Source organism: Caulobacter sp. P1_D6 (assembly GCF_056406095.1).
Genome location: NZ_JBFUAW010000014.1, coordinates 1 through 92,325, shown reverse-complemented (window position 1 = coordinate 92,325; position 92,325 = coordinate 1). Strand labels below are relative to the sequence as shown.

The following is a 92,325-nucleotide window of genomic DNA, read 5'->3' as shown; positions in this document are numbered from 1 at the left end:
GACTTCAACAGCCTGCGCGACCAGATCACCAAGGCCGTCACCAACGCCAAGTTCAACGGCGTCTCGATCGCCGACGGCTCGACCACCAAGCTGGCCTTCCTGGCCAACTCGGACGGTTCGCAGTTCACCGTGGCCTCCAAGACGATCTCGCTGGTCGGCCTGGGCCTGGCCGCGACGTCGACCTTCACCACCGCCGCCGCCGCCAAGACGATGATCGACACCGTCAGCAAGGCGATGGGCACGGCCACCAACAAGCTGGCCTCGCTGGGCACCAGCTCGACGGGCCTGGACACCCACCTGACCTTCGTCGGCAAGCTGCAAGACAGCCTCGACGCCGGCGTGGGCAACCTGGTCGACGCCGACCTGGCCAAGGAAAGCGCCAAGCTGCAGTCGCTGCAAACCAAGCAACAGCTGGGCGTGCAGGCGCTGTCGATCGCCAACCAGTCGACCCAGTCGGTCCTCAGCCTGTTCCGCTAAGCGGTTCGGTCTTCGAGTTCAGCACCTTGAAGGGCGGGTCTTCGGACCCGCCCTTTTTCTTGCGCGTCCTTTTTCCTCGCAAGCCGGTCGAACTAGACTCATCCCGCCAAGCGGCGACGCCTACCAGATGTTGTATTTCGAGGCACAGTCGGCCGGGCGACAGAGTCAACGCCAGATTAAGATCCGACCTCATGACTCTCGGTCAAAAGAACTCGATTCAAGCGAGGCGCTTCCCTGAATCGAAATGACTAACGAGGCATTATCCAAGTCCCGAAAATAGCTGCGACACTTTTACATTATCGAAAGCACGACCGTGGACACTGGCGATGAGCAAAATGCTCCCGACCGTCAAAATGACGTCGGCCACCTTGAATGGGAACTCGCCGAAATGGCTCTGAACAGCATCAACACGAACTCGGGCGCGATGATCGCCCTGCAAAACCTGAACGCCACCAACAGCGAACTTCAGGTCACGCAACAACGCATCAACACCGGCAAGAAGGTCGGCACCGCCAAGGACAACGGCGCGATCTGGGCCATGGCCAAGGGTCAATCCTCGACCGCCAACTCGCTGAACGCCGTGAAGGACTCGCTGCAACGCGGCCAGTCGACCATCGACGTGGCCCTGGCCGCCGGCGACACCGTCACCGATCTGCTGGGCAAGATGAAGGAAAAGGCTCTCGCCGCTTCCGACACCTCGCTGAACACCTCGTCGTTCAACGCCCTGAAGTCCGACTTCAACAGCCTGCGCGACCAGATCACCAAGGCTGTCACCAACGCCAAGTTCAACGGCGTCTCGATCGCTGACGGCTCGACCACCAAGCTGGCCTTCCTGGCCAACTCGGACGGCTCGCAGTTCACCGTCAGCGCCAAGACGATCTCGCTGGCTGGTCTGGGCCTGGCCTCGACGTCGACGTTCACGTCGGCCGCCGCCGCCAAGACCATGATCGACACCGTCAGCAAGGCGCTGGGCACGGCCACCAACAAGCTGGCCTCGCTGGGCACCAGCTCGACGGGCCTGGACACCCACCTGACCTTCGTCGGCAAGCTGCAAGACAGCCTCGACGCCGGCGTGGGCAACCTGGTCGACGCCGATCTGGCCAAGGAAAGCGCCAAGCTGCAGTCGCTGCAAACCAAGCAGCAACTGGGCATCCAGGCGCTCTCGATCGCCAACCAGTCGACCGGTTCGATCCTGAGCCTGTTCCGTTAATCGGACCAAGCCGAAGTTCAGTAGCGTAAGAAGGGCGGGTCCTCGGACCCGCCCTTTTCTTATTGGGCGGCGCGCGACAGGGCCTTGCCCATCCGCACCAGCGGCACCTCGACCCCGCTGGAGGTCGGCGCGGTGAACCGCTCGATCTCGTGATAACCGCAGGCGCGATACAGCGGCTCGCCGGCCATGGTCCCGGCCAGTTCGCAGCGCGTGAACCCCTCCCCCGCCGCCGCGGCCTCGCAGGCGTCCAGGACCAGCCGCCCGACGCCTTTGCGGACGTGATCGGGGTGGGTGTACATGGCCCGCACCCTGGCCGCGTCACGGGCCGGATCCAGCAGGGCGGCGTCGCGTCCGGCCGAGTGGTCGCCGCCGAACAGGGTGGCCCGCCGGCTCCAGCCGCCGCAGCCGGCCAGAGCACCATCGTCCTCGACCACGAAATAGGTGCCGTCGGCGATCAGTTGGCTGTCCAGACCCATGATGTCGAACGAGGCGGCCACCTCATCGGCCTTCAGGAACGGCTTGAGCAGCTCGCCGATCGAGGCGTTCATCAGGTCGCGCAGGGCGGGCAGATCCTCGGGAACGGCGAGGCGAAGGGTCAAGCTCACGGGCGGCTCCATTTGGATGCACCGAACTTGGCGGCGCGCCCGGCCCGCGCCAAGACCGCCGACCCAAGGAAAGAAGAGTTTTCAGCGTTGCCTGAAAAAATTCCAATGACAACGTTGTCACGAAAGCGACATTCGGCTATAGAGGTCTCAGCCCTTCTGGGCGTTTCCTCCTATGCGACTTTCGGCCGTCTTCTTCTCCTGTGGAAGGCGGCCTTTCTTTTGCCGGCAGGTTTGGCTTATCCGCGCCGGCCGATCCGCGCGAACGCCCCGACCGCTCCCGCCGCGAACATGCCGCTGCGCCAGGCGCTCTCACGATCCGGCACCTCGCCCTGGGCGGCGACGCGGGCGTTGAAATCCATCACCTGCCAGGTCCATTCGTCGTTGCCGGCATGGATCACCACGGCGTAGTCGCGCACCTGGATCTGGTCGAAAGGCATTGTCGGCTCCTGCTCTGTCGAAACAGGCTAGAGCCGCGGGATCGCCCGATCGTGGCGACGGTTTCCACGGGCGGCGGACGGGCCGTGGAGTTTTCGTGCAGGCGAGTTTGGGCAGACAGCTCAGGCCGTGACGATCCGCCCGTCCTCGACCCGGACGGGCCAGGGCGACAGCCGCGCCCCGACGCACGGCCCGCCGACGCAGGCGCCGGTCTCTAGCTCGAACAGCGCCCCGTGCCAGGAGCAGGCGATCAGCGCGCCGTCGTCGGTCAGGTAGCGGTCCAGCACCTGGGCCAGCGGCAGTCCGGCGTGCGGGCAGCGATCGACATAGCCGAACGCCGCCTCGCCCCGCCGCACCACGAAGCCGTGGAAGCGCTTGTCGCCGATCTGCAGCACATAGTTCCGCGCCCCGGGATCGGCGATCTGGTCGAGCGGGCCCAGCTTGACGCCGGCCGGCGTCGTCCAGACCCGCCCGACCTGAACGTCTTGGCTCAAATGCGCTCGACCGTCTGCTCGATGGCGCCGAAGATCGAGTGGCCCTTGGCGTCGCGCATCTCGATGCGCACCGTGTCGTCGCCCATCAGGAACGGCGTCTTGGCCGCGCCGCCCAGGATGGTCTCGACCGTGCGCAGCTCGGCCAGGCACGAATAGCCCAGGCCGCCTTCGGCGATCGGCTTGCCGGGCCCGCCGCCGGCGTCGCGGTTGCTGACCGTGCCCGAGCCGATGATGGTGCCGGCCGCCAGGGCGCGGGTCTTGGCGGCGTGGGCCACCAGGGTCCCGAAGTCGAAGGTCATGTCGACGCCGGCGTCGGCCTTGCCGAAGTCCTCGCCGTTCAGGGTGACCAGCAGCGCGCCGTGCAGCTTGCCGTCCTTCCAGGCGTCGCCCAGGGCGTCGACCGAGACGGCGACCGGCGAAAAGGCGCTGGCCGGCTTGGACTGCACGAAACCGAAGCCCTTGGCCAACTCCGCCGGGATCAGGTTGCGCAGGGAGACGTCGTTGCAAAGCATGACCAGGGTGATGGCGGCCAGGGCCTCCTCGCGGGTCGCGCCCAGCGGCACGTCGCCGACGATGACGGCCACCTCGCCTTCCAGATCGCAGCCCCAGGCGGAATTGCTCAGCGGGATGGTGTCGCGCGGCCCCAGGAAACCGTCCGACGCGCCCTGGTACATCAACGGATCGGTCCAGAAGCTTTCGGGCATCTCGGCCCCGCGGGCCTGCCGCACCAGTTGCACGTGGTTCACATAGGCCGAGCCGTCGGCCCACTGGTAGGCGCGGGGCAAGGGGCTGGCGGCGTCGTGCTCGTGGAACCGTTCCAGCGGCACCCCGCTGTCCTCGACGCTCCTGGCCAGCGCCTTCAGCATGGGCTCGCAGCGCTCCCAGTCGTCGAGGGCGGCTTGCAGGGTCGGGGCGATCGTTCCGGCGTCGGTGAACCAGGCCAAGTCGTTGGAGACCACCACCAGCCGGCCGTCGCGGCCGCCCTTCAGAGACGCGAGCTTCATGGGCGCTTCCTCTTGCTTCGTTATCGTTAGGGCAGCACGGCCTTTGGGAAGCCCGTCCAGCACGCGTCATAGTCGGCCTGAAGCGCCGAAGTCTCCAGAGCGTATTTCGTGGGGCGGATCACCCAGCGGCTCTCGAACATGAAAGCCATGGTCCCGTCGATCTTGTGGGGCTTCAGCTCGGCCTGCGTCGCGCCCTTGTGGCTGGCCACGTCGGGGCCGTGATCGCTCATGGCGTTGTGCAAGGACGCCCCGCCGGGCGAGAAGCCGCCGGCCTTGGCGTCGTAGGCGCCGTGCACCAGCCCCATGAACTCGCTCATCACGTTGCGGTGGAACCAGGGCGGGCGGAACGTGTGCTCGGCCACCATCCAGCGCGGCGGGAAGATCACGAAGTCGACATTGGCCGTGCCGGGAATCTCGCTGGGCGCGGTCAGGACGGTGAAGATCGACGGGTCGGGGTGGTCGAAACTGACCGTGTTGATCGTGTTGAACCGCGCCAGGTCGTACTTGTAGGGCGCGAGGTCGCCATGCCAGGCGACGACGTCCAGCGGGCTGTGGTCCCAGGTTCCCATCCACAGACCGCCCTGGAACTTCTGGATCACCTCGGTCGGGCGCTCCAGGTCCTCGAAGGCGGCGACGGGGGCCAGGAAGTCGCGGCTGTTGGCCAGGCCGTTCGAGCCGATGGGGCCCAGGTCCGGCAGGCGGAAGGCCGCGCCGTAGCTTTCGCAGACATAGCCGCGCACCGGACCGGCGATCTCGACCCGAAAGCGGACGCCGCGCGGGATCACCACGATCTCGCCGGGCGCGACGTCCAGGCGGCCGAACTCGGTGACCAGGTGCAGCTCGCCCTGCTGAGGCACGATCAGCAGTTCGCCGTCGGCGTTCTGGAACACCCGGTCGATCATCGAGCGGTTGGCCAGGTACAGGTGCGCGGCCATGCCGGCCTGGGTCGCCACGTCGCCGTTGCCGCCGATCGTGACCAGCCCGTCGACGAAGTCGGTCGGCTCGGCCGGGACCTCCAGCGGATCCCAGCGCAGGCGGTTGGGGGTGGGCGCGGCGGCGTCGAACGGGCCGCTCTTCAGCCTGTCCTGGGCGTAGGGCGCATAGGGTCCGTGGCCGGCGCTGGGCCGCAGGCGGTAGAGCCAGGAGCGGCGGTTCTCGTGGCGCGGCGCGGTGAAGGCCGTGCCCGACAGCTGCTCGGCATACAGCCCGAATGGCGGCTTCTGCGGCGAGTTCTGGCCGACCGGCAGAGCGCCGGGGACCGCCTCGCTGGAGAAGTGGTTGCCGAAGCCGGATTGGTAGGCGAGCGCGTCGGTCATGCGGATCGGGTTCTCATGCGTATCCTCCCCACCGCCGTCTTCCCGGCGAAGGCCGGGATCCAGATTCATCCGGAGCGGTTCGTGGGCGTCACCTGGGTCCCGGCCTTCGCCGGGAAGACGGAGGAAGGGACGTCCAGTAAACGCCCTCCTCCGCCGGTCGGGAAGCCTAAGCCTCGACCGTGATCACGCCGCGGCGGATCTGGTCCAACTCGATGCTCTCGAACAGGGCCTGGAAGTTGCCGTTGCCGAAGCCTTCGTTGCCCTTACGCTGGATGATCTCGAAGAAGATCGGCCCGAACAGGTTCTCGGTGAAGATCTGCAGCAGCAGGCCTTCCTCGCCGACATTGCCGTCCAGCAGGATGCGGTTCTTGCGCAGCCGTTCGGTGTCCTCGCCGTGGCCGGGCACACGCTTGTCGACCAGCTCGTAATAGGTCTCGATGGTGTCCTGCAGCTTGACGCCGCGGGCCCGCAGCTTCTCGACGGTCTCGTAGATGTCGGGCGTGGTCAGGGCCAGGTGCTGGATGCCCTCGCCGTTGTACTGGCGGATGAACTCCTCGATCTGGCTCTGGTCGTCCTGGCTCTCGTTGAGCGGGATGCGGATGGCCTTGTCGGGGGCGATCATCGCCTGGCTGAACAGGCCCGTGGCCTGGCCCTTGATGTCGAAGTACTTCTGCTCCTCGAAGCCGAAGACGTCGCGATAGAAGGTCGACCAGGTGCGCATCTGGCCGCGCTTGACGTTGTGGGTCAGGTGGTCGAGCAGGTCGAGACCGACATTGTTGGCCGCCTCCGCCTCGGCGGCGCCGGGCGCCGGGGTCCAGCTGGCGAACACCGCGTCGGCGCCTTCGACCAGGTACAGCATCGAGCCGCCGATGCCTTCCAGCACCCGGGCGCCGTCGCCCAGCACGGTCTTGCCAGCGTCGGCGGCCACGGCCCCGCGCTTCAGGGCTTCAGAATAGGCCTGCTCGACGTTCTCGACGCCGAAGGCCATGCCGTTGGCCGACGGGCCGTGGGCGGCGCGGAACTCGGCCACCTGGCCCGTGGCCTCGTCATTGACCAGCAGGTTGATGCGGCCCTGCTTGTAGCGGGTCACGGCCTTGGTCGGATGGGTCGAGGCGGCGACGAAGCCCAGTTGCTCGAACAGCGCCTTCATAGCGGCCGGCTCGGGGCTGGTGAACTCGACGAAGACGAAGCCGTCGAGGCCCAGGGGGTTCTGTGGGTTGGTGGTCATGACTGTGTCTCCGAACTCAGAGAGCGAGGGCGGCCGGCAGGGCGGCGATCAGGCGGTCGTTGTCGGCGGGACGGCCGATGGTGATCCGGACCCAGCCGCCGGGCACCGGCGTGGGCCGCACGATCAGCCCTTCCCGCAACAAACGCGCGGCGGTCGCTTCGGGACCCGCCGGGGTGCGCAGGAAGACGAAGTTGGCGGCGCTGGCGGTGCGCTCCACGACCATGGCGTCCAGAACCGCCTCGACCCGGCCGCGCTCGGCGATGGTCAGGGCGATCGTGCGCTCCAGGTGTTCGACGTCGTTCCAGGCGGCCAGGGCGGCGGCCTGGCTGATGGCGGTCACGTTGAACGGCGGGCGGATGCGGTCCAGGTAGCCGACCAGCTCGGCCGACGAGCAGATGCCGTAGCCCACCCGCATGCCGGCCAGGCCGTAGGCCTTGGAGAAGGTGCGGCCCGAGACCCAGCTGCCGCCCCAGGCCTTCAGCAGGGCCAGGGTGTCGAAGTCCTCGTGATACTCGCGATAGGCCTCGTCGACGAAGACCACGGTCGAGCGCGGGGTGACGGCCAGGATCTCGCCGATGTCGACGCCGCGCATCGCGTTGCCGGTCGGGTTGTTGGGCGTGCACAGCACCAGCAGCTTGGGGCCCTTGGCGGCCTCGACCTTGAAGGCCTCGACGTCGAGGTCGAAATTGGCCAGGCGCGGCACGTCGACGAAGGTCGCCTCGGCGCAGCGGCCGAAGATCTCGTAGGCCGGGAAGGTCGGCGAGCTCAGCAGGATGCTGTCGCCCGGATGCAGCACGGCGCGGAACAGGTAGTCGATCAGGGCCTCGGAGCCCGGGGTCATGACGATGCGGGCCGGATCGACCGCCAGCCGCCCGCCGATCGCGGCGCGCAGGGTCTCGCAATAGGGGTCCGGATAGATCTCGGGGCTGGCCAGGGCGGCCTGCACGGCCTCGGCGACCTTGGGGCTGCAGCCCAGCAGGTTCTCGTTGCTGGCCAGCTTGGACAGGTCGGTGCGGCCGGCCAGGCGACCGGCCTCGGCCAGGGTCATGCCGGCCTTGTAGGCGGTGACGCCTTCCAGGGCCGGACGCACCGGCGAGACCACGGCGGGCGACAGGGACTTTTGATCGACAACCAGCATGCGCCGCGCTCCGGGAGGGGTACGGCGGCAGGATACGGCGTTCGCCACGACGAGATGTGGCGATGATGACCGCCACTTATCCACAAACGGTCATTTTATGCCAACAAGGACCACAATCTCGATCCGATGAGACCGGCAAACGGGGACATGCACTTGTGCATGTCCCCAATAGACGCGCGGACAGGCTTGGGGACACGTGCGAGCGCATGTCCCCGGCTTCGCCGCAAGGAGAGGGAAGGACTTTTGGCTATCTGGGCGAAACCAGCGCCTTCACCGGGACCCGCGTCACCTGGACGTCTTCCTTGTTGGCCGCGTAGCCGACGTACAGCCAGCCCTTCGAGACCACGCTCTTGGGATAGTGATAACCCGGCCGCTTGTACTTCCCCTCGAACCGCAGCGGCTGCAGGTCGCCCTGTCCGCGCAGCAGCCAGCTGCGTTCGAAAAGCCGGCCGTCGCGGCTGACCGTCACCGCCAGGGGCATGCGCGGGCGATCGGCGTTGGGCGCGTTGACCAGATAGGCCGAGCCATCCGGCAGGTTGCCGGCGCTCTGTTTGGCGCGGGAGTCCGGCATGGCCGTCAGGGCCGGTGTGGTCCAGGTCGCGCCCCGGTCGCAGCTTTCGGACGCCAGCTGGCGGAAGCTCAGCTCCTCGTCGCGGAACACCATGACCACGCAGCCGTCGGCGCGGCGGAACAGGCTGGGCTCGATCTCGCGGCTCAGCCGGCGCTCGTGCGGCGCGGCGGCGCCCCTCGCATCGCCCGCCGTATCGCGCGGCAGGCTGGCCATGCGCCCCTCGGTCCAGCCCTTCACCCCCAGCGGATCGTCGGTGAAGAACGGCTTGGCGATCATGCCCGGGCGCAGGTGGAAGGCCGTCATCACCCGCCCGTCGATCCGATGAGGATCCTGCTCGATCACGCCCTCGACCGGGCGGCCGTTCGCGCCCATCACGCGGCGCGGCGCGCTCCAAGTCCGGCCGTCGCGGCTGGTGCGGTACTCGGCGTAGCCGCCCGCCCCCGACTGGAAGCCCTCGGGCCAGACGTTGGCGTAGGCGACCAGCACCTTTCCGTCCGTCCACCAGCCGCCGCTGGAGCGCATCGTCCCGCCCTCCCCGGCCGGCGCCAGGCTCATGGGCACGCTCCAGGCCTCGCCGTCGTCGCTGACGCTGTAGGCGACCCAGGTGTCCGCGGAGTCCTCGTCCCGCGCCGAGCTCTGCCACTGGGCGTACAGCCGCCCCTTGAAGGAGATCAGCACCACGCCGTTGCTGAAGCGGTCCGTCTCCTCCGTAGGCGCGAAGACGGTGAAGGTCTGCGCGCCGGGCGCCGGGCGCAGCCCCAGGTCCGGACGCCCTTGCTGGAACAGGTTCGGCGCGACCGTGTAGGGCGCGACGGGCTCCGCGGCGCCCGACGTCAGGGCCAGGACCGCCGCGCCCGCCGCCAGGAGCCTGATCATGCGGCCTACTCCAGATAATCCAACGGCAACGCCGTGGCGTCCTTGATCGTCTCGAGCACAAAGCTCGACCGGATGTCCTTCACGGCCGGCATCTTCAGCAGGCGCTTCATGGTGAAGTCGGCATAGGCGTCGAGGTTGGGCGCCACCACCCGCAGCAGGTAGTCGTAGCCGCCGGTCATGGCGTGGCAGCCCACCACCATCGGCTCGCGCCGCACGGCCTCGGCGAAGGCCTCGGCGGCGGTTTCGCTGTGGCGGTCGACCTGGACCTCGACATAGGCCAGCAGGTCCAGCCGCGCCTTGCGCCGGTCCAGCAGCGCCACATAGCCGGAGATCAGGCCCGAGGCCTCCAGCTGCTTGACCCGCCGCAGGCACGGGCTGGGCGACAGGCCGACCCGCTCGGCCAGCTCGACGTTCGTGACCGAGCTGTCCTGCTGGAGGATTTCCAGGATCTTCCGATCGGCGCGGGTGAGCTTCATCGTGACCCAATCTTCAGGCGGCTTGGCAGATCGTGCCAAGACTAGCGTGATTGATCGCTGCGGGACACCGTCAGGCGTTCAACCGGAGCCTTACTTCAGACTGAGGCGTTGGAGCCCGCGAGGACGATCAACGTCCCGCCCCAAGGAGAAACCCATGCGCACCGCCCTGCTGATTTCCGCCGCCGTCGCCAGCCTGTCGCTGATGGCCTGCTCGCAGAAGACCGAGGACCACACGGCCGCCGCCGCGGATCAGGCCGGCGCCGCCGCCTCGTCGGCCGCGCAGGACACCGCCAACAACGCCAACACCGCCGCCGCCAACACCGCCGCGGCGACGGACAAGGCCGCCGACAACACCGCCGCCGCCGCCGACAAGGCCGCTGACAGCACCGCCGACGCTGTCGGCGCGGCCGAGCGCAAGACCGACGCCGCCGCCGACGCGGCCGCCAAGACCCACTAGAGCAAACAGACGGGGACGGGCGCATGCGCCTGTCCCCGAGCCACAAAGCAAAACCCCCGGAGCTTTCGCCCCGGGGGTCTCGGTTACGCTTACTGGTACGCCACTAAACTTATCGGGACTTTCAGTTGGCCAGGCGGCGCAGGAAGGACGGGATCTCCAGATCCTCGCCTTCTTCAGCCGTCGGCTGGTCCAGCGGCTGCAGGGCCGGACGGGCCGAGCCGCGTTGCGGCTGCTGGGCCGCGGGCTGTTGCTCGTAGCGCTGCTGGCGACCGCCGCCGAACAGGCTCATCCAGCCGCCCGACTTCTGGGCCCGGCGGTCCTCGTAGGTTTCGCTGTAGAGCGGCTCGTCCTCGACCTCGGCGGCGTCGGCGACCAGCGGGTCGACGATGCGGGTCACGCGCGGCGCCGGGGCGGCGATGCGGGGCTCGGGAGCGGCTTCCATCACCGGCTCTTCGAAGTGCAGGTCTTCCTGGGCTTCGACGACCGGGGCGGGTTCTTCATAGACCGGTTCCGGCGCGTAGGACGCGGTCGCGGCGGGACGCTCGATCGGGCGCGGCTCGTAGCGCATGCCCGGACGGCCGGCTTCGGCGGTGGTCGGGGCCGGAGCGGCTTGCGGGGCAGCCGGGCGGGTCTCGGCGATCAGCGGCTGGGCCGTGGTGTTGCGCGACACGGGCTTGGGCTCGATCTGGGCGATGGACGCGCCGTCCATGCCGGTGGCGACCACCGACACGCGGATCACGCCGTCCAGCGACGGGTCGAAGGCGGCGCCGAAGATGATGTTGGCTTCCGGGTCGACCTGATCCGAGATGGCGTTGGCCGCTTCGTCGACTTCGAGAAGCGTCATGTCCATGCCGCCGGTCACGTTGACCAGCACGGCCTTGGCGCCCTTCAGCGAGACTTCGTCCAGCAGCGGGTTGGCGATGGCGTTCTGGGCGGCCATCAGGGCGCGGTCTTCGCCGGTGCCCTCGCCGGTGCCCATCATCGCCTTGCCCATCTCGGTCATGACCGTGCGGACGTCGGCGAAGTCGAGGTTGATCAGGCCCGGCAGGACCATCAGGTCGGTGATCGAGCGGACGCCCGAGTGCAGGACCTGGTCGGCCATGCCGAAGGCTTCGGCGAAGGTCGTGCGCTCGTTGGCGACGCGGAACAGATTCTGGTTCGGAATGACGATCAGGGTGTCGACATAACGTTGCAGCTCACCGATGCCGGCATCGGCCAGACGCATGCGGTGACGGCCTTCGAAGTGGAAGGGCTTGGTGACGACGCCGACGGTCAGGATGCCGCGCTCGCGGGCGCACTTGGCGATGATCGGGGCGGCGCCGGTGCCGGTGCCGCCGCCCATGCCGGCGGTGATGAACACCATATGCGCGCCGTCCAGATGCTCGCCGATTTCCGGGAAGCTCTCCTCGGCGGCGCTCATGCCGACTTCGGGGTGAGCGCCCGCGCCCAGGCCCTGGGTCACTTGCACGCCGAGCTGGATGCGACGGTCGGTCTTGGCGAACTGGAGCTGCTGCGCGTCGGTGTTGGCCACCACGAACTCAACACCCTCGAGGCCGGCCTCGATCATGTTGTTGACAGCATTGCCGCCGGCGCCGCCGACTCCGAACACCACGATACGCGGCTTCAGTTCAGTGGTGCGCGGCGCGGAAAGAGAAATTGCCATGGGAGCCTCGCGTCTTAAACGCCGAATTCGTCAACTGCCGAGCGGTTCGACCGCCGGGAGTCATCTCGACGATCCGGTTAACAGAACAACCACCAACCTTAATCGGTGGTTAACTCCATAATGTGAGTCGGCCCTCGGTCGACCCCAAAGAGGCTGGAAAAATCCAGTTATCCAAAGGAATCACGAGGGATTCATTGGGTTCCCGAAGGTAGCCCGAAGGGCCGTGCGGCGGAACGCCGCTGACGCAAAAGGCCTTGGAAAACCCCGTTTTCGGAGCCTCGAAAACTAGGCTGTCAGGTGTTTCCGACACTTAGATCGTAAACGCTTATGCTTAAGGTCTGTTAAGACTTGGCCACTGATCTTGGAAAACTTCACCAAGACGAAAAAATCGGACCGTCACAAAAAATCACAGTCGCGCTCCGACAGGCGCGACTCAGCCAAGCTTCCGCGCTGTGGGACGAGGTCCCACGACTGCTCGATCAGAGATTGTCCCGCAACCAGGCGGCGGCCTTGGCCACCGGACTGGCGTTGGGGTCCATCGGACGCTTGCGGATCGCCGCTCCGGCCAGGGCCTTGGGCGAGACCACCTCACGCGGACCGAAGGCCGTGCGGTGCAGGACGCCGGCGGCGGCGCAGAACGCCGGACCCGACGCGGCGTCGGCCAGGTGCGGCACCCGGCGCGGACGACCCAGGCGGACCGGACGGTCGAACACCCGCACGGCGACTTCGCGCACGCCCGCCAGTTGGCTGGCGCCGCCGGTCAGGACGATGCCCGCGCCCGGCTCGACCGGGGCGCCCGAGGCCTTCAGGCGCTCGCGCAGCAGTTCCAGTGTCTCCTCGACGCGCGGCTGGATGATGCCCTTCAGCAGGCTGCGGGGCGCGATCACCGGACCCGCGCCCGGATCGTCGCCGCGCGGGGGCGCCTCGATCATCTCGCGGTCCTCGTTGGCCGAGGCGATGGCCGATCCGTGCAGGGTCTTGATGCGCTCGGCGCCGGCGACCGAGGTCTGCAGGCCGCGGGCGATGTCTTGCGTCACGTGTCCGCCGCCGACGGCCAGGCTGTCGACGTGGCACAGGGCGCCGTTGTTGAACACCGCCACCGAGGTGGAACCGCCGCCCATGTCGATGCAGACGGCGCCCAGGTCCATCTCGTCCTCTTCCAGGGCCGCCAGGGCCGAGGCGAAGGGCGCGGCGACCACGCCCTCGAACGACAGGTGGGCCCGTTCGACGCAGTGGGCCAGGGTGTGGAAGACGTTCTCGTTGATCGAGACGACCAGCAGCTCGAGACCCAGGGCGCGGCCGAACATGGCGCGCGGGTCGCGGATGCCTCGCTGGCCGTCGACCGACCAGGCGATCGGCAGCAGGTGGATCGGCTTGCGGCCGGGAATGCGGACTTGCGCCAGGGCCGAAGCGATGGCGCGCGACAGGTCGCCGTCGCCGATCGGGCGGGCGCCCAGCGACACCTGGGTGTGGACGCGGTGGCTGGCCAGCTGGCCGCCGGCCGTGCAGACCGAAACGCCCTGGACGTTGACGCCGGCCACGGTCTCGGCGCGCTCGACGGCCTGGGCGATGGCTTGCGCCGCCTCGTCCAGATTGACGATCGCCCCGCCGCGCACGCCGCGCGACTGCACATAGCCGACGCCGGCCGTGGTCAGGGTGCGGTTGTCGCGATGGATCCCATCGGCCTTCATGATGAAGCAGGTGACCTTGGACGCGCCAAGGTCGACGGCCGCGACCGCCGGCTGACGCACGAGCGTCGCCTTCAAGCCTTCGCGGGCTTGTTTCCGGTCATCCAGTCGCGACATCGCTACAGTCACCTCACACACAAGTTCATGTTCAAGCCCCGCCGGCCACGGGCTGCCCAGGCAGCACCGAGTCGCGAGGCCTCACGGCCACCATTTCGGGATCGCGCAGATCGATGCGCGCGAAACCGAGATCGAGGATTCGTTGTCGTTGATCGAGTTGATCCAATTGAATCAGCGCGGACTCTTCGTCAATGGCCGGAAGCTGGATCAGCGAACCATCTTTCAGGCGAAGGTCCCAGCGGCGGTCGTCGACGCGCACCAGCGCCTCCAGACGGTCACGCAGGCGCGGCCGCGCGTTGACGGCCGGCAGGATGGCGCCGGCGGCCTGGTCGGCGCCCTGCCCCACCACCAGCGGCAGCTGCGGGAAGCGCGCGGCGTCGGCCTCGCGGATGATGCGGCCCTCGCCGTCGATCACCCGCATCGCGCCGGAATGCTGCCAGACGGCCAGGGCCGGGCGCTCCTCGACGGAGATGAACACGGTGTCGGGCAGCAGGCGCACGACCTTGGCGGACTTGACCCAGCCCACGCCCTCGACGCGGGCGCGCAGGTCGGCCAGGTCCATGCCCAGGGTCGGCTGATCCTGGTACAGGGCCGTGGCGTTCATGATGTCGGCCTTCGCCATCGGCGAGGCGCCTTCGATGTGCACGGTCTTGAGCTTGAAGCCCATGTCGGCGAACTCGCCGTCGACGCCGCGCATCAGGGCCTGGCCCAGGCGCTCGATCCGGTGGCCGGTGGCCAGGGTGGCGACCAGGGCGACGACCAGCGCGCCGCCGGCCACGGTCAGGGCAAGGCGTGGCGACACGCCCACGCCCCCACGCGCGGCTTGCAGTTTCCCGGCCGGCGGCGCGGCGTTGCGCGCGCCCGGGCGGGCCTTCGGACTTGCGGGCGCTTCGGCCCGGGGGCGCGTTGGCTTACGCGGTCCCCCCCGCACTACCGCGGGCATAAGCGTCCTCCACGATCCAGAACACTAAACGATCAAACGAAACGCCGGTGTGGTCCGCCTGCTCGGGGACGAGCGAAGTGGGTGTCATGCCAGGCTGCGTATTGACCTCTAAAAGGACCAGAAGGTCGTTAATTCCGTCATAACGGAAGTCCGATCGAGTCACACCTCGGCAACCAAGAATTGCATGGCCAAGCTTGGCCAGATGCAGGGCCCGATCCCTTACGGCGTCGGGAATCGGGGCCGGCAAAACGTGGATCGAACCGCCCTCCGCGTACTTGGCGTCGTAGTCGTAGAAACCTGTGGACGGGCGGATTTCGGTGACCGCCAGGGCCCTGGGGCCCGTTACGTGGTTAAGAACCGCGACCGAAAGCTCGACGCCGGGCACGAACGGCTCGACCAGCACCTGGTCGCCGAACGCCCAGTCCGGCGCGGCCAATTCGCGCGGCGGGCCATTGGCGCCCTCGGGGACGACGAACACCCCGACCGACGATCCCTCGGCGTTGGGTTTTACAACGTAGGGAGGCTGCATCACATGGTCGCGCGCGACATCGTGGCGATCGAACAATCCGCCGCCGGGCACGGGAATCCCGGCCGCCGCCAGCACCGCCTTCGACCGCGCCTTGTCCATCGCCAGGGCCGAGGCCAGGACGCCGGAGTGGGTGTAGGCCAGGCCCAGGGTCTCCAGCACGCCCTGCACGCACCCGTCCTCGCCCCAGCGGCCGTGCAGGCCGTTGAAGACGAGGTCGGGCGCTAGAGCAGTCAGGACCTGGGCGATGCCAGAGGGGAGGCTTGGACCGGGGTCGACCCGGCTGACGCGGGCGCCGAGACGCTCCAGCGCGTCGGCATAGGCGGCGCCGGTGGCCAGGCTGACCTCGCGCTCGGCCGAGGGGCCGCCGAGCAGGACGACGATGTGCTGGTTGGCGAGGGGACGGGCTGGGGTCATGGACCGCAGCCGTAGCGGGGCGGTGTGGAGGGGCTAGGGAGAAAGGGTGGAGCTTTGACGCGCCCTCTCCCGCCTCCATCGCCCTCTCCCTTGGGAGAGGGAGGGACCCACGCGACGCGTGGGAGGGAGAGGGTTTACGCCCTTGATGACTTCACACCGACGCTCTGCCGGCACACCGTCGGACGTCCAAACTCCTCACCCTCCCATTGCCACGCAATAGGCCCCTCCCTCTCCCTATGGGAGAGGGTCTGAAGATCAGTGCGCCGGCGCGGCCGGGGCCGCGGCGCTCAGGGTCCGGAAGTCGATGTCGCTGTCGGCCACCAGGTAGATGAAGCTGGCCCAGGCCGCGACGTTCTGCGCCAGCTCGTCCGGACGCACCTTGTTGAGGGTGTCGTCCATGGTGTGGTGGTAGTCGAAGTAGCGGCTGGCGTCCTGGTTCAGGGCGATCACCGGCACGCCCGACTCTTCCAGGCCCTCGATGTCGGCGCCGGCGTGGGCCGGCGGATTGCGGTCCAGATAGATCTTCAGCGGCGCGATCACGCGGACGGCGGTTTGCATGGCCGGGTGGGCGGCCGACCCCTTGGGGATCTGCAGGCTGTAGATGCGGTCGGCGCCGGTGTCGCTCTCGCCGGCCAGTACGATCTTGGGCAGTTCGTCCTTGTGGGCGGCCAGATAGGCCTCCGACGAGCCGCCGCTTTCTTCCGAGCCGAACATCACCACGCGGATGGTGCGCTTGGGATGCTTGGGCAGGTCGCCGATCAGCTTGGCGGCGGCCGTGGTGATGGCGATGCCCGTGGCGTCGTCCAGGGCGCCGGTGCCGACATCCCAGCTGTCCAGGTGGCCGCCGATGACGATCACCTCGTCAGGCTTCTCCGAGCCCTTGATCTCGCCCGAGATGTTCCAGGCCACGTCCTTGGGATCGACGCTGGAGTCCAGCTTCAGCTTGATGCGCAGCGGGCCCTTGGCGGCCAGGCGCTCCAGCTGCTCGGCTTCCGGCACGCCCAGGGCGGCGGCGGGGATGGTGACGACCTGCTCGCCGAAGGCGGTGACGCCGGTGTGCGGGACGGTGGAGTCCGAGGTCGAGATCGAGCGGATCAGCACGCCGACCGCGCCGCGCTTGGCGGCCTCGACCGGGCCCGACCGGCGCGAGATGCCGGCCACGCCGTAGCCGGCGCCGTCCTGAGCGCGGACCATCGGCTGGGTGATGACTACGATCTTGCCCTTCACGGCGCTTTCCGGCGCGGCGATCAGCTCGGCGTAGGTCTTGAAGAGGGCCACCTCGGCCTCGACGCCGTTCGGGCCGGTCGGCACGGTGCGGCCCAGGCCGACGATGCTCAGCTTCATCGGATAGGGGGCGACCAGTTCGGCGCTCTCCTCGCCGCGCGTCCACGACGGCTTGGCGAATTCCTCGACCTTGATGTTGGTGAAGCCCAGGGCCTTGAACTTGGCCACGCCCCAGTCCTTGGCGCGGGCCATGGCGGGCGAGCCGACCAGACGCGGGCCGATGTTGGTGGTCAGGTCCTCGGTGACGTCCCAGGCGGTGCGGTCCAGCAGGGCCTTGTCGCGCAGGGCCTCGGCGGTCTTGGCGTCTTGGGCGTGAGAAGCGCCGGCCATCAAGGCGGAAACGGCGGCGGCGGTCAGCAGAGTGCGGAACAGGCGCATGGAGACTCCCTCGTTTGGGAGGTTTCATAGCACCGCTCTAGCCAGCGGATAGGCAACAACCGGATGAACTATCGGTAACCTTTGAGGCTGTGTCGGGGACATGCACTTGTGCGTGTCCCCAGCAGCATCCTGGGCGCCGCGCCAGGATTTGGGGACACGCGCAAGCGCATGTCCCCGACCGCGGCCTATCCCGTCCGCCCGATGCGCTTGATTTCCCAGTCCAGCTGCACGCCGGTCTTGGCCAGCACGTCGGCGCGGACGGTGTCGCCCAGGCCTTCCAGGTCGGCGGCGGTGGCCTCGCCGGTGTTGATCAGGAAGTTGCTGTGCAGGGGCGAGAACATCGCCCCGCCGTACAGGCGGCCGCGCCAGCCGGCGTCGTCGACCAGCTTCCAGGACGAGTGGCCCGGCGGGTTCTTGAACGTCGAGCCGCCCGTCTTCTCGCGGATCGGCTGGGTGGTCTCGCGGCGCTCGGTGATGGCGCGCATGCGGGACTTGATCTCCGACGGCTCGTCGGGAAGCCCTTCGAAGATCGCGTCCAGCACGATCAGGTCGCCTGCGTCCTGCAAGGCGCTATGGCGGTAGGTGAAGTGCAGGTCGGCGGCGGTCATCTCGCGCACCTGGCCCTGGCGGTCCATGACCCGGGCCGAGACCAGGACGTTGGCGGTCTCCGAGCCGTAGCAGCCCGCGTTCATGATCGTCGCGCCGCCGATGGTGCCGGGGATGCCGGCATAGAACTCCAGCCCGGCGATGCCGGCGTCGGCCGCCTTGCGGGCCAGGATGGCGTCGGGCACGGCGCTGCCGGCCTTGATGCGGTTGTCGCCCAGGGCCTCGACCGTGTTGAAGCCCTTGCCCAGCCGGATCACCACGCCCTCGACGCCGCCGTCGCGGACCAGCAGGTTGGAGCCCACCCCGATGGCCAGCACCGGCACGGCGGGGTCCAGGGCCTTCAGGAAGTCGGCCAGGTCCTGCTCGTCGGCCGGCAGGAACACCACGTCGGCCGGGCCGCCCACCCGGAACCAGGTGAACGGCGCCAGGGCCTCGTCGACCAGCAGCTTGCCGCGAACGGCGGGGAGTTGGGTTTTCCAGGTCATCAGCGACGAGCCCCCTCCGGCCCTCTGGGCCACCTCCCCCAGAGGGGGAGGATTTGTTGGTTCCAGATGCTCCCCCTCTGGGGGAGCTGTCGCGGAGCGACTGAGGGGGTTCGCCCCTCGAAAACTACTTCGCCAGCGCTTCCAGTTGCCCCGGCAGGGCGTAGGACCAGCTCGTGATGTCCCCGGCCCCCAGCAGCACCACCAAGTCGCCGGACTGCGCCTCGGCGGCGATCAGAGCCGGAAGGGCGGCGGGGTTTTCCAGGGCGAGCGCCCGACGGTGACCGAACTTCTTGAGACCTTCGACTAGGTGATCGCGGTCGACGCCCTCGATCGGCTGTTCGCCGGCCGTGTAGACGTCGGCGACGATCACCGTGTCGGCGTCGTTGAAGCACGAGCTGAACTCGGTCATCAGGTCGCGCAGGCGGGTGTAGCGATGCGGCTGGACCACGGCGATCACCTTGCCGGTGCTGACCGCGCGAGCGGCCTTCAGCACGGCGGCGATCTCGACCGGGTGGTGGCCGTAGTCGTCGACGATGCGGATGCCGTTGGCCACGCCCGTGGTGGTGAAGCGACGCTTCACACCGCCAAAGCCGGCCAGGCCGGCGCGGATGGCGGCGGCGTCGACGCCCAGTTCGCGGGCCACCGCCACCGCGGCCGTGGCGTTGAGCACGTTGTGGTGGCCGGCCATCGGCATCTTGAGGCCCTCGTAGAGCACGAGGTCGCCCGACAGCGGCGAAATCAGGATGTCGAACTTGGCGCCCTCGGGGCCCATCTCGATGTTGCTGACGCGAACCTCGGCCTGCGGGTTGGTCCCGTAGGTGACCAGGCGGCGGTTCTCGATCCGCGAGGTCAGGGCCTGGACTTCCGGGTGGTCGGTGCAGACCGCCGCGAAGCCGTAGAACGGGATGTTCTCGATGAAGTCCTGGAAGCCCTTCTTCACCGCGTCGAAGTCGCCCCAGTGGTCCAGGTGCTCGGCGTCGATGTTGGTGACGATGGCCACGGTGGACTTCAGCTTCAGGAAGCTTCCGTCGCTCTCGTCGGCCTCGACCACGATCCAGTCGCCCTCGCCGACCTTGGCGTTGGTGCCGTAGGCGTTGATGATCCCGCCGTTGACCACGGTGGGGTCCAGGGCGCCGGCGTCCAGCAGGGCCGCGACCATCGAGGTGGTGGTGGTCTTGCCATGCGTGCCGCCGACGGCGACGCTGAACTGAAGGCGCATCAGCTCGGCCAGCATCTCGGCGCGGCGCACCAGCGGCAGGCGCTTGTCGCGGCCGGCGGCCATCTCGACGTTGTCAGCCTTGATCGCGGTGGAATAGACGATGGCCGAAGCGCCTTCGACATTGGCCGCGTCCTGGCCGATGAAGATGCGCGCGCCCAGCTTCTCCAGGCGCTCGGTATTGGCGCTGGCCTTGGCGTCGCTGCCCTGCACGGTGTAGCCGATGCGGATCATGATCTCGGCGATGCCGGACATGCCGATGCCGCCGATGCCGATGAAGTGCACGGGGCCGAGTTCGAAGGGGACGGGGCGTCGACGCTGGATCATCTGGCTCGATTAGACGATTTGGCGACGGGGTGAAACGGGATGTTTGGTGCAGATCGCGTGGATTTCCGTCTGGGACGAAGCGTGGCCGGGCTGGTGTGCGCCTTGACCGCCCTCGCCTCGCCATCCCTGGCGCAGGTCCCGGCTTCGGCGCCGCTGGAACTGCGCCTGGTCGACGTCGGCCGCTTCGCCGCCTTCGTGGACATGAGCGGCGTCGCCTGGACGGGCCGCGTCGCCAAGCTGCGCGTGCTGCAGGTGACCGAGGAAGGCTTCACCGCCGGGACCGAGGCCTTCTGGGGCGGCTGGCGCTACGAGGTCCTCGACTGCGACGCCCGCACCATCGCCCACGCCGGCTTCTCCAGCGTGCGGGTGGGCGGCAAGGAGGGGCCCGTCAGCGGAGACTTGCGGCCAGCGGCGGCGATCCCGGCGGGGAGCGCGGATGAGGCGGTGGCCAGGGTCGTGTGCGACGGCTGGCGGCCTTATGCGGGCGTGGCGGTGGCGACGAATGTCGAAGAGGCGGTGAAGATCGGCCGGCCGCTGATCGCGACGGGCGCCGAGCCTTAGCGCGCCGTCTTCTCCACGAGGTCCGCCAGTTCCTCGGCCGCGTTCGGCTTGGCCACCGACCGCGCGCCCACCGCCATGCGGCCCAGGCGTTCAGGGTCCTTGAGGAGGGCGTTCAGGGCGCCGGCCATGGCGTCGACGGTCAGTTCGTCCTCGAGGCACACGGCCGCCGCGCCGGCCTCTTCCAGCTGGCGGGCGTTGAAGCGCTGGTGGTCGTCGGCGGCGATCTTCAGCGGGATCAGGATCGACGGGCGGCCGGCGACGGCCAGCTCGGTGCAGGTCGAGGCGCCGGAGCGGCCGATCACCAGGTGGGCCTGGCGCAGATAGCCGGCCATGTCGCGGAAGAACGGGGCGACCTCGCACTCGACCATGGCGTTGCGATAGGTCTTGCGGGCGCCTTCCATGCTTTCGGCGCGGGCCTGCTGGAACACCTTCAGACGGCCGCGCAGGTCCTCGGGCAGCTTGGCGACGGCCTCGGGGATCAGCTCCGACAGCAGGCGCGCGCCCTGGCTGCCGCCGGTGACCAGGATGCGCAGCTGCACCTCGGGCGGCAGGTAGGGCACGTCATAGAGCGCGCGCACGGGCGGCCGCACGGGATTGCCCACCACGTGGACGCGGGCCTTCACGGCCGGCTTGGCCAGCTCCAGCGTCGGGAAGGCGCAGGCCACCTCGTTGACCTTGGGGGCCAGGTAGCGGTTCACGCGGCCCAGCACCGCGTTCTGCTCGTGGATCACCGTCGCGCGCTTCTGGCCCACGGCGGCCAGCAGGGCCGGCAGGGCGGGATAGCCGCCGAAGCCGACGACGACCGCCGGGTCCAGTCGCTTGAAGGCGGCCTTGGCCTGGTTCACGCCCTGCCAGACCGTGAGGCCGGCCTTGACCATGCCGATGATGTCGCCGGCCTTGGCGGTGGCGGCCGACAGCGCCAGGCGCTCCTCGGCGGGGAACTTGTCGGCGTACAGCGCGCCGCGCTCGTCGGTGGCCAGCACGATGCGCCAGCCGCGCCCGGCCAGGGCCTCGGCCAGGGCCTGGGCGGGGAACAGGTGCCCGCCGGTGCCCCCGGCGGCGACGATGGCCAGCTTGCTCATTGAGATACGGCTCCGAAACGCGAGCGAATGACGGGCAAGGCGGCTCTCCTCTGGCGAGCTTATCCCAGGGCCCCCGCCTGATCGAACTCTCCCGCCCCGCCATAGGCCCCCGGACGCTTGCGCGTCAACGCCAGGGCCATGCCCAGCGTCAGGCCCATGGCCAGCATCGACGAGCCGCCATACGAGATGAAGGGCAAGGTCATGCCCTTGGTCGGGATCATGTTGAGGTTCACGGCCACGTTGATGAAGGCCTGCTGGCCCACCAGCACGAACAGGCCCGAGGCGGCCACCTGCTCGAAGGTGTCGGTCAGCTTCATCGCCTTGTAGAGCCCGCGCACCACGATGAAGGCGAACAGGGTGATCAGGGCCAGCGAGAACACCAGGCCGTATTCCTCGGCCGCGACCGAATAGATGAAGTCGGTGTGCAGGTCGGGCACGTGGCGCTTCATCACGCCCTCGCCCGGGCCGCGCCCGAACAGGCCGCCGGCGTGGATGGCCTCGGCGGCGCGGGTGATCTGGTGGGTGTCGGCCTGGTCGGGGCTGAGGAACTTCTGCACCCGGGCATGGACGTGATCGAACAGGAAATAGGTCGACATCAGCCCGCCGACCGCGACGGCGCCCAGGCCCATGATCCACGAGATCGGCACCCCGGCCATCCAGAAGGCGGCTCCGAAGGCGATGGTGATCAGCACGGTCTGGCCGACGTCGGGCTGGATCAGCAGCAGGGCGACGGCGACGAAATACAGGAAGAAGGCGATCGAGACGCCGGGCACGCCCTCGCCCTTCTGGCCCTCGGCGAACATCCACGAGACCAGCACGATCAGGGCCGGCTTCATGAATTCCGAGGGCTGGAAGGTGAAGCCGCCGATCAGCAGCCAGCGGGCCGCGCCCTTGGCGCTGTGGCCGATGAACGGCAGGGCCGCCATGACGCCGATGGCCGCCAGGTAGATGAAGAAGGCCGAGCGCCGGATGCCCTTGGGGCTGAGCATCGACACCGACAGCACGATGAAGGCCGCGCCCAGACCGAACACGCACTGGCGCACGGCGAAGTGGAACTGGTCGTCCAGGCCGATCCGCGCGGCGGCGGCCGGGCTTGAGGCGAACGACAGCAGCACGCCCACGGTGACCAGGATCGCGGTGGCGCCCAGCAGCCAGCGATCGGTCGTCCACCACCAGACGCCGAGCCGCGAACGGTCGGTGCGGGCGAAGGCGTGGGTGGTCTGGAACGTCATGGCCGGAGGGTCGGAGTTTAGGGTTAAGCGAGTGTTGTTGTGGAGGTTGGAACGCGTGTGACGAATGGACTCAAATTTGCCCCCTCCTGCGGCTTCGCCGCCTGTCGCGGCGAGGGGGCGGAGGACGAGGACGCGGCTCCTCTTCCCCCTCTTGGGGAAGACGGCCGAAGGCCCGTAGGGGGCAAGTGCTAACCGCCGAGACCTAAGCCCTTTTCGCCGAGGCCGGCACCTTGCCCAGCCCGTTGACCGCCGCGCGGAACGCCTCGCCCCGTTGCTCGAAGTCGGCGAACTGGTCGAACGAGGCGCAGGCGGGCGACAGCAGGACGATGGCCTCCTCGCCCGACGCCGCGGCGTCGGCATAGGCGGCGGCCACGGCGGTCTCGATGTCGCCGCACTGGCGCACCGGGGCCTTGCCCTCCAGGGTCCCGCCGAAGTCCTCGGCCGCCTGGCCGATCAGGTAGGCCGTGGCGACACGCGGGAACAGGTCGACCAGGTCTTCGATGCCCCCGGCCTTGGCCACGCCGCCGGCGATCCAGTAGATCTTCGGATAGCTGGACATCGCCTGGCGGGCGGCGTCGGCGTTGGTGGCCTTGCTGTCGTTGACGAAGCGGACCTTGCCCAGCTTGCCGACCGTCTCCATCCGGTGCGCCAGGCCCGGGAAGCTCATCAGGCCGTCGACGGCCTGGTGCGGCGGGATGCCCAGGGCGCGGGCGGCGGCGTAGGCGGCCGCGGCGTTCTGCCAGTTGTGGCGTCCCGGCAGGCTACGGGCGCGCAGAAGATCGACCATCTCGGTCACCCGCTCGCCGGTGGCGTCGTACAGCACGCCCTGCAGGGCGTAGACGCCCCGGCCCATGGCCTTGCCGGCGCTGATCGGCCAGATGGTGCGGCGGTTGGCGGCGGTGATCTCGGTGCAGATCTGCTGGCACCACGGATCGTCGACGCCGATGATCGCGGTGTCGCCCTTGCCCTGGTTCAGGAAGATCCGGCGCTTGGCGGCGATGTAGCCGTCCATGCCGCCGTGGCGGTCCAGGTGGTCGGGCGAGATGTTCAGCAGCACCACGGCGTCGGGCTTAAGGCTCGAGGTCAGGTCCAGCTGGTACGAGGACAGCTCCAGCACGTAGACCGCGCCGCCGTGCATGTCCTCCAGGCCCAGCACGCCCTCGCCGATGTTGCCGCCCACCCGGGTGTCGCGCCCGGCCTGGCGGCACAGGTGGCCGATCAGGGCGGTCGTGGTCGACTTGCCGTTGGTGCCGGTGATGGCGATGATCTTGGGCTTCTTGTGCTCGGGCGCGGCGTTCACCGTGCGGGCGAACAGCTCGATGTCGCCCAGCACCTCGACCCCGGCGGCCTTGGCCTTGCCGACCGTCCAGTGCGGCTTGGGATGGGTCAGCGGCACGCCCGGCGACAGCATCAGGGCCGCGAACTGGCTCCAGTCGGCGGTCGACAGGTCGACCACGTTCAGGCCCTCGGTCACGGCGGCCTGACGGCTCTCGGGCTTCTCGTCCCACAGCGCCACCTTGGCCCCGCCGGCGATCAGCGCGCGCGCGGCCGTCAGCCCCGTCCGGCCCAAGCCGAACACGGCGACGGTCTTGCCCTCGAAACCGCGGACCGGGATCATGGCGCGCCCTCTCCTATCTCAGCTTCAGGGTGGCGAGGCCGACGAAGCTGAGCATCATCGACACGATCCAGAAACGGACCACGACGGTGCTCTCGGCCCAGCCAAGCTTCTCGAAATGGTGGTGGATCGGCGCCATCAGGAAGACGCGCTTGCCGGTCCGCTTGAAGTAGGCGACCTGGATCATCACCGACAGCGCCTCGGCCACGAACAGGCCGCCGACGATGCCCAGCACCAGCTCGTGCTTGGCGCAGACGGCGATCGCGCCCAGGGCCCCGCCCAGGGCCAGCGAACCGGTGTCGCCCATGAAGATCTTGGCCGGCGGGGCGTTGTACCAGAGGAAGCCCATGCCCCCGCCGATGATCGCGCCGCAGACCACGGCCAGTTCGCCGACGCCGGGCACGAAGTGCAGGTTCAGATAGTCGGCGAACTTGAAGTTGCCCACCAGGTAGGCGATCAGGCCGAAGGTCGAGGCGGCGAACATCACCGGCACGATGGCCAGGCCGTCCAGCCCGTCGGTCAGGTTCACCGCGTTGGAGAAGCCGGCGATCGTGAAGGCGGCGAAGGCCACGTAGAACCAGCCCAGATTGATCACCAGGTTCTTCAGGATCGGGAAGACCACCGAGGTCTCCAGGCCGGCCGTCGACGGCGACTTGGGCGCGAAGACGATCAGCGCCACGGCCGCCAGGATCGAGACGATGAACTGGGCGATCAGCTTCTGGCCGCTGGAGAGGCCGGCGGTCGTCTGCTTGGTGACCTTGGCGTAGTCGTCCATGAAGCCCAGCACGCCGAAGGCCGCGGTGATGCCCAGCACCACCCAGACGTGGACGTTGCGCAGGTCGGCGAACAGCAGCGAGCCGACGAACAGGCCGGCCAGGATCATGAAGCCGCCCATGGTGGGCGTGCCGGCCTTCTCGGTGACGTGGCGGGCGATGCCGTCGGTGCGGATCGGCTGGCCCTTGCCCTGCTTGGCCTTCATCCAGCGGATGAAGCGCGAGCCCATCGCCACGGCCACGACATAGGCCGTCAGCATCGACATGCCGGTGCGGAAGGTCAGGTATTTCAGCAGGTTGAGGACCGGAACGTGCTCGTGCCCGCCCTGCGAGAGCCAAGTATAGAGGAAATACAGCATCAGCCCTGTCCCTGGAGGTCGAGCGCGCCCAAGGCGGCGGCCACGGCCCCTGCCTTCGATCCGTTCGATCCCTTCACCATCACCACGTCCCCCGGCCGCATCGCCGAAGCGACCTGGGGCGCGAGTTCGGCGGCAGTCTGGGCGTACGCGCCTCGCCGAGTCGGCGGAAGCGCTTCCCATAAAGATTTCATTAACGGTCCGGCGCAGAACACCAGATCGATGTCCGCGGCGGCGATCGGCGCGGCCAGGTCGCCGTGGAAGCGGGCGCTCGTGGGGCCCAGCTCCAGCATGTCGGTCAGGGCCACGATGCGCCGGCCGGCGACCTTGCGCGCGCCCAGGGTGGCCAGGGCGGCCTGCATCGAGACGGGATTGGCGTTGTAGCTCTCGTCGACCAGGGTGAAGGTCCCGCCCGGCACGTGGACGGTCTTCTCGGCGCCGCGGCCCTCGATCGGCTCGAACTCGGCCAGCGCCGCCAGGGCGGTCTCGCGGTCGACGTCCAGGGCCTCCAGCATCAGCAGCACGCACAGGCTGTTGAGGCCCCAGTGCACGCCGGTCTGCAGGATCGGGAAGTGGATGGTCTCGCCGCGCAGCACGGCGGTGATCTCCGCGCCGTTCGCGCCGGCGGCGAACACGGTCAGCTGGGCGGTGACGCCTTCGCCCGTGCCGAAGCTCCAGACCTGGGCGCCGGCCTTCTCGGCCTCGGCCTTCAGCAGCGGGAACCAGGGGTTGTCGGCGTTCAGCACGGCCACGCCATTGGGCTCGAGGCCCGCGAAGATCTCGGCCTTGGCGCGGGCGACGCCCTCCTCGCCGTCGGCGAAGTTCTCCAGGTGGACCGGGCCCACGGTGGTGATGGCGACGGCGTGCGGCCGGATGAAGTTCGACAGCGGCACGATCTCGTCGGCGTGGTTCATGCCGACCTCGAACACCGCCCGCTGGGTGTCGCGGGGCATGCGGGCCAGGGTCAGCGGCACGCCGATATGGTTGTTGTACGACTTGACCGAGGCATGGGCCTTGCCGGCCCGGCGCAGGCCCGCCTCGACGGCCCGGGTGACGCTGGTCTTGCCGACCGAGCCGGTCACCGCGCCGCGCCGGACCTGGGGCGCGCGCTCGCGGGCGGCGACGCCCAGGCGCTCCAGCGCCATGAAGGTGTCCTCGACCAGCACGGCCGGCACGGCGACGGGCTTGGAGATCAGCGCCCCGGCCGCGCCCTTGTCGGCGGTCTGGACGACGAACTCATGACCGTCCCGCGCGCCGGTCAGGGCCACGAACAGGTCGCCGGGTTCGATGCTGCGGCTGTCGATCGACACGCCGGTGGCCTCGAAGTCGGCCAGCACCTGGCCGCCGGTGGCGGCGGCGATCTCGTTCGCGGTCCAGAGGGGGGCGCTAGACATGAGCCAGCTCCAGCGCCTGGGCGGTCTCGGTCACGTCGTCGAACGGATGGTTCACTCCGGCCACCAGTTGGCCCTGCTCGTGGCCCTTGCCGGCCACCACCAGCACGTCGCCGTCGGCCAGCAGCGATGCGCCGGCCCGGATGGCCTCGCGGCGGTCGCCATATTCCTTCGCGCCCGGCGCGGCGGCCAGGATGGAGGCGCGGATCGAGGCGGGCTCCTCGGAGCGCGGATTGTCGTCGGTGACGATGGCCACGTCGGCCAGGCGCGCGGCGATCTCGCCCATCAGGGGACGCTTGCCGCGGTCGCGGTCGCCGCCGGCCCCGAACACCACGATCAGCTTGCCGCGCGTGTGAGGACGCAGGGCCGCCAGCACGGTCTCCAGTCCGTCGGGGGTGTGGGCGTAGTCGACATAGGCCTCGCCGCCGCGCGCGCCGGTCCCGACCCGCTGCAGCCGGCCGGCCGCACCTTCGAGGTGTTCAAGCGCGGCGATCGTCGCGTCGAGGTCCTCGCCGGTGGCCAGGACCAGACCCGCCGCGACCAGCACGTTGGAGGCCTGGAAATCACCGGCCAGCGGCAGCAGCACGTCGAACTCGCGGCCCTGGGCGGCGATCTTCAGGCGCTGGCCCTGCGGCACGGGCGTGCGCGAGACCAGCGTCAGCCCCTGCCCTTCGTGGCCGACCGACAGGATCGTCTGGCCGGACGTGACGGCGGCCGAGGCGAAGGCCGGGAAGGCGTCGCTGTCGGCGTTCAGCACGGCGGTGCGGGCGCGCGGCAGCAGGGTCTCGAACAGCCGCAGCTTGGCCGCCCGGTAGCAGCCCATGGTGCCGTGATAGTCCAGGTGGTCCTGGGTGAAGTTGGTGAAGCCGGCGGCGGCCAGGCGCACGCCGTCCAGGCGGCGCTGATCGATGCCGTGCGACGAGGCCTCGACGGCCAGGTGGGTGACGCCCATGCCCGCCAGCCTGGCCATCATCTCGGCGACGTCGGCGGCGTCCGGCGTCGTCAGGCCCGGCGGGGTCAACTGCTGATCCGGAACGCCCGGCGCGCTGACCACGACGCCCAGGGTGCCCATGCTGGCGGCCTTGCGGCCCAGGCGGGCGTAGATCTGACGGGCGAAGCCGGCCACCGAAGTCTTGCCGTTGGTGCCGGTCACCGCCACGCAGGTCTCCGGCTGCTCGGCCCAGAACTGGGCGGCGGCCAGGGCGTAGGCGCGGCGCAAGTCGCCGGCGTGGACGGCCGGGACCGACAGGCCCTCGACGTCGTCCGGCGCCAGCACGGCGGCCGCGCCCGAGGCGATCGCGCCGGGGATGAAGCTGCGGCCGTCGGCCTTGCTGCCCGGCAGGGCCGCGAACAGGAACCCTTCACGCACCTTGCGGCTGTCGGCGGTGACCCCGGTGATCACGGGATCGACCTCGCACGGCCGGTTCAGGATCTGTGAAAGGGTCTTGCTCAAAGTCCCGCCTCCTGAGCGGCTTGCGGCTGCGAGGCCACGGTGAAGATGTCGCTCTGCCGGCGCACGCCGAGGAACGGGGCGATGCGGTCGATGACTCGGCCGGCGGCCGGCGCGGCCACCCAGCCGCCGGTCGAGAAACCGAAGGTCTTGGCGTTGCCCTTCGGCTCGTCCAGCAGGATCAGCACGAAGTAGCGATCGGCCTCAAGCGCCCCCTCGGTCGGGAACACCGCCGCGAACGACGAGACCTGACGCTGGTGGTTATAACCGCGAATGGCCGGATCATACTTCTCGCCGGTGCCGGTCTTGCCGCCGACCGACAGGCCCGGGATGTTGGCCGACTTGCCGCTGCCGCCGGTGACGTTGGCGCGCATGATCTGCAGCATCTGCTGCGAGGTCTCTTCGGAGACCGCGCGGGGGGCTTCGGGGCGCAAGCCCTTCGCCATCTTGTGGATGGTCAGCGGCTGCAGCGTGCCGCCGTTCAGCAGCGCGCCCATCGCCTGGGCCAGGGCCAGGGGCGAGACGTTGATGCCGTGGCCGAACGACGTCGACGCCACCGCGTCGTCATCCCATTTCTTCGGGGTCAGCGGGCGGGCCGATTCCAGCAGCTCGACCTTGGCCGGCTTGGTCAGGCCCAGGGCGTTGAAATAGCGGCTCAGGCGCTCGCCGCCGATCCGCTCGGCCAGCATGGCGGTGCCGATGTTGGACGAATGTTGGAACACCTCGACCAGGGTCAGGATCTTCCGGGCGGCGTGGTAGTCGTGGATCGTCCGATAGCCCAGCTGGAAAGGCTCGCGCGCATCGAAGGTCGAGGCCGGAGTCGCTGCCCCGGTGTCCAGGCCGATCGCCACGGTGAAGGCCTTGAAGGTCGAGCCCATCTCGTAGACCGAGGCGGCGGCGTGATTGGTCATCTGCTCGCCGGAGGCCTGGTTCAGCCGGTTGGGGTCGTAGTCCGGGAAGCTGGTCATGCCGAGGATCTCCCCGGTATGGACGTTGGTGACGATGCCGACGGCGTCCTTGGCCTGGAACTCGATCGCGGCCTTGCGGACCTCGTCCTCCAGGGCAGCCTGGACGCGCAGGTCGATCGACAGCGGGATCGCGCCGTCCGGGCCCTTGGCCGAGGCCTCGCGCACCGACTTGTCCAGGGCCTTCTCGGCGCCGGACAGGCCCTTGCCGCCCTTGTCGACGAAGCCGATGAAGTGGGCGGCGCTGGAGCCCAGCGGATAGACGCGGCGGGCTTGCTCCTCGAACTCGACGCCCGGCAGGCCCAGGTCGAAGATCGCGTCCCTCTCGGCCGGGGTCATGCCGCCGACCACGAAGCTGCGGCGATCCGAGAACACCGCCTGGTCCAGGCGCTTGGCCGGCACGTCGGGCAGGGCCTTGGCCAGGGCCTTGCGCGTGGCCTTGGCGTCCCAGACGTCCTTGGGGTCGATGTAGAGGGCGTAGTGGGTCAGGTCGACGGCCAGCAGCTGGCCGTTGCGGTCGACCAGGTCGCCCCGCGCCCCGTCGGTCGAGGCCAGATAGCCGTTGCCGCCCACCTTGGAGAACACCGCCGCCCAGGTCGCGCCCAGGGCCAGCACGGTGAAGGCCAGGCCGAAGATGGCCATGACGAAGAAGATGCGGATGCGGGTGTCGTCTTCGGGACGGGCGGCGGCGCGCGAGCGCTCGAAGGCGTGCTCCAGCCGCCAGACCCGTTCGATCAGCCAGCGCCAGGCCGCGGGCGCGCCGCCGGGGGCGAGATTGGCGAGGCTCATCGCGGGGCCTCCCCGGAAGCGGGCTGGCTCGTGGAAAGCTCGGGGGCCGGATAGTCGTCGGGCGTCGCCTCGGGCGCCTCGGCCGAGGCCGCCTCGTTGTTCACCGCCGCCGTCGGCGAGGCCGGGGCGTGGGCGGCCGGGGCGTGGCGCGCGACGTCGATCAGGGCGTCCTCGGTGGTCTCGTGCTCGGGGCTGATCGGCGCCAGCCCCAGCTGCAGGGCGTACTGCTCGATGCGGCGCGGTTGCTCCAGGAACGCGACCTCGGCCTTGAGCAGGCGGACGCGGGCCTTCTCGTCGACGATCTGCGCCTCGACCGAGGCGATCTGGGCGCGCTCGCGGCCGGCGAAGGTCTTGGCCATGTAGACGCCCAGGACCAGGATCAGCAGGATGGTCAGGCAGACCAGCTCGACGACCCGGAAGCCCCGCACGCGGCGGTCGAAGATGCTCGCCAGGCTCATGCGGCGCTCCACACGGGAGCGGTCGTGCGCACCGCGGCGCGCAGTTTCGAGGACCGGGCGCGCGGGTTGACCGCCAGCTCGGCTTCGCCCGGCGCGATGGCCTTGGACGAGATCAGTTGGAAGCTGGCCGGGGCGCCGGCCTCGACCGGCGGCAGGTGACGCGACCCGCCCGGCGTGCGGCCGGCCCGCTCGGCCAGGAAATTCTTGACGATGCGGTCTTCCAGCGAATGGAAGGTGACCACCGCCAGGCGACCGCCCGGCTTCAGCACGCGCTCGGCGGCCACGAGGCCCGCCTCCAGCTCTTCCAGCTCGGCGTTGACCGCGATCCGCAGGCCCTGGAACGAACGGGTGGCGGGGTGGACCTTGGCGCCCTTGCGGCCGCCCAGGGCGCGCTCGATCACGTGGGCCAGGTCCAGGGTGCGGGTGAACGGACGCTCGCCCCGGCGCTTGACGATGAAGCTGGCGATGCGGCGCGAGGCGTGCTCCTCGCCGTAGACGTAGAGGATGCGGGCCAGCTCGACCTGATCCAGTTCGTTGACCAGATCGGCGGCGGTCGGGCCGTCGGCGCCCATGCGCATGTCCAGCGGACCGTCGCGCATGAAGGAGAAGCCGCGCTCAGCCTCGTCGAGCTGCATGGAGGAAACGCCAAGATCCAGGGTGACGCCGTCCAGCGACGCATCCTCGAAATACTCGGTGATTTGCGAAAAGCGGTCCTGAATTAGACGAAAGCGACCATCCGTCGCGGCGAATTCACCCGTGAAACGCTGGACGCTGGGATCGCGGTCGAAAGCGGTGACCGAAGCGCCCGTGGCGAGAATGGCGCGGGTGTAGCCGCCGGCCCCGAAGGTGCCGTCGATGACCATGTCGCCGGGACCCGAAGCCAGGGCGCCGACCACTTCGTCGAGCAGCACCGAGACGTGCGGCGCGCCGGGCTCCGGAAAGGCTTCGAGATCGCTCACGCCACGCCCCCGATCCGGGCGGTGCGCTGTTGGGCGCGCATGGCGGCCAGGCCGTCGCGGGCCAGTTCGCGCTGGGCGGCGCGGTGGGCCTGGAAGGCCTCGCGCGACCAGATCTGGAACCGCTCGCCCAGGCCGACCACCGCGACCCAGTCGGTCAGGCCGAACATCTCGCACAGGGTGTCGGGCAGCGTGATCCGGCCGGCGGTGTCGAACGACAGCCGCGCCATGCCGCCCAGGACGCTGGTCTCCAGCGCCGAGCGCAGCGGATCGCCGAACGGCAGCTCGTCGATCACGCCCTGGTAACGATCGAACAGGCTTTTTCCGCCAGCCTCGAGGCAATCGGCCTCGATGGAGGGGAAGCAGAAGATCCCGTCGAACGGACCCGAGAGCGCGGCGCGGAAGTCCTGCGGCACAACGATGCGCCGCTTGCTGTCCAGCTGCTTCTCGAACGTCGAGAGAAACACCTCGCCTACCCCTGTTTAAGCCCGCCGCCGGACGCCCTGCCACGATCGCTCCGGCAGAAGTGGGTTAACATGGGATTGATTGGGACACAATGACACCAACGGCCGTTTAGCCGCCAAAACAAAGGTGTCGTGGAGCTCTTTCACAGAGCGCCAGAATCTATCCACAGAACATACATGGAACCTGTTAAGAATTGGCGCGCGCTAGACTCTGCTCGAGGCCCTTGCGGACAAGGGAACCCATGGCCGCGCTGTCGACGTCTTGGGGAGAAGTGGGGCCGGAACCCACTTTTTCGCGATCCCCGCCACGGGGATCAATGGACCAGATGGTCTGTAAGCCGGGTTCTGTCTGACGCCCGCCCCTCCCGAAAGAAAGACGACCGCGAGACGGCCATTCCTCTGGACCGCCCATCGCTGGACGGTTCTCGCGACCTACCCGGACCCTCTCAGCCAGTGACGGCCTATCCGACGCGAGGCCGGCGCGGGGTCCCTATTCGGTCTTGCTCCAGGCGGGGCTTGCCATGCCGTCCCTGTTGCCAGGTCCGCGGTGGGCTCTTACCCCACCCTTTCACCCTTCCCGCCCCGTAGGGAGGAGGTTTGCTTTCTGTGGCGCTATCCCTGGGATCGCTCCCGGCGGGCGTTACCCGCCGCCTTGTCACCGTGGAGCCCGGACTTTCCTCGACATCCAAGGATGCCGCGGCCGCCCGACCATCTGGTCCGGGGCCTGTTTGACGGCTTGATGACGGCGGGTCAATCGCCGATCACGGCGAAGCGCGGTCCAAGGCGGCTCGACGGCCGGACCGACAAGGCCTCTAGTGGCCCGCCCTCTTCCTGGAGACGGACCATGATCAAAGACCAGGTCCATGCGGCCTTCCTGAAGACGACCGAGCTCTGGGACGGAGCCGTCGACGGAATGGAACCGCGGATGGAGCCGCCGGCGCCGTTCAGCCGCGGCGTTCCAACCCTCGCGCCGGGAGTCTACCGCCCATGCGGCCCCATGCTGGAGGCGCGTTTCGAACTCTGCGGTCGCTGGACGATCGCCAGTCACGGGCACTGGCTTTCGGCCGCCGATATGGAGGCGCTCTGGTCTGACACGGCCACGGCCGGCGACCCGCTTCTGTACGGCGTGAAGCAGACGCAGATCGACGGAATGGAAAACTGGCCCAACGAGGCTTCCGCGCTGTTTCGCCCCGAACGGCTCTCGCTTTTCGCCGGGAGCGACTACACCAACGAGAAGATCTACCTGCTGTGGCTGGACTTCGAGGACGAGCCGGAGCTGTGGGTCTACGACGCCAACGGCGAGTCCCGTTACAAAGACCTGGAGGCCTACCTTCAGGCCTATCTCGCGGAAGACGTCGGCGCCGCGTCGATATCCTGGCGCGCCTAGCCGGCGTCGCCCATCAACCCCGCGACCGGATCATCGCCCAGCCCCACGATCGCACCCGCCCGTTCGGCGGCAGTCTTGTTCTGCGACAGCTTCCAGGTCCCTTCCAACCGCTCGACGCTGAGCCGACAGCCGATGATGCCGCGCATCATCGCCTCGAAGCGGCCGGGGCTCATCTTGTCGCGGGTCCAGGGCTTCTTGGGCAAGAGGCGGGCCTCTTCCTGGGCCGAGAGGTCGTCGAGCAGCGCCACGAACTCGTCGTCGCTGAGTGGCGCGACGAGCCCCTCGGCCTCGGCCGAGATGTAGTTCCAGGTCGGCACCTGGTCCTCGCTGCCGTACCAGTCGGGGCTGACATAGGCGTCCGGGCCGGTCGCCAGGACCACGGCGCGGAAGCCAGCGACCACGAACGGCGCCAGGGCGTTGCCGCGCGACAGGTGGAAGTCCAGCGCCACCTCGCCGAAGTCCAGCTCGCGCACCACCACCGGCGCCTGGGCCGTGAACGGGCGACCGCCCACCGCCGCCGCGATCGTCACGAACGGATTGGCCCGGAAGAAGGCCAGCAGCGTCTCGCGGTCGTCGATGTGGAACGGCTTGGCCGGATGCATCAGCCGGCGGCCCGCAGCAGGCCCACCAGCCGCGCCCGGGTCTCGCCGTCGGCCACGCCGTCGAAGCGGGTCTGCAGCCAGTGGCGCTGGAAGGCGGCGACCACGGTCGCGGTCCACTCGTCGTACTTGCCCGACGGCGCGCAGTTGTAGCCCAGGCGGGTCAGGCCGGCCTGCAGGGCGAAGACGCCGGTCCCTTCCTCGCCCTGGCCCAGCGGCCCGCCGGGCGACGGCGGCGGCTCGACCCACAGGCCGTGGCCAGCTGCGGCCAGGCGCTTCCAGGGGAACAGCTCGCCCGGGTCGATCTTGCGGCCGGGGGCGATGTCGGAATGGCCGATGATCATGTCGTCGTCGATCGTCCAGCGCGAGCGGATGTCGGCCAGCAGGTTGATCACCGCGGCGATCTGGGCGTCCGGGAACGGGCGATAGCCGAACTCGTGGCCGGGATTGACGATCTCGATGCCGATCGAGGCGGAGTTGATGTCCTTGACGCCCTTCCAGAAGGCGGCCCCGGCGTGCCACGCGCGGCGCTCCTCGGGCACCAGGCGGAAGACCCGGCCATCCTCCTCGACCAGGTAGTGGGACGAGACCTTGGCCTCCGGATCGCACAGCCGCGCCAGGGCGGCCGGGCCCGTCTCCATGCCGGTGTAGTGCAGGATGACGCAGTCGGGCACGGACTTGCGCGCGTCGAAGTTCGGCGACGGAGCGTCGATCACCATCATTGAGAGCGGTTCCTGGTCAGCATCAGCAGCGGCATCACCTGGTTCTTGCGCAGGGCGATGATCAGCACACCCACTAGCGCGAGGAGCGTGCCGATTCCCATCCGGGCGTCGAAATGATCGTGCGTGATCAGGACGCCCAGGCCAATGGTCATCAACGGGGTCATCAGGGTCAACGGCGCCACCAGGTTGGCGTCATGGCGCTGGATCAGGCCGTAATAGGCGGTGTGGGCCAGAACCGAGACGATCAGGGCCGAGAACAGCAGCGCCGCCAGGAACGGCCATCCAGCCTTCAGGGCCAGGTCCAGGCCGCCGGGCTCGGTCGCCAGGCTCAGCATGGCCAGGGGCGCGACCGAGGTGGCGCCGACCCAAGCCTGGAACTGCAGCGGCTTCACGCCCTCGATCTGCTTCATCATCACCGCGCCCAGCGACCCGGTGAAGGCCGAGGCGACGATGAACCACAGGCCCGGCGACAGCTGCAGGCCATGCGGGTTCCACATCACCGCCACCGCGCCCGACAGGGTCAGGGCGATGCCCAGGCCGCGCTTCCAGCGCACCTTCTCGCCCAGCATCAGCATCGACAGGATGGTCGTGAATGGCACGCCCAGCTGGATCACCACCGCCGAGGCCGAAGGCGAGGCGGTCTTGAAGCCCATGAACAGCAGGGCGAAATTGCCCGCTCCCATCAGCAGGCCCACGGTCACGATCCGCCAGGTCGGACGCGGCGCGGGCAGCAGCCACGGCAGGGTCACCGCCGCGACGATGGCGAAACGCACCGCGGCATAGAACAGCGGCGGCACGCCCCAATGGGCGACCACGATCTTGGAGATGATGTTGTTGCAGGCCCAGACCAGACAGACCAGGACCAGCACGCCGAAGTCGCGCAGGGACATGGGGAGACCGCATACGCGGCTCGAACACCTGTTTGCAACGAAAAGCCGGGGGCCATGCACTTGTGCGTGTCCCCAACTCAGGCTCCGTGCGTCTGATGGGACACGCACAAGTGCATGTCCCCTGCGCACCGCGGTTGACGCACGGCCTAAACGGTCGTTTGCTGGTGAACAATGTTCACATACGCGAGCGTCCGGACCACCGGACCGGGTGAACTTCAGGGTGGAGGCACGATGGCCATCGAGCATTTCGACGTACTGATCGTGGGCGCGGGCCTGTCGGGCATCGGCGCGGCCTACCACCTGCAACGCGACTGTCCGAAGAAGACCTACGCCATCCTCGAGGCGCGCGCCGCGATGGGCGGCACCTGGGACCTGTTCCGCTATCCGGGCATCCGCTCCGACAGCGACATGTACACCCTGGGCTACGCCTTCAAGCCGTGGCGCGAGGCCAAGGCCATCGCCGACGGCCCGTCGATCCTGAACTATGTCCGCGAGACCGCCGCCGAGAACGGCATCGACCGCCACATCCGCTATGGCCACAAGGTCAAGCGGGCCAGTTGGTCGTCCGAGACCGCGACCTGGACCGTCGAGGCCGAGCACGACGGCGCGATCGTCAGGGTCAGCTGCAATTTCCTGTCGATGTGCAGCGGCTACTACAATTACGACGCCGGCTACACGCCCGACTTCCCGGGCGTCGAGCGGTTCCAGGGCCGCATCGTCCATCCGCAACTGTGGCCCGAGGACCTGGACTACGCCGGCAAGACGGTCGTGGTGATCGGCAGCGGCGCCACCGCCGTGACCCTGGCGCCCGAAATGGCCAAGACGGCCGGCCACGTGACCATGCTGCAGCGCTCGCCGACCTATGTGGTCTCGCGCCCGGCCGAGGACGGCGTCGCCAACTGGCTGCGCGCCAAGCTGCCGGCCATGACCGCCTACAACATCACGCGCTGGAAGAACGTGGCCATGCAGATGCTGTTCTTCAACATCGCCCGCAAGAAGCCCGAGAAGACCAAGCAGCAACTTCTGGGCTTGGTGCGCGACCACCTGGGCCCCGACTACGACATCGAGACCCACTTCACCCCGCGCTACAATCCTTGGGACCAGCGGCTGTGCCTGGTGCCGGACGCGGACCTGTTCGACTCGATCAAGGCCGGAACCACCTCGGTGGTCACCGACCATATCGAGACCTTCACCGAGACGGGGCTAAGGCTGCGGTCTGGCGCCACTCTCGACGCCGACATCATCGTCACCGCCACGGGCCTGCGCATGCAGCTGCTGGGCGAGATGGAGGTGGTGGTCGACGGGCGGAAGATCGCCCCCCACGAGACCACCAGCTACAAGGGCATGATGTTCAGCGACGTGCCGAACCTGGCCTCGACCTTCGGCTACACCAACGCCAGCTGGACCCTGAAGGCCGACCTGACAGCCGAATATGTCTGCCGCCTTCTCAACCACATGGACCGCACGGGCACGCGCATCTGCACGCCGCGCCTGCCCGAGGGGCAGATGGAGATCGAGCCCTGGCTGGACTTCTCGTCGGGCTACGTCCAGCGCGCCCTGAAGATCCTGCCCAAGCAGGGCGCCAAGACGCCGTGGAAGGTGCACCAGAACTACGCCCTGGACCTGGTGGCCCTGCGCTACGGCAAGGTGGACGACGGCACGATGGAGTTCTCGAAGGCCAAGGCGCCGGCCAAGGCGCGCGAAGCGGCCTGACCCGAAGAGGACGCGCGCACCGCGCGCGCCCGATCGGGGATCAGTCGAAGCTGGCGATGACCACGCTCTGCATGCTGGTCGGATGGGTGGTGTTGAGCGTCCCCGTGAAGGCGATCACCACGTTCTTGTCGTTGGCGCTGTCGAACAGCAGGCTCAACGAGCCCGTCGCCTTGACCCGCGCGCCCCCATTGCTGGGCAAGGCGGCGTTGGGCGTGCCGGTGCTCAGCGTGACGCCGTACGGCGCGATGCCGTCATTGGTGACGAGGACCGAATACTTGTCGCCCTGCTGAGTGGTGTTGAACGCGAAACTGCGCGTGTCCGCGCCGCCGTCCTGGTCGTTCACCGTGAAGGTGCAGCTGGTCATGTCGGGCATTGTCGCCCCCCTTTTTGACTTGTGGCGAAATCGCCGCCTCGCTTGTAAGTCAATTTTTAGTTGTCAGTCGAATCGAGAACGTCCCTAGATTTAGTGACACGAACAGCGCGGTTATCTGGGCTTCTTCGTCGACACGTTGGCGGTCTTGAAGCTCTGGAGCAGCTTCAGCGCGTACTGGGCGCGGGTCTTCACCTCGGGCCGGGGGTCGCGGTCGAGCGCGGCCTGGTACCACAGCTCGACCACCTCGATGTCCTTGACCGGCACGCCGCCCTTGAACGCATAGGTCCCTGGGCCCGGCTTGCGCCCGCCGGTCATCTCCGAGAACAGCTGGTCGGCCATCAGGATGCAGGCCGCCTGGTCGCCCGCCTTCTCGGCGGCGGTCCACAGTTCCATCGCCTTCTTGGCGTCGCGCTTGCCGCCCTCGCCGCTGGCGTACAGCTCGCCCAGCTTGCGGGCGGCCAGCAGGGGGTTCTGCTTGGCGGCCAGTTCGTACCACTTGCGCGCCTCGGCCGGGTCGCGGGCCACCGGCTTGCCGGCCAGGTAGGCCGCGCCCAGCACCAGTTGCGCCTCGTTGTCGCCGGCCTTGGCGGCCTCCTTGCACAGCGCCACGCCGCGCTCGGCCGAGGCCGGCTCGACCATCAGCATCTGGCCCAGGGCGCACTTGGACTGCGGATAGCCCATCTGGATGGCGCGCGTGTAGGCCGCCTTGGCGCCCTCTACGTCGGGCGCGCCTCCGGCCAGGCCGTACTGCAGGCAGCGGGCGCGCAGATGCATGGCGTCGGCGCGCTGCTCCGCCGCCTTCGCGGCATAGCCGCAGCCGCGCGGCGGGTCCGGCGCGACCTTGCCCCGGCCGAAGACGAACAGCAGCCCGGCATAGGCCTGGGCGTCGGCGCGGCCGCCGTCGGCCAGGGCCGTCAGGGCCTCGGGCGAGCCCGTGGCCGCCTTGTCGAGCGCGGCCTGGAGATCGGCGGGCGGCGTCGGCGGCGTCCAGGTCTTGGCGGCGGTCTGGGCCGTGTTTTGGGCCGTGACGGGCGGGCCGCCCAGCAGCACGCTCAGGCTCGCGACGAGGAGGACGGACGACGCCGTCGCCATGGGAAAGGTCATCGGCTTTGGACCCTGGACAGGTCGCCAGCCTAACCGTCCGCGCCGACCGTCCCCATCAGGTGGATCACGCGGGGGTCACGCGCCGAGACCCGAGGGGCCGCCCTACTCCGCGAACCGGACGACCGCGTTGGAGTCCGGCCATTCGGCGGCGCGGCGCGGCTCCAGCCCCGCCGGCGGGGGATCCCAGGGCCGCGCGCCCAGGCCGCCGATGTCGACATAGCGGCCCAGCAGCGTGAACCGGTCGATCGCGAACGGAACGCCTTCGCCGCCCAGCGGCGTCTCGCCGTCGGCGACGTGGAAGTGCAGGTGCGGTCCCGTGGTGTCGCCGGTGAAGCCCAGCGCGCCCAGGACCTGACCGCGGCGGACCCGGTCCCCCGCCTTCACCCGAACGCTGCCCGGCTTCAGATGCTCGTAGAACGCCACGCGGCCGCCCGGCAGACGCAGCGCGACATAGTCGCCCGCCGCGTCGCCGATCGCGTGCTTGGGATTGCCCGCGATGCTGGGGCTCTCGGCCATGCCGTCGCGGACGACCAGCACCGTGGCGTCGGCCACGGCCAGGACCTCGGCCCCATAGCCCAGGGCGTCGGCGGGGCGGTCCTTGTCGCCGTGGGTGGTCCGCCCCTGGTCGTCGACCCGCACGAAGTCGACCGCGAACCGGCCGGGGATCCGCATTCTTCCGCCGACCGTGTAGCCGACCCGGCGATGGCCGCGCGGCCATTCGGCGGCGTGCACGGCCACCCAGGGACCGCCGGCCAGCGGCGGACCGAGCACGACGAGCGGCGTCGCGTCGACCGCAACCTCGGGCCCGGCGACCGTGAACCTCGCCTCGCCGGCCGCGTAGGCGACCTCGTGGGCCAGTCGGCGCGGAACATCGCCCGCCGACAGGTCCAGCTCGACGAAGACCACCGCGCGGCGCCCCGGCGCGAGCGCCGCGTCCTTGCCGCCGGCCGGCATGGTCGCCAGCCGTCGCCGCAGGGCCTCTTCCGCGAACTCGGCGATCACGGCGCCGGTGTCGGGATCGGTGATCCGCAGGCTCAGGGGCGCCAGCGGCTCCTGGCTGAAATTGGTCAGGTGCAGTTCGTAGAGCAGCTGCACGCGCCCCGCGACGGCGACCGGGGACGGCGCCTTGGGGACCACAATGTCGAACGACTCCCGCAGGGGCTCGGCCGACCGCGCGACGGCGGGCGCCGACACCAGCATCAGGCAGGCGAAGAGCGGCGCGATGCGGTGCCCCATGGCGATCTCCCCGATGGCCCGGACGTGGGGTCGAAGCGGCGCGGGATCAATCCTCGTCGTCGTCGAAACCCTCGTCGTCCTCGGCCGGCGCCGGCTTCACCACCGCCTCGCCCTTGCGCTTCACGAACCGCAGCGCCGTGTGGGTCTTGGAGAAGGCGCAGACCTTGGTGTCGACCAGGCCCTGCTCGCGGGCGGCGGTCAGGATCTCGACGTCCTTCAGCGGCGCGCCCTTGCCCTTCTGGGCGACGATCCAGATCGCGCCCTTGGGCCCCAGGCCGCCGATCAGGTCTTCGAGCTGGTCGAAGTCGGCCAGGTCCTCGACGCCCAGGAACAGCAGGTCGATGTCCTCATAGGCCTCAACCGGTTCGACGCGGGTCGACAGCTCGTCCAGGAACTCGGCGTCGTCGATCGCCTCGACCACCACGGTCTGGCCGGCCTTGACGCCCAGCTTGTCCAACCGGCCGGGCGGGTTCTGGATGGCGTGCAGCCACTTGTCGGCCTGGCCCGGCTCCAGCGTGAAGCGCGTGCCGTCGGTCAGCACCAGGTCGTCGCCCTCGACCTTCAGGTCGCGCAGGGCGTGACCCTGGTAGATGCCGCGCACCGCGCCGCGGAAGATCAGCTTGGGCGGCTCCCACACCAGCTTGCCGTCGCTCTCGCCGTCGGAGAGCTGGCCCCAGACGCCCTTGGCCTCCTTGCCCATCACGAACCCCTGAAGTTGGGCTGGCGTTTCTCGAGGATGGCGTCGACGCCCTCCATGTGGTCGTCGGTGTGGTGGGCGATGGCCTGGGCCGCGGCGCTCATCTCCATCAGCGTGTCGTAGCTGGCGGTCTGGCCGTGCTTGAGCAGGCTCTTGCCCATGCGCAGGGCGTGGGGCGGCTGCTGGGCGATCCGCGTGGCCAGGGCCATGGCCTCGTCCATCAGGGTGTCGGCCGGGACGGCCTTGCTGACCAGCCCCCACTCGGCGGCCTTGGCCGCGTCGATGACGTCGCCGGTGAACAGCAGCTCGGCGGCGCGGCTCATGCCGATGGTGCGCGGCATCAGCCAGGCCCCGCCGTCGCCGGGGATCAGGCCCAGCTTCAGGAAGGTGACGCCGAACTTGGCGGTGTCGGCGGCGATGCGGATGTCGGTCATGCAGGCCACGTCGCAGCCCAGGCCGATGGCCGCGCCGTTGACCGCCGCGATCGACGGGACCTCCAGGCCGTAGATGGCCCGCACGATGCGGTGGATGTTCTTGCGATAACCATCGCGAACCTTGACGCCGTTGCCGCCGAACGCCCCTTCCCGCGCCTTCATCGCCTTGACGTCGCCGCCGGCCGAGAAGGCCCGGCCCGCGCCGGTCAGGATCACGCAGCGGATGTCCTGGTCGTCGTTGATCGCCTCGCAGGCGGCCGCCACCTGATCGCCGTCGCCCGGAGCGCCCAGGGCGTTCAGGGCGTCAGGCCGGTTGAGGGTGAGGATCGCGATGTGGCCGCGCTTCTCGGTCAGGATCAGGGGCGGAGGGGTCGAAGGGGTGTCTTGCGACATGGCGGGCGCGCTCCTGCGGGTTTTTCGGCCTGGGCCTTTTTGATCTGCATAGCGCAAATCACCCAGGGAGAGGCAAGAGACCAGCGCTCGGCGGACTTTGTTTTATAAACTAAGGTAAATCCCCGACTTCGCCCAAAACCGACAAGACCGTGCGCTTGTTTTTGTGATCACACACAACACCTGGAAGATCTTGCGGCGTGAGAACAAGACGCAACAGCACGCCCTGCGACATTTTAGACAAGCTGAGCCGTAAAAACCGTTAGCGCAGAACAGAATCATAGGCTTCTACTAACGCCAGGGACGAATTTTAAAAGCGGTGGCGTGCAGTGCACATGTCCCACAGACATGCTTTGATCATCGAGGATGAAATCCTCATCGCGATGGAAGTGGAGGCTTTGCTCGCCGAGCAAGGGTTCGACACCTTCGATATCGCGGAAAGCCCCCAGGAGGCGCTGGACTGCGCCCTCAGGCGTCCGCCCGATCTGATCACCGCCGACTATCGCATCATCGGCGGCACCGGCGTCGAGGCGGTGACCGCCATCCTCGCCCGCCTGGGGCCGATCCCCGTGGTCTACGTCACCGGCAACGCCGACCAGCTAGGCGCGCGCACCCGCGCCGTGGTCGACAAGCCGATCTCGCCCCACCGCCTGGCCGAGGCCTGCGCCATGGTCCAGAGCGCCAACGCCTAGGCGCGCGATAGCGACACCCGCTATGTTGACGGCCCTGCAGGGGAGCCGTCCATGATCATCGACAGCCTCGAGGCGCTCGAAGCCCTCTACACGCCGGCCCCGGTCCCGGCCTCGACCGTCAAGGTCGCCGACCGCATCACCCCGCACTATCGCGCCCTGATCGAGGCCTCGCCGTTCCTGGCCCTGGCCACCGTCGGCCCCGAGGGTCTGGACTGCAGCCCGCGCGGCGACCAGCCCGGCTTCGTCCGCATCCACGACGAGCGGACCCTGATCCTGCCCGACCGCCGCGGCAACAATCGCACCGACAGCCTGCGCAACGTGATCCGCGATCCGCGGGTGGCGCTGATGTTCCTGATCCCCGGCTCGGGCACGACGTTCCGGGTCAACGGCCGGGCGGTGGTCAGCGCCGATCCCGACCTGCTGGCCAGCTTCGCCGTCGACGGCAAGGCGCCCCGCACCTGCCTGGTGATCACCGTGGTCGAGGCCTATTTCCAGTGCGCCCGGGCGATCGTCCGGTCGGGCCTGTGGAAGGCCGAGGCTCAGGTGGATCCCCGATCCCTGCCCTCGCCCGGCGCGATGCTGGCGGCGATGAGCCAGAACGCCATCGGCGGGGAGGAATACGACAAGGGATGGCCGGAACGGGCGGCGGCGAGCCTTTGGTGAGGCTGGTCCTCCCCCTGTGGGGGAGGCGATCGCGCAGCGATCGGTGGGGGGAGTCTTAGGGAGCCAGATCCTGCAGGCGGCGGCCTGCCGATCACTCCCCCCTCCGTCGGCTACGCCGACACCTCCCCCGCGGGGGGAGGACCAACAAAAACGGCCCCGCGGTGAAGCGGGGCCGTTCGAAACACATTCAGTCGAGACCCCTTGCAGGGTCTCAGTCGTCGCGGTGAACCCGTTCCCGACGTTCGTGACGTTCCTGGGCTTCCAGGCTGAGCGTCGCGGTGGGCCGCGCGTCCAGTCGAGCCAAACCGATCGGTTCGCCGGTTTCCTCGCAGTAGCCGTAGGAACCGTCCTCGACCCGGCGCAACGCCTGGTCGATTTTCGAGATGAGTTTTCTCTGGCGGTCCCGGGTGCGAAGTTCCAGCGCCCGATCAGTTTCCGACGACGCGCGATCGGCGAGGTCGGCATGGTTTTCAGTTTCCTTCTGGAGATGGGCGACCGTCTCGCGAGATTCGCGGAGGATCTCCTCTTTCCAGGCGTTCAGCTTTTGCTTGAAATACTCAAGCTGACGCTCGTTCATGAAAGGCTCGTCATCCGACGGACGATACGAGTCTGGTATCTTAAGAACAGTGGCCGTTTGCATTAACGCCTCACGCCCCGATGAACTCCGCCCAGGTCAGGCCGGGTGCTTATACCAAAACGATAGCCGGGTTCAATGAACGTCGCGTGAGCGGCGTGTTCACCGACGTGCACGGACATCGCGAATCTGGGGATATTCGATGAACCGTGTTCTTTAAGATACGGTTTCATCAGCGTTCTCAGCCCAGTCGCATTTGTTCGAGCTTGGCCGCTTCGACGGCGGCCCGGGTCTCGATTTCGTTGAGAATCGCCTCGAGCTTGGGGTCGTCCGTGGCCTCGCGATGTTCGCGTACGGCGCTTTTGAGTCGCGACAGCGTGCCGGTCGAAACCTCGCCGTCCAGGGTGGCCAGCTTCAGGGCGTCCAGCAGGTCCAGCAGGCCGCCGGCCCGCCTCACCGCCCGGCGCTTGCGCTCCGTCGGGTCCATGTCGGCCTGCAGGGCCAGGAGCGCGTCGAGCGATCCGACCCCGGCCACGCCGCCCGTCTGGGCAACCCCGGACGCGGCACTGGTCCCGCCCACCGAAGGCAGGGAAAACCCCGATCCGCCGCCCGCCGGTTTGGCCCGCGATGCGCCAACCGCGCCCGCGCCTCCCGTGCTGGAAACCTTCATGACGAAACGCTGCTCCGACTCACGATTTAGGGAGTCACCCCCTCCCCGTTAACCACATCTTGCTGGGGCGCCGCTTGCGGTATGGTTAATGCCGGGCAGAATCTGCCGAACCAGAATGTCGCAGGCGGAAAATGCACGTCTTTCGACTGATTTCATTGAGCTTTTAAGCGCGTCCAGACTGGCCCGGTTCTGGCATGGGACGGCGCGGGGATGCCGCCCCGCCGCAGGATAGCCATGTCTCGTTCATTCTTTGCCTCCGTTCTGGGCCTCGCTCTCGCCGCCGTCGCCCTGGTCTCCGGCCCGGCCGACGCCAAGTCGCGCATCAAGGACATCGTCGCCTTCGAAGGCGTGCGCGACAACCAGCTGGTGGGCTACGGCATCGTCGTGGGCCTGAACGGTTCGGGCGACAGCCTGCGCAACGCGCCGATGACCAAGCAGAGCCTGGAAGCCATGCTCGAGCGCCAGGGCGTCAACGTCCGCGACGGCAACCTGAACACTAAGAACACCGCCGCCGTTATGGTCACGGCCAACCTGCCGCCGTTCTCGGCGGCCGGCGCGCGCATGGACGTCACGGTCTCGACCCTCGGCGACGCCAAGAGCCTGCTGGGCGGCACCCTGCTGGTCACCTCGCTGCAAGGCGCCGACGGCCAGACCTATGCGGTGGCGCAAGGCTCGGTGCAGACCGGTTCGGTCTCGGCCGGCGGCGCGTCGGGCAGCTCGGTCACCAAGGGCGTGCCGACCGCGGGTCGGATCGCCGCCGGCGGCATCATCGAAAAGGAAACCGGCTTCCAGATGGTGAGCATGGACGTCCTGCGCATGACCCTGCGCAATCCGGACTTCACCACCTCGCGCCGCATCGCCGACGCCATCAACCAGCGCTTCCCCAACTGCGCCCAGGCCCAGAACCCGACCATCGTCGCCGTGCGTCCGCCGGCCGGCATGGACATGATCAGCTTCGTCACCAACATCGAGAACCTGGAGGTCGAGCCCGACGCCCCGGCCAAGGTGATCATCGACGAAGTGGCCGGCGTGATCGTCATGGGCGACGACGTGCGCATCAGCCAGGTGGCGATCGCCCAGGGCAACCTGACCATCTCGGTCCAGGAGACCCCGGCCGTCAGCCAGCCGGCACCGTTCAGCCAGGGCCGCACCACGGTGGTGCCGCAGTCGACCGTCAGCGTCAACGAGGAGACCGGCAAGCAACTGCTGACCCTGGGCGGCGGCGCCTCGCTCAAGAGCCTGGTCGGCGGCCTCAACGCCCTGGGCGTCACGCCGCGCGACATGATCTCGATCCTGCAAGCCATCAAGGCTTCGGGCGCCCTGCAAGCCGAAATCGAGGTGATGTGATGAGCGCCCTTTCCTCAGCCGCCGTTTCGCCCATCGACACCGTCGGCCCGACCGCCGCCTCGACCGCCGAACTGCTCAAGCGCGGCAAGATCCGGGACACGGCCCAGAAGTTCGAAGCCTCGTTCCTGTCGGTGATGATGCAGTCGATGACCGCCGGCATGAAGACGCCGGAGATCGGCGGCGGCGGGGCCGGCGAGGACATGTTCAAGTCCCTTCTGGCCGAGGAGATGGCCAAGCAGGTCTCCAAGGCCGGCGGCATCGGCGTGGCCGCCGCCGTGCAGAAGGAAATGCTGAAGATGCAAGGCCTGAAGGAGTAACCCATGGCCCTCACCGCCCTCGATTGCGACGACCGCGTCGAACAGCTGATCATCCTGACCGAACGCCTGACCGACCTGATCGCCAGGCAGTCGGCCGCCTTCGAGGCCCGCCGCCCGCACGAGGCGGCGCAGTATGTCGACGAGGTGGCCAAGCTGGCCAATCTCTACCGCCACGAGTCGACCCGGGTGCGCGGCAACGTCGCCCTGGTGTCGGGCGCCGCGCCGCAACGTCGCGCGCGCCTGGTCCGCGCCACCGAGGCCTTCGACGCCGTACTGGCCCGCCAGGGCCGCGCGGTGACCGCCGCCAAGACCGTCACCGAGGGCCTGGTCCGCGCCATCGCCCAGGAAGTCGCCGAACAGCGCCCCAACGCTTCAGGCTACGGCCCCGGCTCGCAGGGCGCGGCCTATCGTCAGAACGGCACGGCGATCACGTTGAACCAACGGGCGTAGGGTTTGTTGAGACGGAGGGACGCCCCCTCCGTCACGATGCGTATCCTCATCGCGCCACCTCCCCCGCTACGCGGTGGAGGAGCAGATCGCGCGGCTTCACTCCTCACCCGTGAAGCGGGGGAGGTGACGCGTCGCGCAGCGACGTGACGGAGGGGGCGTCAGGCCTCAGCTGGAACCGCCGCGACCTTCACCACCTTCTTCCGCCGCTTGGGGTTGCCCACCGGGTTACCCCAGAAGGTCACCACCGCCAGCGTGCCCAGCAGGGTCAGGGTCACGCCCGACACCGTCATGACCAGCCGGTACGGCAGGCCGCCGACCTTGGCCGCGTGCAGCGGGTAGTCGAGGTTGGCGATGCGCGAGCCCAGCGGCAGGCCCTGGGCGTCGCGGTCGGCGACCATCTTGCCTGTGGCCGGATCGAACCAGGCCATGGTGCGGCCGTTGGGCAGCCACTCGGCCTGCTGGCGCAGCCGCACCGAGATCAGCGCGCCCGGCTTGGCCGGCAGGCCTATCGTGCGGATTTCCACGCCGGGATAGCGGGCCTGGGCCTGGGCGATCACCGCCGTCCAGTCCAGGTCCTTGGCCAACTTGCCGCCCTTGATCTTCGGCGGGGCCGAGGCGGCCTTCATCACGGCCGCCGACGAGAACGGCGCCCGGATCGCGTCGGAGAACCATTTCAGGTTCATCGCCGCCCCGGTGGTCAGCGACAGGATCAGCAGCGGCGCCACCAGCACCCCGAGGTCGCGGTGGTGGTGGACGATGGCCGCCCGCTTCATCATCCGCGGCCACAGCCGGACATGGAACATCCGCCGGGTCGGCCACCAAAGCCACAGGCCGGTGCCCACGAAGCCCAGCCCCGCCAGGCCGGCGATCCCGCCGACGATCTCGCCGGTGTCGCCGTTGAACAGGTGGTGGTGCAGGTCGAACAGCCAGGCCTCGGGCCGGGTCCAGTTCGAGGTCCAACTCTGGACGATCGCGCCGTCCTGGTCGGCATAGGCGGCGTGCTCGCCCTTGTAGCTAAGCTTGTGCAAGCCCAGCCGCTCGGTCGCCAGCACGATGGAGCGCGGGCGGTCCTTGGCGGCGAAGATCCGCGTCGCCGCCGCACCCAGGGTGGCCACGTCCTGCCGTTGGGCGTCGGCGGCGTGCGGCACGGTGGCGCGCAGGAAGGCGTCCTCGTGCAGAAGCAGCGTGCCGGTCAGGCCCATCACGGCCAGCAGCAGGCCGATCAACCCGCCGGTCCAACGGTGGATGAGCCGGACGATCTTCATCAGAAGCGGGCTTCCCAGCCCAGGGTCGCCGCCCGACCGCGCCCGGCGAAGAACCGATCGTTGGCCGGCGCCGTCGTGTCGGAATTGTACGAGATGTACTGCTCGTCGAACAGGTTCTGGACGCCCAGCGACAGCGCCCCGACCGGCAGCTGGTAGCGCACGAACACGTCGGCCAGCGTGTAGCCGGCGAAGTCGTCCTTCACGAGGGCGTTTTGCATGTCGCGCTTGATGTACGACTGGATCTGGAAGCGCAGGCCCCACTTGTCGCCCTGGTAGTCGGCGGCCAAGTTCAAGCGATCGGGCGAGATGTTGGCGCCGTCCAGGTCCTTGTCGACCTTGCCGTCGGCATTGGTGTCGGTCCGGCCCTCCAGGTGGGCGTAGCCGGCCGAGACGACCAGACCCTGGATCGGAGTGCGAGCCTTCAGATTGGCTTCCAGCCCCTCGATCTCGACCCGCTGGCGCTGGACGTCGAAGATGCCGCCGCTGTTGCGCACCAACAGCTGGCCCAACTTCGAGGCCGACCAGAAGTAGCTGAGGCTGGCGTCGAACGGCCCGCGCTTCAGTTCGGCGCCGATCTCGCGGTTGTTGGACACGATCGGCTCGATGTTCAGGAAGGTGTCGACGTCGACGTTGTCGACATTGATGCCGCGCAGGATCCGGCCGACGTCCGGCACGGTGTAGCCCTCGGCGTAGCTGGCGTACACGCGCAGGCCGCGGACCGGCTCGACCACGACGCCGCCGTTGGCCAGGGTCGCCTTGAACTCGGGATTGCCGCCGCTGACCTTGCGCGAGCCGTAGAAGGCCAGGGTGGTGAAGTCGTCGACCTTCAGCTCGACGTTCTCGAAGCGCACGCCGCCGGCGAAGTGCACCTTGTCGTCGAGCAGCGAGAGGTTGCCCTGCACGAACGGCGCGACGCTCAGGAACTCGGTCGGCGGCACCCAGGCGCGGCCGGTCTCGATCAGCACCTGCTCGGTGCGGTCGTTGATGCTGTCCAGGCCGACCGTTCCGGTCAGACCCTTGATCCCCGGAATGACCCGCTCGTAGCTGACCCGCGCGCCCAGCTTGCGCGAGCGGTTGGACGACTGGTCGAACAGCGTGCCGACCGGGGCGATGGCGGGGTCCTGGAAGGTGGCGTTGACGTCGCCGCCGAACGTGTCGCGCGTGCGGTTGAAGAACAGCTGGGCGATCAGGTTGCCGCCGTAAAGGTCGCTGTTGACCAGCGAGGCCGACACGGTCTCGACGCGGTTGGCCGCCGGCTCGCCGGGCTGGACGCCGCGGAAGCTGGTGGTCGGCACGTGCATGATGCGGTTGCCGTTGGTCGGCGGGTTGGGCCGCGCGGCGGTGATGACGGTCGTGACGTAGTCGCCGTCGCCCTTCAGCTCGAAGCGGTTGGCCACCACGTCCAGGCGGGTGTTGTCGCCCAGTTGCCAACCCAGGCGGGTGAAGAACGACAGGGCCTTGGAGTCCTGGACGTCGCCTTGGGTGCCGTCCATGCCCAGACGGCGGCCGTCGCCGTCGTAGAACGCGCCGCGCGCGTCGTAGGCGACGCCGGCGGTGGCGTCGAACTGGCCGCCGCGCCAGGCCACCAGGCCCGCCAGCTTGCCGCCGACGCTGTCGCCCAGATCGTTGCCGGTGGTGACCTGGGTCAGGATCTTGCCGCTGACCCCGTCCGCCTTGGGCGGGCCGACCGTCACCTGATTGACCACGCCGCCGGTGGCGCCGATGCCCTGCAGGGCGTTGGAGCCGTAGATCACCTCGACGCGGTCGATGAAGAACGGATCGATCGTATAGCCGTCACGCGAGCCGTCGCGGATCGGGGTCGACTGCGGGATGCCGTTGATCGCGTACAGCGGCGAGCGGCCGCGCAGGGTCTCGCCGGCGCCCGACAGCTTCTGGCGGGTGGGCGAGAACGACGGCGACAGGGTCGAGACGGCGTCGACGATCGAGCCGCTGACGCTGACCTGCTGCGACAGGGCCTCGGAATCGATCACGTCGACGGTCAGCGGCAGGGCGCTGGCCGGCAGGATGGTGCGGGTGGCGGTGACCACCAGCTGGTCGACGTCGGTCGCGTCCTGGGCGTGAGCGGCGGTCGCGACGGACAGGGCCAGCAGGCTGAGACCGGCCAGGGCCGACGCACGACGACCAAGGCCGCAGGTTGAGATGGTCCGCATGTTGGTCGACGCCCCGGCAGTACAAAGATGGCGCCGTATAACTGCTGTTGAGAGTGATTAGCAATGAACCGTAACGTGTACCTTCACCGCGACTGAAGTTCGATCCGCCGCTCCACCCCCACCGCGTCGAGGAAATCCTCGTCGTGGCTGGCGATCAGCAGGGCGCCGTCGTAGCCGGCCAGGGCGCTCTCCACGGCCTGGACGGAGTCGAGGTCCAGGTGGTTGGTCGGCTCGTCCAGGATCAGCAGCTGCGGTGGATCGGCCGCCATCAGCACGCAGGCCAGGGCCGCGCGAAGGCGCTCGCCGCCGCTGAGCGTGGCCACCGTCTGATGGGCGGCGACGTTGCGGAACAGGAACCGCGCCAGGGCGGCGTGGGCCTCGTTGGCGCCGGCCGCCGGGTTCAGGCGGCGGAAGTTCTCCAGGATGGTCTGGGTCTCGTCCAGCACCGCCGCGCGCTGGTCCAGCAGGGCCGCCGCGACGCCGCGGTTCACCGTTCCGGTCGTCGGCGCCAGCCCGCCGGTCGCCAACCGGATCAGGGTCGACTTGCCCGCCCCGTTGCCGCCGACCAGCGCCACCCGCTCGGGACCGGTCAGGCGGAAGCTGACGTCCGACAGCACCCGCGGTCCGTCCGGATAGGCGAAGCCGACGCCGTCGAAGTCGAGAACGGTCCGTCCTGCGGGCAGGTCGCAGGACGGCAGGTCGAAGGCCAGGCGGCGCAGGCGCTCGACCCGGGCGTCGGCGGCCTCGCGGGCCTGGGCGGCGTCCTGGGCGGCGCGGTCGGCCAGCCGCCCGTCTCGCGCGCCGCTCAGCTCGGCCCGCTCGGCTTGGGCGCCCAGCAGGATCTTCGGCTCGCTGCCCTTGGCGGCGAACTTGCGGCCGGCGGCGTCGCGACGGGCTTTGCGTTCACGGGCGACCTGGGCCTCGCGGGCCGCCTGGCGCACCTGACGCTCGGCCGCCTCCAGGTCGTGCTCGGCGGCGGCCACGGCCTGGGCCTTGCGCTCGGCATAGAGATCGTAGCCGCCGCCATAGCTGGTCGCGCCCAGGCTGGTCAGCTCGACGATGCGGTCCATGCCGCGCAGCAGGCTCCGATCGTGGCTGACCACCACCGCCCCGCCCTTCCAGCGTCGCAGCACGTCGGCCAGCAGGCCGCGGGCGCCGGCGTCCAGATTGTTGGTCGGCTCGTCCAGCAGGATGACGTCGGGCGCGGCGATCAGCAGGCCGGCCAGGGCCGCGCGGGTCATCTGGCCGCCGCTAAGGGCGGCGGCGGGATCGGAGGCGTCCCGGCGCGACAGCCCGACCTCGGCCAAGGCGGCGGCGACGCGGCCCGGCAGGGTCCAGTCGGCCTCGATCAGGTCCTCTTCGGTCCCCTCCTCCGCCTCGATGCGGCACAGCCGGTCCCAGGCGGGTCCGACGCCCAGCAGGTCGGCCAGGCGCGCGCCCGGCGGCGGCGCGTGCAGCTGCGGCAGCACGCCAACCACGCCGGCGCGATTGACCGTCCCCGAGATTGGAGCGGCGATCCCGGCGATCAGCGACAGCAGCGTGGACTTGCCCACGCCGTTGCGCCCCACGAGGCCGATACGTTCGGCCCCGATCGTCAGGTTCAGATTGTCGAAGAGAACGCGGCCGTCAGGGGTGGCGGCGCTGACGGAATCCAGTGTGATGAAGGCAGGCATGGGAAACCACGGTCAGGTCAGTGGGAAGGGCGAAACGGTCGTCCATCGCAATGTCCATGGTGGCCTCCATCGGTTGGCTCGGGATTTCGAGCACGGACGTTCTAGGCGATCGAACTTCGTTCGACAAGATTGGGTTCGGCAAGTTTCACGCTCATCGCAAGGATCGGGTGTCCGGCCGGCCCGGCGGGCGCCAAAAAGTCCTCAGCTTATGGAGCCCATCATGTCCTTCACCGTTTCCAGCCTGCCGATCGAGCCCTTCGCGCCGCTGTTCGCCCTCGACGACGCGGCCCTGGCCGAGCGCGGCATGCTGCGTGTCGTCGCCGACGCGCCGTTCGCCTTCCCCTGCCGCGTCACCCTGGAGGACGCCGCGCCGGGCGAGACCCTGATCCTGCTGAACCACGAGCACCAGGCCGCCGACACCCCCTTCCGCTCGCGCCACGCGATCTACGTCCGCGAAGCCGCCCAGGCCCCCGCGTCGACGACCGACGCCCTGCCCTCGGCCTTGCGCCGCCGGTTACTGTCGCTGCGCGGTTTTGACGCGGCCGGCATGCTGCTGGACGCCGACGTGGTCGAGGGCGCGACCGCCGCGCCGGTGATCGAGCGCATGCTGGAAAACCCCGCCGTGGCGTACCTGCACGCCCACTACGCCAAGCCCGGTTGCTACGCCGCCCGCATTGATCGCGTGGGCCAAGTATAGGTCCAAGTATCGTATGGGAGCGGTAGCGGTCTCAATCGCAACTTAACCTTGATCTCCTATGGTTCGCTTCAAGTCAGAGGGCTGACGAAGGCGCGCGGGGGCTCATGAAGCGGACGATCGGCAGGCCAGAACCGATACCCACACAGGAAATCGTCGGGTCGTACCTGCCGATCCTGCGCGGCTATCTGGTGGCCGCCGCCGCCTATTACAGCCTCATCAGCCTGTCCCATCCCTTCTACGAGAAGGGTCTGGCCCTGATCGTGCTGGAGGGGCTGGCGGCGGTGGCCGCCGTGGCCGGGTTCTGGCTGTGGCGCTGGCTGAAGGTCCGGTCGCCGACGATGCCGGCGATGGAAGCCGCCGCCCTGGCGATGAACACGCTCTTCATGGCCAATGTCGCGGCCTACCAGTCCATCCACTTCGAGCCGGCCAAGCTGGTCTATTTCGTGCTGATGGCCTTGGTGTTCGCCACCTCGGCCCCGACCCGCCGCGTGGCCTTCGTCAGTGTCGCCGCGGCGACCGTCGGCCTGGTGCTGATGGCCCGCAACGCGCCGGGCGACCTGGTCAGCCAGTACGGCTTCATCGGCGTGGCCGGGGCCTTCGCCGCCCTGGGCATGTCGACCCTGATGCGCGGCGCGGTGATGCGCGAACTGCGCGCGCGCCTAGCGTCCGACGCCCTGAACCGCAAGCTGGAGGCCGAGCTCGAGGAGAACCGCCGCCTGCGCACCGAGGCCCAGGCGCTGATGGTGGTCGCCCAGACCGCCAGCCGCGTGAAGACCGAGTTCCTCGAGACCATGAGCCACGAGATCCGCACGCCCCTGAACGGCGTGCTGGGCATGGCCCAGGCCATGGAGCGCGACGCCCTGTCGGCCAAGCAGCGCGCCCGCCTGGCCATGATCCACGACAGCGGTGCCACCCTGCTGGACGTGATCAACGCCGTGCTCGACATCTCGCGGATCGAGGCGGGCAAGATGGAGATCGTCCGGGCGCCGTTCGACCTGGACGCCCTGACCGACACCCTGCGCCAGCTCTATGGCGGCCTGGCCCACGACAAGGGCCTGGACTTCAGCCTCGAGATCGCCCCCGGAGCCGGCGGCTGGCGCGACGGCGACGCCGCACGGCTGCGCCAGGTGTTCAGCAACCTGATCTCCAACGCCATCAAGTTCACTGACGCGGGCCAGGTCGCCGTGCGCATCGGCGGCGACGCCCAGACCCTGACCTGCACCGTCACCGACACCGGCGTCGGCGTGCCCGAGACCCGCCGCGCCCAGATCTTCGAGAAGTTCGTCCAGGTCGACGGATCGAGCACGCGCCGCACGGGCGGCAGCGGGCTGGGCCTGGCCATCTGCCGCGAGCTGGTGACGCTGATGGGCGGCCAGATCGGCTTCGAGAGCCCGGCGCAAGGCGGCGCCTGCTTCACCTTCGAGGCGCCCTGCGCGGCCCTGGGGGCCCCGGTCCGGCCGGCGCCCGTCGAGGCGGCCGACGACGAACCGGCGATGAACGGCGAGTTGAAGATGCTGGTCGTCGACGACAACGCCACCAACCGCACCGTCCTCCAGGCCATGCTCGGCCACATGGGCGTCGCCTGCGGCGTGGCGCGCGACGGCCACGAGGCGGTGGCGATGTGGGAATCCAGTCCCTGGGACGCCATCCTGATGGACATCCACATGCCGGGCATGGACGGGCTGGAGGCCGGCCGGGTCATCCGCACGCGCGAGGCGGCCGAGGGCCGAACCCGCACGCCGATCCTGGCGGTCACCGCCAGCGTCCTGACCCACGAGACCGACCGCTACCTGGCCGCCGGCATGGACGGCTTCGTGGCCAAGCCGATCGCCGCCCAGCGCCTGGTGGCGGCCCTGGACGCGGCCCTGAGCGGTCCGCCGGAGGGCGTCGCAACGGCCGTGGGCTGAGGCGAGGCCAAAAGGCCCAGATCGCGGACCACGACGACAACCTTGCTTCGGCGTCTCGGTTAACCTTCCTTGTTGGGCTCAGCTTGACTACAAGGGCGCCCAGTACCGCAGGCGGGGGCGTTCGATGGTGGCTTCAACGGAAACAGGCCCGGCCGAACCGGGCGCCTGGCGCCATGTCCTCCGCTCGGCCCGTGAGATCTTCCTCGTGTCGCCCCGCTGGGCCAACGGCCTGGCCGCGCGGCTGGTGTTCTCCGCGGTCGTCTTCCTGGCCACCATCCCCTATTCGGACTGGCCGATGCCCTGCGCCTGGATGGCGGTCATGGCGCTGCTCGCCGTCGCCGAAAGCCGGAGCACGTCCTGGACCGGTTCCGGCCAGGGCGACAACTGGTTCGCCTGGCTGCAAAGCGCCGGCTACGCCGCAGCCGGATTCTACCTGACCTTCGTCCAGTCCGGCGCGGCCCAGACCTTCGGCGTCACGCTGTACGGCATCGTGATGTTCGAGATCCTGGCGCGCGACTATGTCCAGCCCCGGCGCATGGTCACCAACCTGACGCCGATGCTGATCTCGATGATGGTGGTGCAGTCGGCCGCCTGCATCATGATGGTGTACCGGGGCGAGCCCTGGCGGATCCTGACCGTGCTGGCCACGACCTACCTGGTGTTCCGGGGCCTGCGCTCGGTGCAGGTCGACCTGACCCAGACCCGTCACGAGCTGGCGCAGGCGTCGGTCCTGGCCGAGGCCTCGGCCCGCAAGATCCGCGAGGCCCACCGCATCGCGCTGATGGCCGAGACCATGGCCGGCATCGGCCACTGGCGCGTGGACATCGCCAGCGGCGTCACGACCTGGTCGGAAGGGGTCTACCGGATCTACGGCCTGGACCCGGCCACCGCGCCGCCGCCCCTGGAGACGCTGCTCCTGCACTATGATCCCGCCGAACGGGACGAACTGAGAGCCCGGCTGCAGGCCGCCGCGGCCCTGGGCGAGCCGTTCGAGCTCGAGCGCCGGCTCACCCGGCGCGACGGCGCGGTGCGCCACGTCGTCTGCCACGGCGCCGGCGAACTGGACGCCAACGGCCGCGTGGAGACCCTGTTCGGGGCTTTCATGGACGTGACCGAAGCGCGGGTCCGCGAGGAGGCCTTGCGCGACGCCAAGCTGCGCGCCGAGGCGGCCGCCGAGGCCAAGTCCGAGTTCCTGGCCAATATGAGCCACGAGATCCGCACGCCCCTGACCGCGATCAACGGGTTCTCCAGCCTGCTGAGCGAACTGGAAGACCTGCCGCCGACGGCGGGCGCCTACGTCCGGCGGGTCAACACCGCCGGCCAGACCCTGCTGGCGGTCGTCAATGACATCCTGGACTTCTCCAAGCTGGGGGCCGGCCACGTCGCGCTGGATCCCCAGCCCTTCGCCCTGAAGCCGTTCTTCGACGATTTGACGGCCATGTTCACCGCCCAGGCCAAGGGGCTGACCCTGCGGCTCGACATCGACCCCGCCGCGCCGCCGGCGCTGATCGCCGACGCCGGCCGGTTGCGTCAGGTCGTGGTCAATCTGGTCAGCAACGCCATCAAGTTCACCGACGAGGGCGAAATCCGGATCAGCGTGGCCTATCACGCAGGGTTCGACATGCTGAAGGTCGCGGTCTCGGACACCGGCTGCGGCGTGCCGCCCGACAAGCGCGAACTGCTGTTCCAGCGGTTCTCGCAGGTGGACGGCTCGCTGAGCCGCCGTCACGGCGGCGCGGGCCTGGGGCTGTCGATCTGCAAGGGGCTGGTCGAGTTGATGGGCGGGACCATCGAGATGATCCCCTCGGCCGGCGGCGGCTCGATCTTCCGGTTCTATGTCGGCGCGACGATCGCGCCGCTGGATCCCGTGGCCGCGCCTCGCGGCCTGAGAAGCGCGGCGTCGCCGACCTCGGCGGCGCGGATCCTGGTCGTGGACGACCTGGACGCCAACCGCGAGCTGGTGCGCGCGATGCTGGAGGCGACCGGCCACCAGGTGTCGGAGGCCGACAGCGGTTCGGAGGCCCTGCGCCTGGCCGCCGACCGGCCGTTCGACCTGATCCTGATGGACCTGCAGATGCCGGGCATCGACGGCTTCGCCTCGGCGCGGGCGATCCGCCAGCAGGACGTCCACAATCGCGAGACGCCCATCATCGCGCTCAGCGCCGACGTGCTGCCCGAGCATATCCTGGCCAGCGCCGACGCCGGCATGAACGGGCATATCGGCAAGCCGATCTCGGCCGCCGAATTGCTGGACACCGTCGCGCGTTGGTCGGGGGTCCGCCTGGGCGGCGAGCCCTAGCGGCTCAGAAGCTCAGCGCGCCCAGGTCGACGATGATCTTGAAAGCCCAGATCGTGCAGGCGATGCAAACCACCAGCGTGATGATGTCGTCGATTTCGGTGCGCTGACGGGCGACCTTGGCGGGCTTGCCGCCCTTGCCCTTGGCCGAAGCCTCCGGCGCCGCCGGCTTCGCAACCTCTTTCGCCGCCGCCTTGGCCACGCTCGATCATCTCCGTCGGCGCGCCCCATGCGCGTCTGCCCGGCCATAGACACCGGCGGTGCTGAAGGTTGCGCTTCCAAAGGCGGTTTATTGTTCGTGAACGCTGTAACCTTGGCCCGTCCCGCCGCGAACTGATCCCCGACGATCACCTGATCGATAGGGATGCGCGACATGACACGGACGATGATGCGGAAGACGGCCTGGGCCAGCCTGGCGGCGGGGACCGCCCTGGCGGTCGCCGTGGGCGCCTGGTCGATGTCCGGCGCGGGCGGCACGCCGCGGCGCCCGGTGGTGCTGGAGCTGTTCCAGAGCCAGGGCTGCTCGTCCTGTCCGCCGGCCAACGCCAATCTCAACGCCATCGCCGACCGACCCGACGTCCTGGCCCTGAGCTTCGGGGTCACCTACTGGGACCAGCTGGGCTGGAAGGACACCTTCGCCAAGACGGCCTACACCGACCGCCAGAAGGCTTACGCGCGCGGCCTCGGCGCCCAGCTCGGCACGCCGCAGATGGTGGTCGAGGGCCGCGAGGACCTGATCGGCACGAACGCCCGTGAGTTGGAAGCGGTCCTGCGCCGCGCCCGCCCGACCATGGACGCCACGGTCGCCCTGTCGCGCGGCCGGGTCGAGATCGGGGCGGGCCAGGCCCCGAAGGCCGGGGCCGACGTCTGGCTGGTGCGCTACGATCCGCGCGTCCAGCAGGTGGCCATCCAGCGCGGCGAGAACAACGGCAAGACCCTGCCCCACCGCGACGTGGTTCGCGAACTGACCAGGCTGGGCGGCTGGAACGGCGCGCCGGTGGGCTTCAGCACCCTGCCGCCCGCCGATCCGGCCTTGCGCACGGCAGTGCTGGTCCAGGCCAGGAACGGCGGCCCGATCCTGGCGGCGGCCCGGCTCTGACACGTTCCCGGGCGCCTGCTGACACCTGATGTCAGCAGTCTGCCGCCACGTCCCGCCACAGCGACATTTGTTCGCACCTTGTTCTTGTGTTAATCGCGGGTCTGCGCCCTACATATAGCCGTCTCGCCGTGGCTCTCCCCACGGCCTCACGCGTTCCGGAAAACATGGCTGAACAACTGAACTTCATCCGCGTGCGCGGCGCGCGGGAGCATAATCTCAAGAACGTCAGCGTCGACATTCCGCGCGGCGAGCTCGTCGTGCTGACCGGCCTGTCGGGCTCGGGCAAGAGCTCCCTGGCGTTCGACACCATCTACGCCGAGGGCCAGCGCCGCTACGTCGAGAGCCTGTCGGCCTACGCCCGCCAGTTCCTGGAGCTGATGAGCAAGCCGGACGTGGACCTGATCGAGGGCCTGTCGCCGGCCATCTCGATCGAGCAGAAGACCACCTCGCGCAACCCGCGCTCGACGGTGGGCACCGTCACCGAGATCCACGACTACATGCGCCTGCTGTGGGCGCGCGTGGGCGTTCCCTATTCGCCCGCGACCGGCCTGCCGATCGAGAGCCAGACCATCAGCCAGATGGTCGACAAGATCACCGCCCTGCCGGAAGGCACGCGCCTCTACCTGCTGGCCCCCGTCGTCCGCGACCGCAAGGGCGAGTACCGCAAGGAGATCGCCGAGTGGCAGAAGGCCGGCTTCCAGCGGCTGAAGATCGACGGCGAGTTCTATCCGATCGAGGACGCCCCGGTTCTCGACAAGAAGTTCAAGCACGACATCGACGTGGTCGTGGACCGCATCGTCACCAAGCCGGGCATGGAGCAGCGCCTGGCTGACTCCATGGAACAGGCGCTCCGTCTCGCCGACGGCCTGGCCGTTGCCGAGTGGGCCAATGTCGAGGAAGGCGAGAAGGAGCCGCGCCGGCTGCTGTTCTCCGAACGCTTCGCCTGCCCGGTCAGCGGCTTCACGATCGCCGAGATTGAGCCGCGGCTGTTCTCGTTCAACAATCCGGCGGGCGCCTGTCCGGCCTGCGACGGCCTGGGCGCCAAGCTGGCCTTCGACGCCGACCTGATCATCCCCGACAAGGACAAGAGCCTGCATAAGGGCGCGGTGTCGCCGTGGGCCAAGGGCCCCTCGCCGCTCTACACCCAGACCCTGCAGGCCCTGGCCCGCCACTACGGCTTCTCGATGGACGAGCCCTGGCACAAGCTGCCGGAAAGCGCCCGCCAGATCGTGCTGCAAGGCTCCAAGGGCGAGAAGATCAAGTTCGTCTACGACGACAACGCCCGCAAATACGAGGTCGCCAAGCCCTTCGAGGGCGTGCTGCCGAACCTGGAGCGCCGCTGGCGTGAGACCGACAGCTCTTGGGTCCGCGAGGAGCTGGGCCGCTACCAGTCCGACACGCCTTGCGAGGTCTGCCACGGCAAACGCCTGAAGCCCGAAGCCCTGGCCGTGAAGATCCACGGCCTGGACATCGCCGCTGTCTCGAACCTGGCCATCCGCCCGGCCCGCGACTGGTTCACGGCGCTGGAAGGCCACCTCTCCGACAAGCAGATGGAGATCGCCCGGCGGATCCTGAAGGAGATCAACGACCGCCTGCGGTTCCTGGTCGACGTGGGCCTGGACTATCTGAATCTATCGCGCGGCTCTGGCACCCTGTCGGGCGGCGAGAGCCAGCGCATTCGCCTCGCCAGCCAGATCGGCAGCGGCCTGACCGGCGTGCTCTACGTGCTGGACGAGCCGTCGATCGGCCTGCACCAGCGCGACAACACCCGCCTGCTGCAGTCGCTGCAGGGTTTGCGCGATCTGGGCAATTCCGTGCTGGTCGTCGAGCACGACGAAGAGGCCATCCTCACCGCCGACTATGTGATCGACATGGGCCCGGCGGCGGGCGTGCACGGCGGCGAGATCGTCGCCGAGGGCAAGCCGGCCGACATCATGGCCAATCCCAACAGCATCACCGGCCAGTACCTGACAGGCGCCCGCGAGATCGAGGTGCCCGAACAGCGCCGCCCGATCAACAAGAAGAAGACGCTTCGCGTCATCGGCGCCACCGGCAACAACCTCAAGGGGGTGACCGGCGAGATCCCGGTCGGCACCTTCACCTGCATCACCGGCGTGTCGGGCGGCGGCAAGTCGACCTTCACGATCGAGACCCTGTACAAGGCCGCCGCGCGCCGCCTGAACAACGCCAGCGACGCCCCGGCCTCGCACGAGCGGATCGAGGGGCTGGAGAACTTCGACAAGGTCATCGACATCGACCAGTCGCCGATCGGCCGCACCCCGCGCTCGAACCCGGCGACCTACACCGGCGCTTTTGGCCCGATCCGCGACTGGTTCGCCCAGTTGCCGGAGAGCAAGGCGCGCGGCTACGGCCCCGGCCGCTTCAGCTTCAACGTCAAGGGCGGCCGCTGCGAGGCCTGCCAGGGCGACGGCCTGATCAAGATCGAGATGCACTTCCTGCCCGACGTCTACGTCACCTGCGACGTCTGCAAGGGCCAGCGCTACAACCGCGAAACCCTGGACATCCTGTTCAAGGGCAAGACCATCGCCGACGTGCTGGACATGACGGTCGAGGAGGCCGCCGACTTCTTCAAGGCCGTGCCGCCGATCCGCGACAAGATGGAGACGCTGAAGCGCGTTGGCCTCAGCTACATCAAGGTCGGCCAGCAGGCCACGACCCTGTCCGGCGGCGAGGCGCAACGCGTGAAGCTCTCCAAGGAGCTCAGCAAGCGCGCCACCGGCCGCACGCTCTATATCCTCGACGAGCCGACCACCGGCCTGCACTTCGAGGACACCAAGAAGCTGCTGGAGGTGCTGCACGAGCTGGTCGACCAGGGCAACACCGTGGTCGTCATCGAGCATAACCTCGACGTCGTGAAGACCGCCGACTGGCTGCTGGACTTCGGTCCGGAAGGCGGCGACGGCGGCGGCGAAATCGTCGCCGTGGGCTCGCCCCAGGACGTGGCCAAGGTCGAGGCCAGCTGGACCGGACGCTATCTGAAGGACGTCCTGGCCCGCCACGAGGAGCGGCGGCTGGAACGCGTCGCGGCGCTGAAGGCGGCCAAGCGGGCCTAGTCGAACACGGCGGCCTGATCGACGATCGGGTCGCCGGCCAGGCGACGCCAGGCGTAGCCGAGCGGCGCGACCTGCACCGCGAAGGCCACGACGTGGATCATCGCGCTGAACGCCATCAGCAGCAGGCTCCGTGGACCAAGGGCGGCGTTCATCGCTTCGGCGACCGACGGATATCGCGTCGCGGCGCGTGGCGCGTTGACGGCAAGCGCATCGGACAACAGGTCTCGGCCGTAGCTGGCGATCTCCTCGATCAAGCCGGCCAGGACCAGTGTCGTGACCAGGATCGCCGCCAATCGCAGATGGCGTCCGCGCGTCAGGTCCCCGGACTTGGCCAGGCGCACCCGGCCATCGGCGACGGTCAGGGGCGCCGCCAGGGCCAGCCGCGCGCCGAACAGCACCAGCACGACGGCCGCCAACCGCCCCAACGCGCCCATGCGCGAGACAATCGGCTCCGGATTGATGGAATACATCATCAACGCCGACATCATCATCGCCGAACCGATCAGCGTCACCAACGTGAACGGGATCGTCAGGGCCAGCAGGCGAAGCTCGTCACCACCGAACCGGGGCCAGGCCCGCCGCTGATCCTCGGGCCGCATTTGAGCGCGCAGCACGGCCGCCAGGGCTACGACCACCGCGATCTGGCCCACGACCAGGCCGCCGGCGGAAAGCTTCAAGGCGATCGCCCCGAACCCCGCTTCCGGATTGGAGCTTTGCACGGCCCAGATCCGCGCGGCGGCGGACGCCACGCCGCTGATCAGGAACACAAACGCCCAGGACAGCGCCGCCGCCGGTCGATGCGCGACCAGCCGGAAGCCGGACAATACACCGTCGCGCCAAGACAGGGTCTGGGATGTCATCGCAGGCCCCTAGTCGAACACGGCGGCCTGGTCGGACGCGCGGTCCTCGGCCAACGCCCTGGCGATGACCGTCGCCGGCGCGGCCTGCAGAACCACGCCAAGGCCGAAGATCAAGCCCTGCAGGAGCAACTGGCCCAGCTGCAAGGGATGGAAGGCCGACTTCAGCACGGCGGTCGTGGCGCCGTAGGCGCTCCATCGCATGGCGGGAAGCTGCTTCACCACGTCGTTCACGGCGATGTTGCCGCCGACGCCGATCAAGAGCGCGACCGCCGTCACCAGGCAGAAGAGGGCGAAAATCTTCCAGCGCCTCTTGCGTGTAAGCCGCCACGCGGCGCGCAGTCGCATTTCCCCGGCCCGCACGGTCATGACGCCCGCCGGCCACAGTCGGCCGGCCAGGCCGAACATCAGGATCACGCCGACCGAACCCGCCGACAACATGATCGCGTCCTGGGTCGCCCCCTCGCTGACGCCCGCCGCCACGCTGATCGTCATGCCGATCGCCATGGTGAGCAGCACGACGAGCAGGCCGGGAACCAGCAGCAGGCTCAGGATGAACAGGCGGGCTTCGTCGCCGCCCAACCGAAGTCCGGAGCCCCGGGCGTCCGGCTTGGCGTCAAGCCGGGCGACCGCCGCTCCGATGATCGCGATCGTCGCGCCGACCACGGCAAGCATCAGGATGACCGTGGACGCCATGCCGGCGAAGTTTGACGACTGGCGGGAGAGATGGACGTTCATGATCGTCATGATCCGTCCGCCGAAGCTGATCAGCGCTCCGACCAAGGCCAGGCCCAGCGTCGCCGCCGGGCGGCGACGCAGCAGGTCAAAGCCCGCGAACGCCGCTCGCGCGAAACCGAAGTCCCCCAACAGCAACGCTCCTAGCCGAAGGTGTCGGAGACGTCGCGGCCCTTCAGCTGGGCGTAGATGGTCGGAGCCGGGGCGAAGACGATCAGCAAGACCAGGATCGACACCACGCCCGAGAACAGCGTCCGCACGATGCCGGCCGGGGTGAAGAACGAGGCCAGTGAACTCATGTCGGGATTGAAGGCGTCGGCCATGGCCGTGAGCCCGCCGCCCAGGCTGGCGCCGATCACCGCGATGATCACCAGCAGCAGCGCATAGACGACGACCGCCAGGACCAGGGCGACGAAGTAGGCGCCGAACAGCGGCCAGAACTGGCCCTTGGTCAGGTCCCAGGAGTCCCGGATGCTGACCTTGCGCGTATCGAACGTCAGGACGCCGGCGAACGACAGCCGCACCGCCAGGAAGACCATCGCCGCCAGCACGCCGAGGAACAGCAGCACGCCCAGGATCACGCCGATCGCGGCTCCGCCGACGGCGATGCCGATGCCGATGACGACCCCCGCCACGATCACCAGGCCGAAATAGGCGGCCAGCAGGATCAGGTTGACCAAGAGCAGCACGGCGGCCTGCCGCAGCTCGTCGGCGCCGATGCGCAGGTGGGCGCCGGCGCTGTCCTGGGGCCGCAGCACCAGGCGATTAACGCCGGCCAGCAGGATCGAATAGACCACCAGGCTGTAGAGGGCGGAGAACAGGAACAGCGGCCCCATGCCCTCCATGGCCTTGAGGGTGGCCTGGGGATCGGTGCTCTGCTCGGCGCTGAGCTCCAGCATCGCCGCCATCTGCGGACCGGCCAGCTTGATGGTGGCGATGCTGACGATCACCGAGGCGACCGTCATCAGCACCACCCATACGCCCACCGTCTTCAGATGCTCGCGCACCAGACGAAAGCCCGACAGCGCCGCGTCGGTGGCCGAGAATTGTTGTTGCATGGTCTGTTTCGCCCCTCAAAGCCCATCACGCCTAACAAGGTTCGCGGCCGCGCGACAGTCCCGCTTGGATGTTTGCCCGCCAGGATGTTTGCACTGTGCAAACGCGTCGGCCAATTCTAACGTTCGTTTGAAGCGGTCGAAACAGGCCGCGCGAAGGTCGCTCGAGGAGGATGTCATGAAGCTCTATGGCGAGGCCAATCCGGCCCCCAATCCGCGCCGGGTGCGCATCTTCGCGGCGGAGAAGGCGCTGGACCTGCCGGAGATCCGGATCGGCATGCGCCAGGGCGGCCACAAGTCGCCCGAGCACAAGGCCCGCAACAGCCTGGGCCAGGTGCCGGTGCTGGAGCTGGACGACGGCGAGATGATCAGCGAGAGCGTCGCCATCTGCCGCTATCTGGAAGCCCTGCATCCGGCCCCGCCGATGTTCGGGACCTGCGCCCTGACCCAGGCGCGGACCGACATGTGGGTGCGCCGGCTAGAGTTCCAGGTGATGGTCCCGGTCGGCATGTACTGGCGCCACGCCCACCCGCTGACCGCGTCGCTGCTGGTCCAGAACCGCGAGTTCGGCGAGTCCAACAAGCCGATCGCGGCCAAGTCCATGAACTGGCTCGACCGCGAACTGGCCGACGGCCGCGAATGGATCGCCGGCGACGCCTACGGGATCGCCGACATCGTGGCCCTGACCACGATCGACTTCGCCGGCTTCATCGGTCTGGACGTCCCGGAAGAGGCCGAGCGCCTGAAGGCCTGGCGCGAGCGGGCAAGCGCGCGGCCGAGCGCGGCGGCTTAAAATCCATTGTCATCCCGGACGAGCGCGCAGCGCGAAGATCCGGGACCGACGCCTGAGCGCATGCGCTTCCGGCGGTCCCGGATAACGGCTTCGCCGTTTCCGGGATGACAGCCCTTTTGAGAGGCGAACCTAGGCGGCGGCCGGCGCCAGTTCGCTTTCGTGCAGGTCGTAATAGGCCCTGGCCGGCGCGGCGGTCAGGATCACCATCTGCACGGTGAAGAAGAACGGCGCCAGCAGCAGGGTGGCCAGGCCGGACAAGGCCAGCATGATCGGGTTGGTGATGCCGCCGGAGAAGGTCAGGATCAGCCCCGAAACCACGGTCTGCGCCACGCCGACCAGGATCGTCAGCACCACCGCCAGGGCGTACATGCCCAGCAGGTGCCAGAAGTGGTGGTCGGTCAGGGTCCAGGTCCGGCGCAGGTCCAGCTTGCCCTCGGCGAAGGTGGTGATCGACAGCAGCGACAGGCGGATGCCGGCCCAGATCGACAGGCCCGCCACCGCGATGGCCCCCAGCACCTCGACCCAGCGGTTGGTCTCGACCGCGCCCAGGCTGATCAGGCCGGCGCCGATCAGCACCAGCACGGCGCTGGGCAGGGCGGTGACGACCAGGGCCACGACCCAGCCGACCAGGGCGACGACGAACTGCCGCCCTTCCTCGGGACCGACCCGCAGATAGGCCAGGCGCCGTTCCTGCGGTCGCACCACCGCGCGCATGATCGCCACGCTGATCACCGACTGCAGGGCCACGGCGAAGGCGATCAGCGGCAGCAGCGTGCCCTTGCGGCGGGCGACGATGTCGAACAGCTCGCGCAGGTCGTTTGTCCGCGACAGCAGCGCCAGGTCGGCCCGCACGGTGCCGCCGAACGCGAAGGCGACCACCAGTCCCAACACGACCAGCATCGCGAAGTAGCAGGCGGCCCAGGCCAGCACGACCAGCGGCTTGCGGCGCGTCATGCGGACGCCTTCGAGGGCGGCTTGGACGGGCGAGAAGGTGGTCATGTCCGGAGGGTTCCAGGGGTCGGGGCGGGCTGCAGTCGATAGACGTCGACCAGGGCCGCGGTCCAGACCGGGATGAGGTAGAAGAAGACCAGGGCGACACTGACCAGTTCGGGGACCAGCGCGCCCTCCGAAAAGCCGGCGATGGCCCGCAGATAGCCGATGGCGACCACCAGGATGACGGCCGGCGCGGCCAGGACCGCCCCCGCCGCCGCCAGGACCAGCACCACGCCGCGCGTGCGACCGAAGGCGCTGAGCACCTGGATCCTGTCCAGGTCGACGGTGGCGGCCGGGGCCAGGGACAGGCGCAGGAACAGCCAGATCATGATCGCCGCCGACAGCAGCGGCGGCAAGCCGGCGGCCAAGGCGCCGGGCCCGTCCAGCGCGCCGCGCCAGGCGTCCAGCGAGGTGATGTCCAAACCGGGCGCGTTGCTCTTGGCCACGCCCACGACCACCGCCCCGACCAGCACCGCCAGCACGGCCATCACGACAGTCAGGATGACGGTGACCAGGGCCTGGACCGCCGCCAGCCGCCACTCCTGGGCGCCCCAGCGCAAGCCCTTCCAGCCGGCGGGACCGCCGAACGCGGCGCGGTACAGAGCGCCGTAGGCCAGGGTCGTCGCGGCCAGTTCCAGCGGCAGGCCCAGGAAGGCCAGGGCCGGCGGCAGGGCGCGGGGCAGCAGGCCGAGCGCGGCGCCCACGACGAGCGCGCCCCAGCAGCCCCGCACGCCCGGCGCCCATCCCGCCATCCCGGCGCGAACGGTCCGCCCGATCGCCGCCGATCCCTCGCCCATGAAGCCCTCTCCCGTCCGCTGCCCGCGCGGACCCCAATCCCAGGAGTCATAAGCGGTTCGCCCCCCCGCTTGGCGACGAGTCGCGGCGGGTGTCACGCTGAATTTCACCGGACGTGGCCCTGGCGCCGCGCCCGTACGCTCCGATAGCGGACAACACGCGGGTTCCGCCGCGCGACCGCCGGGGGTATGAGGGCGCCCATGAGCACTTCCCCCCATTCCGCCTCCCCCGTTCACGTCATCGGGGGCGGCCTGGCCGGGTCCGAGGCCGCCTGGCAGATCGCCCAGGCCGGCGTCCCGGTCGTCCTGCACGAGATGCGTCGCGACGTGCCCTCAAGCAGCGAAGCGATAGGGCCGACAAAAGTGCGGACCGACGCGCATCAGACCGACGGCCTGGCCGAGATGGTGTGCTCCAATTCCTTCCGCTCCGACGACTGGCAGTTCAACGCCGTCGGCCTGCTGCACGCCGAGATGCGCAAGCTGGACTCGCTGATCATGTCGGCCGCCGACCAGCATCAAGTGCCCGCCGGCGGCGCCCTGGCCGTGGACCGCGACGGCTTCTCGGCCGAGGTCACCCGTCGCATCGAGGCGCATCCGCTGATCACCATCGCCCGCGAGGAAGTCGCCGGCCTGCCGCCGGAAGACTGGGACAGCGTGGTCGTGGCCACCGGCCCCCTCACCTCGCCCGCCCTGGCCGACGCGATCCTGGAGCTCTCCGGCGAAGGCCAGCTCAGCTTCTTCGACGCCATCGCCCCGATCCTCCACGTCGAGTCGATCGACATGGACATCGCCTGGCGCCAGTCGCGCTACGACAAGGAAGGCCCCGGCGGCGACGCGGCGGCCTACATCAACTGCCCGATGAACAAGGCCGAATACGAGGCCTTCATCGACGCCCTGCTCGAGGGTCCCAAGGCCGAGTTCAAGGACTGGGAGCACGTGCCCTATTTCGACGGCTGCCTGCCGATCGAGGTGATGGCCGAGCGCGGCCGCGAGACCCTGCGCCACGGTCCGATGAAGCCGGTCGGCCTGACCAATCCGCGCGATCCGACCGTGAAGTCCTACGCCATCGTCCAGCTGCGCCAGGACAACGCCCTGGGCACGCTGTGGAACATGGTGGGCTTCCAGACCAAGCTGAAGCACGGCGCCCAGGCCGACGTCTTCCGGATGATCCCGGGCTTGCGGAACGCCCAGTTCGCCCGGCTGGGCGGCCTGCACCGCAACACCTTCATCAACAGCCCGCGCCTGCTGGACCGGTCGCTGCGGATGAAGGTCGCGCCGCGCCTGCGCTTCGCCGGCCAGATGACCGGCGTCGAGGGCTATGTCGAAAGCGCCGCCACGGGCCTGTTGGCCGGACGCTTCGCCGCCGCCGAACGCCTGGGCAAGACGCTGGACGCCCCGCCGCCGACAACGGCTCTTGGAGCCCTGGTCGACCACGTCACCGGCGGCCACCTGGAAGGCGGCCCCGAGGGCAAGACCTCGTTCCAGCCGATGAACATCAACTACGGCCTGCTGCCGCCGATGGACGCTCCCAAGGTCGGCGACGACGGGACCAAGATCCCGCTGAAGGAACGCGGCCGCGCCAAGAAACGGCTGATGAGCATCCGGGCGCTGGCGGATTTGGACAGCTGGATGAGCGGAGCCTCGTAAGACCCTCCCCATCCTCGTAAAACCCTCCCCCTGTGGGGGAGGCGGCCGAAGGCCGGTGGGGGGAGTCTTAGGACCGTAGATCAGGGTTGTGGTCGCCTGCCGATCACTTCCCCACCGTCGGCTTCGCCGACACCTCCCCCACAGGGGGAGGACCTCACCCGCGTTTCAGGCGTTGTGAGGTCATGTCCGCCTCCCCTCCCTGGCTCACGGACCTGGCGCTGCGCCTGGCCTGGGCCCCGCCGTGGGCCGTCAGCCTGGGCCTGATCGTCGTCGCGGTGCTGGTCGCCCTGGCCGCGCATTGGGCGGTCGTGCGGGTCGTCCGCCGCTCGCTGGAGAACGACGCCTTCTGGGCGGCCCTGGCGGTGCGGACCCGGCGGCCGACCCGCCTGGCCTTCATCACCGCCGCCCTCAGCCTGGCCGTCGCCGTCGCGCCCCTCACGGCCGACCAGGCGGCGGTGAGCAAGCGCGCGCTGCTGGTGCTGTTCATCGTGCTGGTCGGCTGGATCGTGATGACCGCGCTCGACATCGCCGCGGCCCTGCACCTGCGCAAGTTCAAGATCGACGTCGAGGACAACCTGCTGGCCCGCAAGCACCTGACCCAGGTGAAAATCCTGCGCCGCGCCTGCGCCGTGGTGGTCGGGCTGGTGACGGTGGGCCTAGCCCTGATGACCATTCCCGGCGTGCGCCAGTGGGGCGTCAGCCTGCTGGCGGCGGGCGGCGCGGCGTCGCTGATCGTCGGCCTGGCCCTGCAGCCGCTGCTGACCAACCTGATCGCCGGCATCCAGATCGCCATCACCCAGCCGATCCGCATCGACGACGCCGTGATCGTCGAGAAGGAGTGGGGCAACATCGAGGAGATCAACGCCACCTATGTGGTCGTGCGGCTGTGGGACTGGCGGCGGATGGTGCTGCCGCTCAGCTACTTCATCCAGACGCCGTTCCAGAACTGGACCCGCGAGAGCGCCGCCCTGATCGGCACGGCCATGCTCTATGTCGACCACGCCGCCCCGATCGACCGCCTGCGCGCCAAGCTGGACGAGATCGCCAAGGCCTCGCCCCTGTGGGACGGCAAGGTGGTCAACCTGCAGGTCACCGACGTCACCGCCCAGGTGCTGGAGGTCCGCTGCCTGGTCAGCGCCCGCAGCGCGCCCAAGACCTTCGACCTGCGCTGCGAGGTCCGCGAGAAGATGATGGCCTTCCTGCGCGACGAGATTCCCGAAGCCTTGCCGAGGCAGCGGTTGGGGCTGTCGGAGACCGCGCCGGCTACGGCGTGATTTCCGGCGGCGGACGAATGCGCCGGTAGCGCGCCTCGATCAGGCCGAACAGGCCGAAGGCGACAAGACCGGCGGCGACCAGGCACAGGGCCGAGCTTCCGAATGGCCGCCCCTCGATCGCCTGCAGCGCCCCGCCCCAGCTGCGCGCCTCGCCGGCCCGAGCCTCCAGACCGGCCAGCACCAGGAACACGCCCAACGGCAGGCTGGCCAGGCCGCGCGCGCCGTAGCCGATCTTGGCCAGCGGCACGACCCGGCGACAGGTCTTGTCGTCGCAATCCAGGCGCTTGCTGAAGTCCTGCATCACGCCCTGGATGACGTTGCCCACCCCGAACGCCACGACCACCAGGCCGGCGGCGATCAACAGGGTGTCGCCATAGGGCAGGTCCAGCACGGCGCCGGCGGTGTGATGGGCGGTCTGCTCCTCGTCGGCCTCTCCGACATCCTCCAGTTCGTCGAGCACTTCGAACGCCGAGAACGCCAGGCCGCCATAGACCAGTCCGCTGACCGCCTGGCCGATCCGCACCGCCCAGGCCTTGGGCGAACGGCCGTGCCGGTCGGCGTCGAACACCGCCTGCAGGATCCGCCAGGCGGCGAAACCGGCCAGGCCGAAACCGATTCCGCCGATCAGCGCCCAGCCCAGCGGCCATTCCGCCCAGGCGCGCAACAGGCCCTTGGCGCCCTTGGCGCGCGGCGTCAGGTCCAGCGCGGCCAGCAGGACGATGGACCCCAGGCCCAGATAGACCAGGCCCCGCGCCGCGTAGCCCAGCCGCGACGCCAGCTCGATCGCCTTGGAGACGTTCGCCCGCCGGACGCGCTGCACGAGCCTGCGGGGCAAGGCGATCGGCGATGTCGACATGGTTCGTGCCCGGAACAGCCCAACTTGGATGAACCAACGGCGGCTCGGCCCAGGCGTTCCGCTTGCCCCATCGAGGGCGGCGCTGTCTTTCGCTAAGTAAGTGATTTATGACTTAGCTGCAGGCGCCGCCGGTTCGGTCTGGCGCTTGTCGAGGCAGACGCGCGGGGAAGCCGTTCCGCGCCGCCGAACATCGAGGGCTTTGCCGCTCGCCGATGTTAGGCAAGCATGTCACGGATGGCGTGTACGGCAAAGGGGAGCCCGGCAGGGTGGCGGAGGCCTTCGAGATCGGCGACTTCAGACCCGGAGTTCGGGCCAAGGCGCGCTGCGACCTGATGGGCGTGGAGCCCTTCAGCGAAGTCGACGGCATGCTGGTGCGCCGCTTCCTGACCCCCGCCCACGACGAAGCGCTGAAGACCCTGGCCTTCTGGATGGAGGAGGCGGGCATGACCGCCCGTCGCGATCACGCCGGCAACCTGATCGGCCGCTATGAGGGTGAGACGCCGGACGCCCCGGCCCTGCTGATCGGCTCGCACATCGACAGCGTCCGTAACGGCGGCCGCTATGACGGCGCGCTGGGCGTGATGCTGGGCGTCGACGTGGTCGAGGCCCTGAACGCCGCCGGTCGCCGCCTGCCCTTCGCCGTCGAGGTGATCGCGTTCGGCGACGAGGAGGGCTCGCGCTTCCCCGCCTCCATGACCTGCAGCCGGGCCGTGGCCGGAACCGTCAAGCCCAGCGTCATGGAGATGACCGACGGCGACGGCGTCAGTCTGGCCGAGGCTTTCGCCGCCTTCGCCCTGGACCCCACCCGCCTGGAGGAAGCCGCCCGCAAGCCCGGCGAGGTGTTCGCCTTCCTGGAGGCCCACATCGAGCAGGGCCCGGTGCTGGAGGCCGAGGGCCTGGCCCTGGGCGTGGTCACCGCCATCGCCGCCCAGAAGCGGCTGATGGTGCGGTTCACCGGCATGGCCGGTCATGCGGGCACCACGCCGATGAACCTGCGCAAGGATCCCGGTCCCGCCGCCGCCGAGGCGATCCTGGCGCTGGAGCGGATTTGCGCCCCTCAAGGTGATTTTGGCGGCAAGGACGGCCTGGTCGGCACCGTGGGCCGGATCACCGCCCTGCCCGGCGCCTTCAACGTCATCCCCGGCGCGGTCGAATATTCGATGGACGTCCGGGCCGAGGTCGCCGCCACCCGCGACGCGGCTGTCGAGGCCGTCACCGCCGAAATCCAGGCCATCGCCGCGCGGCGCGGCCTGGAGGTCGGCGTCACCCTGATGCAGGACCTGGCCGCCAGCCCCTGCGATCCCGGCCTGACCGCCCTGCTCGAAGACGCCGTCGCCGCCACCGGCCAGGCCCCGCGCCGCCTGCCCAGCGGGGCCGGTCACGACGCCATGGTCATCGCCGACCTATGCCCCACCGCCATGCTGTTCATCCGCTGCGAAGGCGGGATCAGCCACAATCCGCGCGAGGCCGTGACCGAGGCCGACTGCGCCCTGGCGGCGACCGCCATGCTCCATTTCATCGACCAGCTAGAACGACGCGAACGCGCATGACCCAGACCTTCGGCGAACTCGACCATCCCGCCCGCCTGCTGATGGGCCCCGGCCCGATCAACGTGCATCCGCGCGTGCTGCGGGCCATGTCCGTACAGTTGCTGGGCCAGTTCGACCCCGAGTTCACCGGCTACATGAACGAGACCATGGCGCTGTACCGCCAGGTCTTCCAGACCCAGAACCGCTGGACCTTCCTGATCGACGGCACCTCGCGCGCCGCCATCGAGGCGGCCCTGGTCTCGGTGCTGGCGCCCGGCGACGACGTGGTGGTGGTCAACGCCGGGCGGTTCGGCCTGCTGCTGTCCGAGATCGCCGAGCGCTGCGACGCCAAGGTGACCCTGGTCGAGGGCGAGTGGGGCAAGGTCGTCGATCCTCAGGCGGTGGAGGACGCGGTCAAGCGCGTGCGCCCGCGCCTGGTGGCCTGCGTGCACGGCGACACCTCCACCACCATGGCCCAGCCCATCGAGGCGATTGGCGAGATCTGCCGCCGTCACGACGCCCTGCTCTATGTCGACGCCACGGCCACGATCGGCGGCATGTCGGTCCCGGTCGACGCCTGGCAGGCCGACATCGTCACCGGCGGCCTGCAGAAGTGCCTGGGCGGTCCCTCGGGCTCGGGTCCCATCACGATCAGCGACCGCGCGGCCGAGCACATCAATGGCCGCAAGCACGTCGAGGCCGGCATCGCCACGGCCGGCGTCGTCAGCGGCAACGGCCGCCGCATCGCCTCCAACTATTTCGACCTGGCGATGATCATGGACTACTGGTCCGACAAGCGCCTGAACCACCACACCGAGGCCGCCTCGATGCTGTACGCGGCCCGCGAATGCGCCCGCGTGGTGCTGGAGGAAGGGCTGGAAGCCCGCTTTGCCCGCCACGCCCAGGCCGGAGCCGCCGTGGTCGCCGGGGTCGAGGCGATGGGGCTCGAAGTCTACGGCGACCAGGCCCACAAGATGGCCAACGTCACCGCCGTGCTCGCGCCCGCCGGTGTCGACTACGACCGGGTGAAGGCCCGCATGCGCACCGAGTTCGAGATCGAGATCGGCGCCGCCTTCGGACCGCTGGCCGGCAAGGTCTGGCGGATCGGGGCGATGGGCGTCAACGCCCGCAAGCACGCCGTGCTGCAGACCCTGGCCGCGCTGGAGGCCGTGCTGCGCTGGGAGGGCTTCGGCGCTCCGGCCGGCGCGGGCGTGGATGCGGCGGCGAAGGCGTTCGCATGACCTACCCCCGCGACCTGATCGGCCATGGCGAGCACCCGCCCCACGCCCAGTGGCCGAACGGCGCCCGCGTGGCCGTGCAGTTCGTCCTCAACTACGAGGAAGGCGCCGAGCGCAGCGTGCTGCACGGCGACCCGCAGGCCGAGCACTTCCTGTCGGAGATGGTCGGCGCGGCACCGATCCCCGACATGCGACACATGTCGATGGAGAGCCTCTACGAGTACGGCTCGCGGGCCGGCTTCTGGCGCATCCGGCGCCTGTTCGAGGAATTCGGCCTGCCGCTGACCGTCTACGGCGTGGCCCAGGCCATGGCGCGCAATCCCGACGCGGTCGAGGCGATGCTGAAATCCGGCTGGGAGATCGCCAGCCACGGCTATCGCTGGATCGACTACCAGCATTTCCCCGAGGCGCTGGAACGCGAGCACATCGCCCAGGCCATCGAGATCCACGAAGCCCTGACCGGCGAGCGGCCGCTGGGCTGGTACCAAGGCCGCACCAGCCCCAACACCGCGCGGCTGATCGCCCAGGAAGGCGGCTTCGTCTACGACGCCGACAGCTATGCCGACGACCTGCCCTATTGGGACGACCAGCACGGCAAGGCCCAGCTGATCGTGCCCTACACCCTGGACGCCAACGACATGCGCTTCGCCGCGCCCCAGGGCTTCAACAGCGGCGACCAGTTCTTCGCCTATCTGCGCGACAGCTTCGACGCCCTCTACCTGGAAGGCGAGACCGCGCCGAAGATGATGAGCGTCGGCCTGCACTGCCGGATCGTCGGCAAGCCCGGCCGGATCATGGCCCTGCGCCGCTTCCTCGAGCACATCACCCGCCACGACAAGGTCTGGGTGGCCAAGCGCATCGACATCGCGCGCCACTGGATCGCCACTCATCCCTATAAGGAGAGCGCCCAATGAGCGCCCCGCCCCTGACCCTGGCCGACCTGAACCGGATGAACCGCACCGGCTTCGCCACCACCCTGGGCTTCGCCTTCGAGCTGTCGCCGTGGGTGGTGCAACGCGCCTATGACGCCGCGCCGTTCGACAGCGTCGAGGCCTTGCACGCCGCGACCATGGCCGTTCTGGAGGCCGCCTCGGAAGACCAACGCCTGGCCCTGATCCGCGCCCACCCGGAGCTGGCCAGCAAGGCCGCGATCGACAAGACCCTGACCGCCGAGAGCAACGCCGAGCAGGCCAGCGCCGGCCTCGACAAGCTGACGCCGGAGGAGTTCGAGCGCTTCCACGCCCTGAACGCCGCCTATCGCGAGCGCTTCGGCTTCCCGTTCATCATCGCCGTGCGGCTGAACGACAAGACCTCGATCCTGGCCGACATGCAGGCGCGCCTTGCCAACGAACAGGCCGGCGAGATCGCCGAGGCGATCCACCAGATCGGCCTGATCTCGAAACTTCGACTGCAAGACGCGGTGACCGGCTGAGATGGACTATGACGTCACCACCTGGCTGAACCTGGGGCTCCGCTGGCTGCACGTGATCGCCGGCGTCGCCTGGATCGGCGCCTCGTTCTACTTCGTCTGGCTGGACGACAACCTGCGTCCCCCCGTGCCTGAAAAGGACGGCGTGAAGGGCGAGCTGTGGGCCGTGCACGGCGGCGGTTTCTACCACTCGCAGAAGTACATGACGGCCCCGGCCCACATGCCCGACCACCTGCACTGGTTCAAATGGGAGGCCTACACCACCTGGCTCAGCGGCTTCGCCCTGCTGATCGTGCTCTACTACGTGGGCGCGCCGGTCTATCTGATCGACGCCTCCAAGCACGCCTTCAGCCAGGCCGGCGCCATCGCCACGGGCCTGGCCTTCATCTTCGGCGGGCTGGCCGTCTACGAGGGCCTGTGCCGCTCGCCGCTGGGCGGGAAACCGCGCCTGTTCGGCGTCGTCTGGTTCCTGACCCTGACGGCCGCGACCTGGGCCCTGACCCAGTTGTTCAGCGACCGCGGGGCCTTCATCCACGTCGGCGCGATCATCGGCACCTGCATGGTCGGCAACGTGTTCCTGATCATCATCCCCAACCAGCGCAAGATCGTCGCCGACATACTGGCCGGCCGCCCGGTCGACCCGCGCCTGGGCGCGATGGGCAAGCAGCGCTCGGTGCACAACACCCACATGACCTTGCCGGTCATCTTCATCATGATCAGCAACCACTATCCGGCGGTGACGGGCCACCACCTGGCCTGGCTGCTGCTGGCCCTGATCAGCGCGGGCGGCGTGTCGATCCGGTACTTCTTCATCCTGCGCCACCACGGGGTCATCAAGCCCGACTATCTGATCCTTGGGGCGTTCCTGATCTTCGGCGTCAGCATGATCGCCAGCATCAAGCCCAAGACCGAAACGGTGTCGAACGTACCCTTCCCGGTCGCCCAGGCGATCGTCCAGAAGCACTGCGTGGCCTGTCACGCCGCCGTCCCGACCCACAAGGGCTTCACCGCCCCGCCCAACGGCGCGGCCTTCGACACGCCGGTCGGGATGGCGCGCTATGCGGGCAAGATCCGGGAACGCGCGGTGGACTCGACCAGCATGCCCCTCGGAAACGAGACTCACATTACCGATCACGAACGCGCCCAGTTGGGCGCCTGGATTGAAGCTGGAGCAAAGACGCAGTGACCACCCTGGTAGAGACGCCTTCGGCCGCACCGACCGACGACGCCGCTCCGGCGCCCCGCAAGCGAAACGCCGAGCGGACGCGCAAGGCGATCCTGACCGCGGCGCTGCGGGAGTTTTCTCAGGCGGGCTACGCCGGCGCGCGGATCGAGAAGATCGTCAAGGCCGCCAAGTGCAACATCCGCATGCTCTACCACTACTTCGGCGACAAGAAGGGCCTGTACCTGGCGGTGCTGGAGGCCGCCTACGAGGACCTGCGCGGCCGCGAGGCCGAGCTGGAGATCGACTTCGACAAGCCGCTTGAAGGCTTCCTGGCCCTGCAGCGCTTCACCTTCGACTATTTCGAGAAGAACCCCCGCATCGACGGCTTGCTGCGCAACGAGAACCTGATCCAGGGCAAGTTCGTCTCGCAGTCGCGCAAGGTCACCGAGACCGCCTTCCCGCTGCGCCGGACCATCGAGCACCTGATCGACAGCGGCCAGAAACAGGGGATCTTCCGCGACAACCTGGACTGGGCCCAGATCTACGTGACCATCGCGGCCATGAGCCGGTTCCACCTGGCGAACGGCTATTCGCTGTCGGTGACGCTGGATACGGACATGAGCAAGCCGGAGTGGCGTCGGCTTCGCCGACACCCCTCCCACAGGGAGGGGATCTGAACCTAGAACAACACCCCCTTCTCCAGCATCCCGTGCACCCCCTTCTCGCCGTTGACCGTCTGGGTCACCCGGAAATCCACGGCCAGCGAACAGAACTGATAGGCCTGCACCCGCGTCAGCGACGACCGCGAGACGATCAGGTCGATCATCGCCCGCAAGGCCTGCTTCATCGCCAGGTCCAGGTCCTCGTTGAAGCCCAGCGTCAGGTAGTGGGTCGGGCTTTCCGCGCTCGGCCAGGTCCGAACCCCGACGTCGGCGGCCTTGTGCAGCACGAAGGTGAAGGTGCCGGTCAGGCCCATCTCCAGGGCGTTGACGCAGACCTCGCCGTCGCCTTGCCGTCCGTGGCCGTCGCCGGCCGAAAAGTTCGCGCCCGGAACCCAGACCGGCAGGAACAGGGTCGAGCCGGCGACCAGTTCCTTGCAGTCCATGTTGCCGCCGTGTTCGCGCGGCTCGCGGCTGGACAGGCGTCCGTAGCGGGCCGGCGGGGCGACGCCGGTGGTGCCGAAGAACGGCCGCAGCGGCAGGGTCGGGCCCCAGGCCGGCTTGCAGGTCCCCGCCGCGGCGTCGACGGCGATGTGGCTGACATAGCGCTCGGGAAACTCGTCCGGCAGGGTCCCGGCCAGCGGCCGGACGGCGCAATAGCCCCAGGTGTTGTTCGGCTCGATGGACTCGATCCGCACCTCCAGGGTGTCGCCCGGCTCGGCGCCCGCGATCGCCACCGGACCGGTCAGGATGTGCGGGCCGATGCGCTCCAGCCTGGCGTCGTGAATGGCCCGCAGGGCCGGCGGGATGACCAGGCCGGACTCCGGAGCCGGCATGACCTCGGGGCCGCCCGACACGCAGTCGATGACCACCGTGTCGCCGGGCGCGACCGTCAGCACCGGGTCGAAGGCGGCGTCGAAGATCCCGAAACGCACGGTGTCCGGGGTCGAAGCCAGGTGATGCAGCATGAAGTAAGCCCTCTATTACCAGGGCCCAGTTGGCGCGCGCCGCCCTTGCCGCCCTAGCCTCGACCACCGCGCGGGTCGGCGAAGCGCGCCGGCGCCCACCTGMCGGGCGCCGCGACGCCCGGCATGGCGCGGACGTGGGCGTCGGCGCGTTCGAGGCCTATGTTGCTGGCGGCGACGGCCCATCCCGGTTATGAAGATTTTTCTTACTTGTGGAGCTCGCCCGCATGGCGACCGATCCGGCCCTTGCAGCGTTCCTGGCCCTCGACGACGACGCGGTCGCCGCCTATGCGGACGCCCGGGCCGAGACGCTGGGCTTGACCCTGCCGCCGGAGACCCGCGCCGGGGTCGTCGAGAACCTGGCCCTGCTGCGCCGCCAGGCCGCGACCTTCGCCGCCGATCTCGACGACACCACACCGCCCGCGCCCGAGGTGTTCGAGCCATGAGCGCCGCCGATTTCCGCTCGGCCCTGGCCGTCGCCGCCGACATCCAGTGGGGCAAGACCACCGCCCGCTCCGAAACCGAGGCCGCCCTGGCCCGGGCGGCCAGCGACCCGTTCAACGCCTACACCGCCATCTTCGCCGAGCGCGCCCTGGCCCAGGCCGAGGCCATCGACGCCGACCTCGCCGCCGACCGCCCCGTCGGTCCGCTGGCCGGCGTGCCGTTCGCGGTCAAGAACCTGTTCGACGTCGAGGGCGTCACCGCCATCGCCGGCTCGAGCATCCGCCGCGACGCGGCCCCCGCTCCCCACGACGCCACCGCCGTCCAGCGCCTGACCGCTGCCGGGGCGGTGCTGATCGGCGCGCTGAACATGGACGAGTTCGCCTACGGCTTCGTCACCGAGAACGCCCACGACGGCCCCACCCGCAATCCGCACGACCCGACCCGGATCGCGGGCGGCTCGTCCGGCGGTTCGGGCGCGGCGGTCAGCGGCGGGCTGGTCCCGCTGACCCTGGGCTCGGACACCAACGGCTCGATCCGCATCCCGGCCAGCCTGTGCGGGGTGTTCGGCCTGAAGCCCACCTTGGGCCGCCTGTCGCGCCAGGGCGCCTTTCCCTTTGTCGAGAGCCTGGACCATGTGGGGCCGTTCGCCCGCACGGTCGCCGACCTGGCCCTCGCCTACGACCTGATGCAGGGCCCCGATCCGCTGGATCCGCTCTGCCGTCGGCCCGCCGAACCAGCCGCCCCCCGCCTGCAAGCCACGGCCGATGCGCCCCTTCGCGTCGGCGTGCTGGGCGGCTGGTTCGCGCAGGGGGCTTTTCCCGAAGTGCTGGAGGCGCTGGAGATCGTCGCCGACGCGCTGCAGGCCAAGCGCGGCGTCGAGCTGCCCGGCGCCGAGCTGGCCCGCGCCGCCGCCTTCTGCCTGACCCCAATCGAGGCGGCTCATCTACACTCGCCCGATCTGAAGGCCCGGCCGCTGGACTACGACCCCGCCGTCCGCGACCGCCTGCTGGCCGGCGCGCTCGCGCCCGAGGCCGTCGCCGAGGCGGCCCGCCGCTATCGCCCGGTGTTCCGCGACGCCGTGCGCAAGGTGTTCGAGGATTTCGACGTGCTGCTGGCCCCGGCCTCGGTATGCCCGGCGCCGGGCATCGGCCAGACGACCATGGAGATGGGCGGCCAGCAGGTCTCGGTGCGCAAGAACCTCGGCGCCTACACCCAGCCCATCAGCTACATCGGCCTGCCCGTCGTGGCCGCGCCGGTCAACCGCCCCGGCAAGCTGCCGATCGGCGTGCAGATCATCGCGCCGGCCTGGCGCGAGGACCTGGCCCTGGCCGCCGCCCTGCGCCTGGAGCGATCCGGCGTGCTCGCCGCCCATCGCCCGCCGGAGCCGACACGATGACGACCGTCAACGAACCCGAGGTCCTGGCCGAGGTGACCGCCGCCGTCGACGCCTACGAGATCGCGTTGATGACCAACGACGTCGAAGCGCTGGACGGCTTCTTCCGCGATGCGCCCGAGACCGTGCGCTACGGCGTGGCCGAGAATCTCTACGGCTTCGAGGCGATCGCGGCCTTTCGAATCGGCCGCTCGGGCGGCTCGCCGCAGAGGTCGCGCCTAAGGACGGAAATCACTACGTTTGGGCGAGACTTCGCAATCGCCAACGTCGAATTCCTGCGCGAAGGGGCAAAACGTCCCGGCCGCCAAAGCCAAGCCTGGATCCGCACCGAAAAGGGCTGGAAAATCGTCTCGGCCCACGTCTCGCTTCTCCAGGACGGCGTCGATCAACGCCTTGCGCCGTAAGCGATCGATCATCAGAGCCATGACAATAAGTAATAAACCTCTGACTTATGATCTGCTTTTGAGCAGTCCTGTCGCGGCGTGGTCAAATAGTAACAACCAGAGCAAAAATTTCACCAAACGGCGGTCGGGACGTCATCAAACCTTTGGATTCGTCTCAATCATTGTGCATTGCACCCTCAAGCGTCGGGCCGCCGACGCATGAAGGGGATACTTCAATGACCACCGCCACCAAGCTGCGCAGCCGCCTCCACCGCGGCGCCGCCCTCACCGCCCTGGCCCTCGCCGTCGGCGTCGCCGCCCCGGCCTTCGCCCAAGACAACACGGGCAATGTCACGCTGGACGACGTGATCGTCACCGCCCAGAAGCGCTCGGAAAACATCCAGGAAGTGCCGGTCTCGGTCGCCACCATGGGCGGCGAGAAGCTGGACGCCCTGTTCGCCGGCGGCGAGGACGTGCTGGCCCTGTCGAGCCGCGTGCCCGGCCTGTTCGTCGAAAGCTCCAACGGCCGCGCCGCCCCGCGCTTCTACATCCGCGGCCTGGGCAACACCGACTTCGACCTGGCCGCCTCGCAGCCGGTCTCGGTGATCATGGACGACGTGGTCATGGAAAACGTCGTGCTGAAGAGCACGCCGATCTTCGACGTCGAGCAGGTTGAAGTGCTGCGCGGCCCGCAGGGCACGCTGTTCGGCCGCAACACCACCGCGGGCATCGTCAAGTTCGACAGCGTCAAGCCGAGCCAGACCTTCAAGGCCAACGGCACGGTGACCTACGGCTCGTACGGTTCGTGGACCGCAGAAGCCGGCGTCGGCGGCCCGCTGGTCGCCGACAAGCTGGCCGGCCGGATCGCCATCCTGGGCCAGCACCGCGACGACTACATCGACAACACCTTCACCGGCGTGAAGGACGCGATGGGCGGCTATGACGAATACGCCATCCGCGGCCAACTGCTGTGGACCCCGACCGCCGACCTGAGCGTCCTGCTCAGCGCCCACAACCGCTCGCTGGACGGCACGGCCGCGATCTTCCGCGCCAACATCCTCACGGCCGGCAGCAACAAGATCAACGGCAACTTCGACCGCAAGGAAGTCTTCTACAACGGCGGCGCCAACAACCCGCAGAAGTACGACGGCAACGGCGAGTCGATTAAGGTCGACTACGACTTCGGCGACGTGACCCTGACCTCGATCAGCGCCTACGAAACCACCAACGGCTACAGCCGCGGCGACATCGACGGCGGCGTGGCCGGCACCGGCCCGGGCTTCATCCCCTTCGATTCCGACACCAAGGACGGCATCGACGACCTGGACCAGTACACCCAGGAACTGCGCCTGGCCTCGGACACCGAAGGCCCGTTCAGCTGGCAAGTCGGCGGCTACTACTTCAAGTCCGACTTCCTGGTGACCACCGACGCCGGCTTCGCCAAGGCGACGCTGAATCACAAGAACACCGCCTGGGCCGGCTTCGGTCAGGCCGCCTACCAGGTCACCCCGGCCCTGAAGATCACCGCCGGCGCCCGCTACACCGACGACAAGAAGACCATGACCGTCGTCGGCTCGACGGCGCCGGAAGTCGAAGTGTCGGACAGCAAGGTCTCGTGGGACCTGTCGGCCTTCTACACCGTCACCGACGACTTCAGCCTGTACGCCCGGGCCGCTCACGGCTTCCGCGGCCCGACCATCCAGGGTCGCGACGTGGTGTTCGGCGCCTCGCCTTCGGTCGCCCAGTCGGAAACCATCCAGTCGTACGAAGTCGGCTTCAAGAGCGAACTGCTGGACCGCCGCGTCCGCTTCAACGGCGCGGTCTTCACCTATGAAGAAAAAAACCCGCAGTTCAGCGCCATCGGCGGCGCCACCAACGGCACCCTGCTGATCAACGCCGACAAGGGCGAAGCCTACGGCGTCGAGTTCGACGGCGAGTTCAAGGTCACCGAGAACCTGCTGCTGACGGCCGGCTACAGCTACAACCACACCAAGATCAAGGACAGCGATCTGGCCGTGGCGGTCTGCGCCCAGTGCACGGTCACCGATCCGCTGAACGGCTCGGGTCAGGCCCTGGTCAACGGCAACCCGTTCCCGAACGCGCCGGAATACGTGCTGAACTTCACGGCCCGCTACAGCTACCCGATCGGCGACGGCGAACTGTTCGCCTACACCGACTGGTTCCGGCAGGGCTACACGAACATCTTCCTCTACCAGAGCAAGGAGTTCTACTCGAAGGGCGACTTCGAAGGCGGTCTGAAGCTGGGCTACGCCAAGCAGGACGGCAGCTACGAAATCGCCGCGTTCGCCCGCAACATCACCAACGAGGTGAACCTGCGCGGCGGCATCGACTTCAACAACCTGACCGGTTTCGTCAACGAGCCTCGGATCGTCGGCATCTCGATCAGCGCCAAGCGGTAATCTGAAAGACCCCGCCCGGCCTTCGCGCCGGGCGGATTGCCCGAAGGATTGCCATCGTCCCGCCATGCTCCCGGTTCGCGCCGGGAGCATGGTTCGTTTCGGAGGGTCTCCCCCTCCATCACACGATGAGATAAGTCCTTCGGATGACGACTTCCCCTATGCCCAGCAAGATCATCTTCGACACCGACCCCGGCATCGACGACGCCATGGCGCTGCTGTTCATCGAGGCCAGCCCCGCGCTTGAGCTGGTGGCCGTGACCACGGTCTACGGCAACGCCGACATCGAGATCACCACCCGCAACGCCCTCTATCTGAAGGACCGCTTCGGCCTGAAGGCCCCGGTCTTCAAGGGCACGGACAAGCCGTTGACCCGGCCGCGCAATCCCTCGCCCACCTTCGTGCACGGCGAGAACGGCCTGGGCGATGTCGAACTGCTGGGCCTGGTCCCCGCCAAGCCCGAGGCCAAGCCGGCCTATCAGGCGATCATCGACCTGGTGCGCGCCAACCCGGGCGAGATCACCCTGGTCGCGGTCGGTCCGCTGACCAACCTGGCCCTGGCGCTGAAGGCCGATCCCGGGTTCGCCCCCCTCGTGAAGGCCGTGGTGATCATGGGCGGCGCGTTCGGCGTGGCCGGCAAGCCGGGCAACGTCACCCCGGTGGCCGAGGCCAACATCTGGAACGACCCGGAAGCCGCCGACCTGGTGTTCACCGCCCCCTGGCACGTGACCGCCGTCAGCCTGGACGTCACCACCCAGGTGGTGATGACCCCCGCCTACATGGACGCCCTGGAAGCCTCGGCCGGCCCGGCCGGCGAATTCCTCAACGCCATCTCCAAGCCCTACGCGGCCTTCTACGGCGGCCGCGACGGCATCGTCGGCTGCTGCGTGCACGACGCCGCGGCCGTGGCGTACGTGATCGATCCGTCGCTGTTCGAGGTCCGGGCGGGTTCGATCCGGGTGATCACCGACGGCATCGCCCTGGGACAGACCTGCCAGAAGGTCGACGGGGAGCTGTTCGGGCCGTCGGCCTGGGATGATCAGCCGGTCCAGGCGATCACCGTGGGGGTGAAGGCCGAGGGATTGTTGAAGCTGTATGCGGAGACAATGGGCGTTTAAGCGGCGAGCACTTGCCCCCTACGGGTCGCTTCGCGACCGTCTTCCCCCACAGGGGGAAGAGGAGCCGCGCTTGACGTCCTCCGCCCCCTATGGGGGCGGACAGACCGCGAAGCGGTCAGATGGGGGCAAGTGGGGTGAGCCCTAACGCCGGTACCGCTCCACTCCGGCCACATACGTCCGCTCGACCACCCGGTCATCCCCCAGCACCGTCAGCGCGAACAGCCTGTCCTCCAGGCTCCGCGCCGCCGGCATCCGCCGCGCCAGCAGCGGGGTCGCCGCCAGGTCCAGCACCAGGAAGTCGGCGATCTTGCCGGGCTCCAGGCTGCCGATCTCGTCCTCCAGCCCAAGGGCCCGCGCCCCGCCCAGCGTCGCCAGGTACAGCGCGTGGAACGGATCCAGCGCCTCGCCGCGCAGCTGGCCCACCTTGTAGGCCTCGCCCAGGGTGTGGAGGATCGAGAAGGTCGTCCCCGCCCCCACGTCCGTGCCGATCCCCACCTGCACCCCGTGGGCGCAGGCGGTCTCCAGCGGGAACAGACCCGAGCCCAGGAACAGGTTCGAGGTCGGGCAGAAGGCGATCGCCGAACCCGCCTGCGCCAGCCGCTGGAAAGCGTCTCCCTGCAGATGGACGCAGTGGGCGAAGACCGAGCGCTTCCCGACCAGGCCGAAGCGGTCGTAGACGTCGAGATAATCCGTGGCGTCCGGGAACAACTTGGCGGTGTCGACGATCTCGCGGATGTTCTCCGACAGGTGGGTCTGCATCCACACGGTCGGATGCTCCGCCAGCACCTCGCCGGCCATGGCCAGCTGTTCGTCGCTGCAGCTGATCGCGAAGCGCGGGGTGACCGCGTAGCCGAGACGCCCCTTGCCGTGCCAGTCGGCGATCAGGCTCTGCATGTCGGCGCGGCTGCTCTCGACCGTGTCGGTCAGCCCGGGCGGGGCGTTGCGGTCCATCAGCGACTTGCCGGCGATCACCCGCATGTCGCGCTTCAGGGCCGACGCGAACAGCGCCTCGACCGAAACCTTGTGCACCGATCCGAACACCAGGGCGCTGGTCGTGCCGTTGCGCAGCAACTCCTCGACGAAGAACTCAGCGGTCTCTTCGGCGTGTCCCTTGTCGGCGAAGGCCGCCTCGGCCGGGAAGGTGTGACGCTCCAGCCAGTCCAGCAGCTGCTCGCCATGGGCGGCGATGATGTCGACCTGCGGGAAGTGGATATGGGTGTCGACGAAGCCCGGGACGATCAGCTTGCCGCTGAGATTCTCGACGGTGACGTCGCCCAGCTCGTCGGCCAGCTTGGCGTGGTCGCCGCAAGCGACCACGCGGCCGTCCTCGACCAGCAGCAGGCCGTCCTCGTGGAAGGCGTGCGCCTCACCATCGGTGATGCTCGGGTCGGCCTCCAGCTGGAGGATCGACGCCCTATAGGCTTGCAAGCTGGAGATCCTTCGTACGTTCGCGGCGGGCGGCCTCGAGCCGCATCAGCAGATCGGCGACCACCGAGACGGCGATCACCTCGGGGGCCTTGTTCTTCAGGTGCGGCAGGCCGATCGGGCAGGTGACGCGGGACACCGTCCCGTCGCCGAAGCCGTCCTTGCGCAGCCGGCTCAGGAACCGGGCCTTCTTGGTGTCCGACCCGATCAGGCCCAGATAGCCGAACGCCCCGCCGGCCAGGGCCGACGAGGTCAGGGCGTAGTCCAGATTATGGTCGTGGGTCATGACAAGGATGTAGGCGTCGGGGCCCGCGCCCATGGCGGCGGCGGCCAATTCGGCGGGTGTTCCCACCGTCACGCCCGGAAACTCGGCGGTCTCGGGGCGGGTGTCGTACCAGGCCAGGCGGAACGGCAGCGGCTCCAGGGCCCGGGCCACGGCCTGGCCCACATGGCCGGCCCCGAACAGCAGCACCGGCGGGCGCGGCAGGTCCTGCGGCTCGACCAGCACGTCGCCCAGCGTCGGCCGGGCCCCGCGCGCCGTCGCCGGTTCGCCGGCCAGCGTGATCGTCGCGCCCTCGGGGCTGGACGCCGCGACCGGGGCGATGGTCTTGGACAGGGCGCCGGGGTTGAAGCGGGTGCGGACCTCGAAGGGCTGATCGGCATCCAGGCGGCGCGCCGCGTCGGTCAGCCAGTCGACGGCGGTCTTGTCCAGGCGCTCGATCAGCAGGCGCACCCGGCCGCCGCAACACTGGGCCAGCAGCGGACCCAGCGGATAGTCCTGCAGGGCGAAGTGGACCTGGGTCAGCAGCATCCGCCGCGCCTGGTCGGCGACCTGGTGCTCCAGATTGCCGCCGCCGATCGTGCCGGCCTGACCATCGGCCCAGACCACCATCTTGGTCCCGGCGTCGCGCGGGGCCGAGCCCTCGGTGGCCAGGATGGTCACCAGGGCGACGGTCTCGCCGAGGGCGAGTTGGGCCAGAGCTGAGCGGGCCCAGTTCACGACGCCGCCCTCCGCTTGACGTCCTCGACCGCCATCAGGATCCGCTCCGGCGTCGCCGGCGCGTCCAGATCGGGGAACACCTTGTGGTCGACCGCCGAGGCCACGGCGCGGTTCACCGCCGACAGCACCGACAGGGCCAGCATCAACGGCGGCTCGCCCACGGCCTTGGAGCGGTGCACCGTCTCCTCGACATTGCGCCCCGGCTCCCACAGCGCCACGGTCAGCACCGCCGGACGGTCGCCGCAGGTGGGGATCTTGTAGGTCGAGGGGGCGTGGGTCAGCAGGCGGCCGTCGGCGGCGAACACCAGCTCCTCGGTGGTCAGCCAGCCCATGCCCTGGATGAAGCCGCCCTCGATCTGGCCCAGGTCGATGGCCGGGTTCAGCGAACGGCCAGCGTCGTGCAGGATGTCGGCCCGCGTGACCTTCATCTCGCCGGTCAGGGTGTCGATCAGCACCTCGCTGCAGGCTGCGCCGTAGGCGAAGTAGTAGAACGGCCGGCCCGTATGGGTGGCGCGGTCGTAGTGGATCTTGGGCGTGGCGTAGAAGCCGGTGGACGACAGCGACACCCGGGCCAGATGCGCCTGGCGGCACAGCGTGGCGAACGGGATCAGCTCGCCCCCAGCCCGCAGGCCTTCGGGCGTGAACTCGACCTCGCCCTCGTCGCAGCCCCATTTCTTCGCCGCGAACTCGACCAGCCGCGCCTTGAGGGTGTTGGCCGCGTTTAGGGCAGCCATGCCGTTCAGGTCCGTGCCCGACGAGGCCGCCGTGGCCGAGGTGTTGGGCACCTTGTCGGTGACGGTCGAGGTCACCTTGATCCGCGACACGTCGACCTTGAAGGCCTCGGCGACGATCTGGGCGACCTTGACGAACAGCCCCTGCCCCATCTCCGTCCCGCCGTGGTTCAGCAGGATCGAGCCGTCGGCATAGAGATGGATCAGCGCCCCGGCCTGGTTCAGATGGGTGGTGGTGAACGAGATGCCGAACTTCACCGGCGTCAGGGCCAGGCCCTTCTTCAGCACCGGGCTGTGGGCGTTATAGGCGTCGATCTCGCGTTGGCGGGCCTCGTAGTCGCAGGACGCCGCCAACTCCGACAGCAGTTGCGGCGCGACGTTGTCCTCGACGGTCTGGTGATAGGGCGTGAGGTTCCGCCCCTCGCCGCCATAGAGGTTGCGGCGGCGCACCTCCAGCGGATCCAGCCCGACAGCCTGGGCGACGGCGTCCATCACCCGCTCGATCGCCGCCATGCCCTGCGGCCCGCCAAAGCCTCGGAACGCGGTGTTCGATACCGTATGGGTCTTGAAGCGGTGCGAAACGATCTCGACGGCCGGCAGGAAGTAGCAGTTGTCGGCGTGGAACATCGCCCGGTCATTGATGGCCATCGACAGGTCGGTGGTCGAGCCGCAGCGCGAGGCCAGCTCCAGGGCCAGGCCCGTCAGCCGCCCCTCGTCGTCGAAGCCGACGTCGTAGGCGACCTCGAAGTCATGCCGTTTGCCGGTCATGACCATGTCCTCGTCGCGATCCGGACGAGCCTTGGCGGCGCGGCCGGTCTTCACGGCGACCAGCGCCGCGGCGGCGGCGAACAGCGAGGCCTGGGTCTCCTTGCCGCCGAACCCGCCGCCCATCCGCCGCACCTCGATGGTCACCGAGGTATGCGGCACGTCCAGCACGCGGGCCACCAGGTGCTGGACCTCGCTGGGATGCTGGGTCGACGACCAGATGTGGACGTCGCCGCCCTCGCCCGGCGTGGCCAGGGCGACCTGGCCCTCGAGATAGAAGTGGTCCTGGCCGCCGATCGCGAACGCGCCTTGCAGTCGCCGGGGCGAGGCCGCCAGGGCGGCGGCCGCGTCGCCGCGCGCCATGCGCTGGCTGGCCTCGATCTTCAGGTCGGCCTCGCGGGCCTGGGCGATGGTGATCGCGGCCGGCAGGTCCTCGTACTCGACCACGGCCTTGGCGGCGGCGGCGCGGGCGGCGGCGATCGAGGTGGCGGCCACGGCGAACAGACTCTGGCCGACGCAGATCACCTCGCCGTCGGCGAACAGCTTGTCGTCGTGGATCACCGGGCTGACGTCGTTCTCGCCGGGGATGTCCTGGGCGGTCAGCACCGTCACCACGCCGGGCGAGGCGCGCACGGCCGACAGGTCCATCGACACGATCCGTGCATGGGCCTTCCTGCTCATGCCCAGGTGGACGTGGAGCATGCCGGCGGGCTCGGGGATGTCGTCGACATAGATCGCCGCGCCCGAGACGTGGCGCAGGGCGCTGTCGTGCGGCAGCGAGGCGTGGACGCCCTGGAAGACGACCGGCTCGACCAGCTTGGCGCCGGAATCAGGCATTGGCCGCCTCCGGCGCTTGGGGGGCCGCCTCCGGCACGCGAGTCTCCAGGTCCGGCCGGGCGGACTCGATGAACACCTTGCGCAGCATGTTGCCGGCCGTCAGGGCGCGATAGGCGGCCGAGGCGCGGGCGTCCGTCAGGGGCGTGAAGTCGCCGGCCAGGGCCTCGACGGCCGCGTGGATCGTGGAGCGGTTCCACAGCTGGCCGACCAGGGCCTCCTCACAGGCCGTGGCCCGTTTGGGCGTGCCGGCCATGCCGCCATAGGCGATGCGGGCGCTGACGACGGTCTCGTCGACAATCTGGATGTTGAACGCCCCGCACACGGCCGAGATATCTTGGTCGAAGCGTTTGGACAGCTTGAAGACCTTGAACATCGCGCCCGGCGTCGGATCGGGGACCAGCACCGCCTCGACGAACTCGCCCGGACGGCGGTCCTGCTTGCCATAGGCGATGAAGAAGTCTTCCAGCGGCACGGCGCGCCGCTCGTTCCACTGGCGCAGGACCAGGGTCGCGCCCGCGGCGATCAGAGCGGGCGGCATGTCGCCGATCGGCGAGCCGTTGGCGATGTTGCCGCCGATCGTGCCGCTGTTGCGCACCTGGGTCGAGCCCAGGCGCCGCATCATCGCGCCGACGTCGGGATAGAGCGCGCTCAGCGTCTCCAGGGCGTCGACATAGCGCACGCCGGCGCCGATCCGCAGGTTTCCATCCTCGCGGGTGACGGTCTTCAGTTCGTCGACCCGGCCGATGTCGATCAGGGTCTTCAGCGGCTTGCGAAGCTTGGTCACCCACAGGCCGATGTCGGTGGCCCCGGCCACGACGACGGCGTCAGGATGTTCTGCGTAGGTTTGGGCCAACTCGTCCACGCTCAGCGGCGCGAACCAGCGACGGGTGAGGCCGGCGATCGGATCAGCGTAGTCGAGGCGCAGCGCCTGCTCACGCCGCAGCGCCGCCAGCTTGTCGGCCACGTCCGGCGCCGCCTCGGGAACGATCGCCTCGGCCGCCGCGATAATCGGGCCATAGCCGGTGCAGCGACACAGGTTGCCCGCCAGCACCTCGTCGATCGGCGCTTCCGCGCCCTTGGCCGCCACGGCCCGGCCGTACAGCGACATGACGATGCCCGGCGTGCAGAAGCCGCATTGCGAGCCGTGATGCTCGACCATCGCCGCCTGCACGGGATGCGGCTTCTCCTCCGCCCCATCCTTTTTGGACACGCCCTCGACGGTGATCACCGCCTTGCCGTCCAGCATCGGCACGAACTGAATGCAGCTGTTGACCGCCCGCCAGGCGGTCCCGCCCTGCGCGTCCAGCTCGCCGACCAGCACCGTGCACGATCCGCAGTCGCCCTCGGCGCAGCCTTCCTTGGTCCCCGTGCGCCTCAGGTCGCCGCGCAGATGCTCCAGCAGCGTGCGGGTGGGATCGACGCCCTTGGCCTCGACCACCTCGCCGTTCAGCAGGAAGCGCACGGTGTGAGCCATCAGCTGCGGTGCGGGTTTCGCTCAGCAGGCTGACCTTTTCGCCGCGCCGAGCGGAAACCCGCACAACGACCCCCGCCGCCGGGCGGCCGGCCGCCGTGTCGAGGATGTGGGTGGTCAGGCCGCTCATGCGTTCGTGGTTCCTTGCTCGACGTCGCCGCGCGCCATTCTAGACCCCTGGGCCTTCTGAGCGATGCTGAAACCGCCTCGCCCGCAAGTCCAGCCCGGACGCTCCATCGCCCCGCCAAGACGGCTAACCGCCTTGCATGGCGGCGCTGGGCGCCCGCCGGATAGGCGTTATATAAGTCTTTTATTACTTAGTGAGCCACCCGCGATCGCCCTCGCGGCGCCCCGAACCGCAAAAAACGTGGCCTGACCTTGGGTAAGATTGGAAATACCGCGCCAACACCGGTAGCTAGGCCCTGACGGATCGCACAGAACGCCGCACCAGACGATCCGCGCCGCTCCCACCTTGCGCAGTGACCGAGGAACGACCCAATGGACGAGGATTTCCGTAAAGCCGCCCTGGATTACCACCGTCTGCCGCGGCCCGGAAAGTTGGCGATCGAAGCCACCAAGCGCATGGCCACCCAGCGTGACCTCGGCCTGGCCTATTCCCCCGGCGTCGCCGCGCCCTGCGAGGCCATCGCCGCCAATCCCGACCTGGCCCGTGACTACACAGCCCGCGGCAACCTGGTGGCCGTGATCTCCAACGGCACCGCCGTGCTGGGCCTGGGCAATATCGGCCCGCTGGCCTCCAAGCCGGTGATGGAAGGCAAGGCGGTCCTGTTCAAGAAGTTCGCCGGCATCGACGTCTTCGACATCGAGGTCGACGCCGAGGACCCCGACCGCTTCATCGAGGTGGTCGCGGCCCTGGAGCCCACCTTCGGCGGCATCAATCTGGAGGACATCAAGGCCCCGGAATGCTTCGTCATCGAGCGCAAGCTGCGCGAGCGGATGAACATCCCGGTCTTCCACGACGACCAGCACGGCACCGCCATCGTCTGCGCCGCGGCCGTCCGCAACGCCCTTCTCGTCCAGGGCAAGCAGCTGAAGGACGTCAAGCTGGTCACCTCGGGCGCCGGCGCCGCCGCCCTGGCCTGCGTGGACCTGCTGGTCTCGATGGGCCTGCCCGTCGACAACGTGACGCTGACCGACATCAAGGGCGTCGTCTACGCCGGCCGCGACGACGACATGCTCGACAACATGGCCCGCTACGCCCGCAAGACCGACGCCCGCACCCTGTCGGAAGTGCTGGCCGGCGCGGACATCTTCCTGGGCCTCTCGGCGCCCCGCGTGTTCAAGGCCGAGTGGCTGCCGCTGCTGGCCCCCAATCCGCTGATCCTGGCCATGGCCAATCCCGAGCCGGAAATCCTTCCCGAGCTCGTCGCCGCCCAGCGCCCCGACGCCATCATGGCCACCGGCCGCAGCGACTATCCCAACCAGGTCAACAACGTCCTGTGCTTCCCGTTCATCTTCCGCGGCGCGCTGGACGTCGGCGCCTCGGAGATCAACGAGGCCATGAAGGTGGCGGCCGTCGAGGCCATCGCCGAACTGGCCCGGGCCGAGGCCTCCGAGGTCGTGGCCAGCGCCTATGGCGGCGTCGCCCCGATGTTCGGCGCCAGCTACATCATCCCCAAGCCGTTCGACCCGCGCCTGATCCTGCAGATCGCCCCGGCCGTGGCCCGGGCGGCCATGGACAGCGGCGTGGCCACCCGGCCGATCGCCGATTTCGACGCCTATCGCGCCGAGCTGGAGCTGTTCGTCTATCGCTCGGGCCAGCTGATGCGTCCGGTGTTCGAGCGGGCCCGCAAGGCGACCAAGGCCTCGACCATCCGCGTGGCCTATGCCGAGGGCGAGGACGAACGCGTGCTGCGCGCCGTCCAGACCGTGCTGGACGAAGGCCTCTGCAAGCCGGTGTTGATCGGCAAGCGCGAGACGATCGTCGCCAAGGCGACCGAAATGGGCCTGCGGCTGGACTTCGACAACCGCGTCGAAATCTTGGATCCCTCGGCCGACAAGGCGCTGTTCGCCCCGCTGGTCGAGCGCTACCAGGGCCTGGTCAGCCGTCGGGGCGTTCCGCCTTTGGCCGCCGAGCGCCGGGTGACCAACCGCCGAACGGTCTCGGCCTCGATGCTCCTTCAGGCCGGCCATGTCGACGCCGCCCTGGTGGGCGGGGCCGGCGACTGGTGGCAGCACATGACCTACGTCCTGCCGATCATCCCCAAGCGCGAGAACGTCGGCCGCGTCTACGCCTTGTCGGCCCTGATCATCGACAACGGCACGCTGTTTTTCTGCGACACCCACGTGAACGTCGACCCGACCGCCGAACAGGTGGCCGAGATGACCCTGCTGGCCGCTGAGTCCGTGCGCCGCTTCGGCCTGACGCCCAAGGCGGCTCTGCTGTCGCACTCCAGCTTCGGCGCCTCGAACTCGCCGACCGCCCGCAAGATGCGCGAGGCCCTGGCCCTGGTGCGCGAGCGCGCGCCCGAACTTGAGGTCGACGGCGAAATGCACGCCGACGCAGCCCTATCCCAGGCCCTGCGCGACCGCCTGGTCCACGACAGCGCCCTGAAGGGCTCTGCCAACCTGCTGGTCATGCCGACCCTGGACGCGGCCAACATCGCCCTGACCCTGCTCAGCGCCGCCACCGAAGGCCTGCTGGTCGGGCCGGTGCTGCTGGGCATGAGCCGGCCGCTGCACGTGCTGACGCCCAGCGTCACCGCGCGCGGCATCGCCAACATGACCGCCCTGGCGGTGAACCAGGCGGCCGCCGAACGCGACAATCGAGGGGCCTAGAAGGTCCCCTCACCGCCCCATCCCAACGGCGAAAACCAACACGAAAAAAGGCCCCGCAGGAGCCCCTCCGCCGTCTCAGCGACGGGGAAAGGCTCCAGCGGGGCCTGATTTCCAGGTCGAAAGGTCGGCTGAACGCTCCGCGTCCGGCCTGATTCCGATCCTTAGAGGATGCGCAGGTTGCCGGCCGAGGTCTTGCCCGAGCGGCGGTCCTGTTCCAGTTCGTAACCGACTTGCTGGCCTTCGTTCAGGCCGCGCAGGCCGGCGCGTTCAACGGCCGAGATGTGCACGAAGATGTCGCCGCCGCCGTTGTCCGGCTGGATGAAGCCGAAGCCCTTGGTGCTGTTGAACCACTTCACCACGCCCGTGCCGGCTTCGCCCGAACCGCCGCCACCGCCGCCGCCGTAGCCGCCGCCGCGGGGAGCATCGTAGCCGCCGCCGCGCGGGGCGTCGAAGCCGCGCGAGGCCGGACGGCGGGGAGCCGACGGAGCCGCGCCCTGGCCGGTCACGCGCAGATTGCCGGCCGAGGTCTTGCCCGAACGGCGGTCCTCTTCCAGCTCATAGGCGACTTGGTCGCCTTCATTCAGGGCCGACAGGCCCGAACGTTCAACCGCGGCGATGTGGACGAACACGTCCTGGCCGCCGTCCTCGGGCTGAATGAAACCAAAGCCCTTGGCCGGGTTGAACCACTTAACGACACCGTTCGCCATCTTATCCTCAAAACCTTATTCAGCGGGCCAGTTGCCGACCCGCGTCCTTCCATCCTGCTCTCATGACGCAAATCTGAGGAACGCGCTACGGGGTTTGATGGCAGAATCTCAAGCCGAGGCGGGTCCAGGCGATAAATTTTCGCGTGACACGGGTCGATAGCGACCGAAACGCCACCGGAAGTGGCGCCGAGGCCACATCGCGAGACGCTCGAAAACTTGACTTTAAGGCTTGGGTGCGGGGACAGGATTTGAACCTGTGACCTTCAGGTTATGAGCCTGACGAGCTACCGGGCTGCTCCACCCCGCGGCGAAGTGGGTAGTTTGTGTATCGTGGGTAGGGTTGGACTTTGGAGCGTGAGCTCTACAAGAAGCATCCT

The 92,325-nt window shown here is 69.0% G+C and carries 83 protein-coding genes, 1 tRNA gene, 1 other RNA gene and 2 pseudogenes; 31 read left to right on the top strand and 56 right to left on the bottom strand.

Going from position 1 to position 92,325, the window contains the following annotated elements:
• Together AC1DYP_RS10385 and AC1DYP_RS10380 are read left to right on the top strand one after the other, a co-directional pair.
• Positions 1–477: flagellin (locus AC1DYP_RS10385; protein WP_477046262.1), on the top strand; the 477-nt coding region annotated here is incomplete at its 5' end.
• Positions 478–865: 388 nt separating this feature from the next.
• Positions 866–1,687 (top strand): flagellin, encoded by an 822-nt coding sequence (locus AC1DYP_RS10380; RefSeq protein WP_477046261.1) that lies wholly within the window; start codon positions 866–868, stop codon positions 1,685–1,687.
• 59 nt (positions 1,688–1,746) lie between these two features.
• Here AC1DYP_RS10380 and AC1DYP_RS10375 read toward each other — a convergent pair whose 3' ends face one another.
• From AC1DYP_RS10375 to AC1DYP_RS10335, 9 genes are all read right to left on the bottom strand, one after another.
• Positions 1,747–2,304 (bottom strand): GNAT family N-acetyltransferase, encoded by a 558-nt coding sequence (locus AC1DYP_RS10375; protein WP_477035717.1) that lies wholly within the window; start codon positions 2,302–2,304, stop codon positions 1,747–1,749.
• A 224-nt stretch (positions 2,305–2,528) separates the two neighbouring features.
• On the bottom strand, positions 2,529–2,729 hold the full coding sequence (locus AC1DYP_RS10370) for a hypothetical protein (RefSeq protein WP_477046260.1): 201 nt from the start codon (positions 2,727–2,729) through the stop codon (positions 2,529–2,531).
• Between the two features lie 120 nt (positions 2,730–2,849).
• Entirely contained in the window at positions 2,850–3,221 is a 372-nt protein-coding gene (locus tag AC1DYP_RS10365) for a Rieske (2Fe-2S) protein (protein ID WP_477046259.1), read from the bottom strand.
• Entirely contained in the window at positions 3,218–4,225 is a 1,008-nt protein-coding gene (locus AC1DYP_RS10360) for a fumarylacetoacetate hydrolase family protein (protein WP_477035714.1), read from the bottom strand. The genes AC1DYP_RS10365 and AC1DYP_RS10360 overlap by 4 nt, the downstream gene beginning before the upstream one ends.
• Before the next feature lie 26 nt (positions 4,226–4,251).
• The gene (gene hmgA, locus AC1DYP_RS10355) at positions 4,252–5,541 is read right to left on the bottom strand and encodes a homogentisate 1,2-dioxygenase (RefSeq protein ID WP_477046258.1); all 1,290 of its coding nucleotides are present in this window, start codon (positions 5,539–5,541) and stop codon (positions 4,252–4,254) included.
• A gap of 166 nt (positions 5,542–5,707) precedes the next feature.
• Positions 5,708–6,769, bottom strand: coding sequence for a 4-hydroxyphenylpyruvate dioxygenase (gene hppD, locus AC1DYP_RS10350; RefSeq protein WP_477046257.1), 1,062 nt, complete (start codon positions 6,767–6,769; stop codon positions 5,708–5,710).
• Positions 6,770–6,785: 16 nt separating this feature from the next.
• Positions 6,786–7,907: a pyridoxal phosphate-dependent aminotransferase gene (locus tag AC1DYP_RS10345; RefSeq protein ID WP_477046256.1), complete on the bottom strand. Its 1,122-nt coding sequence runs from the start codon at positions 7,905–7,907 to the stop codon at positions 6,786–6,788.
• A 247-nt stretch (positions 7,908–8,154) separates the two neighbouring features.
• The gene (locus tag AC1DYP_RS10340; protein WP_477046255.1) at positions 8,155–9,354 is read right to left on the bottom strand and encodes a sialidase family protein; all 1,200 of its coding nucleotides are present in this window, start codon (positions 9,352–9,354) and stop codon (positions 8,155–8,157) included.
• 5 nt (positions 9,355–9,359) lie between these two features.
• Positions 9,360–9,830, bottom strand: coding sequence for an Lrp/AsnC family transcriptional regulator (locus tag AC1DYP_RS10335; RefSeq protein WP_477035709.1), 471 nt, complete (start codon positions 9,828–9,830; stop codon positions 9,360–9,362).
• A 154-nt stretch (positions 9,831–9,984) separates the two neighbouring features.
• Between AC1DYP_RS10335 and AC1DYP_RS10330 the strand changes: the two genes are divergently transcribed.
• A complete protein-coding gene (locus tag AC1DYP_RS10330; RefSeq protein ID WP_477046254.1) occupies positions 9,985–10,287 on the top strand; it encodes a hypothetical protein in 303 nt (100 codons plus the stop codon).
• A 121-nt stretch (positions 10,288–10,408) separates the two neighbouring features.
• On the opposite strand, the gene ftsZ is transcribed toward AC1DYP_RS10330, so the two are convergent.
• The 7 genes from ftsZ to murC all read right to left on the bottom strand — a co-directional run bounded on the left by ftsZ (position 10,409) and on the right by murC (position 19,937).
• Complete coding sequence (gene ftsZ / locus AC1DYP_RS10325) at positions 10,409–11,950, bottom strand: cell division protein FtsZ (protein ID WP_477046253.1); 1,542 nt, start codon at positions 11,948–11,950, stop codon at positions 10,409–10,411.
• Positions 11,951–12,429: 479 nt separating this feature from the next.
• Complete coding sequence (gene ftsA, locus AC1DYP_RS10320) at positions 12,430–13,755, bottom strand: cell division protein FtsA (protein WP_477035706.1); 1,326 nt, start codon at positions 13,753–13,755, stop codon at positions 12,430–12,432.
• A 31-nt stretch (positions 13,756–13,786) separates the two neighbouring features.
• A complete protein-coding gene (locus AC1DYP_RS10315) occupies positions 13,787–14,698 on the bottom strand; it encodes a cell division protein FtsQ/DivIB (RefSeq protein WP_477035705.1) in 912 nt (303 codons plus the stop codon).
• Positions 14,667–15,641, bottom strand: coding sequence for a D-alanine--D-alanine ligase (locus AC1DYP_RS10310; protein ID WP_477046252.1), 975 nt, complete (start codon positions 15,639–15,641; stop codon positions 14,667–14,669). Before AC1DYP_RS10310 ends, AC1DYP_RS10315 begins: the two co-directional genes overlap by 32 nt.
• Positions 15,642–15,896: 255 nt before the next feature.
• Positions 15,897–17,303, bottom strand: coding sequence for a M28 family peptidase (locus tag AC1DYP_RS10305; protein WP_477046251.1), 1,407 nt, complete (start codon positions 17,301–17,303; stop codon positions 15,897–15,899).
• A gap of 185 nt (positions 17,304–17,488) precedes the next feature.
• Positions 17,489–18,394, bottom strand: coding sequence for a UDP-N-acetylmuramate dehydrogenase (gene murB / locus AC1DYP_RS10300; protein WP_477046250.1), 906 nt, complete (start codon positions 18,392–18,394; stop codon positions 17,489–17,491).
• 124 nt (positions 18,395–18,518) lie between these two features.
• On the bottom strand, positions 18,519–19,937 hold the full coding sequence (gene murC / locus AC1DYP_RS10295; RefSeq protein ID WP_477046249.1) for a UDP-N-acetylmuramate--L-alanine ligase: 1,419 nt from the start codon (positions 19,935–19,937) through the stop codon (positions 18,519–18,521).
• A gap of 102 nt (positions 19,938–20,039) precedes the next feature.
• Between murC and AC1DYP_RS10290 the strand changes: the two genes are divergently transcribed.
• A complete protein-coding gene (locus AC1DYP_RS10290; RefSeq protein ID WP_477046248.1) occupies positions 20,040–20,498 on the top strand; it encodes a hypothetical protein in 459 nt (152 codons plus the stop codon).
• Here AC1DYP_RS10290 and murG read toward each other — a convergent pair.
• From murG to rnpB, 11 genes are all read right to left on the bottom strand, one after another.
• Positions 20,495–21,580: an undecaprenyldiphospho-muramoylpentapeptide beta-N-acetylglucosaminyltransferase gene (murG, locus tag AC1DYP_RS10285; protein ID WP_477046247.1), complete on the bottom strand. Its 1,086-nt coding sequence runs from the start codon at positions 21,578–21,580 to the stop codon at positions 20,495–20,497. The two genes, AC1DYP_RS10290 and murG, sit on opposite strands and share 4 nt — an antisense overlap.
• Positions 21,581–21,639: 59 nt before the next feature.
• Entirely contained in the window at positions 21,640–22,812 is a 1,173-nt protein-coding gene (gene ftsW, locus AC1DYP_RS10280) for a putative lipid II flippase FtsW (protein ID WP_477035697.1), read from the bottom strand.
• 202 nt (positions 22,813–23,014) lie between these two features.
• Complete coding sequence (murD, locus tag AC1DYP_RS10275; RefSeq protein WP_477046246.1) at positions 23,015–24,430, bottom strand: UDP-N-acetylmuramoyl-L-alanine--D-glutamate ligase; 1,416 nt, start codon at positions 24,428–24,430, stop codon at positions 23,015–23,017.
• 13 nt (positions 24,431–24,443) lie between these two features.
• Positions 24,444–25,559, bottom strand: coding sequence for a phospho-N-acetylmuramoyl-pentapeptide-transferase (mraY, locus tag AC1DYP_RS10270; protein ID WP_477035695.1), 1,116 nt, complete (start codon positions 25,557–25,559; stop codon positions 24,444–24,446).
• Positions 25,559–26,950 (bottom strand): UDP-N-acetylmuramoyl-tripeptide--D-alanyl-D-alanine ligase, encoded by a 1,392-nt coding sequence (locus AC1DYP_RS10265; protein WP_477046245.1) that lies wholly within the window; start codon positions 26,948–26,950, stop codon positions 25,559–25,561. Before AC1DYP_RS10265 ends, mraY begins: the two co-directional genes overlap by 1 nt.
• Positions 26,943–28,400 (bottom strand): UDP-N-acetylmuramoyl-L-alanyl-D-glutamate--2,6-diaminopimelate ligase, encoded by a 1,458-nt coding sequence (locus AC1DYP_RS10260; RefSeq protein WP_477046244.1) that lies wholly within the window; start codon positions 28,398–28,400, stop codon positions 26,943–26,945. The genes AC1DYP_RS10265 and AC1DYP_RS10260 overlap by 8 nt, the downstream gene beginning before the upstream one ends.
• On the bottom strand, positions 28,397–30,151 hold the full coding sequence (locus tag AC1DYP_RS10255; protein WP_477046243.1) for a peptidoglycan D,D-transpeptidase FtsI family protein: 1,755 nt from the start codon (positions 30,149–30,151) through the stop codon (positions 28,397–28,399). The genes AC1DYP_RS10260 and AC1DYP_RS10255 overlap by 4 nt, the downstream gene beginning before the upstream one ends.
• Complete coding sequence (ftsL, locus tag AC1DYP_RS10250; protein WP_477046242.1) at positions 30,148–30,609, bottom strand: cell division protein FtsL; 462 nt, start codon at positions 30,607–30,609, stop codon at positions 30,148–30,150. Before ftsL ends, AC1DYP_RS10255 begins: the two co-directional genes overlap by 4 nt.
• The gene (rsmH, locus tag AC1DYP_RS10245; protein WP_477046241.1) at positions 30,606–31,568 is read right to left on the bottom strand and encodes a 16S rRNA (cytosine(1402)-N(4))-methyltransferase RsmH; all 963 of its coding nucleotides are present in this window, start codon (positions 31,566–31,568) and stop codon (positions 30,606–30,608) included. Before rsmH ends, ftsL begins: the two co-directional genes overlap by 4 nt.
• Positions 31,565–32,032 carry a division/cell wall cluster transcriptional repressor MraZ gene (locus AC1DYP_RS10240; protein ID WP_477035689.1) on the bottom strand — a complete coding sequence of 156 codons (468 nt, stop codon included), beginning with the start codon at positions 32,030–32,032 and terminating at the stop codon, positions 31,565–31,567. Before AC1DYP_RS10240 ends, rsmH begins: the two co-directional genes overlap by 4 nt.
• A gap of 315 nt (positions 32,033–32,347) precedes the next feature.
• An RNA gene (gene rnpB / locus AC1DYP_RS10235) (RNase P RNA component class A) lies at positions 32,348–32,745 on the bottom strand.
• A gap of 128 nt (positions 32,746–32,873) precedes the next feature.
• Between rnpB and AC1DYP_RS10230 the strand changes: the two genes are divergently transcribed.
• Positions 32,874–33,416, top strand: coding sequence for a hypothetical protein (locus AC1DYP_RS10230; protein ID WP_477046240.1), 543 nt, complete (start codon positions 32,874–32,876; stop codon positions 33,414–33,416).
• Here the strand turns inward: AC1DYP_RS10230 and AC1DYP_RS10225 are convergent.
• Genes AC1DYP_RS10225 through AC1DYP_RS10215 form a run of 3 tightly spaced genes read right to left on the bottom strand, consistent with a single transcriptional unit; the run spans position 33,413 to position 35,627 of the window.
• Positions 33,413–34,018 carry an FMN-binding negative transcriptional regulator gene (locus AC1DYP_RS10225; RefSeq protein WP_477046239.1) on the bottom strand — a complete coding sequence of 202 codons (606 nt, stop codon included), beginning with the start codon at positions 34,016–34,018 and terminating at the stop codon, positions 33,413–33,415. The two genes, AC1DYP_RS10230 and AC1DYP_RS10225, sit on opposite strands and share 4 nt — an antisense overlap.
• Positions 34,018–34,737 (bottom strand): N-acetylmuramoyl-L-alanine amidase, encoded by a 720-nt coding sequence (locus AC1DYP_RS10220; protein WP_477046238.1) that lies wholly within the window; start codon positions 34,735–34,737, stop codon positions 34,018–34,020. Before AC1DYP_RS10220 ends, AC1DYP_RS10225 begins: the two co-directional genes overlap by 1 nt.
• A complete protein-coding gene (locus AC1DYP_RS10215) occupies positions 34,734–35,627 on the bottom strand; it encodes a DMT family transporter (protein WP_477046237.1) in 894 nt (297 codons plus the stop codon). Before AC1DYP_RS10215 ends, AC1DYP_RS10220 begins: the two co-directional genes overlap by 4 nt.
• A 231-nt stretch (positions 35,628–35,858) precedes the next feature.
• On the opposite strand from AC1DYP_RS10215, the gene AC1DYP_RS10210 reads away from it, so the two are divergent.
• Positions 35,859–37,340 carry a flavin-containing monooxygenase gene (locus tag AC1DYP_RS10210; protein ID WP_477046236.1) on the top strand — a complete coding sequence of 494 codons (1,482 nt, stop codon included), beginning with the start codon at positions 35,859–35,861 and terminating at the stop codon, positions 37,338–37,340.
• A gap of 40 nt (positions 37,341–37,380) precedes the next feature.
• Here AC1DYP_RS10210 and AC1DYP_RS10205 read toward each other — a convergent pair whose 3' ends face one another.
• The 5 genes from AC1DYP_RS10205 to AC1DYP_RS10185 all read right to left on the bottom strand — a co-directional run bounded on the left by AC1DYP_RS10205 (position 37,381) and on the right by AC1DYP_RS10185 (position 41,577).
• Positions 37,381–37,713: a hypothetical protein gene (locus tag AC1DYP_RS10205; RefSeq protein WP_477046235.1), complete on the bottom strand. Its 333-nt coding sequence runs from the start codon at positions 37,711–37,713 to the stop codon at positions 37,381–37,383.
• Between the two features lie 111 nt (positions 37,714–37,824).
• The gene (locus AC1DYP_RS10200) at positions 37,825–38,817 is read right to left on the bottom strand and encodes a tetratricopeptide repeat protein (protein ID WP_477046234.1); all 993 of its coding nucleotides are present in this window, start codon (positions 38,815–38,817) and stop codon (positions 37,825–37,827) included.
• Between the two features lie 102 nt (positions 38,818–38,919).
• Complete coding sequence (locus tag AC1DYP_RS10195; RefSeq protein WP_477046233.1) at positions 38,920–40,053, bottom strand: M23 family metallopeptidase; 1,134 nt, start codon at positions 40,051–40,053, stop codon at positions 38,920–38,922.
• 46 nt (positions 40,054–40,099) lie between these two features.
• Positions 40,100–40,753 carry a DUF3052 domain-containing protein gene (locus AC1DYP_RS10190; RefSeq protein ID WP_477046232.1) on the bottom strand — a complete coding sequence of 218 codons (654 nt, stop codon included), beginning with the start codon at positions 40,751–40,753 and terminating at the stop codon, positions 40,100–40,102.
• On the bottom strand, positions 40,753–41,577 hold the full coding sequence (locus AC1DYP_RS10185) for a crotonase/enoyl-CoA hydratase family protein (protein WP_477035680.1): 825 nt from the start codon (positions 41,575–41,577) through the stop codon (positions 40,753–40,755). Before AC1DYP_RS10185 ends, AC1DYP_RS10190 begins: the two co-directional genes overlap by 1 nt.
• 332 nt (positions 41,578–41,909) lie before the next feature.
• Here AC1DYP_RS10185 and AC1DYP_RS10180 point away from each other — a divergent pair, with 332 nt between their 5' ends.
• Positions 41,910–42,266 (top strand): response regulator, encoded by a 357-nt coding sequence (locus AC1DYP_RS10180; protein ID WP_477035679.1) that lies wholly within the window; start codon positions 41,910–41,912, stop codon positions 42,264–42,266.
• A 51-nt stretch (positions 42,267–42,317) separates the two neighbouring features.
• A complete protein-coding gene (locus AC1DYP_RS10175; RefSeq protein ID WP_477035678.1) occupies positions 42,318–42,929 on the top strand; it encodes a pyridoxamine 5'-phosphate oxidase family protein in 612 nt (203 codons plus the stop codon).
• Positions 42,930–43,140: 211 nt separating this feature from the next.
• Here AC1DYP_RS10175 and dksA read toward each other — a convergent pair whose 3' ends face one another.
• Positions 43,141–43,569, bottom strand: coding sequence for an RNA polymerase-binding protein DksA (gene dksA, locus AC1DYP_RS10170; protein WP_477035677.1), 429 nt, complete (start codon positions 43,567–43,569; stop codon positions 43,141–43,143).
• Between the two features lie 175 nt (positions 43,570–43,744).
• Complete coding sequence (gene fliX / locus AC1DYP_RS10165; RefSeq protein ID WP_477046231.1) at positions 43,745–44,173, bottom strand: flagellar assembly regulator FliX; 429 nt, start codon at positions 44,171–44,173, stop codon at positions 43,745–43,747.
• A gap of 234 nt (positions 44,174–44,407) precedes the next feature.
• On the opposite strand from fliX, the gene AC1DYP_RS10160 reads away from it, so the two are divergent.
• The 3 genes from AC1DYP_RS10160 to AC1DYP_RS10150 are packed head-to-tail and all read left to right on the top strand — an operon-like array spanning position 44,408 to position 46,287.
• Entirely contained in the window at positions 44,408–45,520 is a 1,113-nt protein-coding gene (locus tag AC1DYP_RS10160; protein WP_477046230.1) for a flagellar basal body P-ring protein FlgI, read from the top strand.
• Positions 45,520–45,837, top strand: a complete 318-nt coding sequence (locus tag AC1DYP_RS10155) for a rod-binding protein (RefSeq protein WP_477046229.1) — start codon at positions 45,520–45,522, stop codon at positions 45,835–45,837. The genes AC1DYP_RS10160 and AC1DYP_RS10155 overlap by 1 nt, the downstream gene beginning before the upstream one ends.
• Positions 45,838–45,840: 3 nt before the next feature.
• A complete protein-coding gene (locus tag AC1DYP_RS10150) occupies positions 45,841–46,287 on the top strand; it encodes a flagellar basal body protein (RefSeq protein WP_477046228.1) in 447 nt (148 codons plus the stop codon).
• Positions 46,288–46,445: 158 nt separating this feature from the next.
• On the opposite strand, the gene AC1DYP_RS10145 is transcribed toward AC1DYP_RS10150, so the two are convergent.
• The 3 genes from AC1DYP_RS10145 to AC1DYP_RS10135 all read right to left on the bottom strand — a co-directional run bounded on the left by AC1DYP_RS10145 (position 46,446) and on the right by AC1DYP_RS10135 (position 51,396).
• Positions 46,446–47,552, bottom strand: coding sequence for a PepSY-associated TM helix domain-containing protein (locus tag AC1DYP_RS10145; protein WP_477046227.1), 1,107 nt, complete (start codon positions 47,550–47,552; stop codon positions 46,446–46,448).
• Positions 47,552–49,723, bottom strand: coding sequence for a TonB-dependent receptor (locus AC1DYP_RS10140; RefSeq protein WP_477046226.1), 2,172 nt, complete (start codon positions 49,721–49,723; stop codon positions 47,552–47,554). The genes AC1DYP_RS10145 and AC1DYP_RS10140 overlap by 1 nt, the downstream gene beginning before the upstream one ends.
• A gap of 83 nt (positions 49,724–49,806) precedes the next feature.
• Entirely contained in the window at positions 49,807–51,396 is a 1,590-nt protein-coding gene (locus tag AC1DYP_RS10135; RefSeq protein WP_477046225.1) for an ABC-F family ATP-binding cassette domain-containing protein, read from the bottom strand.
• A 220-nt stretch (positions 51,397–51,616) separates the two neighbouring features.
• Here AC1DYP_RS10135 and AC1DYP_RS10130 point away from each other — a divergent pair, with 220 nt between their 5' ends.
• The 3 genes from AC1DYP_RS10130 to AC1DYP_RS10120 all read left to right on the top strand — a co-directional run bounded on the left by AC1DYP_RS10130 (position 51,617) and on the right by AC1DYP_RS10120 (position 56,299).
• Positions 51,617–52,093, top strand: a complete 477-nt coding sequence (locus AC1DYP_RS10130; protein WP_477046224.1) for a DUF1203 domain-containing protein — start codon at positions 51,617–51,619, stop codon at positions 52,091–52,093.
• Between the two features lie 104 nt (positions 52,094–52,197).
• Positions 52,198–54,000, top strand: a complete 1,803-nt coding sequence (locus AC1DYP_RS10125; RefSeq protein ID WP_477046223.1) for an ATP-binding protein — start codon at positions 52,198–52,200, stop codon at positions 53,998–54,000.
• A gap of 124 nt (positions 54,001–54,124) precedes the next feature.
• Entirely contained in the window at positions 54,125–56,299 is a 2,175-nt protein-coding gene (locus AC1DYP_RS10120; RefSeq protein WP_477046222.1) for an ATP-binding protein, read from the top strand.
• A gap of 4 nt (positions 56,300–56,303) precedes the next feature.
• Here the strand turns inward: AC1DYP_RS10120 and AC1DYP_RS10115 are convergent, their stop codons facing one another.
• Positions 56,304–56,498: a hypothetical protein gene (locus tag AC1DYP_RS10115; RefSeq protein ID WP_477035666.1), complete on the bottom strand. Its 195-nt coding sequence runs from the start codon at positions 56,496–56,498 to the stop codon at positions 56,304–56,306.
• 171 nt (positions 56,499–56,669) lie between these two features.
• On the opposite strand from AC1DYP_RS10115, the gene AC1DYP_RS10110 reads away from it, so the two are divergent.
• Positions 56,670–57,395, top strand: a complete 726-nt coding sequence (locus AC1DYP_RS10110) for a DUF1223 domain-containing protein (RefSeq protein WP_477046221.1) — start codon at positions 56,670–56,672, stop codon at positions 57,393–57,395.
• Between the two features lie 164 nt (positions 57,396–57,559).
• Positions 57,560–60,469, top strand: coding sequence for an excinuclease ABC subunit UvrA (gene uvrA, locus AC1DYP_RS10105; RefSeq protein WP_477046220.1), 2,910 nt, complete (start codon positions 57,560–57,562; stop codon positions 60,467–60,469).
• On the opposite strand, the gene AC1DYP_RS10100 is transcribed toward uvrA, so the two are convergent.
• From AC1DYP_RS10100 to AC1DYP_RS10090, 3 genes are read right to left on the bottom strand one after another with little or no spacing between them, the layout of a single operon-like run.
• The gene (locus tag AC1DYP_RS10100; RefSeq protein WP_477046219.1) at positions 60,466–61,329 is read right to left on the bottom strand and encodes a hypothetical protein; all 864 of its coding nucleotides are present in this window, start codon (positions 61,327–61,329) and stop codon (positions 60,466–60,468) included. The genes uvrA and AC1DYP_RS10100 overlap by 4 nt on opposite strands.
• Positions 61,330–61,338: 9 nt before the next feature.
• Positions 61,339–62,193, bottom strand: a complete 855-nt coding sequence (locus tag AC1DYP_RS10095; RefSeq protein WP_477046218.1) for a hypothetical protein — start codon at positions 62,191–62,193, stop codon at positions 61,339–61,341.
• 11 nt (positions 62,194–62,204) lie between these two features.
• Positions 62,205–63,119, bottom strand: a complete 915-nt coding sequence (locus AC1DYP_RS10090; protein WP_477046217.1) for a hypothetical protein — start codon at positions 63,117–63,119, stop codon at positions 62,205–62,207.
• A 175-nt stretch (positions 63,120–63,294) separates the two neighbouring features.
• On the opposite strand from AC1DYP_RS10090, the gene AC1DYP_RS10085 reads away from it, so the two are divergent.
• Positions 63,295–63,909, top strand: coding sequence for a glutathione S-transferase family protein (locus AC1DYP_RS10085; protein ID WP_477046216.1), 615 nt, complete (start codon positions 63,295–63,297; stop codon positions 63,907–63,909).
• 129 nt (positions 63,910–64,038) lie between these two features.
• Here AC1DYP_RS10085 and AC1DYP_RS10080 read toward each other — a convergent pair whose 3' ends face one another.
• Complete coding sequence (locus tag AC1DYP_RS10080) at positions 64,039–64,908, bottom strand: hypothetical protein (RefSeq protein ID WP_477046215.1); 870 nt, start codon at positions 64,906–64,908, stop codon at positions 64,039–64,041.
• Complete coding sequence (locus AC1DYP_RS10075; protein WP_477046214.1) at positions 64,905–65,699, bottom strand: hypothetical protein; 795 nt, start codon at positions 65,697–65,699, stop codon at positions 64,905–64,907. The genes AC1DYP_RS10080 and AC1DYP_RS10075 overlap by 4 nt, the downstream gene beginning before the upstream one ends.
• 198 nt (positions 65,700–65,897) lie before the next feature.
• Here AC1DYP_RS10075 and trmFO point away from each other — a divergent pair, with 198 nt between their 5' ends.
• Both trmFO and AC1DYP_RS10065 read left to right on the top strand, forming a co-directional pair.
• On the top strand, positions 65,898–67,343 hold the full coding sequence (trmFO, locus tag AC1DYP_RS10070; RefSeq protein ID WP_477046213.1) for a methylenetetrahydrofolate--tRNA-(uracil(54)-C(5))-methyltransferase (FADH(2)-oxidizing) TrmFO: 1,446 nt from the start codon (positions 65,898–65,900) through the stop codon (positions 67,341–67,343).
• 182 nt (positions 67,344–67,525) lie between these two features.
• Complete coding sequence (locus AC1DYP_RS10065) at positions 67,526–68,617, top strand: mechanosensitive ion channel family protein (RefSeq protein WP_477046212.1); 1,092 nt, start codon at positions 67,526–67,528, stop codon at positions 68,615–68,617.
• On the opposite strand, the gene AC1DYP_RS10060 is transcribed toward AC1DYP_RS10065, so the two are convergent.
• Positions 68,607–69,473, bottom strand: coding sequence for a DUF1206 domain-containing protein (locus tag AC1DYP_RS10060; protein WP_477046211.1), 867 nt, complete (start codon positions 69,471–69,473; stop codon positions 68,607–68,609). The two genes, AC1DYP_RS10065 and AC1DYP_RS10060, sit on opposite strands and share 11 nt — an antisense overlap.
• 266 nt (positions 69,474–69,739) lie before the next feature.
• Between AC1DYP_RS10060 and AC1DYP_RS10055 the strand changes: the two genes are divergently transcribed.
• From AC1DYP_RS10055 to AC1DYP_RS10030, 6 genes are read left to right on the top strand one after another with little or no spacing between them, the layout of a single operon-like run.
• Positions 69,740–71,023, top strand: a complete 1,284-nt coding sequence (locus AC1DYP_RS10055) for an allantoate amidohydrolase (RefSeq protein WP_477046210.1) — start codon at positions 69,740–69,742, stop codon at positions 71,021–71,023.
• On the top strand, positions 71,020–72,243 hold the full coding sequence (locus AC1DYP_RS10050; RefSeq protein ID WP_477046209.1) for a pyridoxal-phosphate-dependent aminotransferase family protein: 1,224 nt from the start codon (positions 71,020–71,022) through the stop codon (positions 72,241–72,243). Before AC1DYP_RS10055 ends, AC1DYP_RS10050 begins: the two co-directional genes overlap by 4 nt.
• Positions 72,240–73,154 (top strand): allantoinase PuuE, encoded by a 915-nt coding sequence (puuE, locus tag AC1DYP_RS10045; protein ID WP_477046208.1) that lies wholly within the window; start codon positions 72,240–72,242, stop codon positions 73,152–73,154. Before AC1DYP_RS10050 ends, puuE begins: the two co-directional genes overlap by 4 nt.
• Positions 73,151–73,672, top strand: coding sequence for a 2-oxo-4-hydroxy-4-carboxy-5-ureidoimidazoline decarboxylase (gene uraD, locus AC1DYP_RS10040; protein ID WP_477046207.1), 522 nt, complete (start codon positions 73,151–73,153; stop codon positions 73,670–73,672). The genes puuE and uraD overlap by 4 nt, the downstream gene beginning before the upstream one ends.
• A 1-nt stretch (position 73,673) precedes the next feature.
• The gene (locus AC1DYP_RS10035) at positions 73,674–74,855 is read left to right on the top strand and encodes a urate hydroxylase PuuD (RefSeq protein ID WP_477046206.1); all 1,182 of its coding nucleotides are present in this window, start codon (positions 73,674–73,676) and stop codon (positions 74,853–74,855) included.
• Positions 74,852–75,511 (top strand): TetR family transcriptional regulator, encoded by a 660-nt coding sequence (locus tag AC1DYP_RS10030; protein WP_477046205.1) that lies wholly within the window; start codon positions 74,852–74,854, stop codon positions 75,509–75,511. Before AC1DYP_RS10035 ends, AC1DYP_RS10030 begins: the two co-directional genes overlap by 4 nt.
• A gap of 2 nt (positions 75,512–75,513) precedes the next feature.
• On the opposite strand, the gene AC1DYP_RS10025 is transcribed toward AC1DYP_RS10030, so the two are convergent.
• Positions 75,514–76,461: an acetamidase/formamidase family protein gene (locus tag AC1DYP_RS10025; protein WP_477046204.1), complete on the bottom strand. Its 948-nt coding sequence runs from the start codon at positions 76,459–76,461 to the stop codon at positions 75,514–75,516.
• A gap of 224 nt (positions 76,462–76,685) precedes the next feature.
• On the opposite strand from AC1DYP_RS10025, the gene AC1DYP_RS10020 reads away from it, so the two are divergent.
• From AC1DYP_RS10020 to AC1DYP_RS10000, 5 genes are all read left to right on the top strand, one after another.
• Positions 76,686–76,904 (top strand): AtzG-like protein, encoded by a 219-nt coding sequence (locus AC1DYP_RS10020; RefSeq protein ID WP_477046203.1) that lies wholly within the window; start codon positions 76,686–76,688, stop codon positions 76,902–76,904.
• Positions 76,901–78,298, top strand: a complete 1,398-nt coding sequence (locus AC1DYP_RS10015) for an AtzE family amidohydrolase (protein WP_477046202.1) — start codon at positions 76,901–76,903, stop codon at positions 78,296–78,298. The genes AC1DYP_RS10020 and AC1DYP_RS10015 overlap by 4 nt, the downstream gene beginning before the upstream one ends.
• Positions 78,295–78,699: an oxalurate catabolism protein HpxZ gene (hpxZ, locus tag AC1DYP_RS10010; RefSeq protein WP_477035641.1), complete on the top strand. Its 405-nt coding sequence runs from the start codon at positions 78,295–78,297 to the stop codon at positions 78,697–78,699. The genes AC1DYP_RS10015 and hpxZ overlap by 4 nt, the downstream gene beginning before the upstream one ends.
• Positions 78,700–78,914: 215 nt before the next feature.
• Complete coding sequence (locus AC1DYP_RS10005; RefSeq protein WP_477046201.1) at positions 78,915–81,098, top strand: TonB-dependent receptor; 2,184 nt, start codon at positions 78,915–78,917, stop codon at positions 81,096–81,098.
• Between the two features lie 143 nt (positions 81,099–81,241).
• A complete protein-coding gene (locus tag AC1DYP_RS10000) occupies positions 81,242–82,213 on the top strand; it encodes a nucleoside hydrolase (protein ID WP_477046200.1) in 972 nt (323 codons plus the stop codon).
• Between the two features lie 141 nt (positions 82,214–82,354).
• Here the strand turns inward: AC1DYP_RS10000 and guaD are convergent, their stop codons facing one another.
• The 5 genes and pseudogenes from guaD to AC1DYP_RS09975 all read right to left on the bottom strand — a co-directional run.
• Entirely contained in the window at positions 82,355–83,641 is a 1,287-nt protein-coding gene (gene guaD, locus AC1DYP_RS09995; RefSeq protein ID WP_477046199.1) for a guanine deaminase, read from the bottom strand.
• Complete coding sequence (gene xdhC, locus AC1DYP_RS09990; protein WP_477046198.1) at positions 83,628–84,638, bottom strand: xanthine dehydrogenase accessory protein XdhC; 1,011 nt, start codon at positions 84,636–84,638, stop codon at positions 83,628–83,630. Before xdhC ends, guaD begins: the two co-directional genes overlap by 14 nt.
• Positions 84,635–86,971, bottom strand: a complete 2,337-nt coding sequence (gene xdhB, locus AC1DYP_RS09985; RefSeq protein ID WP_477046197.1) for a xanthine dehydrogenase molybdopterin binding subunit — start codon at positions 86,969–86,971, stop codon at positions 84,635–84,637. The genes xdhC and xdhB overlap by 4 nt, the downstream gene beginning before the upstream one ends.
• Complete coding sequence (gene xdhA, locus AC1DYP_RS09980) at positions 86,964–88,445, bottom strand: xanthine dehydrogenase small subunit (RefSeq protein WP_477046196.1); 1,482 nt, start codon at positions 88,443–88,445, stop codon at positions 86,964–86,966. Before xdhA ends, xdhB begins: the two co-directional genes overlap by 8 nt.
• Positions 88,417–88,572, bottom strand: a pseudogene (locus AC1DYP_RS09975) (hydroxyisourate hydrolase); the annotation flags it as partial. The pseudogene AC1DYP_RS09975 and the gene xdhA, both read right to left, overlap by 29 nt.
• Before the next feature lie 368 nt (positions 88,573–88,940).
• Here AC1DYP_RS09975 and AC1DYP_RS09970 point away from each other — a divergent pair.
• Entirely contained in the window at positions 88,941–91,241 is a 2,301-nt protein-coding gene (locus AC1DYP_RS09970) for an NADP-dependent malic enzyme (RefSeq protein WP_477046195.1), read from the top strand.
• A 161-nt stretch (positions 91,242–91,402) separates the two neighbouring features.
• On the opposite strand, the gene AC1DYP_RS09965 is transcribed toward AC1DYP_RS09970, so the two are convergent.
• The 3 genes and pseudogenes from AC1DYP_RS09965 to AC1DYP_RS09955 all read right to left on the bottom strand — a co-directional run bounded on the left by AC1DYP_RS09965 (position 91,403) and on the right by AC1DYP_RS09955 (position 92,255).
• Positions 91,403–91,600, bottom strand: a complete 198-nt coding sequence (locus tag AC1DYP_RS09965; RefSeq protein WP_026171987.1) for a cold-shock protein — start codon at positions 91,598–91,600, stop codon at positions 91,403–91,405.
• A gap of 144 nt (positions 91,601–91,744) precedes the next feature.
• Positions 91,745–91,948: pseudogene (locus AC1DYP_RS09960) on the bottom strand (cold-shock protein); the annotation flags it as partial.
• Between the two features lie 230 nt (positions 91,949–92,178).
• Positions 92,179–92,255: transfer RNA gene (locus AC1DYP_RS09955), tRNA-Met, on the bottom strand.
• Positions 92,256–92,325 lie beyond the last annotated feature (70 nt).

Bases quoted from the DNA above. Each gene is read 5' to 3' on its own strand.
- AC1DYP_RS10380 (WP_477046261.1), top strand. From the start codon at position 866: ATGGCTCTGAACAGCATCAACACGAACTCGGGCGCGATGATCGCCCTG.
- AC1DYP_RS10375 (WP_477035717.1), bottom strand. From the start codon at position 2,304: ATGGAGCCGCCCGTGAGCTTGACCCTTCGCCTCGCCGTTCCCGAGGAT.
- AC1DYP_RS10370 (WP_477046260.1), bottom strand. From the start codon at position 2,729: ATGCCTTTCGACCAGATCCAGGTGCGCGACTACGCCGTGGTGATCCAT.
- AC1DYP_RS10360 (WP_477035714.1), bottom strand. From the start codon at position 4,225: ATGAAGCTCGCGTCTCTGAAGGGCGGCCGCGACGGCCGGCTGGTGGTG.
- hmgA (WP_477046258.1), bottom strand. From the start codon at position 5,541: ATGACCGACGCGCTCGCCTACCAATCCGGCTTCGGCAACCACTTCTCC.
- hppD (WP_477046257.1), bottom strand. From the start codon at position 6,769: ATGACCACCAACCCACAGAACCCCCTGGGCCTCGACGGCTTCGTCTTC.
- AC1DYP_RS10345 (WP_477046256.1), bottom strand. From the start codon at position 7,907: ATGCTGGTTGTCGATCAAAAGTCCCTGTCGCCCGCCGTGGTCTCGCCG.
- AC1DYP_RS10340 (WP_477046255.1), bottom strand. From the start codon at position 9,354: ATGATCAGGCTCCTGGCGGCGGGCGCGGCGGTCCTGGCCCTGACGTCG.
- AC1DYP_RS10335 (WP_477035709.1), bottom strand. From the start codon at position 9,830: ATGAAGCTCACCCGCGCCGATCGGAAGATCCTGGAAATCCTCCAGCAG.
- AC1DYP_RS10330 (WP_477046254.1), top strand. From the start codon at position 9,985: ATGCGCACCGCCCTGCTGATTTCCGCCGCCGTCGCCAGCCTGTCGCTG.
- ftsZ (WP_477046253.1), bottom strand. From the start codon at position 11,950: ATGGCAATTTCTCTTTCCGCGCCGCGCACCACTGAACTGAAGCCGCGT.
- ftsA (WP_477035706.1), bottom strand. From the start codon at position 13,755: ATGTCGCGACTGGATGACCGGAAACAAGCCCGCGAAGGCTTGAAGGCG.
- AC1DYP_RS10315 (WP_477035705.1), bottom strand. From the start codon at position 14,698: ATGCCCGCGGTAGTGCGGGGGGGACCGCGTAAGCCAACGCGCCCCCGG.
- AC1DYP_RS10310 (WP_477046252.1), bottom strand. From the start codon at position 15,641: ATGACCCCAGCCCGTCCCCTCGCCAACCAGCACATCGTCGTCCTGCTC.
- AC1DYP_RS10305 (WP_477046251.1), bottom strand. From the start codon at position 17,303: ATGCGCCTGTTCCGCACTCTGCTGACCGCCGCCGCCGTTTCCGCCTTG.
- murB (WP_477046250.1), bottom strand. From the start codon at position 18,394: ATGACCTGGAAAACCCAACTCCCCGCCGTTCGCGGCAAGCTGCTGGTC.
- murC (WP_477046249.1), bottom strand. From the start codon at position 19,937: ATGATCCAGCGTCGACGCCCCGTCCCCTTCGAACTCGGCCCCGTGCAC.
- murG (WP_477046247.1), bottom strand. From the start codon at position 21,580: ATGAGCAAGCTGGCCATCGTCGCCGCCGGGGGCACCGGCGGGCACCTG.
- ftsW (WP_477035697.1), bottom strand. From the start codon at position 22,812: ATGACGTTCCAGACCACCCACGCCTTCGCCCGCACCGACCGTTCGCGG.
- murD (WP_477046246.1), bottom strand. From the start codon at position 24,430: ATGATCCCGGTCCGCGGTTTCGAGGGCAAGACCGTCGCCGTGTTCGGC.
- mraY (WP_477035695.1), bottom strand. From the start codon at position 25,559: ATGCTGTATTTCCTCTATACTTGGCTCTCGCAGGGCGGGCACGAGCAC.
- AC1DYP_RS10265 (WP_477046245.1), bottom strand. From the start codon at position 26,950: ATGTCTAGCGCCCCCCTCTGGACCGCGAACGAGATCGCCGCCGCCACC.
- AC1DYP_RS10255 (WP_477046243.1), bottom strand. From the start codon at position 30,151: ATGAGCCTCGCCAATCTCGCCCCCGGCGGCGCGCCCGCGGCCTGGCGC.
- ftsL (WP_477046242.1), bottom strand. From the start codon at position 30,609: ATGAGCCTGGCGAGCATCTTCGACCGCCGCGTGCGGGGCTTCCGGGTC.
- AC1DYP_RS10230 (WP_477046240.1), top strand. From the start codon at position 32,874: ATGATCAAAGACCAGGTCCATGCGGCCTTCCTGAAGACGACCGAGCTC.
- AC1DYP_RS10225 (WP_477046239.1), bottom strand. From the start codon at position 34,018: ATGCATCCGGCCAAGCCGTTCCACATCGACGACCGCGAGACGCTGCTG.
- AC1DYP_RS10220 (WP_477046238.1), bottom strand. From the start codon at position 34,737: ATGATGGTGATCGACGCTCCGTCGCCGAACTTCGACGCGCGCAAGTCC.
- AC1DYP_RS10215 (WP_477046237.1), bottom strand. From the start codon at position 35,627: ATGTCCCTGCGCGACTTCGGCGTGCTGGTCCTGGTCTGTCTGGTCTGG.
- AC1DYP_RS10210 (WP_477046236.1), top strand. From the start codon at position 35,859: ATGGCCATCGAGCATTTCGACGTACTGATCGTGGGCGCGGGCCTGTCG.
- AC1DYP_RS10205 (WP_477046235.1), bottom strand. From the start codon at position 37,713: ATGCCCGACATGACCAGCTGCACCTTCACGGTGAACGACCAGGACGGC.
- AC1DYP_RS10200 (WP_477046234.1), bottom strand. From the start codon at position 38,817: ATGACCTTTCCCATGGCGACGGCGTCGTCCGTCCTCCTCGTCGCGAGC.
- AC1DYP_RS10195 (WP_477046233.1), bottom strand. From the start codon at position 40,053: ATGGGGCACCGCATCGCGCCGCTCTTCGCCTGCCTGATGCTGGTGTCG.
- AC1DYP_RS10190 (WP_477046232.1), bottom strand. From the start codon at position 40,753: ATGGGCAAGGAGGCCAAGGGCGTCTGGGGCCAGCTCTCCGACGGCGAG.
- AC1DYP_RS10185 (WP_477035680.1), bottom strand. From the start codon at position 41,577: ATGTCGCAAGACACCCCTTCGACCCCTCCGCCCCTGATCCTGACCGAG.
- AC1DYP_RS10180 (WP_477035679.1), top strand. From the start codon at position 41,910: ATGTCCCACAGACATGCTTTGATCATCGAGGATGAAATCCTCATCGCG.
- AC1DYP_RS10175 (WP_477035678.1), top strand. From the start codon at position 42,318: ATGATCATCGACAGCCTCGAGGCGCTCGAAGCCCTCTACACGCCGGCC.
- dksA (WP_477035677.1), bottom strand. From the start codon at position 43,569: ATGCAAACGGCCACTGTTCTTAAGATACCAGACTCGTATCGTCCGTCG.
- fliX (WP_477046231.1), bottom strand. From the start codon at position 44,173: ATGAAGGTTTCCAGCACGGGAGGCGCGGGCGCGGTTGGCGCATCGCGG.
- AC1DYP_RS10160 (WP_477046230.1), top strand. From the start codon at position 44,408: ATGTCTCGTTCATTCTTTGCCTCCGTTCTGGGCCTCGCTCTCGCCGCC.
- AC1DYP_RS10155 (WP_477046229.1), top strand. From the start codon at position 45,520: ATGAGCGCCCTTTCCTCAGCCGCCGTTTCGCCCATCGACACCGTCGGC.
- AC1DYP_RS10150 (WP_477046228.1), top strand. From the start codon at position 45,841: ATGGCCCTCACCGCCCTCGATTGCGACGACCGCGTCGAACAGCTGATC.
- AC1DYP_RS10145 (WP_477046227.1), bottom strand. From the start codon at position 47,552: ATGAAGATCGTCCGGCTCATCCACCGTTGGACCGGCGGGTTGATCGGC.
- AC1DYP_RS10140 (WP_477046226.1), bottom strand. From the start codon at position 49,723: ATGCGGACCATCTCAACCTGCGGCCTTGGTCGTCGTGCGTCGGCCCTG.
- AC1DYP_RS10135 (WP_477046225.1), bottom strand. From the start codon at position 51,396: ATGCCTGCCTTCATCACACTGGATTCCGTCAGCGCCGCCACCCCTGAC.
- AC1DYP_RS10130 (WP_477046224.1), top strand. From the start codon at position 51,617: ATGTCCTTCACCGTTTCCAGCCTGCCGATCGAGCCCTTCGCGCCGCTG.
- AC1DYP_RS10125 (WP_477046223.1), top strand. From the start codon at position 52,198: ATGAAGCGGACGATCGGCAGGCCAGAACCGATACCCACACAGGAAATC.
- AC1DYP_RS10120 (WP_477046222.1), top strand. From the start codon at position 54,125: ATGGTGGCTTCAACGGAAACAGGCCCGGCCGAACCGGGCGCCTGGCGC.
- AC1DYP_RS10110 (WP_477046221.1), top strand. From the start codon at position 56,670: ATGACACGGACGATGATGCGGAAGACGGCCTGGGCCAGCCTGGCGGCG.
- uvrA (WP_477046220.1), top strand. From the start codon at position 57,560: ATGGCTGAACAACTGAACTTCATCCGCGTGCGCGGCGCGCGGGAGCAT.
- AC1DYP_RS10100 (WP_477046219.1), bottom strand. From the start codon at position 61,329: ATGACATCCCAGACCCTGTCTTGGCGCGACGGTGTATTGTCCGGCTTC.
- AC1DYP_RS10090 (WP_477046217.1), bottom strand. From the start codon at position 63,119: ATGCAACAACAATTCTCGGCCACCGACGCGGCGCTGTCGGGCTTTCGT.
- AC1DYP_RS10085 (WP_477046216.1), top strand. From the start codon at position 63,295: ATGAAGCTCTATGGCGAGGCCAATCCGGCCCCCAATCCGCGCCGGGTG.
- AC1DYP_RS10080 (WP_477046215.1), bottom strand. From the start codon at position 64,908: ATGACCACCTTCTCGCCCGTCCAAGCCGCCCTCGAAGGCGTCCGCATG.
- AC1DYP_RS10075 (WP_477046214.1), bottom strand. From the start codon at position 65,699: ATGGGCGAGGGATCGGCGGCGATCGGGCGGACCGTTCGCGCCGGGATG.
- trmFO (WP_477046213.1), top strand. From the start codon at position 65,898: ATGAGCACTTCCCCCCATTCCGCCTCCCCCGTTCACGTCATCGGGGGC.
- AC1DYP_RS10065 (WP_477046212.1), top strand. From the start codon at position 67,526: ATGTCCGCCTCCCCTCCCTGGCTCACGGACCTGGCGCTGCGCCTGGCC.
- AC1DYP_RS10060 (WP_477046211.1), bottom strand. From the start codon at position 69,473: ATGTCGACATCGCCGATCGCCTTGCCCCGCAGGCTCGTGCAGCGCGTC.
- AC1DYP_RS10050 (WP_477046209.1), top strand. From the start codon at position 71,020: ATGACCCAGACCTTCGGCGAACTCGACCATCCCGCCCGCCTGCTGATG.
- puuE (WP_477046208.1), top strand. From the start codon at position 72,240: ATGACCTACCCCCGCGACCTGATCGGCCATGGCGAGCACCCGCCCCAC.
- uraD (WP_477046207.1), top strand. From the start codon at position 73,151: ATGAGCGCCCCGCCCCTGACCCTGGCCGACCTGAACCGGATGAACCGC.
- AC1DYP_RS10035 (WP_477046206.1), top strand. From the start codon at position 73,674: ATGGACTATGACGTCACCACCTGGCTGAACCTGGGGCTCCGCTGGCTG.
- AC1DYP_RS10025 (WP_477046204.1), bottom strand. From the start codon at position 76,461: ATGCTGCATCACCTGGCTTCGACCCCGGACACCGTGCGTTTCGGGATC.
- AC1DYP_RS10020 (WP_477046203.1), top strand. From the start codon at position 76,686: ATGGCGACCGATCCGGCCCTTGCAGCGTTCCTGGCCCTCGACGACGAC.
- AC1DYP_RS10015 (WP_477046202.1), top strand. From the start codon at position 76,901: ATGAGCGCCGCCGATTTCCGCTCGGCCCTGGCCGTCGCCGCCGACATC.
- hpxZ (WP_477035641.1), top strand. From the start codon at position 78,295: ATGACGACCGTCAACGAACCCGAGGTCCTGGCCGAGGTGACCGCCGCC.
- AC1DYP_RS10005 (WP_477046201.1), top strand. From the start codon at position 78,915: ATGACCACCGCCACCAAGCTGCGCAGCCGCCTCCACCGCGGCGCCGCC.
- AC1DYP_RS10000 (WP_477046200.1), top strand. From the start codon at position 81,242: ATGACGACTTCCCCTATGCCCAGCAAGATCATCTTCGACACCGACCCC.
- xdhB (WP_477046197.1), bottom strand. From the start codon at position 86,971: ATGCCTGATTCCGGCGCCAAGCTGGTCGAGCCGGTCGTCTTCCAGGGC.
- xdhA (WP_477046196.1), bottom strand. From the start codon at position 88,445: ATGGCTCACACCGTGCGCTTCCTGCTGAACGGCGAGGTGGTCGAGGCC.
- AC1DYP_RS09970 (WP_477046195.1), top strand. From the start codon at position 88,941: ATGGACGAGGATTTCCGTAAAGCCGCCCTGGATTACCACCGTCTGCCG.